This is a genomic window from Pseudoalteromonas sp. SWYJ118 (assembly GCF_015864505.1).
In the GTDB taxonomy this organism is placed as follows: Bacteria; Pseudomonadota; Gammaproteobacteria; order Enterobacterales; family Alteromonadaceae; genus Pseudoalteromonas; species Pseudoalteromonas arctica.
Genome location: NZ_JADYXC010000020.1, coordinates 1 through 95,900 on the forward strand (window position 1 = coordinate 1; position 95,900 = coordinate 95,900).

The window sequence follows — 95,900 nt, forward strand, 5'->3', positions numbered from 1 at the left end:
GCTTATTTAAACTACTTACCTCAACTGCTTATAATAGAAATTTAAAGTCTACGCGTAATACTCTCGTCTGAGTTTATTACTTGTAAAGCTGCACTTGTGGCAAAACCACCCGCATCATCAAAGGTGACATTAATCCAGTTACTGCCTTGTAAAATGTCATGAGGTACAGGGATTTCAATCACGCCAAAGAAGCTTGCACGACCGTTACGGGTTTTACCGTTCTTTTGGTCATATCCTCTAAAGTCTTTTGGCACTGTTACAGTAACACCATTCACTTTTACAACTGGAACAAGAGACTTACCATGAGCACGGCCCATACCTAAGCGTAATACAGCTTCACCTTGGGCTCCCACTTCAACATTTTTAATATTAAATAATAAACTACTATTCGCCTTAATCGGCTTTTTATAAGTTGTTGCGTAATACTTTGTTTCTTGATTTACTTTATCAATGTTTATCTTGTTTTGATAAGTAATGGTCATAATCTTAGTACTTTCTTTCGGTAAAAATACGGTACCTGGCACACTCGTTAGGTTTTTAGTTTCCAATAACGCATGGTTATTATTATCGTAAGATAACGTTTTTATTTGAACTGATTTAACCGAGTTACCCGTAATACCCAATGCTTTCAATGAAACATCAGTATCTTCAAACTCTAAACTCGTCATGATGATGTGTGCTTTATTATTTTGCACATACGCATCAACCATTATATCTAAATCTGATGCCCAACTATCAACATGCGTACCTCGAACATTCGACCATAATTGATAAAACTTCACTAAATCAGTGTATACCCATTGTGTACCTGTTTGACCGGCTTTCTCAAAATTTTGACGCATTAAACGGTTTTCATATGGGTAACCGGTATCACCATGTCTACCCCATTCAGCTTTCACTGGAATAAATGGGATAGCTTTAGCAATAACATTAGGGCGTTCTAAAAATTGTGTTAATAACGCATTATAACCACGTAATTTTTCAGCATCGCGAACATGCGTCCATGGTTTATTACGTAATGCATGCACCGAAGCACCATATTCAGAGATTAATAATGGTTTAACTCGACCAAACTTAATCGTTGAATATTGCTCTAACATATCAAGGGTTGCTTCAACATTACTACCACGTCTATATTCTTCGCCGCGTGGGTGAGTAGGAAAATCATATAAATGAATTGAAAAAACATCCATATCTTTGCCTCCCGTGTCGATAAATAATTTATCGTTGTCTTCCCAGCGTTGGAAGTTATCCCAATCATAATTAGGGAATGCTGTGGTATATCCAGCAATTTTAACGCCTTTATTTAACTTTTCGTTATTTGTTTTACGAACTTCTTTAGCGACACTGGTGTGGTAACTAAAAATATCAGAAATAGGAGCTTTTGCTCTGCCATCTTTAGGATCGATATTAAGATCGTAAAGAGGTTCGTTAACTACCTCTATAAACGCAGGTTTTGGATGACCTACTGCAGTATTACTTTGCGCAAAGTAATTTTTTAAGAACTGGCCCATATAGTGACCTGTTGCTGTACCAAGTGGCTCTTGCGCTGTATCTGTTTGTGAGAAAGCCCAACCAGTATTGCCAATGTTAGTACCATCAGGATAATACGGGTGAACTTGACCTGCAACAACCATATTTTCTGATCTATTTTTAAAACGTCTACCATTAACGAATCTGGTCTGAGTGCTTTTTTCAAAGGTATTTACTGCTGCTTTCCCTAGAGTTGTTGCGGTTGATTCGTCAATAAAACCTGAACGGATGTTATCTTGTGCTTGACCAAAAAGTTGGTTTTTCATATACCCTGTATCACGACCAAAATATACGTCGTAACCTTTGATGAATTTTCCGATCAAATCATCTAATTCATTATTACCTTTGCTATCATCATTCCAATCATTTTCAGTTGGTGCTGAATGTAACGAAATAAACTTTTCACGATTGAAACTTTGAATATTACCGATACGATGTTTAGTATCTAAATTAACATCAACGTTAACTTTATTTGTAGCCGCTATTACATTACTTGTAAAAGTAGCTGTAAGTATTGGTAGAGCGATAATTAATGCTTTATATAGCATTGAATAATTTTTTTGCTTGTTTATCATATAGTATCTCGGATGTTTAGATGTTGTAATTATTTCCATATAAGAAAATCCTCTATTTCTTTTTTATCCTTTTTATTTCTTCCATTAATTTTTCTATTCCATCTGACATAAATCATTAATTAACAGCGATTTTTTATAATTTCAACTACTCGCTGTTAATTTATATTAATAATTAAAGTCAATATTTTAAATCTGAATAGAGCAATAAAACTTCTTTAAAAAAATAGCTCTATTCAATAAATACCTAGCCAAGATACATTGTAAACAATTAACTATCAACCAAAGGTGCAATTTACTCAGTATGCGTCACGACAAGAAAATATCAGCAATTACGAAAAGCTACTCGCATAAAATTTAAGCTACTCGCATAAAATTTAAGCTACTCAGTAAAACTATTCAGTAATAAATCACAACTGTATTATGCAGTTATTTTCATGCGTGTAATTTAGGTTTAATAGGGCTAATTACTTATTTAACGGATGAAATAAAGTACCCAGCAATAAAAGATAAATTTTGAACTTGAAGAGCAAATTTAGTGTCACAGTTTTGTTTGTTCAATAAATGTGGCTGTCTAGTTTGGTCTGTTCCATAAAGATTGGCCTATTGAGAATACGCAAAACTAGCAGAGACTTTAGATTGGGCAATTTTATAAGTTGTCCATGTTCTACAGGCTATTAAAAAGGCTGCTTAAATTAAGCAGCCTTTTACATTTAATGTTTTTGAGATTAACCTCAGAGGAAATAAAGAATTAATCTACTGAACGATGAAACAAATTAACAAGACACCCACCCTAAATTTTGCGCTTTTCGAAGTTAGAGGCTAGCCTTTGTTCAGTGCAAAAAACAGGCAGGGTGTCTTATGGCAATTGCAAGAAAGCGTCAAGTAAGTTTGGTTGATACAAAATACTACCATTGTATTTCACGCTGTGTTCGTCGTGCATTTTTATGTGGCGAGGACCGTTTTACAGGCAAGTCTTACGAGCATCGTAGAGGCTGGGTTGAAGATAGGCTGCTTGAGTTAGCCAAGGTATTTTGTATTGATGTATGTGCTTATGCCGTAATGAGTAACCACACCCATTTAGTATTGTATGTTGATGATAAAAAAGCGAATAGGCTGAATGATAAAGCGATTGTTATTCGCTGGCATAAACTCTGTAAAGGCACATTGCTAACGCAAAAATACGTACAAGGTGAAAAGCTAAGTAAAGTTGAACTTATCTTTTTTAATCAAGCAGTAAAACAATACCGAGAGCGCTTATCAAGTATCAGCTGGTTTATGCGGCTATTAAATGAAGGTATTGCTCGCAGAGCAAATAAAGAAGATAACTGCACTGGGAGGTTTTGGGAGGGAAGATTCAAATCGCAAGCATTACTAGATGAAGCAGCACTTGCAGCCTGTATGGCCTATGTCGATTTAAACCCCATTAGAGCTAAAATGGCTAACACACCAGAAGAGTCAGACCATACCAGCGTACAAAAGCGCTTAACATGCGCGTCAGAAGGTAAACAACCAAAGCAGTTACTACGTTTTGCTGGTATGCCTCGTCAGATTATGCCCAAAGGGCTGCCGTTTGAGCTTAAATCGTACCTTGAACTTGTTGAGCTAACAGGGCGAATAATACGAGAGGATAAGCGTGGGCATATTGATAATATGAACCTTCCTTTGTTAGAAAGGCTTAATATATCCCCCGAAAACTGGTTAAAACTCACCACACAATTTACGCGCGTATTTCATGGTGCAGTAGGCAGACCCACTTCACAAGCAAGTTACTGTGAAAATTTAAAGCGTAAACGGCGATCAAATATTAGCAATTGCGAAAAGCTACTCGCATAAAACTTAAGCTACTCAGTAAAACTATTCAGTAATAAATCACAACTGCATTATGCTGTTATTTTCATGCGTGTAATTTAGCTTTAATAGGGCTAATTACTTATTTAACGGATGAAATAAAGTGACCCACTCATAAAAGATAAATTTTGAACTTGAAGAGCGAATTTTTTGGCATAGTTTTGTTTTTTCAATTAAAGTGGCTGTCTAGTTTTGTCTAGTTTTGTCATTCTAAGTGGCTGTCTAGTTTTGTCATTCTAAAAGCGCAGCGCCTCATATCCTCTTTGTGAATTAGCCTTTAGATTAGAGGAGGGCATTAACTTGGAATACGCTGGGCGCTGATTTTAAGCCCAAAGAGGGGAGCTCTAAATAATTAAGGTGGCTGGCACTTTAAATTCCATCACTTTAAACGTAAAACATCGGCGAATTAGCACTCTAATACACGCCGATGTTTAAACATTATTTAACTTAATACCTTACTAATAAGGTATTTAGCCTCAGTCTTGTTTACGGTTAAGACTAATCAAACATATTGCTAAAAGTAACGTTGCAATCATGCCTGAAGCGCCAGCAACTCCTGATGGCATAAAACCATCACGGCCAAAGATGATTAATATAGCATTGGCAAGCATTGCAACTCCGCCTGCTAAGGCAGTAAGGCCGCCAATTGCTTTGCCACCTTTAGCGATGAAAGACAGGCCAAACACAAGTGCTGCTAATCCCAATAATAATTTAGCTGCGTAGTAAATCATGAATGACAACGAAACCACGCCACTAATTAAAGGTTGTGCGCCTTCTACGGTACCCGCTACTTTTCCAAATGTTGAAAACAAAGTAAGGCCAATGCTTACCTGCACTATGTTAAGAATCGCGCTAAATGTTATAGCCGACCATCCTAGCTGAGCGTTTTTTGCTTGCACCATAGCAGAACCCGCAAAGGCAACAAGTAGAGTGAAAACCACGGCTTCTAGTCCCCATGCATACTGCCTTGAAAAACTAATTTCTGCACTGTAAAGGGCAGTAAAAACAGCCTGTGTTATCGCTAACACCAACAATAAAGATGCCGTAATTAGCATGGTGCGTTTATTCGTAAATTCCATTATGTACCTCTTATAATTTTATGCTTTTAAAAGCTGTAATAGCTCTCATACTTGGGTAGAAGACAGGTAAAGCTATTTAATTATTTCACTCAAACCTACAAAAGTAATAATTAATAACAAATAGGCTCAAGCTACGGATTTTAATTAAAACTTAAATCGGCAAAGTCGTTATGATTCAAGCCATTTATGCCTCTAAAAACGCTGGGTCTCACACCCTCTTAGTGAATCAACTTTTAGATTACTAAGAGGGCATTTTACACGTATTCTAGCAATGGACATAAGTGACTTTGTAAAAGCCACTTATTGTAGTCGGGCAATGCTGTAAAATAGCTTAAAACCTACTTTGTTAAGATAGAAATATAAAGTGAGACCAATCACTTAACGCTGTGATAGTTTGTTCTGTAGGGGGCGCAACATAGATTAAACCTGCAATGGCAATAATTGAAGCTAGCGTAATTAACTTATTATCAAAGTCAGCTATTTTTAAAGCGGTGCCAAAAGAGCGTTTAATTCTGACATTACTTAAATCTACACTGTAAATTTCATCCAGCAATAAATGAATTAATCCGCCTAATAAAATAAACCCACCCGTTAACCAGGCAAAAACAGCAGCTTGTGTGGTTGATTGGTCATTCAGTTTCCATGTTACTTGAGTCGTTAATAGCGCGCATAACAGTATAAATAGTAAAGAGTGGCAACTACCTCTATGTACTGTGATCCATTCAAAAATGGGTCTAATAATATATTTCATAAATCCGTAAACCAATAATGGCACTACGATTAACTCGATAAAGCTAATTTCAATAATGAGCTCGGTGGTTATGTAATGCAGTACCAGTAATACAGCGCTCAGTGCAAATAAGTTAAAAATAGTATCGAGTGATGTTGAGTTATCTGAATCTATGTCGGGTAATAAGCCGCCAATTGAGCCTAAAAACCATAGCCAGAGTGCGCCGTTTAAATCAATATGGCCTGCAGATAATAAAGTGGCTGAACTTAAGCCGGTGATGATTACGGCAGTATTAAGATGAGTATTGAAGTTTGCCATTGTATCTCTTGATAGAAAAATAGGTTGGCATTCTATCAATTGAAAACTTAATTGTTCAATTTACTTTAAAGGTTTGGATGTAAATCTATGTTTTAGGGGTCTGGTTTATCACTTTTTACTAGTGTGGTTTTTTGTGGTCAATGAGGTAAGTTGTAATTGTTATTATAAAAATCAATAATAAGCGTAGTTATTTTAGCTTAGCATACTAAATGAAAGGTCACTTCTTATGAATCAAAATAGATATAAAGCATCGTTTCCTGCGCCTGACATTGGTAGTAACTATTTTGTCTCATCAACTTGGAGCAGTTATGGTTTCTGGGCTTTATTAGCACTGACTCCGCTCGCTCATTACATGATGTACTATACCGAAGATGGTTTAGCGTATGGGGAAGATTTAAACACTTTAGTGTATGTAATACTTGGTGCTATTACCTTGTTTGTTTTAAATATTGCAGCCCAATCTATATGTTGTTTAGGCAGGCTTTTGGCAGTGGTTTGCTTTAGCATTAGTCTGTTTTTTATATTATTGCTTATTTACCTCAGCGTATATTCACACTTCCCAATTGCTTATTTAGGTGTTATTTCGTATTTTGGGTTAGCGGCTTATTTTTATAATAAAGATTATTTGAAAGCCATAAATACGTTATAGCATTTACTATGTAGTTACTCATTCACGCCATCTAATTTTTTATATCGTCATAAAAGGCGACTTTTCCTCGGCCTGTTTCTTTTACGTGATAAAGGGTTTTATCACCGTTATGCATTAATTCGAGTAGCTCTTCACCATCATTAGGGCCTACTGCAATACCAATGCTTGCACCTACGGCGCATGTTTTATTTTGTGAAATATAAATGTCTTGTTGTAGCTCATTTAGCATAGCGATTGATTGCTCACGCGTTGCTGCTTTGTTGTAGGTATTAACCTGCCTTGCAACAATAAACTCGTCACCGCCTAGGCGGATGCATATGTCGGTTTCTTGATTAAAGTGCTTTTTAAATCGGTGTGCTATTTCAATAAGTACTTTATCACCGGCTTCGTGGCCGTAGGTGTCGTTAATGGGTTTAAACTTATCTAAATCAATCATCATTAGTACTAGGTGCTGATTGTGTTTAATACACTCGCGCAGCGCTTTTTTAAGTCGTTTTTCGCCTGCGCGGCGATTAAGTAAATCGGTAAGTGGATCGTGATCGGCTTCAAAGCGGGTTTGAAATTCGCGTTCGGCGCGCTCAGTTACATCATGTAAAATTACTTCAACTAAGTGTTCTTGTTGAACGCTTCGCTTTGTTTCACGTTGCTCTGTTAGTCTTACAAATAAGCAGTGCAACCAAATGGTTTTATGGCCCACTTTACACTCTATATCTAGAGTCGCTTGTGGCGGGTTTTTATCACAACGTATATCTGCAAGCAGGCTTTGTAATTCATCAACGTTATTTAATAGAGCAGGAAAGTGCAAGGTTGATAACTCTTCTTCGCCGGGTAAGGTAAAGTAATGTTTAAACGCGGGGTTAAAGGTGGTGATAATGTTTTTGTCATCTAATAAGCAAATACCGGCGCTGGCTTGTTCAAAAATAAGTCTAAATTTAGCTTCTAATTCTTGAGTTTTTTTACGAAGGGATTGCTCATTACTAATGGTTAGCTTTAACTCATGCATTAAGGCGTTTATACCTTGCGTTAGCCTGCTTATTTCGTCTCGCTTACCTTGCTTAAACTCTAGCATTGTCATGGTATCGGGATTGGTAGGATCAATTGTGGCAAAGCTGTTTGTTAAATTTTGAATAGGCTGAGTAAGCCATTTGCGTACAACCAGCGACACAAAAAAAGCGATGACGATTGATTGAATCAGCATTAAAATAAATTCTTTTATAAGTGATGACTGCGCTTGTTGTTCAATAAAGTTATCGTCGGGGTATATGGCCAGTACACCTATAAAGGTATCTTCTATAAAGGGGTGAACTAATTTAATTAAAACAGCTTCTTTTTTCTTGTTAGTAGAGCCACTTGCAATAAATAAATCCATTTCTCCTTTTGGGTTTACTTCTCCTTCTAAGCTTGCGCCTTGCACTAAGTCGTTACTTAGCAAGCCATTAATAATTTCTTGGCTTAATTCACGGTCGTTTAGGTAGGCTGCTATGGCGGCTGTTTTTCCCATTGTTTGTGCTAATTGCTGCACGAGTAGGTAATTGGTGTTTTTCTTTTCTTTAAAACCCGAGTAATAAGAAAGTGTTGACGACACTAACGTTACTACAATGGCGACAATAGCGATTGATAGAGCAACGCGTACGTAGAGTGCTTGGCTAATTTTTATCAAATGTGTATACCACTTTTACTGCGTCTGTAACCTGCGATTGAGGAATATAACCAATTGCAAATTGTGATGCAGCTATTTTGTTTAACGCGTCTTCAACGGATGTTGACGGTGATGGGGGCTTTGCGCGCCCTGAAAATAATAACCTTGCCCAATAAGCATTAATTTTTTGCTCATTTTTGTTGACCAGTTGCAGGTAAAAATCATTTTTTAATGCAGATTGCGCCGGTAAATCAAGTGGCTTAGAGGTTTCACCATCAGGAAACGTTAAATAGCGACCCATATAAATATCGATGACTTCGCGTTTGGATAAAGCGTTAATTGTATTGTTTTTATTTACCACCACTACAAACTCTGTAGATTTGGCATTAACACTAACAAGAAGCAGGCAAAGCGGCAGCAACACATAAAGGAGTGAGTTACGATAGCTCATCATTGTTAAAACACCATACTAGCGTTCAAACTTAGCATATGTACTTTGTGGCCTTTGTCTACATCTGCAGGATTACTAAGACTCCATAAACCCGCACCTTCGGGCTTTATATCAAAGCGGTCTAGTTGAGCTTTTAGCGCTAATCGCTCCGATAGTTGCCATTTTACACCTATGTTAATTGAATGCTGATGAACATAAGGCACCTTAATAGCAGCTTGTGTTGCAAATGCTAGTTGTTGTATTGGCTCTGAAATTTGATCGGGTATGCCTGGTGAAAAAACAGGTTCGTTTACTTGTATAACATCGTGACGATTTTTGGCTGCAGAAAAGCTCATGTAAAATATTGCATTATTTACCCTATAACCAGCGCTAATATAAGTATTGAGTACTGATGGAGCTATTATCCAATCGGATTCCGAAATACCTACTTCAGATTGAATAAGCCAATTATTATGATCGTAGGTTAGTCCAAATGCCGCGTATTCTATACTGTGGCCTTTGGTATTAAATTTGTTAGATATCGTTTGTGCTTGTGGCCATATACTTTGTGGTACTGCGTCTAGTAAGGCTAAAAACTCATCCAATGAGGTTAACTTATAGCCACCAAAATCAGATTTAGATAAAGAGAAACGTGCGGTCCATGCGTCAAGTGAATAGGTTACACTAAAGGTGGTTAAATTATCAAAATCAATAAAAAAGTCGTCATTATCGGCTTTTAACTTTGCTGTAGAGCTTCCATATGCGAGCTTTAAACGTAAAAAACCTTCATCAATGGCTTTACTGTATTCAATATCCACACCGTCGTAATTTCCTGCAATGTTTGCAAAAGAGTAGTATTCATGAGGAGGGCGGATCCACAAATAGGCGTATCCTACATAAGGATATTCAGAGAGTAAGTAAAGATCGCTGTTTAGCCTGCCAGCACGAATAGCCCAATGGCGCGAGGGGCGAGGGGCGATAACGAATAAAAGCGAGTTCTAAAAAGTTATCAAGACTTTTGAAGCTATGATCTTGTACTACTACTTGAACCACAGAGTCCCAGTTTTTTGAGAGCGAGATATTAGCTTGCCCACCTAAAATTGAATCACGCGTTACTGAAAAACCGGTATCGTTTTCGTTTAAATAATTTGATGCAAAGCCGATATCTGAATCGTCAGTGTAACTGAGTGTTAAAGATGCAAAACCACTAAATTGCACGTCTACTTCATTTGCATCGCTTTTATTAGCAGCAGAAATTACCAATATGGCTATGGCAATTGTACCTCGGAACAACATGTTAGCGCTTATTTTTATGATATGGATAATAAAAAGATAGCACATTTTTTAAAATTACCAACTTACTCGACATAAGGTTTTACCAAAGGCGTTAGCATGGCAAAGCTAAAAAAATTACACTCTTTATGCTTGGTTTATAATTTACGTTAAATTGTAAATAAGCACACATAACACCATCCTAAATTCCATATAAAAGGGGTAATTAAAGTTGCTTTAATTTTTACCTCCTAAAGTAATAATTTATTAACTAAGTAACCTATTAACTAAGTAACTGTAATTATCTTATTTGTTAATTATTGAGATGTTATATTGTTGCAATTGGCATTTGATATGGTATAACATACACGCCATCTAATTTTCCTAAATAGAGTTTGAGTGTGACAACACCTACCGCGATTAATAAAACACCAACAATTGCCCCTAAAACTTTTGATAAACAACTTAGCAATGCAGACGCCGTCCTAAGTGATGCGATGATTGAAGTGAGTTCTTTAAATTTTAGTATTAAAAATAACGCTATTTTAAAAAACTTAAGCTTTAGTGTGGCTGCAGGTGAGGTTTATGCGCTACTTGGTGGTAATGGTGCGGGTAAATCAACCACGTTAAAAACGCTACTTGGGTTTAATAAACCAACCGAAGGCTCTGTAAAAGTAGCGGGTAAAGAGGTGAGTAAAGCGCTTGATTTTGTGCGAGGTAAAACAGCGTATTTGCCAGAGTCGGCTACGTTATATCCGCATTTAACTGCTCGTGAAAATGTTGAATATTTTTTATCACTCGCTGATATTAAAAAATCAGATGAGCAAATTAACGCGGCTTTTAATCGAGTTGCATTGCAACACGATGCATGGGATCGCCACATGCAAACTTATTCAAAAGGTATGAGGCAAAAAACAGCAATTGCACTTGCGATACTGCGTGAAGCACCCATTTTTTTACTTGATGAGCCAACCTCTGGCCTTGATCCTGTTGCTATTGATGAATTTAATCAACTTGTACGTGAGCTTGCATTAACTGGTGCGACTATTTTAATGGTTACCCACGATGTATACGGTGCCTGCCAAGTCGCTAATCGAATTGGTTTACTTAAAAACGGTGAGCTGGTGGGAGAGTTTGATGCGCCCCAAAGTGGGCGTATAGATACCGAGCAAGTACACGCTGCGTTTGGGCATCACGCTAAAAGAGGTGCTTAATGAGTATAAATAACTTTTCAAAGGTGGTGATTGTTGCCAAAGATGAGTGGCGTTATTGGCTTCGCTCAAAATTAGCAATGACCGTGCTTGCTATAGGTTTGGTGCTCACGCTTGCTTCGGTAATTGTAACGGCTATTACCATGATGGAGCTAAGCCATGCTCGTCATGAGTTACAAACAACAAGCGATAAGAGCTTTGTTGATCAACCCGACCGCCATCCACACAGAATGGTGCATTACGGGCATTATGCATTTAGAACGCCTTCGCCACTTAGTACGCTAGACCCTGGTATTGACGCTTACACAGGCAACTCTATATTTTTAGAAGGGCACAGACAAAATAGCGCAATGTTTGCAGATAGTCGCCAAGGGACTGCATTAACTAAATTAGGCAGTTTAACGCCTGCATTTATTGTGCAAACACTCGCACCGTTATTATTAATATTAATTGGCTACAGCGGTATTAGCCGAGAGCGCGAATTGCAAACGCTTTCTTATTTGTTATCGCAAGGTACATCGGGTGTAACGCTAATTGCAGGTAAAGGATTGGCGCTACTTTCTGTTGTGGGCTTAATTTTAACTCCGCTTACGGTATCGGCTTTATTTACGGTTGCTGCGGGCGAAAGCTTACTGGCAGTTGTAAGTTTTGTTGTTGGCTACGCTTTATATTTAACTGTGTGGGTATTACTGATTTTACTGGCATCGAGCGTGTTTAGTAAAAACAGTGGCAGCTTTACCGCACTTGCCTTTGTGTGGATTTTACTGTGTATTGTTATGCCACGCGTAGCAAGTACCAGTGCTTCAACGGCTGTGCCATCTGCCGGTAAAATAGAAACAGACTTTGCTGTAAAAGCACAACTTAGAAAATTAGGCGACGGCCATAACGCAAACGACCCTGCCTTTATGCAATTTAAACAATCACTTCTTAAAAAGTACAACGTTAAAAGTATAGATGAGCTACCCGTTAATTTTAGAGGATTAGTAGCCAGCGAATCTGAAGCAAAATTGACTAACGTACTAAACAAATTTGCCGAGCAACGTATGCAAGCTGAGCTTAAACAAACGAAGGTATCTCGTTATTTTGGTTGGGTTTCACCTATGGTGGCTATTCGGTCGTTATCGATGATTGTAGTAGGAACGAGTATTGAAACTCATCACCGCTTTTTGCGTGAAACCGAACAGTTGCGTTTTGACTTTGTGCAAGGGCTTAACAAAGTTCATGTAGAAAAGCTTAGCTACCAAGACGATATGAACCGCAATACCAGTACCGAAGCAACTAAGCAAGCTCGTGTCAGTGCACAAAATTGGCAAGTACTGCAAAACTTTACTTTTAATGTAGATAGCGCACAAGTGAGAGCGCAGCGAAGTATCCCTGCATTTTTACAGTTATTTATTTGGATTGCAGTGCTGTTAGGCGGTATTAAATTTGTAGGGAAGCGTTTGTTATGAGTTATGTATTTTCACAGCTAATTCGTGAATGGCGTTTTTTACTTCGTCAAAAATATTTAGTGATATTACTAGCATGTACATTTGCTATATCGGGGTTTGCAGTTTTCAGCGGCCTTAGTGAAGTAAGCCAGCAACAACATACTATTGATCGTTTAAAAACGGCTGATTTAACTGAATTAGCTAACGTACAAAATAAATACAGTGATGCTGGTTCGCTTGCCTATTACAGCTTTCATTTAACGTATTCACCACCTTCAAATTTAGCGTTTGCTGCTTTAGGCGAGCGCGATATTTATCCGTGGAAACACCGCTTAAATTTACTTGCCCTAGAGGGGCAAATTTACGAGAGCGATTCACAAAACGCAGAGCTAGCGCAGGCAGGTGAAATTGATTTTGTATTTGTAATTAGTGCATTAGCACCGCTGATAGTTATTTTATTATTTCATGATTTATTTGCTAATGAGCGAACAAGCGCCAGGCATGACTTATTAGTGACTACGGCTAAGTCGTACTTTGCATTATGGGGGGCGCGTATAGCTGTAAGGTTGATAGCAGTAATAGTGTGTTTAATGTTGCCATTTTATTTAGGTACATTTCTTAGTCATTCGGCCCTTGCTGATGTGGGGTTTGTTACTTTTATATGTGTAATTTACATTGCGTTTTGGACTTTGCTCAGTGTGTGGTGGGGCAAAAATGCCAACAGTGCGCCGCGTGTTGCTTCAACATTAATCGGTTTTTGGGTGTTAGTTGCCTTTATTATTCCTATTTTAGGCGATTTAGTTATAAACAAAACGGTTCACTCACCAAAGGGCGGCGACATTGTGCTTACTCAGCGTGAGGCGGTTAACGATGCATGGGACTTACCAAAGAAAACCACAATGGATGCTTTTGTAGCGTCAAATCCACAGTGGAAAGATCATGTTGATATGCAAAGCGAGTTTGAGTGGAAATGGTATTACGCATTTCAGCAAGTTGGAGACGAAAAAGCAGGGGAACTTTCGCATGCTTATCGTGATGCAGCGCACACAAAGTATCAACTAGCAGGGATTGTATCGTGGTTTTCACCACCACTATTGCTACAACGCAGTTTTACCCGATTGGCGAGCACTGATGCTTTAGCTGCATTTAGATATGAATACCGTATGCGAGGATTTCATAAAAGTTTAAGGGAGTTTTACTACCCTTGGCTGTTTATAAAAGGCAACCCACCTAAAGCTGCGCTTAAGAGTATACCTAGCTTTAAAAAAACAATGCTTAATGAAACGGATGAGCCTGACGTTACAGGCGTTAAGCTAAAAGAAAATTTATGAGTCAACTAATTAACAAGGTTTATAATGAATACCAATAAAAATGGGCTAAAGCTCAGCTATTTAAGCGCATGCTTAGTCAGTTTGTTTAGCAGCCACGCTATGGCTGCTGAACAAACCCCAAAGGATGACAGCGTAAATAATAGCCCTATAGAAAGATTGGCAGTGATTGGCTCGCGCCAAGCTTATCAAGGCAATTTTAGCCCTTTAGAAACACCGCAATCAGAATTAAAAATAGATTTAGAAGCGCTTGAAAACGCAGGTGCTATAAATTTAAATCAAGCGCTTGATTTATCGGCATCGGTAGCGCGTCAAAATAACTTTGGCGGACTTTGGAATAGCTTTGCGCTACGCGGCTTTGTAGGCGATGAAAACTTGCCAAGTAATTACCTTGTTAATGGGTTTAATGCCGGGCGTGGTTTTGGTGGCTCACGTGATTTGTCGGGTATTGAATCGGTTGAGGTGTTAAAAGGTCCACGTGCTGCTTTATTTGGCCGTGGTGAACCTGGCGGTACAGTAAATCTCGTTACTAAGCGCCCAACGTTTGATACAAGCGGCGAGCTAAAGCTAAGCGTAGGCAGCTTTGACACCTACCGCGCTGATGTAGATTACACCACACCCCTTAGCGACGACGTAGCAATTAGACTGGTTGGTTTTTATGAAGACGCAAAAAGCTTTCGCGATACAATAGAGACAACTAAACAAGGCTTTAGCCCATCAATAACATGGAATATTAATAATAATAGCCAACTAATATATGAGCTTGAATACAGCGACCAAGAGGTCCCTTTTGATAGGGGCGTATTAGCCATAGATGGCGAACTTGGTTTAATACCACAGAGCCGCTTTTTAGGTGAGCCAGGTGATGGCCCAATAGAGGCTGACGTACTTGGCCATCAATTAGAGTTTATTCATGACTTTAATGATAATTGGAGCGTATTGCTGGGCGCTAACTACCGTGATACTTCGCTTGAAGGGTTTGCTACCGAAACTGGTTTTGCAGGTGTTGTTGATGGTGAAGTAAATCGCTTTAGGCGCTACCGTGATTACAATGCAAAATATCAGGTATTTAGAGCCGAAGTGACAGGTAATTTAGAGGTTGCAGGGTTGGATCACCGTTTAATAATTGGTGTTGATTCTGATAAGTTCGAAAATGATCAATTTGTTCTTCGTGTACGTGGCGATCAGTATATAAATGTTTTTAATCCTGTATATGGAGCATATGAGTTACCTACGCCAACGGCCAATACCGATAAGTTAGAAGTCCAAGAGTCGTTAGGTGTATTTATACAAGACCAAATAAGCCTAACCGATAAGCTTGATGTACGTATTGGTATACGTTTTGATGACTACCAACAAACACTCAATAATCGTTTAGCTGATACACAATCAAAACAAAATGAGTCACGTGTTAGCCCCCAACTAGGTGTTGTGTATGAGGCGAGCGAGTTTGTATCTGTTTATGCCGCTTATGGCGAAAACTTTAGGCCTTTATCTGGCACTGATACAAATGGCGATGGGTTTGAACCAAATCAATCTACTTCAACAGAGTTGGGAGTTAAATTTACTTTAAACGATGGCGCTTTATTTGGCACTATCGCGATGTTTAAAGTAGAGCAAGACAACATGCTGGTGGTTGACGATCCCACTGCATTTACTTTTGCTGCAATAGGCGAAGCACAAAGCAAAGGCATAGAGATTGATATAAACGGTGAGCTAACGCATGATGTGAGCCTATGGTTATCGTATGCGTATGTTGATGCAACTATTGAAAACTCATTTTTTGATGCTAACTTTGGCTATACCGTTGAAGCGGGTAGTTCTTTATTAAATATTCCTAAACATCAACTTAGTTTACAGCTTGTTAAATCAGCCGAGTTATATGGCAAAGCAATTAAGTTTGGCGCAGGTTTAGTTTATGTAGATTCTCGAAACGGCTTTTTTGGTACCGATTTTGAGCTACCAAGCTATACAACAGCGCGTACTTTTATAGATGTTGATGTAACTAAGGCAATTGGCTTGCGTGCAGAGGTAGATAACCTGTTTGATGAAACCTATTACACTAACTCATTTGCTGATGCCTGGGTTCAACCTGGCACACCCAGAAGTGTAAGGCTATCTGCAACGTATAAATTTTAAACGTAAACTAAAACGATACTAACGAAAAGGCTGCTTAAATTAAGCAGCCTTTTCGTTAGTTAAAAGCTTAGTTAAAAGCTTAGTTAAAAGCTTAGTTAAAAGCTTAGTTAAAAGCTTAGTTAAAAACTTAGTTAAAAACTTAGTTAAAAACTCGATTAAAACGGTGCATAGCCGTCGTTCGTCTTTTTAGGGTTAATCCAGCGCTGTTTAGCATCAATAGGAATGCGTGGGGCACCTTGTGCTGGCAATCGCCCGCGTTCTCCATACAACCACAAAACAAAGTTAGTTCGCTCACCACTGGTAATAGGCTTTGCTGCGTGTGCAATATTGCCACGATGTAACATGGCAGTGCCGGGCTTAAACGTAAGTGATTTAATGTCGCCTGTGTACGGGTGATAAAAGTCAACTTCTGACCCTGTAAACTCTTCGCCTGGTAAGTTTAAGTTAATATTAAGCGTTACGGCCGATGCATCGGTATGTGGGCGAATTGACGAATCTGTGTTTGGCTCATAATAAATTGAAAAACCAAACGTTTGTGTATCAAACCCCGTAACCTCCGGGAACAGCATACGCGAAATAGGGCGCATGTAAGTGTTTAGTATTTCGTTATAAAACGCTTGAAAGCTTGGCGCTGCTAAATAACCTTCTGATCGGCTATCAAGCATGGCACCACGGCGATTTAACACTATGCCATATGGTGGGCGCATAGGAATTTGCGAATTCCATACTTGTTCTAAATACCCGCGTAATACGGCAAGGCGCTCTGGATCAAAAAATTGAAATTGAAATACATCAGGCGCTACTTCGTGTAATAACGCTTTTACGGCCAGCTCTTTTGATGGATCTTCCCATGCTTGCTTTACTGCTTCACGTAGGTTTTTATCAAGTAGTCTGTCGTCAAGCGTAAACGTTGAGCCATCTATTGATGTTGTTTCCCATTCGCTCCACGCGTTTGTAATTAGGTCGGTGTTACTATTCCAAAAGTGTTGTACTGCTGGTTCACGGTAAAGCATGGCTTGGCGTGTAGGTAACTCTAGAGCACGCGCTAGCTGTAATTGATTGGCAAACATTTTGTGTAACTCCAGTTGTTGAATTTGGTTTATATCAATCTAGGAGTGCAATTTATTGCATTTGATTTAGTAGATAAACAGCCAGCTTTAGGAAACAGAATATACTATTTATTGATAATGAAGGTTTGTATACTTTTTGAAGCAGAGAAAGCTAGCTTTGTAGATATGTAAAAGGCTGCACAATATGCAGCCTTTTGTTGGTGTAATTTAAGTTGCTTAATAAATACTAGTGGGTTGCTCTGTCGCCCCAAATATCTTCTAGGCGGCTATCGCGACCACAACGCCAACGATAAGTGTTGTATCGGATTGGATTGTTTTTGTAATAATCTTGATGAAAGCTTTCCCTCCCTTTAATAGGGTAAAAGGTACTTGCGTTTAATATAGGCGTAACCACAGTTTGATTAGGAAACTCGGCTACCACAGCTGCTTTTGTTTTTTCGGCTAATTTACGTTGTTCGTCGTTTTCTACAAAAATAGCGCTTAAGTAACTCGGGCCTTTATCGCAAAACTGGCCTCTGGCATCAAAGGGATCAATATTAACCCAGTAATGATCAAGTATGCCCTTATAGCTTACTACATCCGGGTCGTAAGTGATTTCTACCGCCTCGTAATGGCCTTTATGGTTACCATTGTATGTTGGGTTTTTAAGTTTGCCACCAGTAAAGCCCGATATTACATCGGTTACACCTTCTAGTTTTTCAAAATCGCTTTCCATACACCAAAAGCAACCTCCAGCTAAAACAGCTTTTTCGGTTTTAGCTGCATGCGTAAACGTACTAAACAATATTGCGGCAGATGTTAATGCTAATGCGAGTGATTTTTTCATAAAATTATCCACCTGAGGTGTGAGTTTAAATACTTATAAAGTTAGACCCGCCAAGTGCTAATACTATTTCATTGTAGTGGCATAGTTTTAGCCGGTTAACTATTTATGGTGCAAAGTAATGTCATAAAAAGGTTTTATAAGCATCTCACTGGGAGTGAGATCACTTTTAAAGCAAGCAGTATGCTTTAATTAATTCAGTAAAATAAACGCTATTTGATACGCTGTTGTATTATGCGAGCTTGTTTATTAAAGTGGCAACATTCAAGATATAAATTAGCAGGTGATAAATGAACCAGTTAACCGAAAAATCAATAAGCTGTCCTTATTGTGGAGAAAGTATAGAAATATTACTTGATGCAGCAGATATTGATGAGCAATACATTGAAGACTGCCAAGTATGCTGTAAGCCAATTTCGTTTGTGGTATTTGAGGATGAAGATGAGTTAAATGTTAATGTATACAGTGAAGATGATACATTTTAAATTGGCATAAATTATAAAATAGGCTGCAACTCTGCAGCCTTTTTATTGTGTACGGAACTAACTAGCTATTTTGTTCGCGTGCTAGTTGGTTTGGCAAAAGCTCTTCTACTATTTCGCGCGCCGGGAGTGTGTAGCGTGTGCCGTCAAACATTACTGAGGTAAACTCGTTAATATTAGTAATGCCTGTTAAGGTCCAGCCTTCGCCGCGCTTTGGGCAATATACTGTGGTAGTGGGTTGTATTACTTTAAAATCGTCACTCATTACGTTATCTACTCTTTTTGCTTTAAAGATAATGCTTGTTAATGGGGTATGGTAAGTTAATAATGCGTGCCCATAAAGAGCTAATTTAACTAACTACTTAAATAAAATGTTTAATACCATAAAGCTTGAACGCGTTACGCTGCGTTTAATTACCCACAAACACGCTACGTGTTTATTTAATATTTTAAACCACCCGCATGTGTCAGAATTTAACGACTACGAAACACCGCTCAGCAAAACACAAATCAAACAATTAATACAAGATGATATTAGTGCCTACTACGAAGGCGAAGTGATTAGAGTTGCAATTGAACATAATACATCTGGAAAATTAATGGGTACTTGTGGGCTTTATAATTTAACGCCGTGTAAAAGTAGTGCGTTTATAGGATTTGAGCTGCACCCCGACTTTTGGGATAAAGGCGTAATGTTTGAAGTAGTCACTGGTTTTATTGAAACGCTACTTAAGGATATTGCGCTTAAACATTTATCGGCTGAGGTGAGTGCACACAATGCACGTTCCCATAATTTACTTATTAAGTTAGGTTTTAGCTTAAGAGAAAATTCTATTTGGCATAAATCACTTTAACGAATGACGGCAATTATAAGTGCTTATCTTTTTTCAATCCTGAAAGGTCAACGCCTCCAAGTGTAAATAAAATACAAAAAATAACGGCTTTCTATTATAGTTAAGCGTAAGCAAATGAATTTGTTACCCGTGTTTTATTAAATATTTACGCTTAACAAGGATTTTATATGCTAGAAAAACTATCTCAAGATGCGCTTGTTATTTGGGCTACCATTGACCCAATAGGTACTATGGCGCTGTTTGCTGCGCTTACTTCTCATTTAACAGATCAACAACGTCGTAAAACAGCCTTTAAAACGGTCCTTTATGCTGGTTGCGTACTATTGGGTTCTATTTTAATTGGGCAGCTAATACTTAATGCGATGGGAATTAGGTTGGTGTCGTTTCAGTTAGGGGGCGGAATTATATTGTTTTTGTTTGGCCTGCAAATGATATTTGGAAACGATTCTAACAAAGCTAAACAAGACCCCGATCACGATATAGCAGTGTTTCCGCTAGCTATACCTGCAACTGCGACTCCTGGCGCTATTTTGGCGGTGATACTACTTACCGACAATCATATTCACCCAATTACCACTCAAATAGGCACAGCGCTTGTTACACTTGGTGTGTTGGGTATTACTTTAATACTGTTGCTGCTTTCGGGGAAAATAATTAAGCTTATTGGTACTGGTGGCGCGTCTATTTTAACGCGTGTGATGGGGATGATTTTAGCCGCGTTTTCGGTTGAGCTTATTATGACCGCGCTTGAAATAAAACAATGGGTTAAGCTCGATTAAATAACTCTTAAACATTTGAAGGAATGCCGCATGGCAATAAAAATAACAAAACACTATTTTATTAATTTAAGTTTAGCCGTAGTCATTTTTGCTATCGGTATTTTAGCCATACGTTATTACAACCATTATGTATCGGCCTATACAGACGTAACAATTAACTCAAGCGTGCTTAATGAGTCGCGCAAGGTATTTATAAGATTGCCCGCTAATTACAATCCTAAAAAAGCGTATCCGTTAATTATTAAAACCGATGGAAACTTTAATTTAGATACATGGGATAAAGCACTTACAAAACAAGCTAAGAGCGAAAAAGGGGATAAGGCTATATTGGTGTCTATTCCTAATTTGTTTTTTACAGATACACGTAATCGCGATTTAGTGCCACCTTATGCTCGCCAAGATGTAAATACACAAGCGCGCCCTGAGGGCGAAACACTTATAGAGCCTAATGGTGAAGCCGACAAGTTTTTAGCGTTTATTGAAACTGAGTTATTCCCGTATTTATCGGCAAAATATAAGCTTAGTAATAACCGTGTATTAAGTGGTTTTTCGGCAGGTGGTAGCTTTGTACTTTATACACTGCATACGAGGCCTGAACTGTTTAATGGCTACTTTGCATTTAGCCCAGCGGCTTGGTATGACGACATGACAGTGGTTAATAATGTAGAAGCGTTTTTAACTACTCAAGCTAACAAAGTTAAGGCGCCTACTTATTTATATCTTTCGGTGGGTGGAGCAGAGCATCCGTTAATGTTAAAAGCGTTTAATAATTTAGAGTCTGCTTTAAAAGCAAACCCTAATAATAACCTTGCGTGGCAAAGCGCTATAAACGAAGGTGCTGAGCATTCAGATAATCCACCACTTAGTGTATCAAAGGCATTAGCTGGTTATAGTGCGTTTATTAAAAAGTAGGTTAGATAGGTTTAAATGGTAGCTGTATGTATATACAGCTAACGCTGTTTTATCTATTTATGATAACTAATCAGTTTTATAGCACTTTATTTAGTTTAATATTATTAACGACTTACAAAGGGAAGTTGGTTTAAGTTATTTTTGACAGGAAATATATTCACTGTGTTTATATACAGTATGTAGCTATTGAGATAGAATCCAGTCAGTACCTATGAGCATATACACATCTATTTGTTACTGCTTTTAATCAGCCTTACGCCTTTGTGAACAGCAATAATCAGTGTAAGTACTTTGCAATTTCAATATAATTTCACCATCTTTTTACACTCTTAATGCAGTTAATATAAATTAGCTGGTGGCTTTACAGTAAAAGAACACATCATACTAAATGTTGCTATAATGCTAAACTTAGCAATAGAGTCAAATTAAAAAAAAGTAATCAGTAAAGTAGTGCAAATAATAAAGCGAGAGGTTTAGATAAAAAAAGAGCATTTATAAAAATGCTCTTTTGTAAGTTACTACTACTTTGCTTTGATAGGTTTAAAAAACAATACCAGTGCAATTATAAATGCTGAAACGCTACAAATTATAAATACGTTTTTTTCACCACCAGGTATGTACTGCATAAATGAGGTAAAAAACTGACCCGAAAATACAGCCATCGTAAAGTACGATAAATTACGGCCGCGTACTTTCAGATCGCTGAGCTCTACCGTCATATGGTTTAAAAGCGGGATACTAAAACCAAATCCTATACCTATTAATATTGCGCCTAAAATTAAAAGTAGGGTGCTTACTTGTGTAAAACAAATATACGATAAACTAAACGCTAAAAAGGCAAATACCAAAACCTTGGGCTCACCAAGCTTCTTTGTTATTTTAGGCATAAAGCCTACGGTAACTACAGCCACTAAAGATATAAATGCGAGTAGTTGGCCTATTTGTGATTCGTTAAAGTTTTCCTCGTTCATTGTAATGGGCAGTAAAACAGTAGACGTAAAAAATATGGTCATCGCGAGTGTTGAAATTACATAAACGCTTTTTAACGAGAGGCCATTATTAGCTTTGTGGTGTAGATGTTCTGACACTTCATCGCTATTACTAGCCAGTGAGTTTTTACTTGGCACAAACAATAAAAGCATGGCCAAAAATACCCACGCTATTAAATAAAGTGAAAATGGCAGCGCCCAAAATTGCGACGCTAATAATCCGCCTAAAAATAAAAATATAACACCGCCTAACTCTATCGCCATGCCTTGTTTTGCAATCATGCCAAGGCGTGCTTCGCCTGTGTACCAAGCAGAAATTAAAACCGTACAACTTGCCATTACCACAGCAGTTATACCGCCGAGTAAAAATCGATTAGCAAATACAAGCGTTGGGCCTTTTAAAAAGTAAGCGCTGGCACCTGCAACCCCATATAAAAATAATCCAATTACTAAAAGTTTATAAGCTCCGTATTTATCTATTAATTTTCCTGCTAGCGGCGCAAAAACCACAGCGCCTAACGATGGCAACGTAATTAAAAGTACGGTGTTATCGGTTATACCTAATCCTTGTGAAATACTTACTAAACCTGGCGCAAGTAGGGTTCCCACCATAATAGTTAAGCTGGCGATACACAGTAATGTAAAGCTACCCGCTGTTTTTAACATACCCATTTTTACTCCTTAAGTTTTAAGCGATTACTTTTTAGCAAATGAATTAAAAATGCCACTTAGCAAAATAAATATAATGCTTACAGCAACAACGCCAGGCCATTGATAAAGTGCAAATGCTTTAACACCAACCATTGAGCCAACAGCGCCTCCAATGTAATAACCCAGCATGTAAATTCCATTTATGTGACTTTGCGCAGTGGGGTCAATACTAAAAACACGCACTTGGTTAGCCACTTGCGCACTAAATATGGCAAAGTCGATTAGAATAATGCCAATAACTAACGACGCTAAACTGCCATTAAACAAACCTGTAATAGCAAAGCCGATTGCCGCAAGCGTAAGTGCAATCATAATTAGAGCTTTAGATCCCAGTTTGCTGACCCATTTACCCGATGACTTAGCCCCAATTACGCCAGCCAATGCTATTAAACCAAATAAACCAGCTTGTTGAGCGTTGTAGTTAAATGGCTCGTTACTTACATAAATTGCAAGTGTTGCCCAAAGCACATTAAATGATGCAAACCAAAATGCGCCCGAAAGTGTAAAATGCTGCAGTGATTTATGTTTAATAAACAACGCCAACATACTTTTAATGAGAGGCCAGTAACGCAAATTAGTGTGTGGCTTATTGCTAGGTAAAAACACGCGCAGTAATATACCAAATAATGCTGCGAGTACTGCCGACATTAAAAATACACTTCGCCAACCAAATTGCTCACCTACAAACCCACTTAACGTTCTTGAAAGTAAAATACCGATAGTTAAGCCCATCATTAATGTGCCTAACGTGGCACCTTTTTGCTCGCTCGATACAAGCGATGCTGCAAAGGGTATTAATTGCTGGGTTATATTGGCGCTTACACCAATTAAAAATACCGATATAAGTAATAAAGGTAAGTTAGGTGCAAGCATTGCTGCACTACAAGCCACTACTAATAAGCACGACAAAATAGTAATTAAATGCCTGCGAGCAATCGAGTCACCCAAAGGAGAAATAAATAATAACGCAAACGCGTAACCAATTTGTGTAAGCGCGGGAATACTCCCAAGCTGCGAATCAGTTAAATTAAATTCGTTCGCTATAAGCGGTAAAATAGGCTGGTTGTAGTACAAGTTTGCTGCTGTTGCTGCAATTGCAGTGGTCATTAGTAATAAAATAAATCGACTTAATGACTGATTTTGTTTGGGTTTGGTCATAGCTGTCTTGTGTTGTTAACATATAGCTATGGTATGAGTTCTTTACCTATAACAAAAATGATATTATTTTATAGAATCTATACAGATAATGTATTTAAGGTGCATGATGGATATTAAAACATTAAAAAGTTTTGTCAGCGTGGCTAAGCATCAGAGTTTTTCAGAAGCGGCCAAAGAGCTACACACCGTGCAACCTGCAATAAGTAGGCATATTGTACAGCTCGAAAGCGAGCTTGATGTTGTGCTGTTTATAAGAAACTCACGCGATGTTGCAATAACTCAAGCGGGTGAGCAGCTATTAAAAGATGCACGCGCTATTTTGGCTCTAGCTGACAAAGCTAAAACTCAGGTTAAACGTGCCCACAACGGGCAGGTAGGTACACTTAATATTGCGCACTTAAGCTCGGCATGTTTAACCTTTATGGCAGCACTGGTTCGAGAATATAAACAGCAATACCCAAGCGTGCACGTTACATTGTTTGAAATGACTGCAACTGAGCAGATACATGCGTTTAAAAATGATTTAATTGATGTGGGTTTTTCACGGCCTTTACCTGATTCAATTAATGATGAATTTGTAAGTCATACTATTTATGTAGATTCATTGGTGGCCATCGTTAATCAAAACCATGCGCTGGCAAATTATAAAAATATTGATTTAGCTAAGCTAAAAAATGAACCCTTTATTATTTTTAATAGAGAGGAAGCACTTGGTCTTTTTGATGAAACCATTTTGCAATGCAAACAAGCTCATTTTTCACCTAACATTATTAGCCAACCTAGGCATATGCAAACATTAGTTACTGAAGTGGCTGCTGGCCTTGGTGTGGCCATTGCGCCTTATTGCGTACGTAAATTATATAGTGAAGGGTGCCATTTTATAAAACTGAGCGACGTACTCACGCAAATTCCGGTGCTATTACAATTTAAAAAAGCCGATACCAACGCCGCTGTTAAGGCACTTGTTAAAATAGCTTTAAACGCAAAATCGAGTATTGAAAAAAGTATGGCAGAAAAAAAGCCCAGTTAAAAAAGTTAAAAGGGCTAAAAGGGTTGTGCTTAGGGAAGTTGTAGTCGTTTTTAACTTATATTTAGAGCTTATATTTAGAACTTATATCTAAAACCAAATGCTATACCGTCATCTTCCGACTGCTCCATTTGTGCTTGTTGATCGTCGTTATCACTTTCAAAGTCGCTAAAGTCTTTACGCGCTTCTACGTAGGCAATAGTGTCTTCGTCAATTAAGTAGTGAAGGCCAATAACAGCAAACTGACGCTTAAATACATCGTCTGGATCGGCGTTAAAGTTTGGCTGAATTACGTAGTCATCACCTGCATCAAACACGTTGTAGGCAATAAAAGGGCGAAAATCGTTATCAAAGCGGTAAGATGCAAATGTTTCTACACCTATTGCGTCATCAATTAAGCGACCAATATTATCGGTGTCGTGGTTTTTGTTTTTATTTATGTTGGCAGCAACGTAAAGGCCGGGCTTATCAATATTGCCCCACATAATGCCTGCACCGTAAATTAAATCTTCAACATTGCGAGTAGAACCATCGCCAAACGTTAAATCAAACTCGCCACGGTTAACACCTGCAGTAAGCGTTAGCATATCGGTTGGGGTGTAAGTAACAGAGGCACCAAATGTGTAATTAAATTCAACATCTTGGGCTGCGCTATCGCCTGAGTTCCAAAGTGTTTCGCATTCTTCTTCTGAAATGTCGCTTACGTCACAGGTATAAAATTCGCTGTTTTTAAGCTGTGCTTGTACTGCAAAACTAAAATCGTTGTAACTATTACGATACTGCACTAACTTATCGCCACGCCCAGTACCATTTACAGCGCCATCGTCTTTGTTATAGGTGTAAACGCCTGCGGCATTGCCATCCCATACAAAACTATTATTTGTGCCGTAAACTACGTCGTACCATGCACCCCATTGTTTACCAATAGTAAGTTGTCCGTACTTTTCGTGCGAAAGGCCTGCATAGCCTAAACGGTTATACAAAAACTCATCCTGAATTGACTCAAAACGATTGTTATAAATAATATCGCTACTGCCTACCGGATTTACACCCCATTCAATAAGTGCAAGGGCGGTCCAGTCTTTCTTAAGCTTTCGGGTAAAAGCAAAGTTGATGCGTGAAGTACCATTAACAACTTCGGTTTCGTTTTGTGTATTAATTACACGCACATCAAGATAACCACCTACATTTAGAGTGTTTTTATCATCCTTGTATAGCTCTACCGCCGAAACTGCGGGTGCTAGTACAATACTTGCGCTAACCAGTGTTGCTAATTTTTTGCTCATCTTGTGTGTTGCCCTGTGTAAATTGGTTAATGTTTTTACGTAGGTAAAAATTCAGATTTGAAGACTAACAAAGCGATAAACGGCTCAAAAGTGAAAAATACTCAATAAAACTGAGCATTAATCTTAATAGGTGTTCACGAGAGGTTAATTTTGTTTTTCAGGTGTTGCTGAGGTTTGTTTTTTTAGTTGTTTTGTAGGTAAAAAGAATTGGTAATAAGTGGTGTGTTAAAATTCTAATTTGAATTAATTTCATCTTGATTAAAAAATAGCGACTAGTGCAAAAGCTCTAAAAGTGCTTTATTTTCATAAATATAACTTTTTATTGTTATAGGTTGTACAAAAATGAGTTAAGTAAACACACAAACACGTTAAAAGTGTTTTTACTCTAATTTATATACCAAATTCTAAACATTCATATCGGTTTATTATGAATGTATTTATGAATTTTAATTTATCTAAGTTGAATAACAATTTGCAAAAACACTAAATTTAATTTGTTATTTTAATTACGAGTAGCTCAGCGATAATAATTGCCTTGAACGACGTGGTTTGCCATTAAACTTTCATAGAAAAACAGGCCATTTTGGTTTAAACTGCGCGCAATTTAATTACATCCTTACTCCCTTGGAGGGTAGCGCTATTATTAGTACAGCTAATGTCACCATGCAATTTGGTGCTAAACCATTATTTGAAAATATCTCAGCAAAATTTGGCGATGGAAACCGTTACGGTTTAATTGGCGCAAATGGTTGTGGTAAATCAACATTTATGAAAATTTTAAGTGGTGAGCTTGAAGCGTCTTCAGGTAATGTAAGTACTGATCCAAATGAACGCGTTGCTAAACTAAACCAAGACCAGTTTGCCTACGAAGAATACTCAGTAATTGATACTGTTATTATGGGTCATAAAGAACTGTGGAAAATTAAACAAGAACGCGACCGTATTTACTCTTTACCAGAAATGAGTGAAGACGATGGTATGAAAGTAGCCGATCTTGAAACTGAATTTGCTGAAATGGATGGTTACTCTGCTGAATCTAAAGCAGGTGAGCTATTATTAGGCGTAGGTATTGGTACTGAGCAACACTTTGGCCCAATGTCAGAAATTGCACCTGGTTTTAAACTACGCGTGCTACTTGCACAGGTGTTGTTTTCAGACCCAGATATAATGCTACTTGATGAGCCTACCAATAACTTGGATATTTACACTATCAAGTGGTTAGAAGATGTATTAAACCAACGCGACTGTACCATGATAATCATTTCGCATGACCGTCACTTTTTAAACTCTGTGTGTACTCACATGGCCGATATTGACTACGGTGAGCTACGTATTTACTCAGGTAACTACGACGAATACATGTTTGCAGCAACGCAAGCACGTGAGCAGCTACTTAGCGAAAACGCGAAAAAGAAAAACCAAATTGCTGAACTTCAACAGTTTGTATCTCGTTTCTCTGCTAACGCATCTAAAGCTAAGCAAGCTACATCGCGCGCTAAACGTATCGACAAAATTCAGTTAGACGAAGTTAAAGCGTCATCACGTCAAACGCCGTTTATTCGTTTCGACCAAGAAAAGCAGTTATTCCGTAACGCGCTTGAAATGAACAATTTAACGCAAGGTTTTGACGACAATACGTTATTTTCTGGCCTTGAAGGTTTAGTAGAAGTTGGCGAACGTATTGCTATTATTGGTGAAAATGGTGTTGGTAAAACAACATTACTTAATACATTAGCAGGGCGCTTAGCACCTAAAGCCGGTGAGTTTAAGTTTTCAGAAAATGCGAACATTGGTTACTACGCGCAAGATCACGCAGATGAGTTTGCAACCGACATGAACTTGTTTCAGTGGATGGAGCAATGGCAACAAGAAGGCGATGACGAGCAAGTGGTTCGTAGCTTCTTAGGCCGTATGTTGTTTTCGCAAAACGATATTAAAAAGTCAGTTAAAGTAATTTCTGGTGGTGAGCAAGGCCGCATGTTGTTTGGTAAAATTATGATGCATAAACCAAACATATTGCTAATGGATGAGCCAACCAACCACATGGATATGGAATCTATTGAAGCGCTTAACTTAGCACTTGAAGCCTACGAAGGTACATTAATGTTTGTATCGCACGATCGTCAATTTGTATCATCGGTAGCTACCCGGATTTGGGAAGTTAAAGATGGTAAAATCATTGACTTTAGAGGCAACTACGCAGAATACCTAGCGAGTAAAGAAGCTTAATTAGCTATTTACCCGTTAACCCTAAAAAGCCATGTTTAAACATGGCTTTTTTTGTTTTTGTGGCTTTGTATTAGTCGCAATTAATATGGCTTTGGGTATAATACCCGGCTTAAACAGGACATAAGTCCGCTATTTTAAAAATACATTACTGAGGAGTATTTATGACTGTTGGCATTATTATGGGTTCTAAATCAGATTGGCCAACCATGGAACATGCAGCACTTATGCTTGAGCATTTTGGCATTAAGTACGAAACTAAAGTCGTGTCTGCACACCGCACTCCTCAATTACTTGCTGATTACGCAAGTTCAGCCGCAGAACGCGGTATTAAAGTTATTATTGCTGGCGCTGGCGGCGCGGCTCATTTACCAGGTATGGCTGCTGCTTTTACATCGCTTCCTGTACTGGGCGTGCCTGTAAAATCAAAAGCATTAAATGGTGTTGATTCACTTTTATCTATTTGCCAAATGCCTAAAGGCGTTGCAGTGGGCACACTTGCAATTGGTGAGCCGGGCGCAGCAAACGCAGGTTTACTAGCCGCACAAATTTTAGGGTGTCAAAATCCAGAAATTTTTGCAAAAATTGAAGCGTTTCGTAAAGCTCAAACCGACACTATATTAGCTAATCCAAACCCTGCAGAGTAATAATGAATATTTTAATATTAGGTGCAGGGCAACTTGCACGTATGATGAGTCTTGCAGGCGCGCCGCTTAATTTAAATGTGGTTGCATACGATGTAGGCAGCAAGCAAATTAAGCATCCGCTAACTGGTGAGGTTTATAGCACGTCACTTGAGCAAGCAATATTAAACGCTGATGCAATTACTGCAGAGTTTGAGCACATTCCTGATGACGTACTAACACTTTGCTGTAACAGTAATAAGTTCTACCCTGGGAAAGCCGCTATTAAAACCGGTGGCGATCGCTCGCTTGAAAAAGCATTGCTTGATAAAACAAACGTAACTTGTGCGCCGTATCAATTAATTACTGAAAAAGCGCATCTAGAACACGCAGTTAAAACCCTAGGCAAGCCACTTGTTATTAAAACATGCCAAGCAGGTTACGATGGAAAAGGTCAATGGCGATTAAAGTCAGATGATCAAATAGACGAGATTTGGTCACAAATGGCTGATTTTATTGCATCGGGCACAGAGCTTGCGCCACATACAATTATTGCTGAAAAAATGATCCCGTTTGATCGTGAAGTCTCTATTATTGGTGCGCGCGATAAACACGGTAATGTTGCTATTTATCCGCTAACAGAAAACGAGCATACAAATGGTGTGTTAACTTTATCTATTGCGGGTAAAAACAATCGCAGCGTTGAAGCTCAAGCAAACGATGCATTTACTAAAATAGCAAACGAACTTAACTATGTTGGCGTACTAGCTATTGAGTTTTTTGATGTACAAGGCACGTTACTCGTAAACGAAATTGCACCGCGTGTACATAACTCAGGCCATTGGACGCAGCAAGGTTGCCACTGTTCGCAGTTTGAAAACCACATGCGTGCTGTAGCAGGTTTACCGCTTGGTAATACTGAGCTTAAACACATTACCGCGATGATAAACGTATTAGGGCAACCTAGTATTCCAGCTGACGTACTAAAATACGCAGATGTGACTAGCCATTGGTACGGTAAAACTGCAAAACCAGGTCGTAAAATGGGCCATATAAACGTATCGGCCACTAGCATGAACGACCTAGCAGATAAATTAGGCGAGCTTACTGAATATTTACCTGAGCAAGACTACCCAGGTATTTTAAAAGCGGCAGCTAATTTAATCCTTCATTAAACGTCTAAATACTCGTTTTATTAAATGCCGAGCTTGCTCGGCTTTTTTATGTTTAAAAAAGGCGCGTGGATACCCAGTTTGTGAAATAATGATTGAGTCTAAAATTTTACAGTGAAATTATTTAATGAAACTTAAAGCAATTTATAGCGCACTACTTGTTGCCGCTTCTTTTAGTACTTTTTTTAGTAAGAGTGCATTTGCATCAGACTCTCTTCGTGTTGCTACATTTAATGTAAGTATGGATGCAACTAATCACACGCCTAAAGGAGAGCAAGTTAAAAGTGATGCTTTAGTTAATGCACTTAAAGCAAACCACCAGCAAATTAAGAACATAGCAGAAATTATTCAACGTGTTCGCCCTGATATTATTTTACTTAACGAATTTGATTACATCCCAAAAGAGCAGGGAATTGAATACTTTAATCAACATTATTTAAATGTAGGTCAGCAAAAACAAGCCGCTATTAATTACCCTTACTCTTATATTACCCCTGTAAATACAGGCCTAGCTACCGAGTTTGATTTAGATAACGATGGCAAGAAAAATGGCGTGATGGGCGATGCACAAGGCTTTGGCTTTTTTGAAGGCCATTACGGTATGGCTATTTTGTCAAAGTACCCAATCGATTTTGATAAAGTAAGAACCCTTCAAACCTTTAAATATAAAGACATGCCAAATGCACAAATGCCCGTAATGCCTAAAACAGGCGAAAACTGGTATAACGCTCAAGAATGGCAAGCGTTAAGACTTAGCTCTAAATCGTTTTGGGATTTACCTATTAACGTAAATGATAAAACCATTCATGTTATTGCATCTCACCCAACACCCCCTGTATTTGACGGTGAAGAGGATAGAAACGGCAAACGTAACCACGATGAAGTAAGGTTAATTGCCGATTACGTTTCAAACGCTAAGTATATTTACGATGATAAAGGCGAAAAGGGTGGTTTAAAAACTTACTCTCGGTTTGTTATTTTAGGCGATTTAAATGCCGCACCAGAGGGCGATAAAGCCCGCACAAATACCACCGACCAACTGCTTAAAAACCCATTGATAAATGCAAGCTTTGTTCCAAAAAGTGAGGGCGCTAAAGAGCAGTATGCTGTGCCTTATGCACAAAATTACAGTGCTAATTGGCAAGCGCGTGTTGATTACGTACTACCGTCAAACTACGGCTTAAAAGTTAAAGACGGTGGTGTGTTTTGGCCAACTAAAACGAGCAATGAATATCGTTTAATTAAAGACAGAAACGCATCGAGCGATCATCGACTGGTGTGGCTTGATTTAATAGTTGAATAACGCCTATTAACAGGGGATGCGCTAGTAAACTGAGCTTTACCCTGTTTAATGGCTATTTATCTTAAAAAATTGCAATAACTTGAGTGCTTCTGCTTAAATACGGCTTAATTATAATAACCGTATAGAAGCACTATGATTTTTAATTTTTCTTCATCTAAAACGTTAGTGGCCTTAGCTGTTGCCTCAAGTGTCATGCTTGCAGGTTGTAGCGCTACTGCTAACACCTCTTCAACACAGCAAAGTGTATTACCAGCAACTAAGATTGCTGCGGTTGTAAACACACCAGCAGATATCGGCTCACAAAAAATAACGCTAGAACAAGCAATGGCCGATCCAGATTGGATGGGTAATCAGCCAGAGAGTGCTTACTGGGCTAGCGATTCGGCTACTATTATTTATGCTCAAAAAGAGCAAGGTAATACACTACGCGATTTATTTAGCCAATCAGTTACTAGCCAAACAGCAGAGCAAGTAGCACTTAATAAGCTTCATACTGTGGGTTCAAATAAAGCTGTTTATTCAAAAAATAAAACAATGGCGGCCTACACGTTTAAAGGCAATGTATTTGTTAAAAACCTAAAAACGGGTGAACTTAAACAAATTACAGCGACATCAGCAAGCGAGTCTAAACCACAATTTTTAAACAATGGCGATTTAGTTTACCGCCAAGGCAATGTGTTTTTTAGAGTTGATTTAAAAACAGGTTTAACGACTGAGCTTGCTAACTTAAAGCTTGCCGATGAGCCTAAAGGCATTGAAGAGCCAAGTACGTATATTGCTAAAGAGCAGCATAAACTGATTAAATTTGTGGCGCTTCAGCAAAAAGACAAAAAAGATAAGCAAGCGCGCAGTGAGCAAATTAATGAACAAAACGATTCAATTGCTAACACGGCTTATTACTTAGGTGACGGTAATAAAGTATCTGAGGCACAACTTTCACCAAATGGTGATGCGCTGTTAGTCGTTGTACAAAAGCAAACAGATTGGCGTGGTGAGGGTGATATTATGCCTAACTACATTACAAATGACGCTACCATTGAGCCTAAAAAAGCACGCCGCCGTGTAGCCGATGCTAAAGAAGAAACCTCAAAGCTTGTGTACATCAATTTAACTAATAAAGAGCAAACATCACTTAGCTTTAATACCTTACCGGGCTTTGACGAAGATGTTTTAGCCGCAGTTAAAAAAGAAAATTATGCACGTGATGGTAAAACCTATAAGTCTAAAAAGGCGCCTCGTGGCATTAACCTTATTATGGACTGGGGTTTTGAGCAAAGCCCAATAGTATGGAACGATGACGGGTCACAAGTTGCTATCATGCTTGAAGCCTGGGACAACAAAGATCGTTGGCTTGCTACCGTTGATTTTGAAAGCAACAAACTCGTTTCGCAGCACCGCCTACATGACGATGCATGGATTGCTTATGCATTTAACGACTTTGGTTGGTTGCATAACTCAAACACGCTTTATTATCTATCGGAAGAGTCGGGTTATAGCCAGCTTTATAAAAAACCAGTAAATGGTAAAGCAACTGCGCTAACACAAGGCCAATTTGAGGTTTCTAATTTAACGCTTACCAGCGACGACAGCGCTATTTATTATAAAGCGAATGTTGAGCACCCAGGCCTGTACGAAATTTACCGTGTTAACCCGCAAACAGGTAAGAGTGAGCAAGTTACTGACTTAAATGGCATGACTGACTACACGTTAAGCCCTGATGAAACCAAGTTACTCCTTAAGCACTCTACAATTACCATGCCTAATGAGCTTTACGTAGCAGATGCTAAAGCAAATACAAAAGCCACGCGCTTAACTCATACAGTGTCGGATGAGTTTTTAGCTAAAAAGCTAACTGCACCTAAAATTGTAGCCGTGCCATCGAGCCATACTGATCAACCAATATACGCAAAAGTGTACTACCCAGCTGATTACGTAGAGGGTGAAGTAGGCAAAAACCGTAAAGCGGTTATTTTTAACCACGGCGCAGGCTACTTACAAAATTCACACATGGGCTTTTCGGTTTATTTTCGTGAATTTATGTTTCATTCATTACTAGCAGATGAAGGCTATATAGTAATGGATATGGATTACCGTGCGTCTAAAGGTTACGGACGCGATTGGCGTACTGCGATTTATCGTCAAATGGGCACGCCTGAAACACAAGATTTAGCCGATGGCGTTAAATGGATGGCGCAAAATGCCAACGTTGATACCAAAGCAGTTGGTACTTATGGTGGCTCATACGGCGGCTTTATGACCTTTATGGCATTGTTTACCGCGCCTGAGTTATTTCAATCGGGTGCAGCACTACGACCTGTTACCGACTGGGCACATTACAACACAGGTTATACGGCTAATATATTAAACCATCCTGATGTTGACCCGATTGCATATGAGCGCAGCTCGCCAATTTATTACGCTGAGGGTTTAAACAAACGTTTATTAATTAACTCACCCATGGTTGACGATAACGTGTTTTTTCAAGACTCAGTGCGTTTAGTACAGCGCTTAATAGAGCTAGAAAAGCAAAACTTTGAAACAGCTATATTCCCTGTTGAACCACATGGTTTTGTACAGCCTTCAAGTTGGTTAGACGAATATCGCCGTATTCATAAATTATTTAAAGAAACGCTTTAATCTCTAATTCTTAAAGTATAAAAAAAAACGCCGCATTAGTTTAGTTAACTAATGCGGCGTTTTTATTAGAGGAGCAATAGCTTATGCGCTATTTTTGCTTTTTTAAGAGTTCTATAGCCAGTGGTATGGCAAGTATAGTCCCACCTATAACTCCAATTAAATGTGCATCAATGGCCACTGTGGAGTTAATAAGTTTTCCTATATCGGCATTTGGGCCGCTAAATTGCTCAAACGCTATTTTAATCCATACGCCTATAAATAATAAATAACCCGATTTAAGCCCTACAGTTATATCTTTAACTGCCCCCCAAATAATTACGCCATGAAGTAAAGCACTTAACCCAGTGTAAATATGTATGCTTGGGCAAAACCAATACACACCGAGTCCACACCATAATGCCAGCAAGCATATATTAAACGCATAACGAGTAGGGGATGTATATTCACCATGCAAAAGCCATATTAATAAAACACCACTGGCATTTAATCCCAAATGAGCCCAATTAGCATGAACAAATTGGCTGGTGAAAATTCGCCACAGCTCACCTTCATCAATTAAGCTTCGGTTAAATTCAAGTAAATTATTTAAATCAAATGCAGCAAAAATGGTACTAAAAAGCAGCAAAATTATAGGCGGTAATATATAACGAGGTTGAATAGGTAAATTAAGCATTTTATTATATTTTTTTAGTCAAAATTTTTGCATATTGTGCCCGTTTAACTTTAAGATGCCAAATACAACTACGTAATTAAGTGTTTTTAGTATTTTTATGCATTTTAAACTTAACTCATTATTTGCCATTGGACTGTGCGCAGTATCACTGCCTTCATTTGCACAGCAAGCAACTCAAATTGAAACTCGCGAACCTGAAGCCGCTACTGGATTAATCCATAAAAAAGTAGTGCAAGGTGATAAATACATGGTTGCTGCTGCAAATCCATATGCCTCAAGAGCCGGTCAACAAATTTTAGCCCAAGGCGGCAGTGCCGTAGATGCTGCCATTGCTACTCAACTAGTGCTTACTTTAGTTGAACCGCAATCGTCAGGTATTGGCGGTGGTACATTTATGATGTACTACAACAAAGCAAACAATAAGCTGACTAGTTTTGATGGCCGCGAAACAGCACCTGCAAATGCAGACGAAACGCTGTTTTTAGATAAGCACGGTAAAGCCGTTAAATGGATTGAAGCAGTAGTAGGTGGGCGCTCTGTTGGTGTGCCTGGTATTTTACATGCCTTTGCAAGCGCGCATAAACAATACGGTACCTTGCCGTGGGAAGCGCTTTTTAAACCGGCTATTGAACTTGCAGAGCAAGGCTTTGTAATTTCGCCGCGTTTACATGGCTTATTAGCACGCCAGTTAAACCCAGGCGTACTGAGCATGCCGATTATTAACGAATACTTTTACCCAAATGGTAAATTAATCGAAGCGGGTAGCGTTAAAAAGAATCAACCACTTGCTGATTTATACAAAGACATTGCAAAGCAGGGCATTGATGCATTTTACAAAGGCGAAAACGCTAAACAAATGGTTAATGCTGTACAGCACTCTAAAATTGCCCCTGGTAAATTAAGTGTGCAAGATTTAGCAGATTACAAAAGTAAAGAACGCGATGCGGTATGTATACAATACCGTGCTTATAACGTGTGTTCTATGGCGCCACCAAGTAGTGGCGGTGTAGCAGTACTACAAATGCTTGGCCTACTTGAGCATAAAGATATGAGCGCACTTAAACCAAATGGCGAAAAGGCGATTCATTACTTTAGCCAAGCTTCGCGTATTGCATTTGCCGATCGCGATATGTACATGGGCGATCCCGATTTCACTCAAGTACCTACAAAAGAGCTTTTAAATAAAGATTACATTGCCTCACGCGCTAAATTAATTACCGAAACAGACCAAAAAGCCGTAGCCGGTAATCCAGTAGGGTACTTAAGTTATGCAATGGATGATTCATACGAGTTACCTTCTACTTCGCATGTCTCTATTGTAGATAGTAAAGGTAATGCAGTTTCGATGACCAGTTCAATTGAGATGGCGTTTGGCTCTACGGTTATGGTTAACGGCTTTATTTTAAATAACCAACTAACTGACTTTTCGTTATCGCCACGTAAAAACGGTAAGCTAGTAGCAAACCGTGTAGAGGCTGGTAAACGCCCGCGTAGCTCTATGTCACCGGTAATGGTATTTAATAAAGACGGCAGCTTACGTTTAATTGTAGGCTCACCTGGTGGTAGTCGTATCATAGATTACGTTGCACAAGTTGTTGTGGGTGTTATTGACTGGAATTTATCAGCACAAGACGCTATTAACTTACCGCGTACAACAAATCGTAACGATTACACCAGCCTTGAAAAAGGCACAACCATTGAAGCCATTGCGCCTGCGCTTACTAAACGTGGCCACAATGTACGTATTATTGATTTAAACTCAGGCTTACACGCAGTTGAAGTTAAAAATAATACCTTATATGGTGGTGCGGACCCTCGCCGTGAAGGTGTTGCGTTATCTGATTTAACTGATAATAACGCCACTATACAATTTTAAATTATGTATAATATGCATGTGGGCAGTGAAGCCCGCATGTATTTTCTCTCAATGGTCTGACTAGCTTAATTGTCGTTGCAATTAAACCTTTAACACTGATAATGACAGATCATAACTTAAGACTCCGTTAAAGCCTGGAAATATGACAACTAATACTGATCCTAACTACTTATATATTCATCATTCTGGCCCTGGCCTAATTGAAACACCGCTATTAAATAAAGGCAGTGCCTTTAGTAAAAAAGAACGCGAAAATTTCAATCTTGCTGGTTTACTTCCTCCTCGCTTTGAAACAATAGAAGAGCAAGTTGAGCGTTGTTATCAGCAGTATTCTAGCTTTACCGACAACCTTAATAAGCATATTTACTTACGTGCGATTCAAGATAACAACGAAACACTTTACTACCGTTTAGTGCGTGATCATCTTGAAGAAATGATGCCAATCATTTACACGCCGACAGTTGGCGACGCTTGTGAAAAATTCTCAGACATTTATCGCAGCGCACGCGGCTTATTTATTTCGTATGAAGATCGTTACCAAATTGACGACATTTTACGCAACGCTACCAAAGGTAAAGTAAAAGTGATTGTTGTAACTGATGGCGAGCGTATTTTAGGCCTAGGCGATCAGGGTATTGGTGGCATGGGTATCCCAATTGGTAAATTGTCACTTTACACTGCGTGTGGTGGTATAAGCCCAGCATACACATTGCCTGTAATGCTTGATGTGGGTACTAATAACGAAAAGCTTTTAAACGATCCTATGTACATGGGTGCACGCCATAAGCGTATTGCTCAAGACGAATACGATGAGTTTTTAGATTTATTCATTAAAGCGGTTAAACGTCGCTGGCCAAATGTATTACTTCAGTTTGAAGATTTTGCACAACCAAATGCAATGCCGTTACTTAAGCGCTACCGCAATGAAATTTGTAGCTTTAACGATGACATTCAAGGTACTGCGGCTGTAACGGTCGGTTCTTTACTTGCTGCGTGTCGTGTTAAAAATTCAACCCTAAGCCAACAAAAAGTAGTTTTTGTGGGTGCAGGTTCTGCTGGTTGTGGTATTGCTGAGCAAATTATTAGCCAAATGGTTTTTGAAGGTATTACAGAAGCTCAAGCGCGTAGCCAAGTATTTATGGTTGACCGTTTTGGCCTACTTTCAGAGGGTATGGAAGGCTTACGCGATTTCCAACAAGCACTTGCACAACCGCAAGGCTCGTTAAGTGATTGGACTTACAGCGGTGAATACGCATCACTTCTTGATGTTATGCACTGTGCACAACCAGACATTTTAATTGGTGTTTCAGGCCAACCTGGTTTGTTTACTGAGCAGGCTATTCGTGCAATGCACGCCGGTTGTGAACAGCCAATTATTTTCCCATTGAGTAATCCATCTAAGCAGGTAGAAGCGCATCCTGCTGATGTGATTAAGTGGACTGACGGTAAGGCGCTTGTTGCAACAGGTAGCCCGTTTGATCCGGTTGAACACAACGGTGAAATTTTCCCAATCCCACAATGTAACAATAGCTATATTTTTCCTGGTATTGGTTTAGGGGTTATTGCCGCTAAAGCGACACGCATTACAGATGCTATGTTAAGTGTGTCTAGCGAAATGCTTGCAGAGTCGTCGCCGCGTGCAAACACAGGTAAAGGCAGTTTATTACCAGCCTTAACTGAAATTGAAACGCTAAGTAAGCGTATTGCATTTGCCATTGCTAAAAAAGCAATCGAAGAGGGCGTTGCTCTTGAGATTACTGATGATGCGTTATGGGCAGCAATCGACAAAAATTACTGGTTACCAAAATACCGTAACTATAAACGTTGTAGTGTTTAATTAGGTTTATACGTAATTAAAAATAAATAACGTTGTAGGCACAGTTACAACGCTTAACAAAAAACAGGCAATTGCCTGTTTTTTTGTGCTTGTTCATATTTAATTAACCACGTAAGGTCTTTAATAGCATTTACAAAATTAAAGGATCGACTAATGAAAACACTGACTCTTGTTTTAGGTAGTGCACTGGCTTTAAACGTACTTAGTTTTGATGCACTCGCGGCAGCGACACCCGATGCTCCTCATATTTATGTTAAGGGCGAAGCGACTCTTACTACAATGCCAGATTACGTACAGCTTAGTGTAGGTATTACCGAAGTTGATAAAGACTTAATTGCAGCTAAAAATAAAACCGACTTAACCATCGCTAAGGCAATTAAGCTCGTAAAAGAAATTGGTGTTAAAGAGGGAGATATAAACGCCGGGCAAATCTCAATAAACCGTGATAGCCAATACAACCGCACTACCGGTAATCAAGAATTTAAAGGCTTTAAGGTTTCTCGTACGTTAACAGTAAAACTCAGCGATATAAATAAATACCCAGAGTTACTACAAAGCTTAGTTAACAACGGTATTAACGAAATTAATCAAACGCAATTTTTAGCAAGTAACTATAACGAGCTGCATAAAAAAGCGCAAAAGTTAGCAATTAAAGATGCACGGGATGCTGCAAAAGAGTTTAGTGAAGATTATGGCGTTGACTTAAAAGGTTTGTACAGCGCATCACTGAGCCCACTCAATGTGCAGTCGCAGCCTTATATGCGCGCAGAAAAAGTAATGATGGCTGATAGCGCACCAAGTAACTATGTACCTGATGCCTACCATGCTGGAGAGATTAAAGTTACTGCCTCAAGCTATGCTGTGTACTACATAGATTAAAATATAGGTTCTTCCTAGGGACGATTAACTCTATGTTGCTCGGTTTTTACTTAGCCCACTAGGTTACAAACCTCGCGCCGCGATTTAATCGCCCCTAGATTGAACAAATTTCAATCCAAATAATTCAACACGCCCTAGTGGTGCTCAAAACGTGCCACCAACTTCTCACCTTGCTCTTGGCTGATACGCGCTATTGAGTTAAGCATATTAGTTACTTCGCGTCTGTCGTATTCATTAGTTACATGTTCATTTATGTCATCAACAATTGCATTTAAATAATTAAATAAACTGTTTCGTGCATCGGTATCTTTATGGGCAACAAACAAAATATTTTTAAATGCCTCAAGCACGTTTGTCATTACGTATGCATCGCCTTTGGCGTAATTACGCAGCGGTGTAAAGTTGTCGTGTAATAACTCATCAAAGCTTGTTTCGTGAAGGTACAACAATGGGGCATTATCACTGTGCTTAAACGAGTAGTTAATATCGTTAATTGACAGCCTTTGGATAAGTAAAATACTCAGCATATCAATTGATTTAACCGCAGTACCTGGATCGTTGATACCCGGGCTCATTGCCTTAACTGCAATCTCAGATATTTGCGTTAACCCATAACGGTAATGATCGCTAATGTACTCTTCTATATAAAAAATAAAGCAGTCGAGAATTTTATTTATCAGCTCTTCATCGTTTGCTATATCTTTATTACATTTTAAAAACGGGTAACCTTTAACTGTAAAATAGCCTTGGTTAACAGAGATATACACCTTTATATCTTGCTCTGCCAAAATGGCACACAGCTTATCGGTATGTACGCCTTTATAATATCCCTCTGTTTTACTGCTTACCGAATGCCACTTGCTAAAGTCTGGAAAGTCTTCAACTGGGTTCTCTTGTTGTCTTAGTATTATTGTTTTAATTTCGTTTTTAGTTTGGCTAAACAAGCCATTTAATACGTTATCAACCTGAATGGCACGAGAGATTGAATGTATAAAAAACACAAATAAACCTAATGAAATCAAGCCAAAAACAAGTGCAAACAACACACCAATTGAAGGAATAGCCGTACTGCCACCTTCAAGTTTATTAATGTTTATAAGCATAATAATTGAGTAAATTATGCTGCCTAAATAAAAGCCCAAAACCATTTGGTGTGATTTACGCGTAATAAGCCCAGGCACTACGCGGGGCGATAAACTCGCACTGGCCGAATTTAAAACCACCATTACCATCGAAAAACTAAACACGGTAAGCGAAATAATACTCCCCGCTAAAGTGCTTAAAATAGTACGCGCGTTTTCGGCGCTATCAACAAGTACAACCGATATAAACGATTTTAGCTGCTCAATAGGGGCTAAATATTCAACCGACATAGTTATAATGGCAAATACTAAAAAGCCCACTGAAAGCATAGAAGGGTAAAAGCCAATACTGTTAATCATTTCACGGTAACTGTCGGCTACTTTGCGAGGTACAAACATAAAATCCTTATGTAATTTTCTACTTACTTAATACCCTTAGCTTAGCATAGGCATTTATTAAACTTCTGATAATGCTGCTCAAATTTATATGTTATTATCACGCCCACAATAATAAAGCGCATGCTTATGCGATAAAAATAACAGGAAAACGCCGTGATCATTTCAACTTATGCTGCATTACTTGCATTCTTTTACATTTATTTGAGCTTTAACGTAATAAAAGTGCGCCGCGCGGAGCAGATATCACTTGGTGATAATGGTAACGCAACGCTACAACGTGCTGTGCGTGCCCACGCTAACTTTATGGAGTACGTGCCAATTGCTTTAATTTTGCTTTTTTTAGCAGAATACCAAGGGCTTGCTAGCCATTACTGTCATATATTAGGTGGTGCGTTATTAATAGGGCGTGTGTTTCAAAATTTAGGCATAGTAGAAAAAAGCCTGAAATATCGCCAAATTGGTACCATTACTACATTTTTGGTGATTATTGTTAGCGCCTTTGTATTGCTAGTGACACGTGGCTAATTAAAGAAAAGTTAATGAGCAAAATATTTATAATAGGTTTACCGCGTACCGGCACTACTAGTGTGTGCCACGCATTTTTAGAGCTTGGTATTACAACGGCGCATACCGCGTATACTAATGCTTGTTTTGAAAATGCTAACGCGATTGCCGACACTCCCATATTTAATGACTTTAAAGCGCTTGATATTCATTACCCAGACTCTAAGTTTATTTATTTAGAGCGCGAACTTGGTGCATGGCTTGTATCAATAAAACAGCTTTTAGCGCGTATGCACACTAATTTAACCCGTGCAGATGGGGGCTTTAATATTCATATAAAACGTTGTTATTTAAATACGTTTAGTGAGCTTTCGCTTAATAATATTAGCGACGATAGTTACTTAGCTCACTGCTATAAAACACATTTTAATGATGCTCAAACGTACTTTAATAACCGTGACAACGATTTTTTATCCATTGATATAGCAAAGCCTGATAGCTATAAAAAGTTATGCAATTTTTTAGCGTTAAAAAGTGATAAAACTGATTTTGAAAAAATGAATATGGGCGGCAAAGTTACCGCGTGGAACGATATTAAACACCCGTTAAAAGTTGAATCTACGGCTAAAGGGCGGATAGATAAATTACTGCCTTACAAGATTTTTTAAATCAAATACGTTAAAATCCCCGCATTATTATTTAAGTTGTACAGAACATGTTTGAATTAAAATATCACACCCCATTTGAATGGACCGAAGTTGTCCTTGCTGACTTTAATACTTTTTTACAAGATCACGCCGCTGCAGAAAAAAAAGCATCGGGTATGGCTATGTCTATGCTTTCGCATTATCCAGACAAACGTAAATTAGTAAAAGCTATGACCGACTTAGCGCTAGAAGAATTAATACACTTTAAACAAGTACTTAAATTGCTTTTAGAGCGAGATGTAAACTTAGGTGACGACAAAAAAGACCCGTACATAAAACAAATACGTGCACTGTTTAGACACGGTCGTGATGGTTTTTTAATGGACCGATTACTGGTTGGCGGTGTAATTGAAGCACGTGGCCACGAGCGTTTTTCTTTAGTTGCACAAGCGCTTCCTGAGGGTAAAGAAAAAGACTTTTATGTTGCTATTGCTAAGTCAGAAGAAAAACATAAAAACCTATTTGTAGAACTAGCTTACGAATACTTTGAAAAAGAAGAAGTTGATGTTCGTCTAGAAGAGCTGCTTATAGCTGAAGCTAAAATCTGTGAAAGCATCCCGTTTACAGCCGCTTTGCATTAATTAAAACTAGCGTAAAGCGTATTTTCACTCGCTTTGCGCCACACACCTCTGCTCTTATTTCTTTGTTAACCTCTTCATGAATTGTTGATTTGCAATTTGCGAATCAAAATAATAAAAAACACGTTTATACATCTTAATCCACTGATTATAAATACAAAAACCCTTGGTCTCATACTTGCTACCTATACAGTAAGCAAATTGAGGGAAAGGCTTATGTTAAAATTTATTTTTATACTATTACTAATATCTTTTACCGCTATGGGCAGTGAAAGTCATTTAGATTATATAGAAAATGCAAATGGTGAGCGGGTACAAAAAGTATCGCACTTAGTTAAATGGACGCATACTCGCTTTGTGTTTACCCGTGATATTTCTCGTATTGCACTTGGCCACGAAACAACACTTGATGTGAACGTGGTAAATGGCCGTGAGCTACTAATTTTAGCTAAAAAGTTGGGCCGTACATCTATGATGGTGTGGTACGACGATAAAAGCTCTGAAACATTTTTACTTGGCGTAACCGAAGACTACAGCGTACTAGAAAATGCCTTAAACGACATCCATCCTGACGTACAGCTAACCATAGCGCCTGATCGCCATGCTGTTGTATTACGTGGTGAAGTACCTACTATAAATTATCGTCATGCCGCTTATGAAGCTGCAAAAAACTACCTTTATGCCAGTAGCTCACAAGCATCACAACCCGTTATCACCTCAAATCCTAACCAAGGTATGTTTAATTCACTTGCTCAACGCTTGCAAGGCTTGGGTAACGCAAACGGCGGCAGCTCTCAAAACTCGAGTAAAGTCGCTATTATTAATTTAATAAAAGTAACTCAAGCACCCAAGCCTAAAGAAGAACGTATTAGCGAAGTAATAAAATCAATGGGCGCAGATAAAGTGACCATTAAACGCATCTCGGTTGATGAGTTATCAAATGACGACAACGATGTGTTTTTACTTTCCGGCTCTGTAAAAAACCAGATAGAGCTAGTGCGCTTATTAAATACAATTAATAAATTATTCGAACCAGAGCAAGCATTACAAACTCAGGGTTCTCCTCTTGATCCTAATAATTTAATGGGCGGCGCAACGCAGGATAAAAGTTCAGGTATTGAAGTACTTGCCAACGAGTCAGGCGGTTTAATAAATGATGCTACCTCAGGATTAAATTTAAGTAATGTGAGTTCTAATATTGCAAGAGCAACGTTGCTGTCAGTGGCTGGCGGTAAAGTTTTGTCGAGTATTGAAGTTGAAGATTTACCGCAAGTGCGTGTATCGGTGCAGCTATACGAAGTAAATCAACGTAGGTTAAAGCAATGGCGCCCAGATATTAGCGTGCTCTCTAATGGATATGAAAAAGAAGCGGGTTTATTTGGCCGTGACGGTATGACTAATCGTGAATCTGGCTCTGCAACAATAGAAAATGCGCTGCAATTAATTGGCGGTCAATTAACTAATAACTTACAGCTTTCTACCTCACAGTTTGCCATTGATATGTTATTTTCATTACTTGAACAAGAAGGTATTTCTCGAACGCTTTCTCGCCCTACAATCACGGTTTTAGCCGGTGAAAGTGCCGTGTTTAAAGTCGGTGGTGAAGTACCTGTACCTACAAGTTATAGCCCTTCAGGAATTACAAGCGGGCAGCAAGGTAGTAGTGGGTCGGTGTTTAGCGGTACAGAATTTAAATCATTTGGAGTTGAATTAAATGTACGCGCCATGGTTGACGACAAAGACAGAATAACACTTGATCTAAACCCTGTAATTTCATTACCCGATACCACGTTAACCGCCGAAATTGCACAAAGTACAGGCAGCAGTTTAAACAGTAGTGCATTTAATACACGCAGCATGCAAACATCAACACGTTTAAAAGACGGACAACCTCTTATTATTGGTGGCTTAATTAGCACCGATAACAACGCAAGCCACGACTTTGTACCTGATGGCAACGGCAATAGCATGCTAGGAAAGTTAAGCGAAACAACCAGTAAAAGTGAAAACAACCGCGAGCTAATTATTGTTGTTACTCCAAACCTGGTGCGTGAGCCAATTAATACCTTACGTTCGTGGGAGCAGGCAAATATAGACACCCAGTTACTTAGTTACATACAGGAGCAAGGGCTATGAAAATATTTTATATAATTTTACTGCTTACTTTATCGGGTTGCGCTCATATTGATTACAAGCCAACAGTAAATCCTTACAACGCGTTGAGTGACATCGTTAAAAAATACCAATTAAATTCCCAACCATTAAAGTGTGAAGGTATAAATGCAAGTAACTGTTTAAACCTAGTGCATGAGGTGAATCAGTTAATGCTTGAACACCCCGATAACAAGGCAATACTTTCAATATCGGCCTACGTACTTTATAAAAGTGGCCGTGCTAATCAATCTCAACAAGTTATAAACACATTACTGAATAAAGCTAATCCACCATTAAATGCAATTACTTTAGGGGTTACGTTAGCAATAGAGCAAGGTAATTTAGCTAAAGCAAAAAGTATTGCTCAATACGGCGTTGATGTTTTTGGTACACATGCTTCACCATACCTGCAAATGGCCTCTATACATTATGCTCAGGGCAGTTACGTTATAGCTTCAAACTACTTAGAGCTTTCGGTTAAGTTTGGTTTAAATAGCACTGCCTATTTTTACCATAAAGGGTTAATTGAAGAAGCTAATACCAATAATTTATTGGCTTGTGGCTACTATGAGCAAGTTTTACGTGCAGAACCCACGCATAAAAAAGCACTTGCTAGGCGCGGTAAACTCTCCGTTTTAGGTAATTGTTATTCTTAAGGCCTTCGGGCCTTTTTTTATACCTAAAATTTGGCATTATTTAGGGCCAAAACCACTTTATTATTTATCAAAAATACAAGTAAAGCTTACGCTCATCCTACGTTTTATACGTAACCTCACAAGACTGCTTTTAATATTTACCCCTTACACTATCCATCAGTTTTAATAATACTTTCAATAACGTAAACCTAGCATTATTTATCTAAAATATTTTTAATATTGATTTGCATTTTGCAAATCAAAAATTAAAACATCTAATAAACAGTAACCATTAAAAACATAACCAACTGTATTTAATAGTTATTTATAGCTGGCATGGTCCTCGCAATATGTAAAGTGAGCATAAGCTCTTCTAATTTAAAGGCTACGATTATGAAAACTATTAAACATAACTTAAATAGCAAAAAGCAAAAAGGTTTTGTACTAACGTCAGAGCTAATCATTCTTTCTACTTCAATGGTAGCAGCACTTGTAATTGGTTTATCTACATTACGTGACTCGGTAACCAGCGAACTTGAAGATGTAGCTGAAGCAATTGGCTCACTTGACCAAAGCTATGTATTTGACGGCATGATTAACGCCGAAGGCACTGCTGAAGTGTCTGGCTCTGGGTTTGTAGATTCAGTTGATGTGTACGCAGGCGATGGCAGTTCATTCACTTTTGTTGCATCAGACTTTAGTGAAAGTGCCGCACTTGTTAATGCAACACCAAGCGGCGATGCTGCAACACGTACAGCAGCAGGCGGTTCACAAGGTAACTAACGCAAGGTACCCAATATAAGGCAACCAGGTTTGAATACCAAGCTTAAGGCTCACTGCCACAAAAGTGTGGCAGTGAAAGTTACTCTGGAGGAATATTATGAAAAGTAAAAGTAACAAAGGCGCAACCACTGCGGCTCTCACATTACTCATCACCTCTGGCATGTTAGCTTCGGCTTTGGGCATTAGACAGGTAAGCGATGAAAATAGCGTAACAGCCTGGGTAGTAAACAAAAATATGTCGGCCGGTCAAACAGTAACCGTTCACGATGTAGAGCAAAAGAGTATAGATCCAAGTAACTATTCAAATATTGCACTGAGCGTTCAAAACCCACGTGCATTAATTGGTCAAAAATTAGCAACTAATAAAATGGTTGAGCAACCCTTGTTCGACACTGATTTTATTAGAGCGAAAAGCCAAAATTTGTCAGAAGCCATACCGGCAGGGCGTGTTTTATATACTTTAAAACTAAATACCTTAGATATCCCGCTTTCGCGTATACACAAAGGAGACCGACTAGACATAGTTGCTAAAACTAATCGTTTAGTAAGAACAGTCGCCCGAGATGTACAGCTTATTGGTGTTTCAAAAGGGCCTAAATCTCAAGCCGCAAAAAGTGGCGTAATGGATAATTTAGCAAAAGAGACAAGCTCCGCTGGCGGTGTTTCGTTAGTCCTTGCGGTACTTCCAAAAGATGTTTATTCATTGGCTGGTATAGATAATGCCGACAAAGTATCAATTATTGTGCATAGCGCTTATGACATTGAACAAGGTCGTTTGCAAAACTTTTCACGCTTACAAACCAGTCGCACAATCGAAGTGGTTAAAGGCGTTAAAAATGAAGCTGTATATGTAGCTAAGTGAGTTTTTATGTTTAATTTATCAAGCAAACATGAAGAAGTTCAAACCAGTTTAAGTACCTTTGAAGAGCTTAAAAAGCTATTGCATGATGCCGTTATCGAAGAGTACGAACAAGAACCAACCGCGCTTTTATCAAGTAATGTTCTCGAAAAAATCTCTGCTTTGTGCAGTGAAATTCCACAATTTAATCAATCTTCATTTAATCAACACCAACAAGAGCAGGTTGTTCAGGCTGTATTTGATGAAATTCAGGGTCTGGGTCCTATTGCACAGTTTATGCTGGACGATCAGGTGAGTGATATTTTAATAAACGACACGCAAGATATTTGGATTGATAAACAAGGCAAACTACTTTGCACAGCCAGTAAGTTTGATGACGAACGCCATTTACGCCGATTTGTTGATCGCTTACTTGATGGTTGTGGCCGACAAGTGAATGCGCTTATGCCAATTGTTGATGGCAAACTAAAAGATGGTAGCCGTGTTCATATTATTGTACCGCCTGCGTGTACCAGCGCCGCGATTGTATCGATTCGTAAGTTTAATCATAAAAAAATAAACGATGACTTTTTAGTTAATAATCATTTTTTAGATAAAAACATCTTATCATTTTTAAAAAGCGCAGTTAAAACAGGCGTTAATATTTTAGTGTGTGGCAATGCCGGGGCAGGTAAAACATCATTATTAAACGTACTTGCTAACTCAATTAACCCAAATGAACGAGTTGTAACCATTGAAGAAAGCGCAGAACTTAATTTGCATCACAACCACGTTGTGCAATTAGAAGCTCACGACACAAACAGCGATGGTAAAGGTGCTGTAAGCCTAAGAGATTTAGTAAAAGCAGCCCTTAGAATGCGCGCAGATAGAATACTTGTTGGAGAGGTACGCTCTGGCGAAGTAATTGATATGCTCCAAGCAATGAACTGTGGTCACCAAGGTTCGATGACGACCATACATGCTAACAGTGCAAATGATGCCGTTATTCGTTTATCTACCTTAGTGCAGTTACACAATGCACAACTGAGCGATACCCATACAAGTTCGCTAATCGCGTCGAGTATTCAACTTATTGTGCATGTTTCTCGCTCAACTAATGGCACCCGAACTCTAAAAAGTATTGGTGAAATTAAGCGTGTTAATGGCGGCGCACATTTTAGCCCGCTTTATAGTATTAATGAAGCAGAGCCAGTACAAAGTGAGTTAATAGATAACTCAAGTGTTATTGAGTTTATGAAAGGCCAAGGCGCAAATGCAAAAGAATTAAAAGCATTACTGCACAATAACCCGGAGGCTAACAATGACTAAACTTGATTATTTATTAGCTATAGCGGCGGTTATAACCTTTGTACTTGCAACTAGTGTGTTGGTTTCTTTGTATGCTAAAAATAAAAGCAGCCAAGGCACTAAAAAAGTAGATATTTTAGAAGAAAAAGACGTACTTACTCTGTCACTACGAGTGCTAGGCTTAAACATAAGTAACGCCTGGTTTATAAGCATGGCGTGCTCGCTCTCTAGTAGCTCATGGTTTTTAGCTAAATTATATTATCCAGAGGCATCAACCAGCGCGTTTATTATTTCAATCGTGGTTTTTGTGACCTGTTTTATAACTGTGATTGACTTGGCTCATTATAAATTAGCAAAGTTTGAGCATCATTTTTTAGAATTTATTGAAACCGTACAATCGTGTTTAAGCACGGGGCTATCGCTACAGCAATCAATGCAGTTTGCTGATGAACATGCAGACCCATACATAAAAAAGCAAAGTACTTTGCTATTACAACGCATGAGTATGGGTAGTGATGCCGAAACATCATTTGCTCCTTTAATCCAAAGATACAACTGCGAAACAGTTAGATTGTTTACTCATAGCATCATTACGCACACACAAAGCCAGTGCGACTTAACCGACATGCTAAAAAGCGTATGTAACATGATGTCACTCAGAACTCTCGATCGCCAACAGTTAAAAGCAAAGCTATCGGGTACTAAATATGCTGCTGTATTTAGTGGCTTTTTACCCTACGCACTAATTCCTTTATTTAGCTATACCGACCCAACCTGGTTTGAACCATTATTAAACGATCCCAATGGAATCGCATTTATAACAGTTGCACTTATTTGTCAGCTATTTGGATTTTTGTGGCTACGCCTTAGCTTAAGGGTAACATTATGATTGATATACTTTTACTTGTTGGACTTTTAGTGAGTATGGGCTCGTTTATCCATATTCACAGGCAGTCTCTTAAAGTCGAATTAGATAAACCCGATACTAAAAATATTAATTGGTATCCACTAATCATCATCTCTAAACGTCAACTAAGACAAGCAGGAATTCAAATTAATAAAATATTAATAAGCCTGTACTGTTTTAAAGTGGCCGCTACTTTTAGCGCGTTTATTGTATTAGAACTGACAGGATATGAGCTGAGCCAATCGGTTAAATTATTACTATGTTTTATGTGTTTTTTTGCACCCGAATGCTGGTTTTTATTACGTAAAAATCAACGCAAAACCACTATTAATAATAGTTTAGAGTTTTTTTTACGGGTGCTACTAGTTTATATGCGCGCTGGATTTTCACTAGAGCGCTCATTTGCACTGGCGGTTGATCATGGATTAAGTCAAAAACATCCATTATATAAAGAACTAAAGTTATTTTTATTTGAGCTAAGCGCAGGTAAAGATAGAGAAATTGCATTTAACTCACTTTTTGAAAGAACGGGTGTAATGGGCATTAAAAAACTCGCCAATTTAATGTTAATAGGATCAAAACTCGGCACGCCACTTATCCAAGCTGTAGAGGCTCAACTTGAAGGCCTAGCTCTAAAAAAGAACATTTTACTGGCTAAAAAAGTAAACAAAAAAGCGATGCACACAACCTTTCCCATTATCTTAATTTGTTTTCCGATGTTTTTGGTATTGGTGTTTTTTCCCGCAGCATTACAAGTAATGAACGTACTTAAAATGCTTGTAGAAGTGTTATAGGAGCCAGATATGAAAAAGCATTATCAACAAGGATACATACTTACTATTGAACTTATATTAATTATAACAATTTTAATTATTGGCTCGATTGGTGGGGTAATTTTAGTAAGGGATGCCCTTATTAAGCGCCATCAAACTAAGGTAGATAATCAAATTACTGTCGTTGATGCTAATAATACACCACTCGGTATTGCAGTTAGTTTTGACGAACACCAAGCACCTCTCATTTTTTATACAGACCGGGGAGCAAACAGCACATACAGAGCACTAATTAGCATACGAGACGATAGGTTTACATCGCGCGAAGCCGTTTATTACGATGCACCAAACTGCCAAGGTAATCCATGTTTAAAGGGTTTAAGCGACGAAGCTACCGATAGCCAAGGTGTAAGTAAACTAAATAATACCGGTAATATAAGTTATATAAATGCGCTGCAGCAAGGTCCAAACTATGCAATAGGGCAGTTAGGTAATACCGTTATTGGTCAGTTATTAAGAAGTACGCCACAACAATGCCCTGCAAATAGCGAACAAATTTTATCTCGCTATGTATCGCAAAAGGTTGTAACAGGCTCACCTTGTGAAAGCTTTGAAATAGATAAGCAGCCGGCCGATAGCAGTTGTTTGGTTGGAGTAACAGCTTTAGGAAATCCACTTTTAGGTACAAGCGATCAAGGTTTATCGCAATCGTGTGACTCGTGTCAAACGGGGTACGAATCGCAAGGTGACATACTTGATTTATATTTACCCCAGGTAGAACCGCTTTTAAATACAGCCCTTAATGCACTGTCATTAGTTGGTATTGGAACAAGTGTTGATATAGAGCTTGGTACAATATGCTGCCCAGAAGGGACACGCTTAGAAGAAGATGAAAACATTGTAGAGACACTTATTTTCACTATTTTACAAACTACATTTGAGCTCGCCGGTATTGATTTAGTAAATAACCTTATTATTAGTGAAACACTGAGCTTAATAGGGATTGAGCCAGGCATTACATATTGCAAAACATCACTTAATTTAGTTAATGCAGAACAAGTAATTAATATCACTACAGGCGAACCTGCACTTAGTAGCTTAACACCACCATTTAAAGTTTTACTGCCAGTACACAGCGGCCAAAACAGTACAACGTGGATACATACTCCCCCTAAAGGGGAAGGAGAACGTCAATGAACGCCTCAAATATATTTACCTCACATGCTAATGTAGCAGATACACAAACTGATGAAATATCAACAGAAATTAAAGAAACGCTAACACTACTAAAACAGTTTTATGATGTTCCAATTGTTAAATTTATCGATTTTAGAGAAGTTTATTCAGAGCAGTTAATAACCTGCAACGATAAAGAAAGCGTCGAAAATGAGTTATTAAGCTATCAAAAACGCTGTACACAAGAAAAACTATATCTATTTGAAGATACTTTTTTTGATGATGTATCAAACAACACGCACAAATTAATTCGTTTTTATGCACAATATCCAATTTATAGTGTCACTAATAAATTAATTGGCGTAGTGCTGATGGCCGATTTAGCACCTAAAACATTAATAGGTTCACAAAAAGATCAGTTTATTTCATTTGCTCAATTATTGCAGACACAGTTAAATAAAAATTCAGATTTAGTAAGTAATCAAAGTACTAATCCTGCGAAAAAAAATTATAGGGAAAAGTATATTCATGTATTTAGTTTAGCGCCCGTCGCATTCTTAATTGCATTAGTATTATGTTCATTCACTGCATTACTTCTTTATACTATTGAAAAAAAGGAGCTGCAAAGTAATTACAATCAACAAACCCAGCAATTACGTAAAACGTTATTTAATGCATTAGAGCGATTTGATAATCAAGGATTGTATATATCTCAAAAAGATTTAGTTATTGCAGGCTTTTTGCAAAGCCAAAATAATTATACAAAAGAGCAACTTAGTAATTTAGTGCAGAGTCAGGTTTCACAAAATTTAACTTACAAAGGGTATGTTGTGTTTGATTATGAGTATAACCAGCTTGCACTTTGGTCAAAAAACAATTTTGATTTAGCCGCGTATAGGTTTACAAACTGGTTAGAAAAATTTAATAAAAGAGCGAATAAACAAGCAGTAGAAGTATTTACGGTTGCTGATACGGCCTTCTTAATTTCTGAAATAAAAATAAAACAAGGCTCTATTTATACACTTACAGCATTTGATTTAAGTAAGTTTTTAAAAGCCATTATTGGCAAATTAAACACTGAAAATTATAACGTTTTTATAGCAACACCACAGTTTACTTTAGGAAAACAAGGAGAAGTAAACCCGAGTATAATTAAAAATAGTATTAGCGCTTTAAGCAGTCGTTTTCCACCTACTTGGCGTTTGCATGTGCAACCAATGAATAAAATAGTACGACCACAAATAACTAAATACAGTTTAATTAGATTAGGGTTAATCTCTTTTTGTGTATTCGCGTTTGTGTATTATTTTTTACGTTTACCAAGGCGTTTACACAGTGAAATAAAACAAAAAAATCAGTTAATACTCAATAGAGAGGAGCTTTTTTCAAGTTCTCTGGATGCACTGCCGCATGGGTTTGCTATTTTTAATAGCCATGAATTTCCTGTGATTACCAACAATGCTTTTAATCTTTTATTTGCACAGGTGAATAAACAAAACAGTCAGCTATCGTATAGCCAGCTGATAAGTATTGCGCAGCAGCATAATATTATAAATCACTACCATGAACATCATAAGCTTGATGATGACCGTAACCAATTAATAGATATAGGTTTTACAGACGGGAAGTGGATAACTGTATTACAAAGACATACAGATTTTAATGGTTTCGTTTGCTACTTTAGAGATGATACAGAGGCACATCAAAAAGAATGTTTACTCGCTGATGTTCTCGAAAAATCAAAACAGACAAATCAATTAAAAGAAAAATTTGTTACAAGGCTTAGCCGTCAGTTAAAAACGCCTTTATCATCTTTAAAGTCATTAGTTGAAATATCTAAAGATCCAATAAGCTTTAACGAATTTAAAAACAATGTGGGGAATATTTCTGATGCATGCGACCAGCTCGAAAGTGTAATTCAGCAACTCGTAAATATAAATAAATCGGAAATAGGTAAGTTAAAGCTTCAGGCCAAAAACGTAAACCTAAATCAAATGATCAATAATAATATGTCGATTTTAGCTAAAGAGGCTGAAAATAAAAGAATCGTTCTTAAAAATAATATTACGCCTGAATTAATGGTCGCAAGCGATGAAAAGTTAATTTCTCAATTGGTTATTCAATTAGTGACTGAGGTTTTGGATTCATCAAATAATACAACGCTTTCAATTAACGCTCAGATTAAAAATGAAAGTAAACGTAATTACTTATACCTCGATTTTTCATTAAGTAATTTGATCGACAGTAGTAACTTTATAACTGAGCTTAAAAGTATATCGGGTGATGATATAACGCGCTTTATAGATGATAAAGACGTGTCATTAGAGTTAAAGTTTTTTATTTCAATATTTAAAATGTTAGGTGGTAAAGCGATAATTGTAAGTAGTAACGCGAATAAATCAACGATATCACTTTCTATGTTGGTCAACATAGCAACCAAACAAGGTAAAGACAATGAGCAAGAAGTACCAAGTAGCTCGTTAACAAATAATGATTTAGTAAAAGCTAGTTTAGTAACTAACAAACACCAAAACACGCTATTACTGGTTGATGACGATCCTCTTGTTGAGATTGTAATTAGAGCGATGCTAAAAAATGAGAATATTAAAATAGATTACGCGCGCAGTGCAATAGAAGCGATGTTGATGGTATCGCAAAACAGTTACGACATTATTTTAATGGACATAGTAATGCCAGAATTGTCGGGAACTGACGCTATGTTAAAAATTAAAAAACACAGTGACAATTTGAAAACTAAAATAATTGCGCATACATCGACACCCGATACAGATTCAAAATACGTTAACCAGGGCTTTGATGACATGCTATTAAAACCAGTAAAACAAGGTGTATTAATAAACCAAATAACACGCATTTTAAAAGATAAGTCGTTATAAATTAGCGTATATTACTGGAACAGTAATGAGGTAAAACATGAAAAACACTATTGAAAATATGGCTGAAGTTATCGAGTTTAAAGTAACGCCAATAAATAAAACTAAACGACTGCTTTTAGTAGATGATGACTTGCTAATAGAAATAGTAATTAGAAAAATGCTTAACGAAGAAAATATTTTAATAGATTTCGCATCAAGTGCTATAGAGGCGCTACTTATGGTTTCTCAAAATATTTACGATATTATTTTAATGGATATAGTAATGCCGCAATTTACAGGCACCGACGCAATGCTAAAAATAAGAAAGCATGCTGACGCATCAGCAACAAAAATTATCGCTCATACATTTAGTGAAAACGAAAATAGTGATAACAAGTATGTAAAGCTTGGGTTTAACGGCCTGTTATTGAAGCCAGTTAAGCAAAGTGTATTAATAGAAAATATTAGATATTTTTTGGAATGATAAATAGAAACAGTAGGGCGGTTAACTATTTTTTATTTATAGCTTACTAAAAAGTTAAATTATAATTTTTGAAAGCACTAATATTTATTAGTGCTTTTGCGTATATGAACCTTTAATTTATTTAAATTTGTAAAAGTTCTTTAATAAGAATAATTATTTCAAATTATTCCTTCAAAGTATTACAAACTACGCTTTTGTAATTGTTGCATATATAAGAGTCATCGTTTCACACTTCCTAAAGCAATTTAATAATCATAATTATTAAACCTATAATTTTATGGGGTAAGTAAACTAACTTAGCCTAGAGCCTACGTATCACAAGGGTTTAACTTTAAAAACATTATGATGCTTCAATAACTAATAGATACTCATCTTGGGATGAAATTTGCTTTATAGGCTTATATTCCGGTTTTATCGGTTACTAAATATTATAATTTTTTAAAATTAACGAGGCAGAAATATGAACAAAACACAGTACGTTACAGTAGAAGGTCATAAAATTGCATACCAAGAAATGGGTGAAGGCACACCTTTATTATTAATACATGGTATACCAACCAATAAATTTTTATGGCGAAATGTGATGCCAAAACTTGCATCACAACATCGAGTAATAGCGCCTGATTTACTAAACTTTGGTGAATCTGATATGCCAATTAACACCGATGTTTCTATAAATGCGCAATGTAGAATAATGTGTAAGTTTATGGATGAACTCGGTATTTCTAAAGTTAATATTGCTGCACATGATATTGGTGGTGGTGTTGCTCAATTAATGGCTGTAAATCATCCGGATAAAGTAAACGGGTTGGTTTTAATTGATAGTGTATGTTTTGATTCTTGGCCAATACCAGAATTTGAACCTTTGCTAGAACCAGGTGTAGAAGAAAAAACAACTGTAGCTGAATTTGTGGATACATTAAGAGATTTCATGCCCAAAGGTGTTTACGACTCGAGCGTAATGACTGAAGAGTTGATGAAAATATACTTAGCACCATGGAGTAATGAAAAAGGAAAAGCCGCTTTATTTAGTAACATGCGCAGGCTCAATAAAGAATATACCGAAGCTATTACAGGCGATCTTAAAAGCTTACCTCATGAAACACTCATAATATGGGGTAAAGAAGACAAGTTTCAAAAGCCAAAGTATGCGCCAATGTTAGAAGAAGCAATTCCAAATTCATCATTGATTTGGATAGATAGAGCCGCTCATTGGGTTATTGATGAACATCCAGATAAAGTGTCTGATCTTATTAGTGAATTTATGAATGATAAAACATTCTAGTGAATTACTAGGTTTATTAAAAAGCTATTTGTTTCAATACGTTAAGTTTGATTGGGTAAAGTAGCGAATAGGCAATCATTGTAATACCGCTTGATAATATTAATAACCAAGCGGTATTTTTATATGTTCAAGAAGCTAATACCGTAAATGGGTAAGACACTGACTATTAAGATAAGTAGGTTAATGCTTATTAAATAGTCAAAATATCGCGTTTATACGTTAATTAATGAAGGTGAGTAACTTGGTTATGTATTTATTTATGCTATTTAACATAATATAAATTATAGGTAGTTAATGCATATATAGTAAGAGCGCTTAAATGCGCCCTTACTATGTCCAATACTAGGCGGTATCGGACATTAGGTGGTTTTATTACAATAACAGGTATTACTAATACAGATACTTTATTTATCAATTTGTTTAATCAATACTTAATAAACGCTCAGCTGTATATTCGTTAGTAATTAATCCGCTGATCATGTTTGACCTTACTGCGCCCAAAATGGCTAACACTTTTTCTTCGCCAGCAGCTATCGCATAAATCTGTTTGTTAGCATTTGTTTTTAATGGCGTACTTGCTACACGCTGATTAACTGTGCAATCTAAAAGCTTACCCTTTTTATCAAACACCCAACTAATCATTTCACCAACGGCACCAAGATCTTGTAACTCTTTAAGTTCTTGCGCATCAATAAAACCATCTATATGTAATGGCGACTTTTCACCTAAGCTACCAATACCCACAAATGTTACATCGGCATCTTTAGCGAGTTTTAAATTACCGGTAATATTTTGTTGTGCATGTAACTGTTCTTTTTCTTCAATACTTCTTGGTAAAACTGGCAATGGCATTGGGTAATGTTTTGCATTGGTGTGTTCGGCCATTCTTACTACAACATCATAAGGTGAAGCCGATCCATCCAAAGCCATATTACCTAGCATTGCTACAATTTTATGTTGCGGACAATCAACAGTTCTTAGCTCATCTACACATGAACGTAAAACTCGACCGGTTCCCATAGCAAGTACTTTGGGTTGTTCTGATTTTAAATGACGTTCTATTTCAGCCGCGCCAGCTTGAGCCAAACCAAGCGTAGACGATGGTTCAGACGGATCGCTCGGTACAACTTCACACGAATCTAACCCAAAACGGCTTTTTAATTTTTCGGCCAAGTCCATACATTTAGCAATCGGGTGGTCAAGTCTAACTTTAATTAGACCTTGGCTCACAGATAATGCGACCATTCTTTGTGCAGATTGACGAGATATATTTAGCTTTTTAGCAATTTCATCTTGTGTGTTACCGCCAACATAATATAACCACCCTGCTCTGGCTGCATCATCTAGCTTTCTAATTTCTGTATTTGATAGCTTTACCACGTAAACCTCTTAAAATAGAAGGAAAACTAAATCCTTATTTTCATTACATAATTTTAATTATATGTGCTGCTATATAAATTATTTTATTAATTTTGGAATATCTATTTATCAATAACGTTTTTGTTATTTATAATTGTAAATATACCATTCCTTAATAAAAAATACCTAGGTTTCATAGGATTATGTAATTAGAATTTAGTTAATAGCACCCTTATAAAGGTGCTATTTAAGGTAATTAAAAATTGGCTTTAGCGAATAGTTAAACCGTTATTATCAAACTTTAATACTTTATCTGCTGGTGCGCTTAGGTAAATACTGTCGCCATATTTTAATGGGCAATCACCATCTGCTTTTACTGTTACGGTCCCTTTGCCTTCAATATTTATATGTAAAAAGCTCTCCGATCCTAAATGCTCAATTACACCTACAGTTCCAGCCCAAGTACCTTGCTCAGTAGAGAGTGTTATATGCTCTGGTCGTATACCAATACAGCTAACATTCGCATCTTCATTTTGTGGAGCATCTATAAAATTCATTTTTGGCGAACCAATAAAACCAGCTACAAATTTGTTTACAGGGTTTTTATAAAGCTCTAAAGGTGTGCCTACTTGTTCAATAATACCGGCATTAAATACCGCGATTCTATCTGCCATTGTCATGGCTTCAACCTGATCGTGTGTAACATAAATCATTGTTGTAGCTAAACTTTTATGTAATTCAGATATTTCTAAACGCATATTTACACGTAGTGACGCATCAAGATTTGAAAGTGGTTCGTCAAATAAAAATGCCGAAGGCTGACGTACAATTGCGCGCCCTATCGCTACACGCTGGCGCTGACCGCCCGACAATTGCCCAGGCTTTCGGTCTAAATAATCGGTCAAATTAAGTATTTTAGCGGCATTAGCAATTTTACTTTCGATTTCTGCAGGGCTAACCTTGGCTCTTTTTAAAGGAAAAGCAATATTGTTACGCACTGTCATATGCGGATATAACGCATAGGATTGAAACACCATTGCTAAGCCTCTTTTTGCAGGCGGTGTTTTTGTAGCGTCAATGCCGTCAATTTCTATATTACCACTGGTGGTATCTTCAAGACCTGCGATCATACGTAATAATGTTGATTTACCACAGCCCGACGGACCAACAAAAACAATGAACTCACCGTCTTTTATTTCTAGATCGAGTGGTTTAATTACGTTTACTTCATCAAAGTTTTTAGTGACTTGTTTTAGTGTGATGCTGCCCATGTATATTCTCCTATTTTACTGCGCCGAAACTTAATCCACGCACTAATTGTTTTTGACTAAACCAACCAAGTATTAAAATTGGCACAATGGCCATGGCAGATGCTGCCGATAACTTAGCGTAAAATAACCCCTCAGGGCTTGAGTAACTGGCAATAAATGCCGTTAAAGGTGCAGCATTTGCAGCGGTTAAAATAAGTGTCCAAAATGCTTCATTCCACGACAAAATAACATTTAACAATAACGTTGAGGCAATACCCGGTAAGGCTATTGGTAATAAAACATGAAATATTTCTTCACCAATTGTTGCGCCATCCATACGTGAAGCTTCAAGTATTTCGTTTGGTATTTCTCTAAAGTAGGTGTAAAGCATCCATACCATTATTGGTAAGTTAATGAGTGTCATTACAATAACCAAACCTAATTTTGTATCGAGTAATGCGAAGTCACGAAACAATAAATAAATCGGAATAAGTACCCCTACTGGCGGTAACATTTTGGTTGAAAGCATCCACATCAATAAATGCTTTGTTTTTTTAGTTTGCACAAAAGCCATAGACCACGCAGCAGGTACCGCAATTAATAACCCTAGTAAACTTGAACCTAGCGATATAACCACAGAATTCCAAAAATGGGTAAAGTATGGCGAACGCGACAGTACATCTCGGTAATTTTCGAGCGTCCAATCAAACACATATAAGCTTGGGCTTGCTGAAATTGCTTCGGCTTCCGTTTTAAAACTGGTGATGAGCGTCCATAAAATTGGAAAGAAAATCATGCCGCTTATTGTCCATGCAGTAATGGTATAAATTAGTTTGGAACGACGGCTATCTTTTATAGTCATAATTAACCCTCCAAGTTTTTGCCAATTAAGCGCATTAAAAATATAGCGACTATATTTGCAATAATAACTGCAACTATGCCCCCTGCCGAACCGCCGCCTACATCAAACTGAAGTAGCGATTGCGTATAAATTAAGTACGTTATATTGGTTGACGAATAACCAGGACCGCCACTAGTTGTGACTAATATTTCAGCAAAAATTGACAGTAAAAATATAGTTTCGATTAATATAACCGCAGTTACAGCGCGCGATAAGTGCGGTAAAACGATGTAAAAGAACTTACTAAATGGGCCAGCTCCGTCCAAATCAGCCGCTTCTAATTGTTCACGGTCTAATGATTGTATTGCTGTTAGCAGTATTAAAGCTGCAAACGGTAACCACTGCCAAGACACAATTATGATGATTGAAAATAACGGCATTTGAGCAAAAAAGTCGATAGGTTCAAAGCCAAGCCAAATCGAAAAGTGTGCAAATAAGCCATTAACTGGGTTCATTAGCATGTTTTTCCATACCAATGCCGACACAGTTGGCATTACAAAAAATGGAGCTAATACCATAATGCGAACGTAGTTTCGTCCCCATATTGCTTGGTCTAGTAAAATAGCTAAGCCAATACCACCACAAATAGTGATAAGTAAAACCCCAGTTACTAGGTAAAGCGTGTTAAAAAATGATTCAAAAAAAGCCGGATCAGTTAGGAAAAATTCATAGTTTAAAAAGCCTACAAACTCTTTATCCCCAGGAACGAGTAAGTTGTAATCAATAAATGAAAAATACAGTGTCATACACAGCGGAACTATCATCCAAGCAAGTAATAAAATTACACTAGGAAGAAGCATAAACCGAGCAAGCGTGCGCGAGTTAGTTGTTGCCATAAAGGTGACCTTAAAAAAGCCAATTCTATTTACTTGTTAACTATCAAGTGAAAATCAGAAACCCTTGATAGCGTTATAACTAACAAGTAAATAGAATTGACATAAAATATTGGGTAAGTTTGAGTACTTACCCGCCCATTACATGCTATTTAGGATAGCGAGCTTTACGCATTGTTCGCTCAACAAGGTGCTGAGACGTTCTAAGCGCTTGCTTAACGCTCATTTGGCCAGTTAATGCTGCTGAGAATTGTTGCCCAACAGCTGTACCAATTCCTTGAAACTCAGGAATAGCAACAAACTGAATACCTACATAAGGCACCGGTTTAACGGTTGGATTTTTAGGATCTGCAGATTGAATAGAATCTAAGGTAATTTGCGCAAACGGTGCTGCGTCCATGTACTTTTGATTACTGTAAAGTGATTTACGTGTACCTGGCGGTACTTTTGCCCAACCTTTTTTGTCGGCTACAAGTTGAGTGTATTCTTTAGATGTTGCCCAGCTAATAAATTTCATTGCGGCATCTGGTTTTTTACTGCTTGCCGGTACGGCTAAAGTCCAAGACCATAACCAGTTACCGCGTTTACCCAGACCGTTATCTGGCGCAAGTGCAAACCCTACTTTATCGGCAACTTCAGAGTCTTTTTTGTTAGTAACAAATGCGCCTGCAACGGTTGCATCAATCCAAATACCACATTTTCCGGTTTGAAATAGTGCAAGGTTTTCATTAAAACCGTTTGCAGATGAACCAGCAGGACCAGATTCTTTCATCACATCGACATAATACTGAAGGGTATTTTCCCACTCTGGGGTATTAAACTGTGGCTTCCAGTTTTCATCAAACCAACGCGCGCCAAACGAGTTAGCCATGGATGTAATAAGCGCAACGTTTTCGCCCCAACCTGCTTTACCACGTAGACAAAGGCCATAAACACCTTCTTTTTTATCGGTCATCGCTTTAGCAGCTTTGCGTATAAAGTCCCATGTTGGGGCTTTAGGCATAGTTAGCCCTGCTTTTTCCATTAAGTCAGTGCGGTACATAACCATTGAACTTTCACCATAAAATGGTGCAGCATAAAGCTTATCGTTAATCGTTAAACCGCTTCGGATTGCAGGTATTAAATCGTCTAAATCGTAGTTTTCACCTAAATTATCCAGCTCTTTTAGCCAATTTTGCTTGCCCCAAATAGGTACTTCATAAGTACCTATGGTCATTACATCGTATTGGCCGCCTTTTGTTGCTACATCGGTAGTGACACGTTGGCGAAGAATGTTTTCCTCTAAAGTAACCCATTTTAGGTCTATGTCAGGGTTTTGGCTGGTAAAGTTACTACTTAATTCTTTCATGGTGATCATATCACCATTATTTACAGTGGCTATTGTAATCGTTTCTTTTGCAACAGCGCCCATGCTTATAAAGCCACACGCGAGCATAATTAATTTATTTTTCATCGGGTATTCCCCATACACATTATGTTTTAACAAGTGCTATTAAATTTCAATCAATTACCAATTCTATTTATGGCAGTTTTAACGCATAAAACTGCCCGCAAAGTGCCTTTTTAGGTCCTTTGTATAAATAGTTAGACTAGTTGGATAATGACTTAAAATTTAACAGATATTTCAGAAGTGAAGCCGTCAAATCCTTTACCGATTTGGCCGCCCGAATTAACACCTTCTTCTTGGTTAACATACTCAACTTTTAAAAGCGTTTTATCGTTAAACCAGTAACCTGCGGCTACTTGAATACGCTCTACTGTGTTGTCTGTCTGTTCAATTAAGTCGGAAGTGTTTTCGGCTTCTGCATAACGAGCCGCTACATATAGCTTTTTAGGGATTAGATATTGTTGTGCTTCAAACACGAAGTACTCAACCGATGAGTCGCCTTCTATTACACTGTTTGAATCAAAAGTCGTGCCATTTTCATCAGCTATGCCGTTTGTACCAAAGTAGGTAATACCGGCAACTGCATTACCAGCGGCATCTGCGAACGTGTAGTCATCAGATGATTTACCAACCATAAAAATTAAGCTAGTTTCGTCAGATGGTTGATAAGCTAAGTTAAGCTGGATGATTGATTGCTCAAGCCCTGGCATTGCGCCAACATGAGTGTCACGCTCGTTCGAAGGTGACGCTGAGAAGTTATAGTTTTCACCATCGCCAAAGCGATAGTTTGTTGTGGTTACACCATCAAGACTGGCTACACCGTTTTCAAAACGTAACTGGTCGCCTTGATTGGCTTTTAATAAGTTTAAACCTGCTTTAAAGCCACCTTCAAATTCTAGAGTACCTTGAAGTCGGTAGTTATAACCTCTGTCTTCTTGAAACGCTTCACCGAAACTTGAAGTCGTAATGTGACCTGTAACATTATAAGCACGTACTACACCACTATCGAAAGTTTCGCTGTAACTTAGCTGTGCGCCGTTTTCTGCGGTTGCGTAATCGGTAATACCATTACCAATAAGTGCATTACTTTGGTTATCTGCGCCGTCTTGAAAACCTTTAAATTGAAATGGTGAGCCACCAATATTACCCAAACGCAGTGTTAAATTTGCGTTTTCTTTTGGTGTGCCATAAAGACCTAGTAGGTCAAATTCAACACCTGCAAAATCGTTGTGAAATGAAAAGTCACGATCTTCGCCACCAAAGTCATTAGGCTCTTCTGCAATATCTATATCGGCAGTGATGAACTCGTTAATATGAAATTTAAGCATTAGATTAGCTCTAATACGGCCAAATCCTGATTCTTGTTCTTCATCTTCTGGACGAAATGCGCCGTCTTTAGCTTGAATTGACTGAAAGTTTTGCATTAGTAAAAAGTCTACGTCAACGCGATCTAAATATTCAGAAATATCAGCCTGTGCTGGAGCCGATGTAGCCATAGCTGCCGCTATGAGAGAAATTGCAAATTTAGTCTTTTTATTATTCAACATAATAAGCTCTTTATTTAGTGTGGTGTGTGATGCCAACTTTATTAAATTGCATATTCATTTAATGAAATTGGTATTAATTCAGTGTGTATAGATGAGGCTGACTGAGCAAAACATTAAATAGTTAATGAAATTGCACTTGTGAGCATAAGCCCATCCACTGAGCATAATCACAGAATGAATTTAGAAGGTCAACGATTTTTTATTACAAAACGTTTACAAAAAATCGAATTTTTATGTAAATATTTTTGAATCAATAAGTTAAGTAGCAAATTTGTTACATCAGATTTTGAGGAAATAAAGTGTAGGATTAAGGGATTTATTGTAGATACGTCATTATTGTTCAATACAATTAATAAAAATATAAGTTAGTAGAAGCTATGAAAGCAGGTAATCCTTTAAAAATAGGTTGTTGGGCAAACCTATAAACAGTTTATTTATTAGTGTTTTTTAAGTAACGTTCTTGAGCTTATGATGGGGTTAGCTTAGTATTAAAGCACTTAGATGTATTCAAAATAGAAGTAACCTACATATGGAATTTGTTCGCCCGCTAGAGCCCATCCTCATTATTGATGACGTTAAGGAAATTCGTGATTATCTAAACCAAATTTTAACTGACTTAGGGTTTGAAGATATATTAGAGAGTGCTGATTTTAGCTCTGCCAAACCTATTATGGACAATAAACCGCCAGGCGTTATATTTGTAGATGTAGATTTACCTGACTCTAACGGTGCAGATATATTGGAATACATTAATAGTACTTACCCGCACACTCATGTTGTTATGTGCTCTGGCCACAATAGTCTCGAAAACGTACAAAACACGTGGGAAATGGGCGCTAAAGGCTTTATTGCAAAACCTTTCAACACAAAAAAAGTAGACACTGTAATGAAGCGTCTTGAAATAATAGAATAATAATAAGGTTAGCATGCATAGTACTGTTACTGCGATTATAGACGATCTTTCGAGTGTTATATTTGGTAAACAACAACAAATAAAACTGGCACTTACATGCTTATTTAGCGAAGGGCATTTACTCATTGAAGATTTGCCTGGTATGGGAAAAACCACTCTTTCTCATGCATTGTCAGCTGTGCTAGGTTTATCGTATCAGCGTATTCAATTTACCAGTGATCTTCTGCCTGCTGATATTCTGGGTACTAATGTGTTTAACTCTACCGAGCACAGTTTTACGTTTCATAAAGGCCCTATTTTTAGCCAAGTTGTTTTAGCTGATGAAATAAACCGCGCAGGGCCTAAAACACAAAGTGCATTGCTTGAAGCAATGGAAGAGCACCAAGTAACAGTCGATGGAAAAAAATATACGCTGCCAAATCCATTTTTTGTGATAGCAACACAAAACCCGATTTACCAATCAGGTACTTATCCGTTACCTGAGTCGCAATTAGACCGTTTTTTAATGCGTATTAGCTTAGGTTTTCCACCTAAAGAAGCCGAAAAACGCTTAATTTTGAATATGCAAAAACGAGATTACAGTCAGTTACCTAGGCGTATTAACCAACAAGAGTTAGCGGTAATTCAAACCCAGATTAGCCAAATTACTTTAAGTAGCCCAGTTATTGACTACATTATAGAGCTTGTTAATTATACACGCACAAGCAACGCTTTTGCAGCATCGTTATCACCGCGTGCCAGTATGGCTCTGGCTAAAGCGGCTAGGTCGTGGGCCTTTATTGAGGGTCGTGATTTTGTAATGCCAGAAGATGTTCAAGCCGTATTTGCAAGTGTGTGTCAGCATCGATTAGGTTTGCATAATGAGTCCGGTGAAGCGCAAGTAAACGATATTTTAAAAAACGTTTTAGTTCCGGTATAAACTTTCATGCCAAAAAAAACAGCTAAGCGCCCTTCTTTATTTAAGTCATTTAAGCGAGGTGTATTTAATAAATTATTAAAAAATAAGCATTTAAAAAACTCAATTACACTTGAACACAGAACAATTTATGTATTGCCATCATCCCTTGGTTGGTACTTTGTAATTGTGGCTATTTTAAACTTTGTGATGGGCATTAATTATCAAAATAATTTAATTTTAATAATGTCTTATCTTATGTTTGTGGTGATGATTATTGCTGTATTAATGGGCTACAGTAACGCTAAAGGCTTAACGGTTAAATTTAAAGATGCATTTAACAGCTACGCTCCTCAAAAACCGAGTATTGTATTTGAATTACAAAGCGCTAGAGTTACCCAATCTATTAATTTAACATATCAAGGTAGTGAGCAAACTCACAAACATACCGACGAAGTTGATAGTAAGACTCAGTTACTTGCACTCAACTTACCCTACAGCTCACGCGGTAAGTACTCAGTGCAACGTATTAAAATAGCGAGTAACTACCCCTTTGGCTTAATAACTGTTTGGAGCTACATTCAATTACAAACAGATGTTTTTGTATACCCGTCGCTTGAACAAGTACACAGTGATGCGCATGTTTCTATGCTTGATGAGCAAGCCGATAAAGGTGTTTCTACACAATCTGGTAGCGAAGAGTTTGAGTCGTTAATCCCACATTTACCAGAGATGGGCTTGCAAAGAGTGTCGTGGAAGCATTACGCAAAAACACAGCAGTTGTTAGTAAAAGAGTTTGTAGACTTTAAAACAGCGAATGCGCTCTTCGATTTTACGTTAATGAATGGAGATACAGAACAACGTTTAAGCCAGTTATGCTTTTTAGTGTGTGAAGCAACCGAAAAAAACACCCCTTTTATGTTAAAGCTACCGAATAAAACAATAAATACAAATACCGGACAGCAACATAAGCAGCAATGCTTAGAATTATTATGCTCATTTAATGGTGATGTGTAATGGACATACTTAAAAACGAAAAAGTAATAAATTATTCGCTGTCTTTTATATATGCATGTTTAATTGTATTTTTTGTATCACATTTACCGCTTGCTTTTGTAGGTGTACTTTCACTTATTTGTGCATGGAACTTTTACATAACGCTGAGTAATAAACCAAAGCCAAATGCTTGGCTGGCAAATATACTCGCAGGTGTGTCACTAGGTTTAATGCTCTACACAGTAGGCATGTCGGATACGGTTATTTTATTTGTGGCCATGCTGCTACTTGCTAGTTTATTTAAGCTGCTGCAGGCTAAAACCAAAAAACACTATCATGTAATTACAACGCTTACGTTTTTTTCACTCTCATCGGTGTATTTATTTAACCAAAGCATTTTAACGACTTTAACTGTAAGTAGTTTATACATATTAAACTTTGCAGTACTTGGCTTACTCGAATCCAAACATAATTTAAAAATAGCCTCTAAGCAAAGTGGTAAATTACTACTTTTAGCGCTTCCTTTAGCTGTATTTTTACTGCTTTTTTTACCAAAAATGCCCGCCTTTTGGCAGCTCCCTGGGCCTAAGCTTGCAAAAACAGGGCTTTCTGAACAAGTCGATCCTTTCGATATTGCAAAGCTTTCAAACTCAGATGAACTTGTGTTTAGAGCTAAATTTAACGAAGAAAAACCTGTAGCGCCTTATTATTGGCGAGCAATAGTTCATGATGAGTTTAATGGTAATGCGTGGCTTACGTCTGACTTTTTAAAATATAATAATGTAAAAACAAATACGCAGAGCGAAAATGATGAGCAACTTATTGCAAGCTACTCAGTTATTACAGAGCCTGCTACACAAAAATGGCTCTATGGTTTAGCGTATTCCAGTAGTAACTCACCAAATGTTGAAGGTAATTCGCTAGGCTTATTGCGTAAAAAAAGTCGTCAAGCTAAAAACTTACAATACGATGTAAATAGCTTTAACTTCACAGCTTTATCGCTTGGCGAATTTGAAGAAAAACGCTACAAATACCTCGCTTATAAAAAGAATGTAAAAACATCATCACTTGCTAAAAACTTAAAGCAAGATACACACTCTGACCGCGATTTTTACAATAGCTTATTACAATACTTTGCAGGTACAGGATTTACTTATACGTTAACACCCACTCCGATGAGCGGCGATAACACGATTGACCAATTTTTATTTGAAAACCAACGTGGATTTTGTGGTCATTATGCAAGCGCCGCTGCGTACATTTTTAGAACCGCAGGTATACCCGCTCGATTAGTAAGTGGTTATTTAGGCGGTGAATTAAACCAAGATAATAATACGCTAACAGTTCGCCAGTACGATGCGCATGCGTGGGTAGAAGTATATTTACAAAACGAAGGTTGGGTTATTTTTGATGCAACCGCTGTTGTCGCACCGGAGCGTTTAAATGGCTCGCTTTCGCAAAACGAAGAGCTGAATGACGAATTTAAAAGTAATCTTGATTTTGGTTTAGTGAGTTTAAGTAATTTCCCCGCTATTAATTGGTTAAGGTTGGAACTTGAAAATCTCGATTATCAATGGTCTAGCTGGGTACTTGGTTTTGACGAAGAAAAACAAAATGATTTTTTAAAATCAATTTTTGGTAGTAAAAACATTTGGCTTGTACCATTAATGGTTTTACTAACAGCTGGTTTTTGTTTTGTAGGTTATTTTGTGTATTTAAACTTACCAAAACGCCCGACTAAATTAGCGCCTATGGTTAAAGAATTTTATGAAGTAAAAGCATGGGCGAAAAAACAAAAAATAAATACACCCGATAATTTAACACCGAGTCAGCAGTTACATTTTTTTGCTGATCAACTTCCTCGTTCTGCACAATCTATAAACACATTTAGTCAGTTATTTAACCAAGTACGCTATAGTAAAAAACCTTTTACGAAAGAGCGTAAAACTCAGGCTAAAGATCTGATAAAATTAATTAAAATTTCCAAATAGAGAATACTATGAATGCTGTTGTTATAGGCGTTATTTTAATGCTCGGGCTATCTCTGGCTCGCGTTAACGTCATTGTTGCCATGATCATAAGTGCTTTAGTTGCTGGTTTAACAGCAGGCTTGGGTATAAAAGAAAGTGTTGATGCATTTAATTCTGGCCTTTCTGCCGGAGCTGAAATTGCACTAAGTTATGCCATGCTCGGTGCATTTGCCGTTGCTATTTCTAAGTCGGGTTTAACACGCATTCTCGCTGATAAGTTACTTGCTAAAGTAAATGCTAAAGGCAGCGGGAATGAAACATTTTTAAGTTACTTCATTTTATTAATTATTTTAGGTTGTGCGATTTCTTCGCAAAACTTAGTACCTGTACACATAGCGTTTATTCCTATTTTAATCCCGCCGTTACTCGTGGTTTTTAATCAGTTAAGGTTAGACAGGCGTGCTATAGCGTGTATTTTAACATTTGGATTAGCAACTTCTTACATGGTGCTGCCTTATGGTTTTGGGGGAATTTACTTATATTCTATTTTGCATAAAAACCTAGTTGATAACGGCCTAGACATTGTAAATACACAAGTCCCTATGGCGATGATAATTCCTGCATTAGGTATGTTTATTGGATTACTTATTGCGGTATTTATTACCTACAAAAAACGTCGCGAATACACAGAGCTCCCATTAACAACTCAGAGTAAATCGGCTGAGGTAGAAAACCCTAAAAAAGTAATGATTGTAGGGCTATGTGCGGTACTTGCCTCACTTGTTGCACAAAACCTAAGTGGCTCAATGATTTTAGGCGGTTTAGTAGGTGTAATGATATTTAGTGTATTTGGTGTAGTTAAGTGGGAAGAAAACGGCGACGTATTTAGTAAAGGCGTTGCGATGATGGCGATGATTGGTTTTATTATGATATCGGCACAAGGCTTTGCATCGGTTATGCAGGCCACTGGCGACGTAGCGAGCTTAGTACACAGCACAGCCGCACTTTTTGATGGTAATAAACCTTTGGCCGCCGGTGTTATTTTGTTAGTCGGGTTATTAATTACAATGGGAATTGGTAGCTCGTTTTCAACAGTGCCTATTATTGCAACTTTGTTTGTTCCTTTGTGTTTAGACCTCGGGTTTTCTGTTATGGCAACCGCTGCACTTGTTGGTACTGCGGGCGCTTTAGGTGATGCAGGCTCCCCTGCTTCAGACTCAACGCTTGGACCAACATCAGGTTTAAATGCCGATGGCCAGCACGACCATATTAGAGACTCTGTTATTCCAACGTTTATTCACTTTAACATTCCACTGCTGATATTTGGCTGGATTGCAGCAATGGTGCTTTAAGTAGTATGTATGCATATAAGTATTCGTAAATTTAATTAAAAGCTAAATGTAACTAAAAAGGTATGTTTAAAGCATACCTTTTTTGCTTCTAACAACTCTTATCCCTATCAATTTCTCTTTTATTTTGATTAGTTTATTAGTAAATATTAACTGAGGTGTTGAGATTACATTTAATAAATATTTAGTATGATGTGTTCTTTATGGTTTTTTATATAAGCACCAATTAAGGTGCTTATATAATGTTACTCTACCGCGTCTTTAAAGCTCTAAATTACTCAAAACCATAAATCATTTTATCGCATACTACCGGTGTTGGTCTGTGATTATCATCGACAGCAACAAACGTAAAGCTACCACTAATGGCAGAGTGCTTATCATCTCTGTGCATAGTTTCTAATAGTATATCTACATCAACTTTTAAGCTGGTGTTACCTACATGGACTACTTTAGCAATTAACTCTGCAAAAGTACCTGCTGGTATCGCTTCTTTAAAATCAACTCTATCGGAAGATATGGTAACCAAAGGCTTACGGCAAAAACGAGTCGCTGCTATAAATGCCACTTCATCCATCCACGCCAGTGCATCACCACCAAATAAAGTATTGTGATGATTAGTACGCCCAGGAAACACGGTCTTAGTTACCGATGTAGTTGAGTCTTCAATACGCTGAGCAATTATTGCATCGCGATTTACGTCAGTCATAATCTCTACTTTTTGTTTGCTAATGTATCTTGCATTAGTAATGCAGGATCGAGGCGTTCGCCTTTCCAGTTAAAACGCCAATCTAGGTGAGGACCCGTTACACGCCCTGTTGCACCAATTTCAGCCACTTTGTTACCTTGCTCAATTTTGTCACCCACTTTTACATCAAGCTTACTTAAGTGAATGTAAGTTGAGGTAATGCCATGGCCATGATCAATAATTAATGTACCGCCTGAGTAGTATAAATCAGGTTCAGCAAATACTACGGTACCACTAATAGGCGCGTAAACAGGAGAGCCTGTTTTATTAGCAATGTCTAAGCCAAAGTGCGGACGACGAGGCTCGCCATTAAAATAGCGCTGACTACCATAAACACCCGATATACGCCCTTCTGCAGGCTTTAACACAGGGTCTAAAAAGTACAGTAAATCAGAGTCTACTTCTCTCGCTTTACGAACAGCAACTGCTTCGCGGCTTATACGTGCACTGACTTCTTTTGCCGGTGAAACATACTTCTTAGCCACGCCGGTAATTTTATCAATTTCATATTCACGCTTAGTTATGGCTAGCGGCTGAGAATGCGATTTACCCGTGTTATCTACCCATTTTAAAGTATGAGTCGTTTCAGCGTCACGCCCAAAACCAAATACAAAGTCACCATTTGGCGAAAGTTTTAAGCTTTTGCCATCTAAGCTTACTGAATTAGCGTTTTCTAGCTTTCCAGTAACTAAACCGCCTTGTGTTAAATGCCCTTTTAACTCAAGCGCCATAGCACTAAAGCTAGCAGAGGCAACAAGCGCTGTTGCTAAAAATGTTTTAAACATAACTAATCGATCCTTTTCCAACACCTTCATAAGCGGTCACTTTCACTGCTTTTTCTGGATATTGAGCTTTAATTTGGCCAGCTACATGTTCAGCAATACATTCTACAGTGGTGTCTACTGGTAAAATGTCGCAACGGGATTCGCTAATAGCCATTTCAAAATAGCCTTGTGCCGACGTATAAGCAAAACATACATCACCCGCTTTGGCTGTTATGTGTTTTAAATCAGGTGCGTTAATTTGATCTTCACTGGTGGCTAAGTAAATATCTTCCCACTTTTGAGACCATTCTTTTTGCAAGCGCGGCATAGAGATGCCGTCTAGGCTAATACCAATTTGAGAACGATGCCCATGAATAATACGTTGGCAATTACCGTCATGCTTTTTAAGGCCATGGCTGTAATGATAGTAAAAGCTTTGGCTGTGCTCAGGCTTAAGAGACAACTCAATTTTTTCAATGTTATCTGGTAGCTTCGGTAAAATAGTCGCAATTAAAAATTCAGTAACCGATTCAACCGTTACTTCGTCTGCGTTAATCATGCAATAAGCTTGATGAGGAGCACTCATAGCTAAGTGGTTGTTTTCACCAAATGTACAGTCGAGTGTTTTATGCTCGTTAAATTCAGATACAGTGCCATTAAGGCCCGTAGGAATTGCTAAACGGTGATCAATACACTCATCTATAATGCCTTTAATTTGCTTTTTAACTAAACCAAAGTCTAAAACCATAGACTCTTCGTTAAGTTTACCGTGCAAAGTTAAATCAACAATCCAGCTCTCGCCAACGGCGCCGCGTTTGTTACATAAGTAAGAAAAATCAATCACAGTTAGTGAGTTAACAAAAAGGATCATAAACTTCCTTTAGACTGGTTATAAGACAGCGTTAATTATAATGATTTCTGATTGTAATTGCGCGGTTTTATAGTGCAAAAACCAATCGCGCTGATTGATTGATGATTTAATATGCAATATTTTGATTTTTTAACTGCTCCGAGTTGTTTAGCGTACAAGTGTACGCTAAAGTACTTGGCAATTTCTAAGCGAAGATAAGTGTTATGGAACCTAAAAATAGCTATACAAAAGAAGATTTGATCCTGTGTGGTCAAGGTGAAATGTTTGGTGAAGGCAACTGCCGTTTACCAAGTGACAACATGTTAATGATGGACCGCATTACCTCTATTACTGCTGATGGCGGAATTCATGGTAAAGGTGAAATTGTTGCTGAGCTTGATATTGACCCTAGCCTGTGGTTTTTCGATTGCCATTTTAAAGGCGACCCAGTAATGCCAGGTTGTTTAGGATTAGATGCTATGTGGCAACTAGTTGGCTTTTACTTAGGTTGGTCTGGTGGCCCAGGTCTTGGCCGTGCGCTGGGTGTGGGTGAAGTTAAATTTACTGGCCAAATTTTACCTACTAATAAAAAAGTAACTTATCGCCTTGTAATGAAACGCGTAATTAAACGTAAATTATTCATGGGCGTTGCCGATGGCACTGTAGAAGTAGACGGCCGAGTAATCTACGAAGCAAAAGATTTAAAAGTGGGCTTATTTCAAGACACTAGCGCGTTTTAATTACTTTAACTGAATCCTTAAAAATTTAGTTTTAAAAGTTAACGCACAAACAAAAAGGCCTCCAATGTGGAGGCCTTTTTGCTTAAATTCGATTATTGATCTTAGGTTTTGTACATGTTGCGGTTTTCAATCGCCTCACGCCACCCTCCTAACCACTCTGATTTGGGATCTACTTGTTGATAAGGGCATAGCTCTTTTGAGCGACCTGCTAAACCTGCTTTAAAACCTTGAGAATGAGCTCTTTCTAAACGATCTCTTTTCTGTCTCTTCATCGGTAATATCCTCACCTTTTTATTTATATATTGTGTAGCATTAGTGAAATCTACATTTAATGAATAGTTAATAAAAATGTAAAATTCAAATTGTAAAAGCAATTAAATTGTTTGACTTTAACTAAGCTGCTGATGCAAAAATGAATTAACATTTAAAAAAGTAAGTGGTCATACAACATTTAATTTGACCGGTTCGTAATAACAAATTGGCGATTTAATAATCGCTAAAAAGCACTTATGTGCTTTAATTGTGACCGACTAATATTGACTAAGTTCCAAACAAAAATGTAATCGTGACACTTTTATTTCATTAATCTTAAATTAGTAGCCCGCCCCTAAATTTGAACTATTTTTAAACAATTTAAATTTATACTTGATTATTTAAAGTCGATCGGTCTAATATATGTTCATGAACAAAAATACATCAACACCAATACGCCGTGGTCGCCCACCTAAAATAGCCAGAGAAAACGCCGATACAAAAGCGTTACTTATTCGCACGGGCCTAGAAACCCTAACTGAATTTGGTTTTAGCGCCACGGGGCTCGATACTATTTTAAAAAAAGCGGCTGTACCTAAAGGCTCTTTTTATCATTACTTTAAAAGTAAAGAAGCCTACGGTATTGCGTTAGTTGATGCATACGACAGTTATTTTATTGCCAAGCTTACCCATTACCTACACCAAGAAGATGTTCCCCCACTTGAGCGAATCGTTAATTTTACTCAAAGCGCAATTAAAGGGATGAAAAAATACGATTACAAACGTGGCTGTTTAGTCGGTAACTTAAATCAAGAGCTTAATCATTTAAGTGATGAGTTTAAAACCAGATTAATGCAAAGCTACACCGCTTGGCAAAACCATGTAGAGGTTTGCTTAAACCAAGCTAAGCAACAAGGCACTATTGCAAGCCATGTAAATACAAAATTGATGAGTGAGTACTTTTGGATTGGCTGGGAAGGTGCTGTTATGCGCGCCAAGCTCACAAAATCAAATACTCCACTTACTTTGTATACAGAAATGTTTTTACGCGCATTATTAACCTAATGCGTTTTTATTTACCAATTAAAAGACGATCGGTCTAAAAGGATATCCCATGAGTAACCCAATTAAAGCCATTGTTATTAATAAAGAAGATAATAATTATAGCGCTTCATTATCAACTATCGAAAATAGTGATTTACCAAACGAAAACGTATCTATCGACGTGCTATACAGCACACTTAACTATAAAGATGGTTTAGCAATTACTGGCAAAGGCCCCGTTGTACGCAGTTTTCCTATGGTGCCAGGTATTGATTTAGTGGGTACGGTTACAAATTCCACCAGCGATGAATTTAAAAACGGCGATAACGTAATATTAAATGGCTTTGGTGTAGGTGAAAAACATTGGGGCGGGCTTGCTCAAAAAGCAGCACTTAATAGCGATTGGTTAATCCCCGTGCCTTCAGGTATTTCACCAAAACAAGCAATGCAAATAGGCACTGCGGGTTACACCGCTATGCTAAGTGTTATAGCACTTCAAAAACAAGGTATTACGCCTGAATCTGGCGAAATACTGGTAACTGGTGCTAATGGTGGCGTAGGCAGCTTTGCAATTTATTTATTAAATCAACTTGGGTTTAACGTAACAGCAGCAACGGGTCGATTAGATCAAAGTGAGTATTTAAAAGAGTTAGGCGCTTCACAAATAATTGACCGAAATGAGCTTTCAAACCCGGGCAAGCCTTTGCAAAAAGAGCGTTTTGCAGCGGCAATAGATTCAGTAGGTAGCCATACACTTGCCAATATTTGTGCATCATTAAAGTATGGGGGTGTAGTAACCGCCTGCGGACTTGCGCAAGGTATGGATTTACCAGCATCGGTGGCACCCTTTATATTACGTGGTGTATCTCTTATAGGAATTGATAGCGTAATGCGCCCTAAAGCCGACAGAATTGAAGCATGGGATCGTTTAGCTAAATTAGTAAGCGCTGATTATTTAGATAAAATTTCGACAGAAATATCACTCGAACACGTAATCGATAACGCAGAGCAACTTATGGAAGGTAAAATTCGTGGTCGTGTTGTAGTTAATTGCCAAAGTTAAGCTATTTACTCTGTTAAAGCCTCGTTATTAAATTTATAATGCAATTTGTATTTTAATAATGAGGCAACACCTATGAGCAACCAAGAACTTTTCAGTAATAACCCACTGCAAGGCGTAAAATTAGAACAAGTGGTTGAAGAGCTGGTTGAACAATACGGGTGGGAACTCCTACACGCTTATTTACAACTTAACTGCTTTAAAAATAATCCTGATGTTAAGTCTGCGGTTAAATTTTTACGTAAAACACAATGGGCACAAGAAAAAGTAGATAACTTTTACCTTTATCGTCTTAAAAACTTACCTAAGCCTGATGATGTGCAATACGAATTACCGCCACGAGATCGCGTTATCCCCGCTGATCATAAACCTGGTGAGCCGTGTGAACTTAGTTTTGTTGATGCTAAACGTATTGTAGAGAAAAAAGAATCTAAGCAACGTGCTCGCGATCGTAAACAGCGTTCTAATTCTAGTAACCCTTGGGGTAACTAAAAACTTATTAATTTAAGGTTGAAGAGCTGTTTATAAATAGCTCTTCGACTATTTTCTCATTAACTTCAATTATATCCGCGTCACATAGCCAATAAATAACAATTAGTACCCTCGGTTTTTCCAAAAATCTGTTTCAGTGCGCTCTGCCTCTAATGCCACATTAAAAGTTTTATCAGCAATGATTTTTCCATTTAGTTCAATCGTCATTCGCCAATCACCCAATTTATTTTCTATTGGCAGCCAAAGTGTATCGCCTAAATAAAAGTTCCAATCACTGTTTTTAACGTATACATCGCCTTCAAAAGGGTCCATCACATCACCGTTACTACTTGGAATATCAGGATGGTAAATACAATAATGAAGCTTTTCGCCTTTACCTTTTTTGATATTTACGATTAAGCCAAACTCAATATCTACCTCAGCTATTACATTTGTTGTAAATTGCTCTATTTGTGGCAACGCTTTACTTTCACTATCCCACTTAGAGTAAATACCGTGACTTTGTAACGTCACTACAGGTTTTGTTTTAGCCATTAAGGTAGCCTTTTATGTTAGCTATTTTGGCATTAGTTTAACTTTTTGAAATTTTAAAATAAAACACAATCTCATAAAGTTAAATCTCAACTTAGCTTTAATACTCCGCCTATTTACATAATTGCTAATTTGTCATCATTGTTTACACACTATTTGCACAATTGCTGATTATTGTTTGAGTAACTTAATTGATCAGGTAGGCAGCAATGAAACAATACGCACTTAATAATAAAAATCGAAATAGGATAAATGCTTTAAAGCTCACTTCTCTTGCTTTAATTGTTTCATCGTTAGTTGCATGTGGAGGTGGAGAAGGCATAGATGATAGCTTAGCAACTACAGAAAGCTCATCACAAACCACTACAGATAATGGCACAGGTACCAGCAGTTCAACCCAAAGTGTACTTTGTGAATATAGCTACAGTGAATATAACGAGTCAGAGTCAGTACAAGCCACCAGCGCTGCAGATTGGTCATGCACAGGAACTACACGCGACTTAGTAGCTAATGGCATACCCGATCACGAAGTAGGCACATTCCCTAATGCTGACAATCCAAATACTATTTCTGAACAATCAGTAAATGAAAGCTACACACTTGAGCCTATAGAAACAACACAAGCAACCATGCTTGGTGGTCCTCGTGGAATGATAGGCGTTGTACTTAATGGCATTAAAATAGACGCTGGTACAGGCGGAAGTTGTGATGATTCTGGCACCGATTGCGATTTAGGCGACAATAGCGGCAACTGGAATATAGAAGCCCTAAGCCAAGACACGTTTAGTTTTGGAACAGACGACAACAATGCACATGTACAACCCGATGGCACATATCACTATCATGGTATGCCAGAAGGCTTTGTAGCAATGCGAGGTGGCAATAGCACCACTATGACTCTAATAGGCTGGGCAGCAGATGGCTTTCCTATATATGCACGTTACGGCTATTCAGACTCAAGTGATGCAACTTCAGCCCTAACCGCAATGACCGGTAGCTACCAACATATAACAACCGTAAGCGCAAACCGCCCTTCTACCGATATATACCCATTAGGTACATTTGCACAAGATTGGGAATACGTAGCAGGCTCTGGTGATTTAGATGAATGCAATGGCCGCGTTGGTGTAACGCCTGAGTTTCCTGATGGGATATACCACTACTACGCAACAGACACTTACCCGTTTTTTCAACGCTGTGTTAAAGGCGAAGTTTAGTTAGGAGTAAGCTATGCCTTATATAAAAAGAGGTCTACTGAGTATGACTACTTTGGGTTTGTTGATTATGCCAAATTTAGCAAACGCGCATTTAATGGTTGCAGATCACGGTACGCTGAATTTTGTTGATAATAACGTGTTTATTGTGCTTTCAATCCCTATGTCGGCTTTTAAAGGGGTTGATGAAGATAAGGATGGCAAAGTATCAATAGTTGAGTTTAATGCTCATAAAAAACAAATAAGTAAGCGAGTTAAAAAGAACGTTTATTTAGCAGATCATCAGTATAAATTTACTATTGACGGACTTTTGCTAAACCCAGAAGCGTCGCATACACATAAAAGCGACAATATAGACCAAGTAACCATTACTGGGCGCTACTCTTTGCCCAGTAAATTAACCAAAGTTAACTTTAACGTTAAGCTATTTAGTAACAATGAGCACAAGCAGCATTATCAAATAACAGCGACTAATAAAACGCAAAAGCTAACTCATCAATTTAAGCTATCACCAACGTCGCCCTTTAGTAAGGTGTTTAATAATTAGTAATACTTACCTAAATAATTAAGTGGCAAAGAGTACAAGTTAAACCAATTTGTGCTCTTTTTTATCTTTGTCTTCTTATTTAATACTCTTTAGTGAAGGGCTTTTTCTATAAAGGTACAAGCTTGGGATTTTTAGGAAAGTAATGCTCTTCTTGCTGCTCACATAAACTAAACTCACGGGTGTTTTTATATGGGAGTTTCATAAAGCCCGCGACACCAACGTCCGTAATATTTACCGCGTATTGCATAAGTTTATTAAGTAAACGTTTAAACTCAACCTCTTTACTCGAATCGAGTAAACGGTAGTAATGGTGAATCTTCATTCTGTCGGGCAGTGCTTCAAAAATAATACACCCCGTATGATGAATTTGGTTAAGCTCAAATACGCACTTAATAACTTTTTTAGGTAGCTGTAGTTGCTCATCAGGGTCTTTACCGTCTTCAAAGTATGAATGCGGGCGGGTTATGTCGTTTGCCTTCATGCTTACAACTTCGTATTCAAGCTCTGGTAGGCTATCAAACTTAAATGCACCCGTGCCATCTCGCTCTAGTTGAATGGTTTTACGGGCATCAAACAAACAACACTTAAATAACCCTTTTTGATTAATCGCTTGCGCAAGCATCACCGTGTTATTAATCGCATCACTAAACGCATCACCCAATGATTCGTCATGCATAATTAAAGACGATTCAACAAACATCGACTCATCCTTCCAATGAAAACTAAGCCCACCAACAACAGGGTACTTAGCTAATCGGCTTATTGATGCTAAAAATGCTTTTTCGGTATCGCCTGTATCAAACAAAAACTCTTTATAATAACGGTCAAGTTGCGCGTCGTTTATATCGAGTAATTGTTGATTATGATCGGCTTGGCGTAAAAACTGTTTTCGTGAACTATATACAACCGTGTCGGGTTGCTCGGCCTTGCCATACCAAAAAGGAATATCTGCTTTTTTTTGCTTTTTATCAAGCTCAGGTAAATACGCTTTAGCCATAGTTGTAATATTACGCATAAAGTAATCACCGGCACCATCACGTTGTGCCTTACTTTTAGAAAGCATACCATCAATCACTTTAGCCAGCTCTTTTGGGAGCCCTAAGCTGCTTGCAGGGATGGCTTGTGCACCAAAGCGACACGACTGCGCCGACGCTAGCGCATACAACGTTGCGGCTACACCTTGTTCATCAAATCGTGGGGATGATTGCTCCCCCGACATTTGTGCTTCACCAATAAAGTACACATCGCCCATACGAGCATTCGTTGTACTTAAATCGCCCGACATTAAATCCATAAAGTTACTCGCAACAGGGTTACCATCGCTATCGAGCTGTGCATACACAGAGCTTCCCCAATCCACTAACGACAGCTCATCAGTGTTTGCATCCCAAACAAGGTTTGAAGGCTTTATATCGCCATGCACTATAGGTTGTGGGCTAATGCCGTTTTTGTGGCTGCGTAAATCAATTAATACATTACGTAACCTAACAGCTAGCGCCATTATTTGCGCGGCACTAAAGCGCCCTGTTTTAAGCGATACTTTTTCCAGATCCTCTCCAATGGCGCGCGCCATCATTAAAATCCCTTGTTTTTTAATTCGCTCGAATGCATAAAAGGTAGGCACTAAGGGGTTATTAATTTGCGAAAGCATATACGCTTCGTCTTCTAGGCGGTCACGTACACTTTGGGCAAGCGTAATACGCGAAAACTTAAATACCCAAGGTAAGCCGTTATCGTCATCACCTGCAAACACAAAACCAAAAGCACCCGAGCCAATCATTTCAACGTTTTTGTAGCCCAGCAGTGTTAGCTGCTTAATACAAATATTAAGCCACTGGCGGTGTTTTTTAGCATCGCGGTGCGAAAGCAAATAAACAGATTGCTCTTCGTTGATATAAAAATTGCGGATTTCTTTGGCTTTCAATACAGGTACTCAAACTTATAAAACTAACCAATTATTAGTTTTATGTAATGAGATTACAATAGGTTAAATAAGAGTTTTGAAATCGTGGAATAAAACAGCGCTAAAGTAGCGCCATAGCAGTAAATTTAAGTGTAAACGTTAAAGCTCAAAGTAAGCTTTTTACAATGTACTGTATATAAATACAGTGCATTGCTTTTTGCTAACTTTCAATAAAACGAAGCTGCTTAATTGATGACACAGCTATGTGCGTTTGATAATAATATTTATTAGTGGCTCTACCACGGCTCATAAAATCGATAGTTACTCGTTTAGCTTCGCCTGTTACTTCTATTGTTTTATCAATAAAAAAGGTGTCTGCTGGTTGTCCGTATTTACTTTGAAGCTCTGCTACTACATTAGGCGGTATTGATATCGTAATAGAACGTCTATCTCGATAATCAGTTTCGGTATTTAAATACAACCAACTCCCCTGAGCCCCCGCCGCTTTAATATGAAACTGGTAAGTGCCAGCAACACCCTTTGGTGCACTTTGCTCAGTTAAAGCGATAAGGTTCATATTTCCAGCCGTACTTTGGCTCATTTCAATTTTATGGGGAACAGAACTACATGCACTAAGCGTTAGCACACTTAGTAAGGCTAGATATTTCAAGACACAATTTCCTTGTTTTTTACACCAATTCGCATAATTAGGTAATCTATTTTGAGACAAGAAAATCGTGTTGATAACAAAGCAAAAATTTCGTTATTGAGTTGTTCTATATCAAAAATTTTTAATGCAGTTAGCGATTTAATCCCTTAAATTGATTAACTATTATTGAGAATTGGTATTATGCATTATTAAAAATATGTAGCGTTAATGATACCACTTTATGCAGCCATGTTTCTATAATCAATCCAAACAATTAGTTAGCGGGTATTAAGGTGCATTGCGCTGAGAAGGAGCTGTTTTAAAGCTTTTTAGTAAACTTTGCGGGTCAACCACCTCGGTATGCTTTTTAGCAGCCTGCGCCCACCATATTAGTTGGCTAAACGTGCGTGAGAAATAATTAAACCACGATGATTGACTCTCTCCTGCAACAGGTTTGCCATCCTCACTAAACACATCTTGCGCTTTTGGCACGTGGATCATCGCCGATACCGGCAAACAGCCAAGTTCAGATAAAAACGTGCGCATACTAATGGCCGCTCTTACACCACCCCACTGTCCTGCTGAGTAAGTTACTATTGCACTTGGTTTATACGAGAACAGTGAGCTACCAAAATGATTAAGTAAGTCAGCGAGGGCTGGACTCATGCTGTGATTGTACTCAGGGCTAATCATTATATATCCATCTGCGGCTTTAATTTTATCAGCTAATAGAGTGAGTTCTGTAGGTGCATTACTTTTAGCGTATGCAAAGTGTGGTTTAAATACGTTTTCGCTAGGAAAGTCCAACGTATCAATTAGCTCAAACTCATGATCGCCAAAATGCTCTGTTAAGCATTCTATACAAGCACTAGAAACCCTTAAACCTAAGCGAGCAGGCTTTGGTGGTGTACTATCGCGTACTGTGCCTAAAAATACTAAAAACTTCATATGTAATTCTCAACTGTATTTGAACGATAGCTAAACACTAACATTTTTAGTTATTGTGTATTACACATACGCATTGTTTATTGATTCAAAACATAATAATAATTAAATTTAAAACTGAAATTTAGCAACAACCTGGCCGTTAAACATATTTTATCGTGTGTTACTATTTGATCCTAAGATCGATTTAATCATGCAGCAAGAGTTTTACCCAGTAGGCTCTGAACTGCCTAAAAGTAAAACACACTGCTTCAAACTCAACCTTGAAAAAGCACGCCCTAGTATTGATAACTTAGCCCTACACCACCCCAAAATATATTTCGAAGTGTCTCGTCACCTACAAAGCGTTTTTCATCTTTATTAACTGCAATGCTATAGCTTGTATATGTGTATAAGGCTAACTGATTAAAAAGCTGATACGACAAGTTTGCAGTAAACTTTACGTTGTTAATTCCGTTGTGCCCATCATTAACATACCCCGCATTAAACCCCACGCCCGATTGAATATCTACTGATAGTAAATCGTTAATATAAAAATCTTTTTTTACTGCCAGCTCCAAAAATGTACCGCTGGCATCAAATGAATGATAAACACTACTTAACAACTGAATATCGTCTGCATAAAAATACGCAAAGTCGAGGCTTAGCTCATTATCGTGAGCATCAATGCCTTCTTCACGAGCTTTAATATAGTTATAACCTACATACATCTCTATCCGCTCAGATAAGTGAGCGGTATAAATAGCATTTAAATTAAGCTCTGAATAATCACTACTAATACCTTTTGCCGCCCAAGGGATCACCGCAAAGTTTTTATAATTAAACTCAGTAGCAATTGATGTAATACCATTACCGGCAAGGTTATCTCGACCTTCGGTTACATATCGGCTTTCCCATAATGGGTGAATATGTAAATCAAACTCTTTATTTTTATAATTTACGTCAGTATTAGTATGCTTAATATTTCCGCCTACACCCACTTCAAGCTCTTGATAGTGCTCTTGTGTTTTTGCTTGTGCGTAAGCTGTATTTACTCCCGCTAGAGTCGTAATAACAAATACATATTTTAAATAGTGAGTCATTTATTAAGTCCAAAACCATCATAAATGGTAAAAAGTGGCGCATAGTATTGTTATAAAACGTATTAGCGCAATAAATGGATGCACATTTATTGTTTTATTTATTAGATTTGAAGTATTTACTAAGTATTACCCATAAACTACAAGTTGCAATTAGCTCGGATTTAAACCAACAAACCAAAGCTATATACGCACCGAGCAATGCTCTAGCAGGTACTTAATTTAATAGTTCAAATGATAGTTATAGTACTCACGGTGAGGTGTTCCCTATTGCAAAAACAGGAAAGTATAAGTAGGAAGTGTAAAAAAGTGCGGTAAAGGGGAAAACTATAAGCAGCAATAATTCATTAAGCTGCTTATTATTCTTAAAATAATTAACCTAATTTGTTAGCCAGTTTAGTGACTCAAATAAGCCATAACGGCAATGAGTGCAAAGTAAAAACAAAAACCGAGTAAGAAGATTAAGTCGACTCTTCTAGCTTTACTCGCTTTATAAGATGCAAAATCCTTAAACTCGCTTTTATACTGCCCAAACGTTACCACTTTTACTAGCAGCCACCCGGTCGAGTAAAACAAAAAGCTCAAACCCGTTTCAACTATTAGCCAAATAAAAATTTCAAACGCAATACTCATAATTTATATCCATTACTTTGCTATGAAAAAACTATATCAATTAGTTATTTAAATTGCAGCCGATTAAGCTAACTAAGGTGTAACAGTAAATTTCGTTAAACCTATTAGTTGTCCTGACTCAGTAATGACTTTAACTTGCCATTTACCAACAGAGTCTTTAGGAAAGTTTACCTTGTGAGTCCATGCTCTATAACCAAGTTCTCGCCCACCGTTTATATTTAATGTAATTCGATCAACCTCTTTTTTATTATGTATCCACACATGAAATATTTTTTCGTTTAAGCCTCTTGGCGCTTTAACAGCCGTCCAACTATATAAACCTTGATGGTGTAGCGTATAAGAATCTAACTGCTTAATACTCCCTACTGGCTTTTTATGCTGTAAATCAACCTCATGAGCTAACGTAATATCGGTTAATCGCAGTGCTGCAGGCGGCACGTAGCTTCTTAATTGCCAAATAGACGCGCTTAAGGCACATAAAATCACTACAAGAATAGGAAAACGCCACCAGCGTGCATTAGGCATTAAGTTATTTAAACTCGGTAGAGTAACCACTACAGCTGTTACAAGTGCAGCGGCTAAACTTTGGCTAGTAGTCAAATTTAATAAGATAGGCAGCGTAACAAGCAAAACAACGAATAAAGCAAAGTTATGAAAAACAGTAAATAACGTGCGGTTTCTGGCAAGTTTTTTGTAATAAAATGGGTCGATTACCGATATAAGTGCACACAAAGCAATAAGGGAGGTAAAAATAGCTTGGGGATGATCCCACTGCGTAACCGCTAAAAAAAATGGCAACGCAAAAAATAGGCTTTCTTGTTGCACCATTTGCAGAGCAAAACGCATAACATTTGGAGATACAGCCACACCAAACTTTTCTTCAACTTTGTCACGTAGCCAGTTATCAATAATCAGCCATAGCCAACTAACAAGCAAAAATATGGCAATAAATTGTGAAAAAGACTCTTTTCTATCTACCAGTGCAAAGCTAGCAACACCCGACAAAAATGACATCACAGCCAATAATCCAGGCCGCTTTTGCATTGCGCTTATAAATTTAGCAATTATATTTTTACAATAATCCATTTATGAGTATTTCCGTACGGGTATGTACTTTATTTTTTTTATTCAGAATATGATTAGTTTAACCAAGTTTAAATGAACAGCAGATAGATGGGCTTAAAACTAGCCATTTAACAGTTGATTACAAAAACAGCGATTAAATAGCATCATCTTAAAAAGTAGGTTGTTTTTACTTATTTAAGCTCAGCACAATTAAATAAAAGATCGGCATAGCGGTTCATTGGTACATTTATTAATTTTTGTAACGCGTGAGCTTTGGCCAGTAACTCATCTTGATTGAATGAAGGCATTGTATTATTAAAAGCAAAAACAATTTTATTACCGCCTTCAATAATAAAACTAAGAATCTTTCCTGCAAATTCTTTCTCAAGAAGTTGATCAAACGCTTCCCTCTGCCCAACTTTGGTATGGCAAATATTAAGTACTAAAACACCATCAAAAGTGAGCGCATTTTTACAATCGCGTAAGTAAGATGATTGCACCTGGTCTGACTCCATCCCTTCTGAGCTATATAAATCAGAAAAAATAACATCCGTTTTTATCTGCGTGTTTTTCATGTAGTTTGCCGCATCATCAATATGAATAAACAAACGTTCTGACACAGGAACTTCAAAATATTTTATAGCCATATCAGCAACGGCTTTACGGTATTCAACGGTATGTATAGTCAGTGCGGGAAACGCATGATAAAGACTTTTTGCTATAGAGCCCGCCCCAAGTCCCATTATCATCGCGGTTTTTAAGTGCGGTATAAAAAAAAGCGCAGCCATCATAGCTTGCGTATAAGCTAAGCTTAACCCGTTAATATTATTTAATTTGATACAGCTTTGATAAATTTTCCCGTCAAAGCTGAGAATAAGATTCTTTTTTGTTTGATATACATAAACCGGGCCATGCTCATCAGTAACTGATGCAATACAAGTGCCTTTGATATCCACGAATACTCGATAGGTGAGGTGATGAAAAATAAGTATAACTTACTTAACGTACTGACATTGTTATTAATATGATTTATAGCGCTTTTATTAATACCTAAGTGCTATGCAGTTATTAAGAAGCCTGTTTACCTTTTAATACTAGACTAGCAGAAGTAACTACTTTTATAGCTAACTTAAGCTTAAATAGTCATAACATTTACTATAAACAACGATGTAAACAGCTAAAAGCTTAGCTAATACACTGTTATAGCTATAAAAAACTTCTTTGAATATTCCTCATGTTCAACATGAATAAAGTGCACATCAAAACAAAGGAAGTCTAAACGGCTAAACATCCATCATTTATTTCTATCGATTCATGCTTAATTGTCATCAATTACTAAGCAATCACATCTAACAATAATGATTAATGAATATGACTCATGTTTTATGTGAAATTAAACCGTTTTTCTTCATATACCAATCAACGTATAAATTACTCATCCCTTAGCGCTAAACACTATAGCTAACAACTTAAAGCTGCTGCATAACAAAAACAGCACAGTAAGTTGCAAGGCTAATAAAGCGCAGAGCGTCAATCAGGTTTAAATTATAAAATTGGATATAAACACGATGAAAAAAGATTTTACATTTAATATTAAGAGCGTTTCACTCGACGAAAATTATCATCCATCAACCAATACGCGTATCACAACCAACTTTGCTAATTTAGCCAGAGGTGAATACCGCAAAGCAAACTTGCGTAACGCCTTAAACATGATTAACAACCGTTTTAATGCCCTAGCCCATTGGGATAACACCAAAGGTGAGCGTTATGCTGTTGAGCTTGAAATTATATCTGTTGAAATAGGTATTGAAGACGGCGGCGAAAGCTTTCCATCAATCGAAATATTAAAAACAAATATTGTTGATCATAAAACTAATAAGCGCATTGAAGGCATTGTAGGAAACAACTTTTCATCGTATGTGCGCGACTACGACTTTAGCGTACTCCTACAAGAGCACAATAAAGGCAAGCCTCAATTTAGTATTCCAGATGACTTTGGGGTTTTACATGGCAAGCTATTTCAGTCATTCGTAAATTCGGATACATACAAACAAAACTTTAAAAAGCCACCGGTTATATGCCTGAGTGTGTCAGATAACAAAACCTACAACCGCACCGAAAACCAACATCCGGTACTTGGTGTTGAATACGAGCCAAATGAATCGTCTTTAACTGAGCAATACTTCAAAAAAATGGGCTTGCAGGTACGTTACTTTATGCCATTAAATAGTGCAGCGCCTTTAGCATTGTTTTTCTTTGGTGATTTACTGAATGATTACAGCAATCTTGAGCTTATAAGCACCATTAGTACAATGGAAACGTTTCAAAAAATCTACAGACCAGAGATTTATAATGCCAACGCAACAGCGGGTAAATCATATAAACCAAACTTAAAAAACTTGGATCATTCACTAACGCAAATTGTGTATGACCGAGAAGAGCGCGGCAAGTTAGCAAACGAGCAAGGCAAGTTTGCACAAGAGCATTTTATCAAGCCATACCAAACGGTTCTTGAGCAATTCTCTAGTAGCTATCTTTCATAACACTTGATAGTAACGACCAATAACAACTAAAAATAGCGCGTTTAAAGCAACGTTTAAAATTACCTAAAATACGGCATTATTTATTATGAAAAAATTACTACCTACATCTACCGCTGGCAGTTTACCTAAGCCGTTATGGCTTGCAGAGCCAGAAACTCTTTGGTCACCTTGGAAATTACAAGGTGATGAATTAATTGAAGGTAAACACGACGCCCTACGCTTGTCATTATTCGACCAACAACAAGCAGGCATTGATATTGTTAGCGATGGTGAGCAAACAAGGCAGCATTTTGTAACTACATTTATAGAGCATCTAAACGGTGTTGACTTTGAAAAACGTAAAACAGTAAAAATTCGTGACCGATACGACGCAAGCGTACCCACTGTTGTGGGCCCTGTTAGCCGTCAAAAGTCTGTGTTTGTTGAAGACGCTAAATTTTTACGCAAGCAAACCAATCAACCAATAAAATGGGCACTACCAGGCCCAATGACAATGATCGACACGCTTCACGACGATCATTATAAAAGCCGCGAAAAACTAGCGTGGGAATTTGCCATAATTCTAAATCAAGAAGCAAAAGAATTAGAAGCCGCAGGCGTTGATATCATCCAATTTGATGAGCCCGCGTTTAACGTATTTTTTGATGAAGTGAACGACTGGGGAATCGCATGTTTAGAGCGCGCAATTGAAGGGCTTAAATGCGAAACCGCCGTACATATTTGCTATGGCTACGGCATTAAAGCCAATACAGATTGGAAAAAAACACTAGGAAGCGAATGGCGACAGTACGAAGAAGCATTCCCTAAGCTGCAGCAATCTAATATCGATATTATTTCACTAGAGTGCCATAACTCACATGTACCAATGGATTTACTAGAACTCATTCGGGGTAAAAAAGTAATGGTAGGCGCAATTGATGTAGCAAATCATACTATCGAAACGCCAGAGGAAGTAGCTAATACGCTACGTAAAGCACTGCAATTTGTAGATGCCGACAAGCTTTACCCGTGTACAAACTGCGGCATGGCTCCCCTACCTCACCATATTGCTAACGGCAAACTAAATGCCTTAAGTGCTGGGGCTGAAATTATAAGAAAAGAGTTATTAGATAAGAGTTAGAAAAGTAGCTTTAAAATACAAATTTTAAACGATTACAGCAGGCGCATCATGTCATGATCAAACCTATAAACATGGTGCGCTAGTTAAAATTTAAAGGACAAAGTTTAGGTTAGATACTTAATTTTTTTTCATTAAAAAGCTCTAGCCTGTTTTTTGAAAAATCGATACCAGCTTGGTATTGAATAAAAAAGGGAGACCCTAATAAGCCATGTACTCCCTTTTCACCACCTGCTACTTGTACATGGTCAAGATTAAGTGATACAAAATCAGGACTCTCAAATAAGGCATTTCCTAATTCTATTGAATGAACTTCTATATCGCCCATAGCGTGATCCTAAGTCCCCAAACCTGCTGCATTCTCAACATTGAGTGTTTCTTCAATGCCAAGCTCACTAAGACATGCCCGGTCTAAAACAGATGATCCAGCGGCACTATCTAAAATAAAACGTAACGATTTACCGTTAATTTTAGCTTCAATAATTTGGTGACCTGTTTGTGATATTTCAAATTCAATTATGGTTTTGTTCTCAAATAAATTCATATACGTTCCTTGTTATAAAGTTTTTAAAATCTTACTTACTATTTTCAGCTTCCCACAATTAATAGCCAAATTTTACTAGTCGCCCACCTCAGCGCGTTTTGTTATGTAACGTTTATCACCTGAGGCTCAATATTTGTTAAAACATGAATGATTTCATTTGTAGTCATTACTGAATAATGAAACAGCTTATTGTTGTTTAAACTGAAAGTATTCGTTTTAGTTTGAGCATACTCCAATAAGCTTGAATCAGAATATACGCCGATGACGCCCAAATCACGGTTTTGATGATAGTCATGAAAATGGCTACTTTCATCATAAGTTTCGAATAAAACGGTATTTGTAAACACAACCATAAACCTTACGGGAGCATCATCTTCTAAATAAGTGATAATGTTCAGTGTTAGTAACCCATCCACATACGATAATTTGTCTAAGCTCCAGTCTTGGTAATTATTTGTGACTTCATCGATTGCAGTATTCATTGAATTACCTAACGAGCCTGTAGATTAACTCGTTTTTTATTTGTTTTTATTGATAAATAAACCATAGCTGAGTTCCTATTTTGGTTCAATCGATTACTGTATTTTTACGCAGAATATAAAGAAGTGTTTACTGTTGGTTTTAATTGGCGTTTTGAAAAGGATGGAATTAGCTAGACAGCCACCTTTGGATGGAATTAGCTAGACAGCCACCTTTAATTAAGTCAATAAAACAGTACCATTAAATTTGATTTTTTTGGTAAAAATTTATCTTTTACTACTCGATTATTTACACTTCATCCATAAAATAGCTCATTATCACGCTGAAACCTAAATTTGGCCCATGAAAATGACTGCATGGTGCAGTTGTGGTTTATTACTGAGTAGTTTTACTGAGTAGTTTAAATTTTACGCCAGTAGCTTTTCGCAGCTACTAATATTCGCTCGCCGTTTTCTGTTTAAGTTTCCACAATAACCTTCTTGTGAGGCAGGCCTCCCAACTGCACCATGAAATACGCGCGTAAATTGGGTCGTAAGCTTTAACCAGTTTTCTGGAGATATATTCACTCTGTCTAGTAAAGGTAAGTGTGTACTTTCAATATAACCGCGTTTGCCTTCTCGTATACAACGTCCTGTTAATTCAACAAGTTCAAGGTACGATTTAAGCTCGAACGGGAGTCCTTTTGGCATTATTTGACGTGGCATGCCTGCAAAACGCAGTAGTTGCTTTGCTTGTTTGCCATCCTTTGCATACGTTAAACGCTGTTGGATGCTGGTATGGTCTGACTCTTCTGGTGTGTGAGCCATTTTAGCTCTAATGGGGTTTAAATCGACATACGCCATGCAGGCCGCAAGGGCTGCTTCATCTAGTAATGCTTACGATTACTTTTTATTTTAAGGAAAGGCCCTTCCCACAAAGTTGTATGGAACAACTTTGAACGCCTTAGGCGGCCCGAAGGGTGAGCGCCATGGATGGCAGCGAATAAAATCGTCCTGTGCAGTTATCTTCTTTATTTGCTCTGCGCGCAATGTCTTCATTTAATAGCCGCATAAACCAGCTGATACTTGATAAGCGTTCGCGGTATTGTTTAACCGTTTGATTGAAAAAGATGAGCTCAACTTTACTTAACTTTTCATCTTGTACATATTTTTGCGTTAACAATGTGCCTTTACAGAGCTTATGCCAGCGAATAACAATCGCTTTATCATTTAACCTATTCGCTTTCTTATCATCAACATACAAGACTAAGTGCGTATGATTACTCATAACGGCATAAGCACATACATCAATACAAAACACCTTAGCTAACTCGAGCAGTTTGTCTTCAACCCAGCCTCTACGATGCTCGTAAGACTTGCCTGTAAAACGGTCTTCGCCACATAAAAATGCACGGCGTACACAACGCGAAATACAGTGGTAGTACTTTGTATCAACCAAACTTACTTGACGCTTTCTTGCGATAGCCATGTGACACCCTGCTTGTTTTTTACACTAAATAAAGGCTAGCCTCTAACTTCGAAAAGTGCAAAATTTAGAGTGGGTGTCTTGTTAATTTCTTTAAGAGTGGGTGTCTTGTTAATTTCTTTAAAAACATACAGCGCAAGGTGTACATATTTAGCTAATGTATTTTGCCATTTTGCAGGCTCAGGTTTTATCGCAGGTTCCGCTCCACCCACTACACGCGCAACTAACCTCACACTGACTAAAACTAAAACCGATAGCCCCAACATAAAATGCCACATTTTAAAGGCATCACGCGTTTCAGTGCCTTTTTCAAATAATTCACGTAGCTCAATACTGCCGTAAACAGTGACAATTAAAATAAGCATAAGCCAATGTAAGGAAATAGAGAGTGTATTGTAATGAGTTGTTGTGTTTTTAAAGTTCATAATGCCTCTTTAAATAAAAGAAACGCATTTGAGTTAAATGCCCACTCTATGCGTAATTAATATGAAGTATCAAGTTAACCTGTAACCACCCACGTTTTAATGATCTAAAACATAAATTTATTACTTTTAATCCAAGATATTGTTTAGGGCTTGGGTATTAGCATAAGTGAGTAAACTTAAAATAAACTTACGTACTTCATTGAAATTAAATAGCAGTCATAAACAAACTAGACAGCCATAAATACCAAACTAATAAATACCAAACTAGACAGCCACGCTAATTGAACAAACAAAACTGCGCCACTAAATTTGCTCTTCATGTTCAGAGTTTATCTTTTATTACTGGGTCACTTTCATTTCATCTAATAAATAAGTCATTAGCATGCTTAAACCTGAATTACACGCATGAAAATAACTGCATAATGCAGTTGTGATTTATTACTGAATAGCTTTACTGAGTAGCTTAAATTTTATGCGAGTAGCTTTTCGCAATTACTGATATTTGAGCGCCGTTTACGCTTTAAATTTTCACAGTAACTTGCTTGTGATGTGGGCCTGCCTACTGCGCCATGAAATACGCGTGTAAATTGTGTGGTGAGTTTTAACCAGTTTTCGGGGGATATATTAAGTCTTTCTAGCAAAGGAAGGTTCATATTATCAATATGCCCGCGTTTATCCTCTCGCATTATTCGCCCTGTTAGCTCAACAAGCTCAAGGTACGATTTAAGCTCAAACGGCAGCCCTTTAGGCATAATCTGACGTGGCATGCCTGCAAAACGTAGTAACTGCTTTGGTTGTTTACCTTCTGACGCGCATGTTAAGCGCTTTTGTACGCTGGTATGGTCTGACTCTTCTGGTGTGTTAGCCATTTTAGCTCTAATGGGGTTTAAATCGACATAGGCCATACAGGCTGCAAGTGCTGCTTCATCTAGTAATGCTTGCGATTTGAATCTTCCCTCCCAAAACCTCCCAGTGCAGTTATCTTCTTTATTTGCTCTGCGAGCAATACCTTCATTTAATAGCCGCATAAACCAGCTGATACTTGATAAGCGCTCTCGGTATTGTTTTATTGTTTGATTAAAAAAGATAAGTTCAACTTTACTTAGCTTTTCACCTTGTACGTATTTTTGCGTTAGCAATGTGCCTTTACAGAGTTTATGCCAGCGAATAACAATCGCTTTATCATTCAGCCTATTCGCTTTTTTATCATCAACATACAATACTAAATGGGTGTGGTTACTCATTACGGCATAAGCACATACATCAATACAAAATACCTTCGCTAATTCAAGCAGCTTATCTTCAACCCACCCTCGTCGATGCTCGTAAGATTGACCAGTAAAACGGTCTTCTCCACATAAAAATGCACGACGAACACACCGTGAAATACAATGGTAGTATTTTGTATCAACCAAACTTACTTGACGTTTTCTTGCGATAGCCACAAGACACCTGCTTGTTTTTCGTACTAAATAAAGGCTAGCCTCTAACTTCGAAAAGTGCAAAATTTAGTATGCGTGTCTTGTTAATTTCTATGCCCCTGTTAGGTGCAAATTTTAATACTGCCCTTTTAGCCATCTTTTTGCTGTGATTTTTTCAAGCTTTCGTCTGTACTTTTTTGGTGAAAACTCTTCTACAATACCATTCATAACATCGAAAATATCTGCTGATATAATTGCTCCAATAGCATGAATTGTTTCATGCCTATTCAAGCCTTGTCTCATAAGTCTTGCGAAAGTTTCTGGTATTAATTTAACCTTCATAGCTAATTGATTTTCAACTATTACATGTATTGATGAATGTACACTTAAAGCGTCCTCGGTTAATTCGTGATCTAAACCAATATGGAAATCATGAACTAATTCAATTCTTGTAGCTTCATCTAGGGCTAACCAGTTTTCGGGTTCTACTGCTTTATTGGGATTATATGTATCCATGTTGCCTCGAATGCATGAGTTGTCTTTGCACCTAACGAGCCTGTAGATTAACTCGTTTTTTATTTGTTTTTATTGATAAATTAACCATAGCTGAGTTCCTATTTTGATTCAATTGATTACTGTATTTTTACGCAGAATATAAAGAAGTGTTTGCTGTTGGTTTTAATTGGCGTTTTGGAAAGGATTACTGGTGTTTATGTGCAAAATTTAGGTTGGGTGTCTTGTTAATTTGTTGTTATTGGCATTTAAGTGGATAAGAATCCTATTGAGGTGCTGGAAAACACATACGCCCTACGATGAATCAACTTACTTAACGGCATTGAAAAGTAAGGGATCACCGCTGTTAAAATTTGCGGTGGAAAGTGAGCTTTAGCGCTGGCTGTCCACCTCAGGGCGTGTTGTTATATTTTTATTTGTGATTAACGATTTTATCTCTAAAAACTGTAGTTTTTCTGTCTTTGTGCAGATATTCGATAACACCTATTAGCTCTTTAGAAAGATCGACGGTAAAAGGATTAGAAAAAGGCTTTGGAACGATAAACTCTATTTTTAAAGAGTGTAATTTAAGCTTATAGGAAGGAGTCTCAATATATGCATCGTTGCAATCATATGTGATTGACTGCTGACCAATCTTATCTTGATATTCCTTAGTCAATTTGCTTTCAAGATCGAATAATGAAAACCTATTTTTTTTAAACTTATCATCAATAAATAACTCAGTATTTAAAGATGGAAAACTGAATGGTTTTTCAACATCGAAATCAGTATTTTCAATAGCCCAACCAGCATCTATAACAGGTTTAAACCCTGTAACCCTGATAGGTGAATAAAGAGTTATGTTGGCATTAATTATTTTAATAAGTGGAGTTCCGTCCTCGTCCTCCCAATCAGTATCATTTTGTTCTCTAACAACAAGCAATTCTATTTTATTATTTTTTGCTTTTAGTTTTGCTCCACTTTGGTAACCAACCTTAGTAGCAAAAACAGGTTTAAGATCTGGGATATCTCTAATTTTACCGATTAGAGCATCAATTTTTTCAACCGAGACTCTAGACGAATAATCTTTACATTCGATTATTGTTTTATAAGTAACTCCACCAAGTTCGTACTCCCAATACAAATCAAACTCTCTGACAATACCGAAGTTATCAGCAATTTTTTTATTTCTTTCTATTCGAATATTTTTTTGCTTCAAAAACTCTTCGGAGTCTAATAGAGCCTGCTGAAGGTTCTGCACAAAAATCTCATAATCTCGACCGGCTACCATGAACTCTCCAAAAAATATAACGCCGCAATAAGCGGACTAAAATGGTGGGTTATAATGTGTAGCGAAGCGAAACCTAACCCACTGTTTTAGTTCCGTTTAATTGCCTTGTTAGCTTTGCATTTTAGGTATCCAGCATATCCCATTCATCACCAAGCACCCACCGTAGAGCTGACAACTTCCCATTAATCATTCCCCACTCAAAGTCGCTCCATGGTCCTACATCCTCATACTTACTTTCTACCCGTTGGGCTGACTCTAAAGCACCATTAAGAATATGCTCGTGAATAACATCGCCACCATATTGCTTTGTGCCTTCGGGAACAACTTTAATATTTCCCTGCTCAATTCCCCACATTCTATTTTGATGACGGTTGTACCAAACTTTATCAACAAGCTCATCCATTTCATTCAATATATCTCGTAAACCCCTAGTTTCTTCTGTGAAGTCATGATGAAACTCAATTTCAGAAAGAATGCCTTCATCAATGGCGTTAATGGCAGGAACTAAGTTATTAAAATACTGGATATTAGGAGAATCAAATATGCTTTCAAAGTCTGCATGTGGCTTACGGTGATCTTTTGCTGAAAAGTCATTGTGATTGTGAGTAATAAAAAAACATGAATCAGTATTAAATGGTAAGGCATCTGAGAATTCTGAAAACTGTTCAATTATTACAGCGTCAGCAACCGAGTTTTTGTTAATATGGAATGGTGCTTTTTTGTCTAAAGCTCTTTGAACAGATGCTATTTTTGAACGTTCACTTATTGATACTTTATTTGCGGAATCAATTAGTTTTTCAACTCGATTAATTGTCACGTAGTTTGCATCAGTTAATAAAGGCAAGCGCGCATTAATGTCATCTAGTACCTCTAATGTACTAGCTTGATTTTCACCTGCAAACTCACTAACAACAGCTTTAACCTGCTTAAATTCTTGGGATAACCTTTTGGTTGTTTTATTCGCAACATCTTCCTTATTTCTTTCATATTCAGCTATTACCAAATCTGGAACAACTAAAGTAACAACGTTCGAGTCAATCAATTCCTCTAATGCAGTAACTAGGGGGATATCACTCTTCTTTGTCGATATATCCAAAAGAACGCAAGTATCAAGGAAAATATAAAACATAAAACCTCATAATTTAATTTGGGAAAATTGCTAACTACCAAGTAAAGCTAACGCCCTGTTAAGGAGCAAATTGTAGTTGGCTAAAATGTGAAGCGAAGCGGAACCAGCCAACTGTAATTGTCCCGCTTAAACAGCTTGTTATATTTCAGTTTAACTCAGAAAGCTTAAAGCTCTCCGAGTGGATACAAAAGGTTATTTCGCCATTTGGACCAATTGGGTATTTATAATTTGCATGTACAGTAATATCTGGGATGCTAGCTTCAGTGATGGTATGAAAAACAGTAGCATAACCTTCTTTATGTATCTCTGGATATTCTGCATTTGCATAAAACTGAATAGGTAAAACCAAATCATTGTCTTTACCAACTTGAAAGTGCACGGTTGCTAATTCCATTTTATTAACTTGCATGGGGATAAAAAGTTTTGATGGGTTGATATATTTTTCCTTCACTTCACCTAATTCAAATATCGGAGAATATTCAGTATCTTCACCACAAGCATTAACAAAACTACTAAATAGAATAAAAAATATAAAACTTAATTTATACACCCAAACCTTCCCTGAAATATAACGAGCCTGTAGATTAACTCGTTTTTTATTTGTTTTTATTGATAAACAAACCATAGCTGAGTTCCTATTTTGGTTCAATCTATTACTGTATTTTTACGCAGCATATAAAGAAGTGTTTGGTGTTGTTTAAATTGGCGTTTTGGAAGGGATTACGAGTGGTTGAGTGGCTTTTATTTAGGTTAAAAGGGCTTCCCCTTCTTAATGCATCGTGTTTTGCAGTTTTTCTATATTATGAACAAGGCAATACAGTTGCCGCAGTGTAAAGTAAAGGCATTCACTTTTGTTTGACCCCGTAAGGTCAATTTATTCATGCCTTTATTCACTGTAATGTTCCGCTTTTTATTTAAAGGAAAGCCGGTTCGATACAGCCGAGTCATTTACCATTATTTAATAAACAGCTGTCGTCGTCCGATTGGGCTGTCTATTTTTACTTTCATTTTGTCTACATAGCTCAGCTTTTTGCGTGATTCATTATTTATAAACTGAACTTGTCGTCCCCTTTCTATCGGTGGTTTTCGCA

The 95,900-nt window shown here is 37.7% G+C and carries 86 protein-coding genes and 5 pseudogenes; 48 read left to right on the plus strand and 43 right to left on the minus strand.

Going from position 1 to position 95,900, the window contains the following annotated elements; all coding sequences use genetic code 11:
* Positions 1-41: 41 nt before the first annotated feature.
* Positions 42-2,108, minus strand: a complete 2,067-nt coding sequence (locus I6F48_RS16145; protein ID WP_197119833.1) for a hypothetical protein — start codon at positions 2,106-2,108, stop codon at positions 42-44.
* Positions 2,109-2,966: 858 nt separating this feature from the next.
* Here I6F48_RS16145 and I6F48_RS16150 point away from each other — a divergent pair.
* Positions 2,967-3,941: a transposase gene (locus tag I6F48_RS16150; protein ID WP_197119834.1), complete on the plus strand. Its 975-nt coding sequence runs from the start codon at positions 2,967-2,969 to the stop codon at positions 3,939-3,941.
* Between the two features lie 491 nt (positions 3,942-4,432).
* Here I6F48_RS16150 and I6F48_RS16155 read toward each other — a convergent pair whose 3' ends face one another.
* Both I6F48_RS16155 and I6F48_RS16160 read right to left on the minus strand, forming a co-directional pair.
* Positions 4,433-5,035, minus strand: a complete 603-nt coding sequence (locus tag I6F48_RS16155) for a thiamine biosynthesis protein ThiC (RefSeq protein WP_197119835.1) — start codon at positions 5,033-5,035, stop codon at positions 4,433-4,435.
* Between the two features lie 346 nt (positions 5,036-5,381).
* The gene (locus I6F48_RS16160; protein WP_165728657.1) at positions 5,382-6,083 is read right to left on the minus strand and encodes a metal-dependent hydrolase; all 702 of its coding nucleotides are present in this window, start codon (positions 6,081-6,083) and stop codon (positions 5,382-5,384) included.
* Positions 6,084-6,309: 226 nt separating this feature from the next.
* Here I6F48_RS16160 and I6F48_RS16165 point away from each other — a divergent pair, with 226 nt between their 5' ends.
* A complete protein-coding gene (locus tag I6F48_RS16165; RefSeq protein ID WP_165728656.1) occupies positions 6,310-6,732 on the plus strand; it encodes a hypothetical protein in 423 nt (140 codons plus the stop codon).
* Between the two features lie 31 nt (positions 6,733-6,763).
* Here I6F48_RS16165 and I6F48_RS16170 read toward each other — a convergent pair whose 3' ends face one another.
* From I6F48_RS16170 to I6F48_RS21370, 4 genes are read right to left on the minus strand one after another with little or no spacing between them, the layout of a single operon-like run.
* On the minus strand, positions 6,764-8,392 hold the full coding sequence (locus I6F48_RS16170; protein WP_197119836.1) for a sensor domain-containing diguanylate cyclase: 1,629 nt from the start codon (positions 8,390-8,392) through the stop codon (positions 6,764-6,766).
* Entirely contained in the window at positions 8,379-8,825 is a 447-nt protein-coding gene (locus I6F48_RS16175) for a hypothetical protein (protein ID WP_165728654.1), read from the minus strand. The genes I6F48_RS16170 and I6F48_RS16175 overlap by 14 nt, the downstream gene beginning before the upstream one ends.
* A gap of 2 nt (positions 8,826-8,827) precedes the next feature.
* Positions 8,828-9,682: a hypothetical protein gene (locus I6F48_RS16180; RefSeq protein ID WP_231615249.1), complete on the minus strand. Its 855-nt coding sequence runs from the start codon at positions 9,680-9,682 to the stop codon at positions 8,828-8,830.
* Positions 9,683-9,707: 25 nt separating this feature from the next.
* Entirely contained in the window at positions 9,708-10,097 is a 390-nt protein-coding gene (locus I6F48_RS21370) for a hypothetical protein (protein WP_231615250.1), read from the minus strand.
* A 473-nt stretch (positions 10,098-10,570) separates the two neighbouring features.
* On the opposite strand from I6F48_RS21370, the gene I6F48_RS16185 reads away from it, so the two are divergent.
* Genes I6F48_RS16185 through I6F48_RS16200 form a run of 4 tightly spaced genes read left to right on the plus strand, consistent with a single transcriptional unit; the run spans position 10,571 to position 16,181 of the window.
* The gene (locus tag I6F48_RS16185) at positions 10,571-11,287 is read left to right on the plus strand and encodes an ABC transporter ATP-binding protein (protein ID WP_165726101.1); all 717 of its coding nucleotides are present in this window, start codon (positions 10,571-10,573) and stop codon (positions 11,285-11,287) included.
* The gene (locus I6F48_RS16190; protein ID WP_197119838.1) at positions 11,287-12,735 is read left to right on the plus strand and encodes an ABC transporter permease; all 1,449 of its coding nucleotides are present in this window, start codon (positions 11,287-11,289) and stop codon (positions 12,733-12,735) included. Before I6F48_RS16185 ends, I6F48_RS16190 begins: the two co-directional genes overlap by 1 nt.
* A complete protein-coding gene (locus I6F48_RS16195) occupies positions 12,732-14,045 on the plus strand; it encodes a DUF3526 domain-containing protein (protein ID WP_197119839.1) in 1,314 nt (437 codons plus the stop codon). Before I6F48_RS16190 ends, I6F48_RS16195 begins: the two co-directional genes overlap by 4 nt.
* A 24-nt stretch (positions 14,046-14,069) precedes the next feature.
* A complete protein-coding gene (locus I6F48_RS16200) occupies positions 14,070-16,181 on the plus strand; it encodes a TonB-dependent siderophore receptor (RefSeq protein WP_197119840.1) in 2,112 nt (703 codons plus the stop codon).
* 155 nt (positions 16,182-16,336) lie between these two features.
* Here the strand turns inward: I6F48_RS16200 and I6F48_RS16205 are convergent, their stop codons facing one another.
* Both I6F48_RS16205 and msrA read right to left on the minus strand, forming a co-directional pair.
* Positions 16,337-17,251 carry a 2OG-Fe(II) oxygenase family protein gene (locus I6F48_RS16205; RefSeq protein ID WP_197119841.1) on the minus strand — a complete coding sequence of 305 codons (915 nt, stop codon included), beginning with the start codon at positions 17,249-17,251 and terminating at the stop codon, positions 16,337-16,339.
* 226 nt (positions 17,252-17,477) lie between these two features.
* A complete protein-coding gene (gene msrA / locus I6F48_RS16210; RefSeq protein WP_166420300.1) occupies positions 17,478-18,077 on the minus strand; it encodes a peptide-methionine (S)-S-oxide reductase MsrA in 600 nt (199 codons plus the stop codon).
* 287 nt (positions 18,078-18,364) lie between these two features.
* On the opposite strand from msrA, the gene I6F48_RS16215 reads away from it, so the two are divergent.
* On the plus strand, positions 18,365-18,559 hold the full coding sequence (locus I6F48_RS16215; protein ID WP_166420301.1) for a CPXCG motif-containing cysteine-rich protein: 195 nt from the start codon (positions 18,365-18,367) through the stop codon (positions 18,557-18,559).
* 61 nt (positions 18,560-18,620) lie between these two features.
* Here I6F48_RS16215 and I6F48_RS16220 read toward each other — a convergent pair whose 3' ends face one another.
* The gene (locus I6F48_RS16220) at positions 18,621-18,821 is read right to left on the minus strand and encodes a hypothetical protein (protein WP_002962626.1); all 201 of its coding nucleotides are present in this window, start codon (positions 18,819-18,821) and stop codon (positions 18,621-18,623) included.
* A gap of 106 nt (positions 18,822-18,927) precedes the next feature.
* Between I6F48_RS16220 and I6F48_RS16225 the strand changes: the two genes are divergently transcribed.
* The 3 genes from I6F48_RS16225 to I6F48_RS16235 all read left to right on the plus strand — a co-directional run bounded on the left by I6F48_RS16225 (position 18,928) and on the right by I6F48_RS16235 (position 21,101).
* On the plus strand, positions 18,928-19,410 hold the full coding sequence (locus I6F48_RS16225) for a GNAT family N-acetyltransferase (RefSeq protein ID WP_197119842.1): 483 nt from the start codon (positions 18,928-18,930) through the stop codon (positions 19,408-19,410).
* A 167-nt stretch (positions 19,411-19,577) separates the two neighbouring features.
* Positions 19,578-20,189, plus strand: a complete 612-nt coding sequence (locus I6F48_RS16230) for a MarC family protein (RefSeq protein WP_024593948.1) — start codon at positions 19,578-19,580, stop codon at positions 20,187-20,189.
* A gap of 30 nt (positions 20,190-20,219) precedes the next feature.
* Entirely contained in the window at positions 20,220-21,101 is an 882-nt protein-coding gene (locus tag I6F48_RS16235) for an alpha/beta hydrolase (protein ID WP_010552777.1), read from the plus strand.
* A gap of 521 nt (positions 21,102-21,622) precedes the next feature.
* Here the strand turns inward: I6F48_RS16235 and I6F48_RS16240 are convergent.
* Positions 21,623-22,762, minus strand: coding sequence for an MFS transporter (locus I6F48_RS16240; RefSeq protein WP_197119843.1), 1,140 nt, complete (start codon positions 22,760-22,762; stop codon positions 21,623-21,625).
* A 24-nt stretch (positions 22,763-22,786) separates the two neighbouring features.
* Positions 22,787-23,959: an MFS transporter gene (locus I6F48_RS16245; protein ID WP_197119844.1), complete on the minus strand. Its 1,173-nt coding sequence runs from the start codon at positions 23,957-23,959 to the stop codon at positions 22,787-22,789.
* A gap of 106 nt (positions 23,960-24,065) precedes the next feature.
* Here I6F48_RS16245 and I6F48_RS16250 point away from each other — a divergent pair, with 106 nt between their 5' ends.
* On the plus strand, positions 24,066-24,989 hold the full coding sequence (locus tag I6F48_RS16250) for a LysR family transcriptional regulator (protein ID WP_197119845.1): 924 nt from the start codon (positions 24,066-24,068) through the stop codon (positions 24,987-24,989).
* A 74-nt stretch (positions 24,990-25,063) separates the two neighbouring features.
* Here the strand turns inward: I6F48_RS16250 and I6F48_RS16255 are convergent, their stop codons facing one another.
* Entirely contained in the window at positions 25,064-26,272 is a 1,209-nt protein-coding gene (locus I6F48_RS16255) for a porin (RefSeq protein WP_197119846.1), read from the minus strand.
* 639 nt (positions 26,273-26,911) lie between these two features.
* On the opposite strand from I6F48_RS16255, the gene I6F48_RS16260 reads away from it, so the two are divergent.
* The 5 genes from I6F48_RS16260 (at position 26,912) to I6F48_RS16280 (ending at position 34,233) form a co-directional block, all read left to right on the plus strand.
* The gene (locus tag I6F48_RS16260; RefSeq protein ID WP_165741752.1) at positions 26,912-28,501 is read left to right on the plus strand and encodes an ABC-F family ATPase; all 1,590 of its coding nucleotides are present in this window, start codon (positions 26,912-26,914) and stop codon (positions 28,499-28,501) included.
* Between the two features lie 161 nt (positions 28,502-28,662).
* Complete coding sequence (purE, locus tag I6F48_RS16265) at positions 28,663-29,145, plus strand: 5-(carboxyamino)imidazole ribonucleotide mutase (protein WP_002962540.1); 483 nt, start codon at positions 28,663-28,665, stop codon at positions 29,143-29,145.
* A 2-nt stretch (positions 29,146-29,147) separates the two neighbouring features.
* The gene (locus I6F48_RS16270; RefSeq protein WP_197119847.1) at positions 29,148-30,296 is read left to right on the plus strand and encodes a 5-(carboxyamino)imidazole ribonucleotide synthase; all 1,149 of its coding nucleotides are present in this window, start codon (positions 29,148-29,150) and stop codon (positions 30,294-30,296) included.
* A gap of 124 nt (positions 30,297-30,420) precedes the next feature.
* The gene (locus I6F48_RS16275; RefSeq protein ID WP_197119848.1) at positions 30,421-31,596 is read left to right on the plus strand and encodes an endonuclease/exonuclease/phosphatase family protein; all 1,176 of its coding nucleotides are present in this window, start codon (positions 30,421-30,423) and stop codon (positions 31,594-31,596) included.
* Positions 31,597-31,728: 132 nt separating this feature from the next.
* Positions 31,729-34,233: a S9 family peptidase gene (locus I6F48_RS16280; protein WP_197119849.1), complete on the plus strand. Its 2,505-nt coding sequence runs from the start codon at positions 31,729-31,731 to the stop codon at positions 34,231-34,233.
* Positions 34,234-34,321: 88 nt separating this feature from the next.
* Here I6F48_RS16280 and rrtA read toward each other — a convergent pair whose 3' ends face one another.
* Positions 34,322-34,906, minus strand: a complete 585-nt coding sequence (gene rrtA / locus I6F48_RS16285) for a rhombosortase (RefSeq protein WP_197119850.1) — start codon at positions 34,904-34,906, stop codon at positions 34,322-34,324.
* Positions 34,907-35,003: 97 nt separating this feature from the next.
* Here rrtA and ggt point away from each other — a divergent pair, with 97 nt between their 5' ends.
* The 3 genes from ggt (at position 35,004) to I6F48_RS16300 (ending at position 39,498) form a co-directional block, all read left to right on the plus strand.
* Positions 35,004-36,782: a gamma-glutamyltransferase gene (gene ggt / locus I6F48_RS16290; protein ID WP_165726052.1), complete on the plus strand. Its 1,779-nt coding sequence runs from the start codon at positions 35,004-35,006 to the stop codon at positions 36,780-36,782.
* Between the two features lie 142 nt (positions 36,783-36,924).
* Positions 36,925-38,619, plus strand: a complete 1,695-nt coding sequence (locus tag I6F48_RS16295) for an NAD-dependent malic enzyme (RefSeq protein WP_007586692.1) — start codon at positions 36,925-36,927, stop codon at positions 38,617-38,619.
* Positions 38,620-38,772: 153 nt separating this feature from the next.
* Positions 38,773-39,498, plus strand: a complete 726-nt coding sequence (locus I6F48_RS16300) for an SIMPL domain-containing protein (protein WP_007586691.1) — start codon at positions 38,773-38,775, stop codon at positions 39,496-39,498.
* Positions 39,499-39,632: 134 nt separating this feature from the next.
* Here I6F48_RS16300 and I6F48_RS16305 read toward each other — a convergent pair whose 3' ends face one another.
* A complete protein-coding gene (locus I6F48_RS16305) occupies positions 39,633-40,979 on the minus strand; it encodes a DUF2254 domain-containing protein (RefSeq protein WP_165728638.1) in 1,347 nt (448 codons plus the stop codon).
* Positions 40,980-41,132: 153 nt separating this feature from the next.
* Here I6F48_RS16305 and I6F48_RS16310 point away from each other — a divergent pair, with 153 nt between their 5' ends.
* The 14 genes from I6F48_RS16310 (at position 41,133) to I6F48_RS16375 (ending at position 55,987) form a co-directional block, all read left to right on the plus strand.
* Positions 41,133-41,504: an MAPEG family protein gene (locus I6F48_RS16310; protein ID WP_007586689.1), complete on the plus strand. Its 372-nt coding sequence runs from the start codon at positions 41,133-41,135 to the stop codon at positions 41,502-41,504.
* 14 nt (positions 41,505-41,518) lie between these two features.
* Positions 41,519-42,151: a sulfotransferase gene (locus I6F48_RS16315; protein ID WP_165740806.1), complete on the plus strand. Its 633-nt coding sequence runs from the start codon at positions 41,519-41,521 to the stop codon at positions 42,149-42,151.
* Between the two features lie 47 nt (positions 42,152-42,198).
* Positions 42,199-42,771, plus strand: coding sequence for a tRNA-(ms[2]io[6]A)-hydroxylase (locus tag I6F48_RS16320; RefSeq protein WP_007586685.1), 573 nt, complete (start codon positions 42,199-42,201; stop codon positions 42,769-42,771).
* 213 nt (positions 42,772-42,984) lie between these two features.
* The gene (locus I6F48_RS16325) at positions 42,985-44,904 is read left to right on the plus strand and encodes a pilus assembly protein N-terminal domain-containing protein (protein ID WP_165728636.1); all 1,920 of its coding nucleotides are present in this window, start codon (positions 42,985-42,987) and stop codon (positions 44,902-44,904) included.
* Entirely contained in the window at positions 44,901-45,578 is a 678-nt protein-coding gene (locus I6F48_RS16330) for a tetratricopeptide repeat protein (protein ID WP_165728635.1), read from the plus strand. The genes I6F48_RS16325 and I6F48_RS16330 overlap by 4 nt, the downstream gene beginning before the upstream one ends.
* A gap of 372 nt (positions 45,579-45,950) precedes the next feature.
* Positions 45,951-46,340: a hypothetical protein gene (locus I6F48_RS16335; RefSeq protein WP_010552792.1), complete on the plus strand. Its 390-nt coding sequence runs from the start codon at positions 45,951-45,953 to the stop codon at positions 46,338-46,340.
* A 97-nt stretch (positions 46,341-46,437) separates the two neighbouring features.
* Positions 46,438-47,202, plus strand: coding sequence for a hypothetical protein (locus I6F48_RS16340; RefSeq protein WP_197119851.1), 765 nt, complete (start codon positions 46,438-46,440; stop codon positions 47,200-47,202).
* Positions 47,203-47,208: 6 nt separating this feature from the next.
* Entirely contained in the window at positions 47,209-48,507 is a 1,299-nt protein-coding gene (locus I6F48_RS16345; protein ID WP_039487860.1) for a CpaF family protein, read from the plus strand.
* On the plus strand, positions 48,500-49,375 hold the full coding sequence (locus I6F48_RS16350; protein WP_197119852.1) for a type II secretion system F family protein: 876 nt from the start codon (positions 48,500-48,502) through the stop codon (positions 49,373-49,375). Before I6F48_RS16345 ends, I6F48_RS16350 begins: the two co-directional genes overlap by 8 nt.
* Positions 49,372-50,187 (plus strand): type II secretion system F family protein, encoded by an 816-nt coding sequence (locus tag I6F48_RS16355; RefSeq protein WP_197119853.1) that lies wholly within the window; start codon positions 49,372-49,374, stop codon positions 50,185-50,187. Before I6F48_RS16350 ends, I6F48_RS16355 begins: the two co-directional genes overlap by 4 nt.
* A 9-nt stretch (positions 50,188-50,196) precedes the next feature.
* The gene (locus tag I6F48_RS16360) at positions 50,197-51,363 is read left to right on the plus strand and encodes a hypothetical protein (protein ID WP_197119854.1); all 1,167 of its coding nucleotides are present in this window, start codon (positions 50,197-50,199) and stop codon (positions 51,361-51,363) included.
* Entirely contained in the window at positions 51,360-54,239 is a 2,880-nt protein-coding gene (locus tag I6F48_RS16365) for an ATP-binding response regulator (RefSeq protein ID WP_197119855.1), read from the plus strand. Before I6F48_RS16360 ends, I6F48_RS16365 begins: the two co-directional genes overlap by 4 nt.
* A 37-nt stretch (positions 54,240-54,276) precedes the next feature.
* A complete protein-coding gene (locus I6F48_RS16370) occupies positions 54,277-54,702 on the plus strand; it encodes a response regulator (RefSeq protein WP_010552799.1) in 426 nt (141 codons plus the stop codon).
* Positions 54,703-55,162: 460 nt separating this feature from the next.
* Complete coding sequence (locus I6F48_RS16375) at positions 55,163-55,987, plus strand: alpha/beta fold hydrolase (RefSeq protein WP_165742007.1); 825 nt, start codon at positions 55,163-55,165, stop codon at positions 55,985-55,987.
* Positions 55,988-56,407: 420 nt separating this feature from the next.
* Here I6F48_RS16375 and I6F48_RS16380 read toward each other — a convergent pair whose 3' ends face one another.
* The 6 genes from I6F48_RS16380 to I6F48_RS16405 form a co-directional block, all read right to left on the minus strand.
* Positions 56,408-57,367, minus strand: coding sequence for a sugar-binding transcriptional regulator (locus I6F48_RS16380; RefSeq protein ID WP_197119856.1), 960 nt, complete (start codon positions 57,365-57,367; stop codon positions 56,408-56,410).
* 248 nt (positions 57,368-57,615) lie between these two features.
* On the minus strand, positions 57,616-58,617 hold the full coding sequence (locus tag I6F48_RS16385; RefSeq protein ID WP_007377154.1) for an ABC transporter ATP-binding protein: 1,002 nt from the start codon (positions 58,615-58,617) through the stop codon (positions 57,616-57,618).
* Positions 58,618-58,627: 10 nt separating this feature from the next.
* Positions 58,628-59,458: a carbohydrate ABC transporter permease gene (locus I6F48_RS16390; protein ID WP_197119857.1), complete on the minus strand. Its 831-nt coding sequence runs from the start codon at positions 59,456-59,458 to the stop codon at positions 58,628-58,630.
* A gap of 2 nt (positions 59,459-59,460) precedes the next feature.
* Positions 59,461-60,333 carry a carbohydrate ABC transporter permease gene (locus I6F48_RS16395; protein WP_024589366.1) on the minus strand — a complete coding sequence of 291 codons (873 nt, stop codon included), beginning with the start codon at positions 60,331-60,333 and terminating at the stop codon, positions 59,461-59,463.
* Positions 60,334-60,478: 145 nt separating this feature from the next.
* Complete coding sequence (locus I6F48_RS16400; RefSeq protein WP_197119858.1) at positions 60,479-61,783, minus strand: ABC transporter substrate-binding protein; 1,305 nt, start codon at positions 61,781-61,783, stop codon at positions 60,479-60,481.
* Positions 61,784-61,935: 152 nt separating this feature from the next.
* Positions 61,936-63,264: a hypothetical protein gene (locus I6F48_RS16405; protein WP_007377151.1), complete on the minus strand. Its 1,329-nt coding sequence runs from the start codon at positions 63,262-63,264 to the stop codon at positions 61,936-61,938.
* A 529-nt stretch (positions 63,265-63,793) separates the two neighbouring features.
* Here I6F48_RS16405 and I6F48_RS16410 point away from each other — a divergent pair.
* The 5 genes from I6F48_RS16410 to I6F48_RS16430 are packed head-to-tail and all read left to right on the plus strand — an operon-like array spanning position 63,794 to position 69,390.
* On the plus strand, positions 63,794-64,177 hold the full coding sequence (locus I6F48_RS16410; RefSeq protein ID WP_165741180.1) for a response regulator: 384 nt from the start codon (positions 63,794-63,796) through the stop codon (positions 64,175-64,177).
* 13 nt (positions 64,178-64,190) lie between these two features.
* Positions 64,191-65,096: an AAA family ATPase gene (locus I6F48_RS16415; RefSeq protein WP_197119859.1), complete on the plus strand. Its 906-nt coding sequence runs from the start codon at positions 64,191-64,193 to the stop codon at positions 65,094-65,096.
* 6 nt (positions 65,097-65,102) lie between these two features.
* Positions 65,103-66,089 carry a DUF58 domain-containing protein gene (locus I6F48_RS16420; RefSeq protein ID WP_197119860.1) on the plus strand — a complete coding sequence of 329 codons (987 nt, stop codon included), beginning with the start codon at positions 65,103-65,105 and terminating at the stop codon, positions 66,087-66,089.
* Positions 66,089-68,059 carry a transglutaminase family protein gene (locus tag I6F48_RS16425; protein WP_197119861.1) on the plus strand — a complete coding sequence of 657 codons (1,971 nt, stop codon included), beginning with the start codon at positions 66,089-66,091 and terminating at the stop codon, positions 68,057-68,059. Before I6F48_RS16420 ends, I6F48_RS16425 begins: the two co-directional genes overlap by 1 nt.
* Positions 68,060-68,067: 8 nt before the next feature.
* Entirely contained in the window at positions 68,068-69,390 is a 1,323-nt protein-coding gene (locus I6F48_RS16430) for a Na+/H+ antiporter family protein (protein WP_010552808.1), read from the plus strand.
* Positions 69,391-69,661: 271 nt separating this feature from the next.
* Here the strand turns inward: I6F48_RS16430 and I6F48_RS16435 are convergent, their stop codons facing one another.
* The 3 genes from I6F48_RS16435 to I6F48_RS16445 are packed head-to-tail and all read right to left on the minus strand — an operon-like array spanning position 69,662 to position 71,767.
* Positions 69,662-70,093 carry an acyl-CoA thioesterase gene (locus tag I6F48_RS16435; RefSeq protein WP_010552809.1) on the minus strand — a complete coding sequence of 144 codons (432 nt, stop codon included), beginning with the start codon at positions 70,091-70,093 and terminating at the stop codon, positions 69,662-69,664.
* A 5-nt stretch (positions 70,094-70,098) separates the two neighbouring features.
* The gene (locus I6F48_RS16440) at positions 70,099-70,917 is read right to left on the minus strand and encodes a M23 family metallopeptidase (protein ID WP_165728616.1); all 819 of its coding nucleotides are present in this window, start codon (positions 70,915-70,917) and stop codon (positions 70,099-70,101) included.
* Positions 70,910-71,767 carry a 6-carboxytetrahydropterin synthase gene (locus I6F48_RS16445; protein WP_166378931.1) on the minus strand — a complete coding sequence of 286 codons (858 nt, stop codon included), beginning with the start codon at positions 71,765-71,767 and terminating at the stop codon, positions 70,910-70,912. Before I6F48_RS16445 ends, I6F48_RS16440 begins: the two co-directional genes overlap by 8 nt.
* 203 nt (positions 71,768-71,970) lie before the next feature.
* Here I6F48_RS16445 and fabA point away from each other — a divergent pair, with 203 nt between their 5' ends.
* Entirely contained in the window at positions 71,971-72,486 is a 516-nt protein-coding gene (gene fabA, locus I6F48_RS16450) for a bifunctional 3-hydroxydecanoyl-ACP dehydratase/trans-2-decenoyl-ACP isomerase (protein WP_007582756.1), read from the plus strand.
* A gap of 101 nt (positions 72,487-72,587) precedes the next feature.
* Here fabA and rmf read toward each other — a convergent pair whose 3' ends face one another.
* Entirely contained in the window at positions 72,588-72,758 is a 171-nt protein-coding gene (gene rmf / locus I6F48_RS16455) for a ribosome modulation factor (RefSeq protein ID WP_002960897.1), read from the minus strand.
* A 409-nt stretch (positions 72,759-73,167) separates the two neighbouring features.
* On the opposite strand from rmf, the gene acuR reads away from it, so the two are divergent.
* The 3 genes from acuR (at position 73,168) to I6F48_RS16470 (ending at position 75,334) form a co-directional block, all read left to right on the plus strand.
* Positions 73,168-73,803, plus strand: a complete 636-nt coding sequence (acuR, locus tag I6F48_RS16460; protein ID WP_197119871.1) for an acrylate utilization transcriptional regulator AcuR — start codon at positions 73,168-73,170, stop codon at positions 73,801-73,803.
* A 49-nt stretch (positions 73,804-73,852) separates the two neighbouring features.
* The gene (gene acuI / locus I6F48_RS16465) at positions 73,853-74,845 is read left to right on the plus strand and encodes an acrylyl-CoA reductase (NADPH) (RefSeq protein WP_197119862.1); all 993 of its coding nucleotides are present in this window, start codon (positions 73,853-73,855) and stop codon (positions 74,843-74,845) included.
* Between the two features lie 72 nt (positions 74,846-74,917).
* Entirely contained in the window at positions 74,918-75,334 is a 417-nt protein-coding gene (locus I6F48_RS16470; RefSeq protein WP_007582761.1) for a VF530 family DNA-binding protein, read from the plus strand.
* Positions 75,335-75,436: 102 nt separating this feature from the next.
* Here the strand turns inward: I6F48_RS16470 and I6F48_RS16475 are convergent, their stop codons facing one another.
* Positions 75,437-75,868, minus strand: a complete 432-nt coding sequence (locus tag I6F48_RS16475) for a DUF3859 domain-containing protein (protein WP_166378937.1) — start codon at positions 75,866-75,868, stop codon at positions 75,437-75,439.
* A gap of 206 nt (positions 75,869-76,074) precedes the next feature.
* Here I6F48_RS16475 and I6F48_RS16480 point away from each other — a divergent pair, with 206 nt between their 5' ends.
* A complete protein-coding gene (locus I6F48_RS16480; protein ID WP_166420333.1) occupies positions 76,075-77,082 on the plus strand; it encodes a YHYH protein in 1,008 nt (335 codons plus the stop codon).
* Between the two features lie 13 nt (positions 77,083-77,095).
* On the plus strand, positions 77,096-77,626 hold the full coding sequence (locus I6F48_RS16485) for a hypothetical protein (protein ID WP_166420334.1): 531 nt from the start codon (positions 77,096-77,098) through the stop codon (positions 77,624-77,626).
* A gap of 106 nt (positions 77,627-77,732) precedes the next feature.
* Here the strand turns inward: I6F48_RS16485 and I6F48_RS16490 are convergent, their stop codons facing one another.
* From I6F48_RS16490 to I6F48_RS16505, 4 genes are all read right to left on the minus strand, one after another.
* The gene (locus I6F48_RS16490) at positions 77,733-79,550 is read right to left on the minus strand and encodes a protein kinase domain-containing protein (protein WP_197119863.1); all 1,818 of its coding nucleotides are present in this window, start codon (positions 79,548-79,550) and stop codon (positions 77,733-77,735) included.
* A 199-nt stretch (positions 79,551-79,749) separates the two neighbouring features.
* Entirely contained in the window at positions 79,750-80,199 is a 450-nt protein-coding gene (locus I6F48_RS16495; RefSeq protein WP_166420336.1) for a hypothetical protein, read from the minus strand.
* 267 nt (positions 80,200-80,466) lie between these two features.
* Entirely contained in the window at positions 80,467-81,126 is a 660-nt protein-coding gene (locus I6F48_RS16500) for an NADPH-dependent FMN reductase (RefSeq protein WP_166420337.1), read from the minus strand.
* Between the two features lie 275 nt (positions 81,127-81,401).
* Positions 81,402-82,205: a hypothetical protein gene (locus tag I6F48_RS16505; protein WP_165728606.1), complete on the minus strand. Its 804-nt coding sequence runs from the start codon at positions 82,203-82,205 to the stop codon at positions 81,402-81,404.
* A gap of 74 nt (positions 82,206-82,279) precedes the next feature.
* Here I6F48_RS16505 and I6F48_RS16510 point away from each other — a divergent pair, with 74 nt between their 5' ends.
* Entirely contained in the window at positions 82,280-82,423 is a 144-nt protein-coding gene (locus I6F48_RS16510) for a hypothetical protein (protein WP_157823672.1), read from the plus strand.
* A 175-nt stretch (positions 82,424-82,598) separates the two neighbouring features.
* Here the strand turns inward: I6F48_RS16510 and I6F48_RS16515 are convergent, their stop codons facing one another.
* From I6F48_RS16515 to I6F48_RS16525, 3 genes are all read right to left on the minus strand, one after another.
* Positions 82,599-82,835, minus strand: a complete 237-nt coding sequence (locus I6F48_RS16515) for a hypothetical protein (RefSeq protein ID WP_165728605.1) — start codon at positions 82,833-82,835, stop codon at positions 82,599-82,601.
* Between the two features lie 72 nt (positions 82,836-82,907).
* Positions 82,908-83,921, minus strand: a complete 1,014-nt coding sequence (locus I6F48_RS16520; protein ID WP_165728604.1) for a DUF5924 family protein — start codon at positions 83,919-83,921, stop codon at positions 82,908-82,910.
* 170 nt (positions 83,922-84,091) lie between these two features.
* Positions 84,092-84,856: a spermidine synthase gene (locus tag I6F48_RS16525; RefSeq protein ID WP_197119864.1), complete on the minus strand. Its 765-nt coding sequence runs from the start codon at positions 84,854-84,856 to the stop codon at positions 84,092-84,094.
* 612 nt (positions 84,857-85,468) lie between these two features.
* Between I6F48_RS16525 and I6F48_RS16530 the strand changes: the two genes are divergently transcribed.
* Positions 85,469-86,446: a DUF1852 domain-containing protein gene (locus I6F48_RS16530; protein ID WP_165739835.1), complete on the plus strand. Its 978-nt coding sequence runs from the start codon at positions 85,469-85,471 to the stop codon at positions 86,444-86,446.
* 85 nt (positions 86,447-86,531) lie between these two features.
* Entirely contained in the window at positions 86,532-87,566 is a 1,035-nt protein-coding gene (locus tag I6F48_RS16535) for a methionine synthase (RefSeq protein WP_197119865.1), read from the plus strand.
* Between the two features lie 109 nt (positions 87,567-87,675).
* On the opposite strand, the pseudogene I6F48_RS21505 reads toward I6F48_RS16535, so the two are convergent.
* The 6 genes and pseudogenes from I6F48_RS21505 to I6F48_RS16565 all read right to left on the minus strand — a co-directional run bounded on the left by I6F48_RS21505 (position 87,676) and on the right by I6F48_RS16565 (position 92,413).
* A pseudogene (locus I6F48_RS21505) lies at positions 87,676-88,107 on the minus strand (aspartyl protease family protein).
* Positions 88,108-88,208: 101 nt separating this feature from the next.
* The gene (locus tag I6F48_RS16545; protein ID WP_165728599.1) at positions 88,209-88,589 is read right to left on the minus strand and encodes a hypothetical protein; all 381 of its coding nucleotides are present in this window, start codon (positions 88,587-88,589) and stop codon (positions 88,209-88,211) included.
* A 405-nt stretch (positions 88,590-88,994) separates the two neighbouring features.
* Positions 88,995-90,054: pseudogene (locus I6F48_RS16550) on the minus strand (transposase).
* Between the two features lie 119 nt (positions 90,055-90,173).
* Positions 90,174-90,476 (minus strand): annotated as a pseudogene (locus I6F48_RS16555) (cytochrome b); the annotation flags it as partial.
* Positions 90,477-90,946: 470 nt separating this feature from the next.
* Positions 90,947-91,921 (minus strand): transposase, encoded by a 975-nt coding sequence (locus tag I6F48_RS16560; protein ID WP_197119867.1) that lies wholly within the window; start codon positions 91,919-91,921, stop codon positions 90,947-90,949.
* Between the two features lie 111 nt (positions 91,922-92,032).
* Entirely contained in the window at positions 92,033-92,413 is a 381-nt protein-coding gene (locus I6F48_RS16565; protein ID WP_166421921.1) for a hypothetical protein, read from the minus strand.
* A 238-nt stretch (positions 92,414-92,651) separates the two neighbouring features.
* Between I6F48_RS16565 and I6F48_RS21385 the strand changes: the two are divergent.
* Positions 92,652-92,786: pseudogene (locus tag I6F48_RS21385) on the plus strand (IS110 family transposase); the annotation flags it as partial.
* Between the two features lie 36 nt (positions 92,787-92,822).
* Here the strand turns inward: I6F48_RS21385 and I6F48_RS16570 are convergent.
* From I6F48_RS16570 to I6F48_RS21560, 4 genes and pseudogenes are all read right to left on the minus strand, one after another.
* The gene (locus I6F48_RS16570) at positions 92,823-93,680 is read right to left on the minus strand and encodes a restriction endonuclease (protein ID WP_197119868.1); all 858 of its coding nucleotides are present in this window, start codon (positions 93,678-93,680) and stop codon (positions 92,823-92,825) included.
* 121 nt (positions 93,681-93,801) lie between these two features.
* Entirely contained in the window at positions 93,802-94,809 is a 1,008-nt protein-coding gene (locus tag I6F48_RS16575; protein WP_197119869.1) for a PIN domain-containing protein, read from the minus strand.
* Positions 94,810-94,954: 145 nt separating this feature from the next.
* Entirely contained in the window at positions 94,955-95,434 is a 480-nt protein-coding gene (locus I6F48_RS16580; RefSeq protein WP_197119870.1) for a hypothetical protein, read from the minus strand.
* 144 nt (positions 95,435-95,578) lie between these two features.
* A pseudogene (locus I6F48_RS21560) lies at positions 95,579-95,900 on the minus strand (hypothetical protein); the annotation flags it as partial.

Coding starts and splice junctions, on each gene's coding strand:
- I6F48_RS16145 (WP_197119833.1), bottom strand. CDS start 2,108: ATGATAAACAAGCAAAAAAATTATTCAATGCTATATAAAGCATTAATT.
- I6F48_RS16150 (WP_197119834.1), top strand. CDS start 2,967: ATGGCAATTGCAAGAAAGCGTCAAGTAAGTTTGGTTGATACAAAATAC.
- I6F48_RS16155 (WP_197119835.1), bottom strand. CDS start 5,035: ATGGAATTTACGAATAAACGCACCATGCTAATTACGGCATCTTTATTG.
- I6F48_RS16160 (WP_165728657.1), bottom strand. CDS start 6,083: ATGGCAAACTTCAATACTCATCTTAATACTGCCGTAATCATCACCGGC.
- I6F48_RS16165 (WP_165728656.1), top strand. CDS start 6,310: ATGAATCAAAATAGATATAAAGCATCGTTTCCTGCGCCTGACATTGGT.
- I6F48_RS16175 (WP_165728654.1), bottom strand. CDS start 8,825: ATGATGAGCTATCGTAACTCACTCCTTTATGTGTTGCTGCCGCTTTGC.
- I6F48_RS21370 (WP_231615250.1), bottom strand. CDS start 10,097: ATGTTGTTCCGAGGTACAATTGCCATAGCCATATTGGTAATTTCTGCT.
- I6F48_RS16185 (WP_165726101.1), top strand. CDS start 10,571: ATGATTGAAGTGAGTTCTTTAAATTTTAGTATTAAAAATAACGCTATT.
- I6F48_RS16190 (WP_197119838.1), top strand. CDS start 11,287: ATGAGTATAAATAACTTTTCAAAGGTGGTGATTGTTGCCAAAGATGAG.
- I6F48_RS16195 (WP_197119839.1), top strand. CDS start 12,732: ATGAGTTATGTATTTTCACAGCTAATTCGTGAATGGCGTTTTTTACTT.
- I6F48_RS16200 (WP_197119840.1), top strand. CDS start 14,070: ATGAATACCAATAAAAATGGGCTAAAGCTCAGCTATTTAAGCGCATGC.
- I6F48_RS16205 (WP_197119841.1), bottom strand. CDS start 17,251: ATGTTTGCCAATCAATTACAGCTAGCGCGTGCTCTAGAGTTACCTACA.
- msrA (WP_166420300.1), bottom strand. CDS start 18,077: ATGAAAAAATCACTCGCATTAGCATTAACATCTGCCGCAATATTGTTT.
- I6F48_RS16215 (WP_166420301.1), top strand. CDS start 18,365: ATGAACCAGTTAACCGAAAAATCAATAAGCTGTCCTTATTGTGGAGAA.
- I6F48_RS16220 (WP_002962626.1), bottom strand. CDS start 18,821: ATGAGTGACGATTTTAAAGTAATACAACCCACTACCACAGTATATTGC.
- I6F48_RS16225 (WP_197119842.1), top strand. CDS start 18,928: ATGTTTAATACCATAAAGCTTGAACGCGTTACGCTGCGTTTAATTACC.
- I6F48_RS16230 (WP_024593948.1), top strand. CDS start 19,578: ATGCTAGAAAAACTATCTCAAGATGCGCTTGTTATTTGGGCTACCATT.
- I6F48_RS16235 (WP_010552777.1), top strand. CDS start 20,220: ATGGCAATAAAAATAACAAAACACTATTTTATTAATTTAAGTTTAGCC.
- I6F48_RS16240 (WP_197119843.1), bottom strand. CDS start 22,762: ATGGGTATGTTAAAAACAGCGGGTAGCTTTACATTACTGTGTATCGCC.
- I6F48_RS16245 (WP_197119844.1), bottom strand. CDS start 23,959: ATGACCAAACCCAAACAAAATCAGTCATTAAGTCGATTTATTTTATTA.
- I6F48_RS16250 (WP_197119845.1), top strand. CDS start 24,066: ATGGATATTAAAACATTAAAAAGTTTTGTCAGCGTGGCTAAGCATCAG.
- I6F48_RS16255 (WP_197119846.1), bottom strand. CDS start 26,272: ATGAGCAAAAAATTAGCAACACTGGTTAGCGCAAGTATTGTACTAGCA.
- purE (WP_002962540.1), top strand. CDS start 28,663: ATGACTGTTGGCATTATTATGGGTTCTAAATCAGATTGGCCAACCATG.
- I6F48_RS16270 (WP_197119847.1), top strand. CDS start 29,148: ATGAATATTTTAATATTAGGTGCAGGGCAACTTGCACGTATGATGAGT.
- I6F48_RS16275 (WP_197119848.1), top strand. CDS start 30,421: ATGAAACTTAAAGCAATTTATAGCGCACTACTTGTTGCCGCTTCTTTT.
- I6F48_RS16280 (WP_197119849.1), top strand. CDS start 31,729: ATGATTTTTAATTTTTCTTCATCTAAAACGTTAGTGGCCTTAGCTGTT.
- rrtA (WP_197119850.1), bottom strand. CDS start 34,906: ATGCTTAATTTACCTATTCAACCTCGTTATATATTACCGCCTATAATT.
- ggt (WP_165726052.1), top strand. CDS start 35,004: ATGCATTTTAAACTTAACTCATTATTTGCCATTGGACTGTGCGCAGTA.
- I6F48_RS16295 (WP_007586692.1), top strand. CDS start 36,925: ATGACAACTAATACTGATCCTAACTACTTATATATTCATCATTCTGGC.
- I6F48_RS16300 (WP_007586691.1), top strand. CDS start 38,773: ATGAAAACACTGACTCTTGTTTTAGGTAGTGCACTGGCTTTAAACGTA.
- I6F48_RS16305 (WP_165728638.1), bottom strand. CDS start 40,979: ATGTTTGTACCTCGCAAAGTAGCCGACAGTTACCGTGAAATGATTAAC.
- I6F48_RS16315 (WP_165740806.1), top strand. CDS start 41,519: ATGAGCAAAATATTTATAATAGGTTTACCGCGTACCGGCACTACTAGT.
- I6F48_RS16320 (WP_007586685.1), top strand. CDS start 42,199: ATGTTTGAATTAAAATATCACACCCCATTTGAATGGACCGAAGTTGTC.
- I6F48_RS16325 (WP_165728636.1), top strand. CDS start 42,985: ATGTTAAAATTTATTTTTATACTATTACTAATATCTTTTACCGCTATG.
- I6F48_RS16330 (WP_165728635.1), top strand. CDS start 44,901: ATGAAAATATTTTATATAATTTTACTGCTTACTTTATCGGGTTGCGCT.
- I6F48_RS16335 (WP_010552792.1), top strand. CDS start 45,951: ATGAAAACTATTAAACATAACTTAAATAGCAAAAAGCAAAAAGGTTTT.
- I6F48_RS16340 (WP_197119851.1), top strand. CDS start 46,438: ATGAAAAGTAAAAGTAACAAAGGCGCAACCACTGCGGCTCTCACATTA.
- I6F48_RS16345 (WP_039487860.1), top strand. CDS start 47,209: ATGTTTAATTTATCAAGCAAACATGAAGAAGTTCAAACCAGTTTAAGT.
- I6F48_RS16350 (WP_197119852.1), top strand. CDS start 48,500: ATGACTAAACTTGATTATTTATTAGCTATAGCGGCGGTTATAACCTTT.
- I6F48_RS16355 (WP_197119853.1), top strand. CDS start 49,372: ATGATTGATATACTTTTACTTGTTGGACTTTTAGTGAGTATGGGCTCG.
- I6F48_RS16360 (WP_197119854.1), top strand. CDS start 50,197: ATGAAAAAGCATTATCAACAAGGATACATACTTACTATTGAACTTATA.
- I6F48_RS16365 (WP_197119855.1), top strand. CDS start 51,360: ATGAACGCCTCAAATATATTTACCTCACATGCTAATGTAGCAGATACA.
- I6F48_RS16370 (WP_010552799.1), top strand. CDS start 54,277: ATGAAAAACACTATTGAAAATATGGCTGAAGTTATCGAGTTTAAAGTA.
- I6F48_RS16375 (WP_165742007.1), top strand. CDS start 55,163: ATGAACAAAACACAGTACGTTACAGTAGAAGGTCATAAAATTGCATAC.
- I6F48_RS16385 (WP_007377154.1), bottom strand. CDS start 58,617: ATGGGCAGCATCACACTAAAACAAGTCACTAAAAACTTTGATGAAGTA.
- I6F48_RS16390 (WP_197119857.1), bottom strand. CDS start 59,458: ATGACTATAAAAGATAGCCGTCGTTCCAAACTAATTTATACCATTACT.
- I6F48_RS16395 (WP_024589366.1), bottom strand. CDS start 60,333: ATGGCAACAACTAACTCGCGCACGCTTGCTCGGTTTATGCTTCTTCCT.
- I6F48_RS16400 (WP_197119858.1), bottom strand. CDS start 61,783: ATGAAAAATAAATTAATTATGCTCGCGTGTGGCTTTATAAGCATGGGC.
- I6F48_RS16405 (WP_007377151.1), bottom strand. CDS start 63,264: ATGTTGAATAATAAAAAGACTAAATTTGCAATTTCTCTCATAGCGGCA.
- I6F48_RS16410 (WP_165741180.1), top strand. CDS start 63,794: ATGGAATTTGTTCGCCCGCTAGAGCCCATCCTCATTATTGATGACGTT.
- I6F48_RS16415 (WP_197119859.1), top strand. CDS start 64,191: ATGCATAGTACTGTTACTGCGATTATAGACGATCTTTCGAGTGTTATA.
- I6F48_RS16420 (WP_197119860.1), top strand. CDS start 65,103: ATGCCAAAAAAAACAGCTAAGCGCCCTTCTTTATTTAAGTCATTTAAG.
- I6F48_RS16425 (WP_197119861.1), top strand. CDS start 66,089: ATGGACATACTTAAAAACGAAAAAGTAATAAATTATTCGCTGTCTTTT.
- I6F48_RS16430 (WP_010552808.1), top strand. CDS start 68,068: ATGAATGCTGTTGTTATAGGCGTTATTTTAATGCTCGGGCTATCTCTG.
- I6F48_RS16435 (WP_010552809.1), bottom strand. CDS start 70,093: ATGACTGACGTAAATCGCGATGCAATAATTGCTCAGCGTATTGAAGAC.
- I6F48_RS16440 (WP_165728616.1), bottom strand. CDS start 70,917: ATGTTTAAAACATTTTTAGCAACAGCGCTTGTTGCCTCTGCTAGCTTT.
- I6F48_RS16445 (WP_166378931.1), bottom strand. CDS start 71,767: ATGATCCTTTTTGTTAACTCACTAACTGTGATTGATTTTTCTTACTTA.
- fabA (WP_007582756.1), top strand. CDS start 71,971: ATGGAACCTAAAAATAGCTATACAAAAGAAGATTTGATCCTGTGTGGT.
- rmf (WP_002960897.1), bottom strand. CDS start 72,758: ATGAAGAGACAGAAAAGAGATCGTTTAGAAAGAGCTCATTCTCAAGGT.
- acuR (WP_197119871.1), top strand. CDS start 73,168: ATGAACAAAAATACATCAACACCAATACGCCGTGGTCGCCCACCTAAA.
- acuI (WP_197119862.1), top strand. CDS start 73,853: ATGAGTAACCCAATTAAAGCCATTGTTATTAATAAAGAAGATAATAAT.
- I6F48_RS16470 (WP_007582761.1), top strand. CDS start 74,918: ATGAGCAACCAAGAACTTTTCAGTAATAACCCACTGCAAGGCGTAAAA.
- I6F48_RS16475 (WP_166378937.1), bottom strand. CDS start 75,868: ATGGCTAAAACAAAACCTGTAGTGACGTTACAAAGTCACGGTATTTAC.
- I6F48_RS16480 (WP_166420333.1), top strand. CDS start 76,075: ATGAAACAATACGCACTTAATAATAAAAATCGAAATAGGATAAATGCT.
- I6F48_RS16485 (WP_166420334.1), top strand. CDS start 77,096: ATGCCTTATATAAAAAGAGGTCTACTGAGTATGACTACTTTGGGTTTG.
- I6F48_RS16500 (WP_166420337.1), bottom strand. CDS start 81,126: ATGAAGTTTTTAGTATTTTTAGGCACAGTACGCGATAGTACACCACCA.
- I6F48_RS16505 (WP_165728606.1), bottom strand. CDS start 82,205: ATGACTCACTATTTAAAATATGTATTTGTTATTACGACTCTAGCGGGA.
- I6F48_RS16510 (WP_157823672.1), top strand. CDS start 82,280: ATGGATGCACATTTATTGTTTTATTTATTAGATTTGAAGTATTTACTA.
- I6F48_RS16515 (WP_165728605.1), bottom strand. CDS start 82,835: ATGAGTATTGCGTTTGAAATTTTTATTTGGCTAATAGTTGAAACGGGT.
- I6F48_RS16520 (WP_165728604.1), bottom strand. CDS start 83,921: ATGGATTATTGTAAAAATATAATTGCTAAATTTATAAGCGCAATGCAA.
- I6F48_RS16530 (WP_165739835.1), top strand. CDS start 85,469: ATGAAAAAAGATTTTACATTTAATATTAAGAGCGTTTCACTCGACGAA.
- I6F48_RS16535 (WP_197119865.1), top strand. CDS start 86,532: ATGAAAAAATTACTACCTACATCTACCGCTGGCAGTTTACCTAAGCCG.
- I6F48_RS16545 (WP_165728599.1), bottom strand. CDS start 88,589: ATGAATACTGCAATCGATGAAGTCACAAATAATTACCAAGACTGGAGC.
- I6F48_RS16565 (WP_166421921.1), bottom strand. CDS start 92,413: ATGGATACATATAATCCCAATAAAGCAGTAGAACCCGAAAACTGGTTA.
- I6F48_RS16570 (WP_197119868.1), bottom strand. CDS start 93,680: ATGGTAGCCGGTCGAGATTATGAGATTTTTGTGCAGAACCTTCAGCAG.
- I6F48_RS16575 (WP_197119869.1), bottom strand. CDS start 94,809: ATGTTTTATATTTTCCTTGATACTTGCGTTCTTTTGGATATATCGACA.
- I6F48_RS16580 (WP_197119870.1), bottom strand. CDS start 95,434: ATGGTTTGTTTATCAATAAAAACAAATAAAAAACGAGTTAATCTACAG.